Below are 107,939 nucleotides of genomic sequence, written 5' to 3'. Positions count from 1 at the left end.
AAGCACGGTCGCTTACCTAAAAGCATTTTTCGTCTTGGTTTTGATTTTCTGCGTCATATCATCTTTGACATCCATCTCAATTCCGAGGCTTTCTTCAACTCCATTAAATTTTTGTCCTGTACTTAGAAGACAGCTATATAAAAAAGGGAGTGCATAGCACTCCCTTTTTTATTTGATGGAAAAGTTAAGAAATATCAACATAACGCCAAAAGCTAGCATTCCCACTGCAAAAACTGACAACGCGTTGGTAAATTGTTCGGAAAATTGCATTACTTCTGCGGCAATGACTTCTGGAGTCTTGTAGCGATCGGCCCACCAGAAATAACTTAGGGTAAAGGCGGCTCCTAAAAATAGGATGACAAATAAAGTAAAACCGATTAAAGGGGTATACACCATATTTCTTCCAACTCCTCTTTGGGATTTAAAAGTTTAGAAATTGGCTAGCTATTTCTAAACTGGTATTAGTCTAGTCAAGACAAAGGCTGAGTTAGTAGCGATCGCTACTAGCCTAGTTGATAACTATTATCGGGCTTTAATCAATCTTTTGTGTTTAGCTATATGTGAGCAATTGTTAAGTTCAATTACAAATCTAAACTCAAAAGATAAGTGGCGGCGCTTCGCTCCGCCACTTACAGCGCTTTGCGCTCAAACCCAAACCAAGAAAAATTTTGAAAGCGTTGCAAAGCAACGCTTTCAAAATTTTTCTTGTGTCTCGTTTGATCGGCAATTGCTGTATCTGACTTACATTGCTATAGAAATAATCTGAGAAGTAATCCCAATTCACGAAAGTATGGCAACACTTTTGTGGATTAAAAACAAAACCCAGTAAGGGTTAAACCAAGACACAAAATGGCGTAGCTATTTTGTGTCTTGGTATGACCTCTTTAAAAAGCCTTTTGTACCCTTTTCACGAGGTTACTTGATGTTCGGTTATCTGGCCCTGCTACAGCAAAGAAAACAACTCCTCGTTTTGCTTCACAGCGTATTGAGACACTGTAATTACCATTGACTCCGAAGGCTCCATTAGCGAGTGGTTCAAAGTTACTATCGAATCCAGAATCTTGGGCTGCTATTTCTGCTCTTCTAATACAAGCATCTTGACTGATCGAGATATATTTGACGTGATTAAAAATAATTGGATATTGTGCTACAGCCATGGCAGGAAAGGCAAACACACTCAAGACTGGTAATAGTTTTAGATAGTTCATAGGGATTCTCAATATTGATTTTTGCTTGGTCTCTTAATTAAAAAGCGTATCTCTAACTTTCGCTTTATACTCAAATTTTATTAACGATCGCGAATACGATAAGCGATCGCGATCCATTCGTTCATGTGAACGTGATCACATTGTTCAAACCCTGCTTCGATCATCGCCTGAGTTACATCTTCGGCGCGATCGCTGGTATAACCTGCGGTAATTAAGGTTCCTGAATGGGTAGAAGTATTACGTAGAGCCTTATAAAATTCGGTGGCAAGGGAAATATGAACTCGCGCAAAAATATTCGCAACGATCAGATCGAATTGTCCATTAGCTTGAACTTCAGGAACAGACTCAATGCTATCACCACCCATCCAATGTCCTAGTTGGCTAGCACTGCCGAGGCTCGCGCATGTGACTGTAACCTTCTGTAAGACTTGGTTGCGTTCCACTGCGTCCTGAGTAGCGGCTACGGCGATGCGATCATTATCAATTGCCAAAACTGTCGCCCCAAGTTTTGCTAGAGCTACACTGAGAATCCCTGAACCAGAGCCAAGATCGAGAGTATGAAGTGATGGCTGAGTATGACGTTCTATTAGTTTCAAACTCAGGATCGTGGCAGGATGCAGTCCGCTGCCAAAGGCAAAACTATTTTGAAGACGGAGAATAATCTCTTGGGAATTGCCAGCTTGATAGTCAACATCAGCCGATAGAATCACAAAGCGATCGCCTATACGCCGTATCAAAGAATTTTCAGGATTCTGTTCTCTTTGAGATGGCTTTTGTTCAACAATAAAGGTTTGCAATTCACTGGTCATGCCCGTGCGATGGAGTGGCTTCAGCAGATCCGCGATCGCATCTATACGTTGATGAATTTGAGCATCTTCAAGTAGGTACATTTGAATTATAAATGTCCATTGAGGATTATGATCGCGATATTCGCTGATGTGCATATCTTCAGCAGCGATCGCCTTGGCGAGTAATGTACAAATCCAATCAACGGCTTCGTTGGTGGTATCAAGTCTCAATTCTATCCATGACATAATTATTGCTCAGTATCTGATTTACTAACCTATATCCAGCAAGTTATTTACAGCATAAAGCGCTGTAAATAATGAGTTACTCCCTTCCCAGTAATTCTTGGATGGAAAGGGAGTAAGCATTTAAATAAATTGCTGTATGCTAGACAAATTAGTATGGGAGTATATCTCAAAATATGAAGTATATGAGAGAGCATAACTTTAAAAACACAGCTATAGCATCAGTAATTTCAATAATCAGTTTTAGTCTTTTCTCCCATGCAAGTTTTGCTCAAAATGCGATCGCGCCTGACAATACCCTCCCAATCAACACATTAGTTAATTTCAACAGTGCAAATAAAACCTATACGATCACAGGTGGTACACAGGTTGGTGGAAATCAATTTCATAGCTTTCAAGATTTTTCAGTACCGACTAGAAACACTGCACACTTTGATACAGCGCCAACTACAGTTAATGCGATCGGGCGAGTGACAGGCTCCAATATCTCGAATATTGATGGGATATTGAGAACTAATGGAACAACAAATTTATACTTAGTTAATCCCAATGGAATTGTGTTTGGCGCAAATGCCAAGCTCGATATTGCTGGTTCGTTTAGTGCCAGTACAGCTAATAGCCTTAAGTTTTCAGATGGTAGCGAGTTTAGTGCAACTAATCCCCAAGCGCCATCTTTGTTAAATGTAAATGTGCCATTGGGTTTGCAGTATGGTAACAGCAATACAGGAGCAACAATTAGTAATCGGGGTAATCTCTCGGCAGGACGGGATTTGACTTTAAATGCGGATAAATTGGATTTACAGGGGACTTTGCAAGCAGGAAGAGACTTGACACTGCAAGCTCAGGACTTGGTGAAGATTCGTGATAGTTCTACTAGTCCTTTTGTGGCGGTGGCGGGTAGAGATTTACTAGTGCAGGGAAATCAATCAGTTGATATTTTTGCGCTGAATAATAGACAGAGCGGTTTGTTTTCGGGTGGGAATATGTTGTTGCGATCGCCTAATTCTGTAATCGGTGATGTTCATTATTATGCAGGCGGAAATTTTAAGATCGAGCAACTAGACGGCTCTGTAGGCAATCTCGAAAGTCCTAATGATCCCATCATTCGCTCTGCTGGTGATGTAACATTTGGACTTTATCAGGGCAGTTCGCTCCATATCCTTGCTGGTGGTAGAGTCAATATTGGCACTGTCATCATTTTTGGAGCAGATACAATAGGCAATACAATTAATCCAACTAATACGCCAACTCTAGCAAATGTAACTCTATCGAATGGTGAAACACTAACTATTAATGGTAGTGCGCGACCTACTCTGGATATTCGGGCGGGGATGAATCCATCTGATATTGGTATAGCTGGAATTACAGGAACTGGAACATTTACCGATCCTTTTGGTAGTTTTTTAGTGCCTCCTCCAAGTACAAATCTAGCATCAACAGGTACAGGAATTACAGTTGGAGATATTGCGTTTTTTGCGCCAAATGGAGTTGTGTTACTTACAAATAATTACAAGCCAAATATTTCTCTAATAAATGAAAATATTGTTGTTACAGGAACAGGAATTTTTGGACAATTACCTTTATTCAGTCTATTTCTACTAATGCTACTAGTAACGGTGGCAGAGTAACTTTACTTGCAAATAATGATATCCGTTTCGGTGACAATACCTCTATTGACACTGATGCTCCCCTTTTTAGTGGACAGATTAATCTTCAAGCTAATGGAGAAATATCAGGTAGAGGGATAGATGTTTTAAGTCGAAGTAATGGATTAACGCTTACTGGCAATAGCGGTGGGATTAATATCACAGCTGCATCTTTATCACTTACTGAATCTCTCCTTAATCCCTCTCTACTAACTACCCGTACGGCTGGGGCGGCAAAAGCGGGTGACATCAGCATAAACATTTCTGGAAATGCAACTTTTTCTGGAGCTATTGGCACATTAGCCACGCAAGTTTTCAGTCAAGTTGACCAAGATGCTAATGGAAATGGTGGAAATGTTAGTATTACAGCAGGAACTCTTAATCTCTTTAATGGTGCAAAAATTAGTGCTGTAACAGCAGGTTTAGGCTCTTCAGGAGATGTAGAGATTTTTGCAAATGCAATTAATATTGATGGTGTTGGTAGTGCGATCAATAACCAAGTTAGTCCTACAGCCAATGCTAATGGTGGCAAACTAACTTTAAATGTGGGTACACTAAACGTAACTAATGAAGGACAGATTAGTACACTTACTTCAGGTAATGGGAATGCTGGCGAGTTGAGAATCATTGCGACTGGTGATGTCATTTTTGATCGCAGTACAGTTTCTTCATCTATTAATCTTAGTGGAGTTGGTAAAGGAGGGGATTTATTCATCTCTGCAAGGACATTACAGTTACTCAATGGCGCTCAGGTGGGTGCTGGAGTATTCGGCATCGGTGATGGCGGTAAACTTACCATTCAGGCTGACACAGTAACGCTTAGTGGTACAGGGCTAATCTCAGGCTCAATAGTTAATAGTGCGATCGCTACAACCGTTGAGAGAAGTACAGCGATCGGTAATGCTGGAGATATAGATTTGATTACTCGTCTTCTCAGTCTAAGTAACGATTCTCTCATCTCAGCAGCCACCAAAGGACAAGGCAATACTGGTAATATCGATATTCGTGCTAGTGAAAGCATATCAATAAATAATAGTTTGGTTAGCAACGTTATTACCACTACTGGGAATGGGAAAGGAGGTAATCTCAACATTACCTCGCCATCGATCTTTATCAGCAATTTAGGTCGAGTCAGTTCCTTTACTGCTGGAATAGGAGATGCAGGCAATCTAAACTTATCTTCCCAGTTACTCTCTCTCACAAATAATTCTCAACTCCAAGCATATACCGATGGGAATGGCAATGCGGGGAACATTACGATCGCACCAATCAACACCTTCACCAATCCTAATAATACAGTCAAGATAGATGGTAGTTCCGTTTCAGTAGATGTAAATACTAATGGACAGGGAAATGCTGGAACACTCTCCATCACCGCAGACTCACTACATTTTCTCAATGGCGCTCAAATTAGCGCGAGTGTATTTGGGAAAGGCAATGGTGGTCAAATTATCATCAGTTCTGACACAATTAAGCTAGAAGGAGAAGGGATTGTATTTGGTCAAGATGTAGTTAGTGGTATCTTTACGTCAGTAGACAATAACGCGATCGGTAATGCAGGCAGTTTAGATATTAGGACTCGTAACCTTGAGATATTAAATAGTGCGGTTATTAGCGCAACAACAGAAGGAATAGGCAACGCAGGAAAAATTGCAATTCGAGCTAGCGATGCAATCTCTTTAAATAATGGGTCAATTCGCAGTAATGTCAACGCAACGGGTCAAGGTGATGGCGGTAATTTGGATGTTTTTGCAAATACTTTACACCTTGAAAATCAATCAGCTTTGAGTGCTTCTACGGCTAGTGCAAATAGGGGTGGAAATATTGCAGTTACTTCTAATAGCTTAGAAATTGCTGGTGGTTCACAGTTACGTACCACTACCTCTAGCAGTGGTGCAGCAGGTAATATCTCACTATTCCTTACTGATCTATTAAAAATAGATGGAACTGACAGTGGTATTTTTGCAGGAACTACAGCCGTATCCACAGGCAAAAGTGGCACGATTTTTATCGATCCTGAGCTTGTAACTTTGACGAATGGCGCAAAGATTTCTGTGAGCAGCCTTGGTAAAGGCAATGGTGGCGACATTCAACTGATTGCAGGTTTACTAGCCCTTGATAATGGTTCACAGATTATTGCCGAGACAGCAAGCGGTGAAGGAGGCAACATTGTTTTGCAAGTGCGAGATTTACTATGGTTGCGAAATGGCAGTCTCATTAGTGCCACGGCTGGCAATGATGGCAATGGCGGCAACATTGATTTGAGTGCAAACTTTATCTTGGCATTTGCTAAAGATAACAGCGACATTACCGCCAATGCTTTTAAAGGGAAAGGTGGCAACATCCGAATTACTACTCAAGCAATTTTTGGAATGCAATTCCGTCCACGTTTAACTCCTTTGAGCGACATTACCGCTAGCTCTGATTTTGGTATTAATGGAACTGTAAATATTAATACCCCCGGAGTTGATCCTAGTAAAGGATTAACGAATTTACCTGTTGATATTGGCGATGCGAGTAAACTTGTCTCTCAAAAATGCTTAGCCGATCGCCAAGATAGCGCGTTTGTGATCACAGGACGAGGTGGCATTCCTGCTAGTCCTGCTGATGTAATTAGTGGCAATAATTTACAAGAAAATCTGGGTATACCGACTAATCCAGAGCGGATAGCTGATGCGAACAGAAGGACAATTAATCCCTATGGTGAAGTTGCACAACTTGTGACGGAATCTTCACAAGCTGTGCCAACTCCATCTTGGACTAGACAACTCCAATCAAATCAAACCTCTGATGTATTATCTGATCGCATTATTGAGGCACAAGGATGGACTGTTAATCCCTATGGCGAAGTTTTACTAGTAGCAGAAGTTCCTAAAGTTACCCCTATGCCCACTTGGGCTACACAATTACAGTGTCGTTAACCATTAGAGATAATACAGTTATGAAGCGATTATTACCAAGTTTTGCGAAATCCCGAATCACTAAATTTTTGATAAAAGCAGCGCGAAGCGCTGCTTTTATCAAAAATTTGGGTTTGGGTTTTCTGTTATTTTTTCTGACTGTATTTATTCAACCCCTGTTGGCAGTTGCCATTACTTCGCCGCAGAGTTCTCAAATAGTTCAATCAAATTTAGAACAACCAAACACTTTATTTAATCGTGGTAAATCATTTTATCAATTAGGACAATGGCAAGAAGCAATTCAAGTTTGGGAACAAGCCGCAAAGTTCTATCAACAGCAAAATAATTCCTTGGATTTAGCGATCACTTTCAGTAATCTCTCCTTAGCTCATCAAAAATTAGGACAATGGCAACAAGCAGAACGCACGATCGCCCAAAGTTTACAAATAGCCCGATCGCTTGAAGTCAATCCCGCAAGTCAAAGAGCGATCGCTCAGGCTCTAGATACTCAGGGGAATCTATATTTAAACCTAGGCAAAGATGAAGAGGCGATCGCGGCTTGGCAAGAAGCCGCGATTTTGCATTCTCGACTTGGCGATCTGGATCATCAGATTCGTAATGTGCTTAATCAAGCCCAATCTCTCAAAGCTCAAGGCTTTTTTCGGCGATCGCTGCAAACTTTAGAATCAATTCAAGCATTATTGCCAAAAATTTCTGATGATCTGCTGACGGCGATCGCACTTCATAACTACGGTGATATGTTGACCACAGTTGGCGATCTCAAACTGGCGCATCAGCCTTTAGACAAGAGTTGGAAAATTCTTGAACGCATTAATAACAAAGAACAAAAGAGTATTGTGCTGCTAAGACAGGGAAACCTCGCCCGACTGGAAGGTGAATCTGAAAAAGCCGCAGAATTTTATAAAAAGTCTGCTCAAACAGATGGGCGATCGCTTACCAGTTTACAAGCCCAATTGAATCTATTTAGTTTACTAATTGATTCTAATGATGGGCAAGAAGCGGTAGAGATGCGATCGCAAATTGCGCCTCTATTATTAAATCTAGAAACAAGTCGCGAGGCAATCTTTGTAAGAATCAACTATGGTGAGAGCTTACTGAGACTCACGAAGTTAGTCCCTCAATCAGTAGCCGATTCTCTATTAGCCGAAGCCGCCCAAACATTAGCAGTTTCAGTCCAGCAGGCTCAATCCATCAACGATAGCCGCACTATTGCCTATGCGATCGGCAGTCTTGGCAATGCTTACGAACAAAGTAAACAAATCGAAGAATCTCAAAAACTCACTCAACAAGCTTTAGCGATCGCCCAAAGTATCAATGCAACCGACATTGGCTATCGTTGGCAGTGGCAATTAGGAAGACTGCTCAAAGCTAAAGGTGATATCAAGGGCGCGATCCTTGCCTATACCGAAGCCGTCAATGGGTTACGCCAATTACGCAGTGATCTCGTCTTTGTGAATCCCAATGTGCAATTCTCATTTCGGGAAACTGTCGAGCCTGTCTATCGTCAACTCGTGAGTTTATTGCTGCAAGACGATACGGGTGATAAACAGAAGAACCTAATCACAGCGCAAGCAGCGATCGAATCATTGCAAATTGCCGAATTAGTCAATTTTTTTCGTTCTGACTGTCTTAATGCTGCCCAAGTTGACATTAATCAAATTGATAGAACTGCGGCGGTCGTTTATCCAATCATTCTTGAAGATCGCTTAGAAGTTATTCTAAGTCTGCCTAATCAACCGCTCCGTCATTATGCTAGTAAAGTTACAGCAGCAGAAATCGACGATATGGTCATCGATTTACGCCTAAATCTGCGCGATCCCTCCTCGGATGATTATCTTTCGAGCGCTCAAAGTATCTATGATTGGTTGATTCGTCCTGCTATTAGTGCGATCGCCCAAAGTAATGTCAAAACCATTGTTTTTGTTTTAGACGGTTCTTTAAGAAATATTCCCATGTCCGTTTTGCATGATGGCAAGCAGTTCTTAATTGAGAATTACAGCATTGCCCTTACGCCGAGCTTGCAACTCCTAGACCCAAAACCGATCGCTAAGCAAAAAGTTACCGCCCTAATTGGTGGATTGAGTGAGGCAAGACAAGGATATTCAGCATTGCCAAATGTTAAAAGTGAGCTACAGGAAATTAACAAACAAGTTTCTTCGAGTTCGATCTTTCTTAACTCTAGTTTTACGAAGCAAAATCTTGCCCAAACACTGACCTCCCTGACTTTCCCGATTATTCATCTTGCTACTCACGGCAACTTTAGCTCTGAAGCTGAAAACACTTATTTGCTTACTTACGATGGAAAGTTAACCATTGAAAATCTTTATCAGTTGTTACGTTCTAATAACCGCAGTGATTTAGAACCAATTGAGTTATTGATTTTGAGTGCCTGTCAAACGGCGGTGGGAGATAAGCGTGCGGCTCTGGGCTTAGCAGGAATGGCGGTGCGGGCAGGAGCGAGAAGTACGATCGCCTCGCTTTGGTCGGTTGATGATGAGGCAACTTCTAAGTTTATGATTGCTCTCTATCAAAGTTTATCCTCAGCCAACGTCACCAGAGCCGAATCTTTGAGATTTGCCCAACAGTCTCTGCTCAAAAACGCAAAATACGATCATCCCTACTATTGGTCAGCCTTTGTATTGCTCGGAAACTGGCTATAGCAATTGTCCAAACCCAAATAAATGAAGGCGGCGCGAAGCGCCGCCTTCATTTAACGTCAGTTCGACGGAGTAGACTTTACACTTCTCCAAGATCACCAGATTATGAGTCCAGCCAATTTCTGCCACCAATGGTGTCAGTTTTTCATTGCCGTGGCAAGCAAGGTAAAAATCCCGCATTCTCCAAATATTTCGCGCCGAAACCCAGCCATCCCATGAAACTCAACCTGCAAATCCTGAGCCAATTGTTCCACTACTGACTTACCCCAACCAGCAACAAGTAACGATTAAGAGCGTGTTTGAGAAGTCTCTTATTTAGCGTAAATTCCTGCTTTTACCCCCCTTAATCCCCCCTTGCAAAGGCTACCGTGTACATACAAGTCTCCCCCTGTCTACGTTTGAGGGTTTAGATCCCCCTCAATCCCCCTTTTTAAGGGGGGAGAATTTTCTTCTTCCCCCTTAAAAAGGGGGATTGAGGGGGATCATTAGTAACTCACGCTATAACTGATGACTTGTGTGTACACGGTAGCTTGCAAAGGAGGGAAACTCAGATTCTCCCTCTTTACAAGGGGGAGTTAGAGGGGGTAAAAACTTCTCAAACACGCTCTAACTCACCAATATCCCAATAAAGCGCCATTAACTCTCGATTAACCGACTTTAAAGCCTCATACTGAATCGCACCTGTAACTTCCACCGCTCTCTCATAGATGATCTCGCTGTAATGAGAAATAGAAGCACACTATAGCCCAATCATCTATGCATTAAAGCCACCAACCAGTCCAATCCCTAAAGTTTTTCCAAAAATCGTCGCCCAATTTCCAAGCCAGCAACCCGCAAATAATGCCGCCGATCAAAAATCCTGACAAAAATGCGCCGTTAAAAAGGCTTAAATTCCCAAAACCACCAGCAAGACCACCAATCAGAAATCCGCAGCCAAATCGAACTATAAATGTCTGCATGTCAAAGCGTTTTGGTGAAGTCATAAAGCATATTTCTATAAATTCGTGAAGATTATACTAAGTTATCCTGCACCTAGGTACTTAACTTTTTCTTGTTTATCTTGCTATATGATCGATGATGTCAGTCATATAACAAATATGGCGATCGCATCTCACCATTTCACAGCAAGCATGAAGTATCAAGCCCGTATATTTGTTACCCTACGTCCCTCAGTTCTCGATCCCGCAGGTACTGCTGTCCAGTCTGCACTCAAACAAATGGACTACCACGTTGACTCAGTCCGCATTGGCAAGTATGTCGAAATCATCCTAGATGCAGCAGATGAAGCCGAAGCATCGCAAAAGCTAAATGAAACTTGCGATAAGCTTTTGGCAAACCCAGTGATTGAAAATTATCGCTTTGAGCTAACCGTCATTGAGGAGCCAAAAGCATGAAATTTGGCATCCTTGTCTTCCCTGGTTCCAACTGCGATCGCGATGTCGCTAGTGTTACCAGTGGTATTTTGAAACAGCCCACAAGGCTGATTTGGCATACAGATACCGATATTAGTGATTGTGACGTGATCGTTGTCCCTGGGGGATTTAGCTATGGTGATTATTTGCGCTGTGGGGCGATCGCCAGATTTGCACCCGTGATGCGATCGCTACAGGAACATGCGGCTAAGGGCAAATATGTCCTCGGTATCTGTAACGGATTTCAGATTTTAACCGAATCTGGATTATTACAAGGTGCTTTAGTTCGCAATCGAGATTTGCATTTTATTTGTGATCGCGCCCCTTTAAGAGTTGAGCGCAACGATTTAGCCTTCACTCAGAAATATCAAAAACAGCAAGTTATTATCTTACCGATCGCACATGGAGAAGGTTGTTATTTTGCGGATGCTGATATTCTCAAAGAGCTTGAAGATAACAATCAGGTTGTTTTCCGTTATTGCGATGCGATCGGCAATATTACTGACGACGCAAATCCCAATGGTTCACTGGACAATATTGCAGGGATTTGCAACAAACAAGGTAATGTAATTGGGATGATGCCCCATCCAGAACGTGCTGCCGAAAGCATTCTGGGCGGCACGGATGGTAAGGCTCTATTTGAAGGATTAGTTGAGAGTTTATTAATCAATGCCTAGCCTGTATCTAATTCGGCATGGCATTGCCGAAGAGCGCGGAAATTACGAAGATGATCGGCAACGCCCTCTCACTGAAGAGGGACGCAAAAAAACTAAGCAGGTTGCCAAACGTCTCTATGACTTAGGTTTGCGTTTTGACCTATTGCAAACTAGTCCTCTAGTTCGCGCTCAACAAACTTCTGATATCTTCGCTAATGTTTTTGAAGGATGTCCTGTACAACAGTTATCAGAACTTGCTCCTGAAGGAAGTTTTGAGGATTGGCTCAAACAGGTAATAGCTTGGCTTGCCCAACATCCACAACCTGCTAGATCTTCATTGGGAATTATTGGACACGAGCCTGATCTCACTACTTGGGCAGAAATGTTGATCTGGGGAGAATCTAAGGGTGTATTAGTTTTAAAAAAAGCTGGGATCATTGGGTTAGTGCTACCTGAAACTCAACCTTGGACTAGCAATGGAGTTCTCTTTCTATCCATTCCACCCAAGTTGCTAATTTAACGTGAGTTCGATATAGCAATCCTAAATGGGTTGAGAGAGTGCGCCCCTTCGGGGCGCACTCTCTCAACCCTCTAAATCTTACAAATCATTTAGGATCGCTATAGTGAGTTCTTTAAAAACTATGGCATAAATCTTTAAAAGCAGATGTAGTTAAACTATTGTCTGATATGGCGATCGCTAATCTTTCCTATGACTAGCAAGAAGCATAATAAGCGCGATCGCAAATTCATATCACTATTTTCAAAAAGCAAAAGCGCTATAACTCGTTTTTATAACAAAAGAGGCAACTTTACTTAGTAAAGTTGCCTCTTTTGTTTGATTTATTTCTTGCCGCCGCCTTGATTTTTAAGACGGTAGGTAATGCGTCCTTTAGTAAGGTCATAGGGCGTTAGCTCCACCTTAACGCGATCTCCTGGCAGGATTTTGATATAGTTCCGACGAATCTTACCCGAAATGTGAGCAAGTACATTAAAGCCATTATCGAGTGAAACCCGAAACATAGCATTAGGAAGAGACTCAGTTACCGTCCCTTCCATTTCAATAGAATCTTCTTTTGACAAACAAACTCTCCCAAATTTAGTATTAGTTCTTTATGTATTTGTTGCGAGCGCAAAGCACTTGCAACACAGGGTAGATATTTGAGAAAGCATTACTTGATCAAATATCACCGCATCTATGCAAAGAATTTTTTGATTGCCTCAGTTACTTCTGGCATCGACGGAGTGCCATCAATTTGAGTAACATGCTTTCCATAAAATTCTAGCAAAGGTCGAGTTTTGGCATTGTACTCTTCCAGCCGATTTTTGATGACTTCCTCGGTATCATCAGCACGTCCTTGATCGATCGCTCTTGCTAACAAGCGATCGACTAAAAACTGATCTGGTACATCTAGATTGACAACCGCATCATAGGGTTGGTTAATCTCCGCTAATAGAGCATCTAGAGCCTCAGCTTGGGTAACTGTGCGCGGAAAGCCATCAAGAATCCAACCAACTTGAGTATCAGGCTGTCTCAAGCGTGACTCAATCACCTCAATTACAACCTCATCAGGCACAAGTCGCCCAGAATCGCTAAAAGACTTAACTTTCAGCCCTAGCTCAGTACCTTGCTTGATTTCAGCGCGAAAAATATCGCCAGGTGCAATTTTTGGCACTTGCCAAGCTTCAGCCAAAATTTCGCCCTGCGTACCTTTACCCGCTCCAGGAGGACCCATCAAAATTACTCTAGGCATTACTGTTTCACCATGCCTTCATAACGTTGAGAAATTACATAGGTTTGAATTTGCTTCGAGGTTTCGATCGCCACACCAACCAAAATTAGTAAAGAAGTTGCACCAATACCACTAAAGGTTGATACACCAGTAGCTTTTTCCAAAGCACTAGGAATAATTGCAATACCGCACAAGAAAATTGAACCAAGCAAAGTCAATCGATTCAAAATACGGCTGATATAATCCGAAGTTGCGGTTCCAGGGCGCACAGTGGGAATACTGCTACCCATCTTCTTGAGGTTCTGTGATAATTCCACAGGATTAAGAACTAAGGTCGAGTAAAAGAAGCTAAATCCTAGAATTAGCAACATATACACAGGAATGTGACCAGCACCACTAGGAGAAATCCAAGTCGCGATCGCCACAAACACCTCATTATTAATGCTTTGGCTGAGATAGGCAGGCAAAATCATCACCGATGAAGCAAAAATAATTGGCATCACACCGCCTTGATTTAAGCGTAATGGCAAGTACGAAGCTTGCTCGCGATAAAGCTTGCGCCCCACTTGTCGGCGTGCTGAAATAATGGGAATCCGCCTTGTTCCTTCCTGAACAAACACAATGCCAATGATCATGACCAAGAAAATAAACAGCAGCAAGATTACGCCACCAACTCGCGAACTGTCCTTCTGAGCAAGGGCGATCGTATCTCCTAAGGAAGATGGCAAATTGGCGACAATACTAATAAAAATCAGTAAAGATGCACCATTACCAACGCCTTTCTCAGTAATCAGTTCACCAGCCCACATCACAAACATTGAGCCAGCCGCCAAAGCTACTGTTGTTTGAAAGATAAAGCTAGACATAATTACGCGACCATCACCAACCGTGATCCAGTTGGAGGTCGCTTCAGAAAGTACGCCAGAGTTCTGCACCCAAACCCCAAGTCCCCAACTTTGGATCACACCCCAAACAAAGGCAACATAGCGGGTGTATTGGGAAATCTTTCTGCGTCCAGCTTCACCTTCATTTTTTTGAAGATTTTCTAAACTTGGGAGCGCCGAAGTCATTAATTGCATAATGATCGAGGCATTGATAAATGGCAGAATCCCAAGGGCAAAAATACCGAGCAGTGACAAGCCACCACCCGAAAAAATATCCAAGAAATTAACTACCGCATTATTTCTGACAATTTCCGTAAAGCGGAGACGATCAACCCCTGGTAATGGCAAATAGATGCCAAGTCTAACTAATATCAAAACGCCAACAGTAACTAACAAACGACCTCTTAGCCCTGCGGCTTGAGCCATTTGCATAAAAGTTTCTTGTGCTGTCGGGTTCTTTCCTTTACTGACAACCATAACTAAACTTACCTCAAGCTATTGATTGAGTTAGGCAGCGATCGCCTAACCTAAGATATTTAAATATTGTAAAGCGATGTCGAGTCACAAGGGGCTGAAGCCCCTTTTCCAAAAACAACAAAAGAGAATATGTGGCGAAACGCTTAGCGCTCCGCCACATATTCTCTTTTTGACTAGGCAACTTCTACAGTGCCGCCAGCAGCTTCGATTTTAGCCTTGGCAGAGGTGGTAATCGAATGAGCACGAACCGTCAGTGCTACACTCACCTCACCTCTACCCAATACGCGCAATACACCATCATTTTGAGTAATAATGCCTGCGTCCATCAAGGATTCAAGGGTTACTACCGTATCTTTAGGTAATTCGCTTAATTGATCAAGATTAACAATTGTGAAATGTTTGGGGTTAACAATTGTGAAATGCTTAAGTTTGGGTACTCGTCTGTAAAGGGGGATCTGACCACCTTCAAAGCCAGGTCTGGTGGGACGACCTGAACGAGATTTTTGACCACGCATACCGAAACCACCGCTAGCACCTTGCCCTGCGGCAATACCACGTCCTAAACGACGCTTGCGATGCTGTGAGCCTTCTTGAGGCTGAAGATCGTCAATTCTCATAGTTTTTCCTTTTCACTTTTGACAATAACGGCGCGTAGCACCGTTATTGCATTAATTAAATAACTGTTCAAGGGTAATACCACGCGCTCTGGCAACTTCACCAAAGGTACGCAGGGTTGAAAGTGCGTTAATTGCGGCTCGAGCGTTGTTGAGAGGGCTGCTAGAACCGAGTTGCTTAGCCAAAATGTTTTTGACTCCAGCTAGTTCTAGTACAGTTCTGACAGCGCCACCAGCAATTACCCCAGTACCTGGAGAAGCAGGACGAATCATTACTTTCGCACCACCGCCGATCCCATTGGTAGGATGAGGGATGGAATTGCTCTTGGTCAAAGGTACGTCGATCGCGTGCTTTCTAGCATCGGCAACACCTTTTTTGACGGCGTTAATAACATCAGCAGCTTTGCCAACACCAACACCGACTTGACCCTTCTCATTACCGACGACCACGATCGCACGGAAGCTGAGTTTTTTACCGCCCTTGACAACCTTGGTGACGCGACGGATTTGGACTACCCGTTCTTGCCATTCAGATTCTTTCTCAGTACGAGCGCGATCGTTCTTTTTACTATCGCGCTTGCCTTTGCGTTTTTCATCGCGGTTATCGCCACTGTCGCCGCTGCCACTGTCGCGACCACCACCTGGTCTTGATTCTCTATTCTTAGCCATATTTATTTCTATCTACTGATTCACTGCTGGATGATTTAGAAATCGAGACCTGCTTCGCGAGCAGCTTCAGCGAGAGCTTGGACTCTTCCATGATAGAGGTTGCCACCACGGTCGAACACAACCTTGGTAATTCCCTGTGCGATCGCTCTTTCAGCAATCAACGCACCAACCTTAGCCGAAGCTTCAGAATTGGCTGTAGTGCTGACGCTCTCACGAACATCTGATTCGAGGGTTGAAGCAGCAACGAGAGTATGTTGAGCCACATCATCAATTACCTGCGCCACAATATGATTGTTAGAGCGATAAATTGCAAGGCGAGGACGCTCGGGTGTACCTGACATCCCCTTACGAATTCGCTTATGACGGCTTATGGTTGCTTGTCTACGACTATTAGCACTCATGTTTGTTATATATGAAGATTACAAAAATTAAGAAGATCAAATAAAGGAGCTAGAAAAAGCTTAGCTTTACTTCTTACCAGTCTTACCAGCCTTACGTCTGACGAATTCACCGAAGTAACGAATACCCTTGCCTTTGTAGACTTCAGGAGGACGTACAGCGCGGATTTTGGCTGCTAAATTACCAACGATTTCTTTGTCAATACCTTCGACAATAATAAATGTGCCTTGAGGTACTTTCTTGCCAGAGGCATCTTCAACTGCGAGGGAAACTCCTGTAGGAGGAATAATATCAACAGTGTGGCTGTAGCCAACAGTCAGAACAATATTGCTGCCGTTCAAGTTAGCCCGATAACCAACACCTTGAATTTCCAACTTACGCTGAAAGCCAGTGGACACACCTTCGACCATGTTGGCAACGAGGGTGCGGAAAAGTCCGTGCTGTTGCCTTGCAGGACGAGATTCATTGGCCCGATTAACAACTAAGTTGTTTTCTTCTTGCAGAACTTCCACGGTGGGTGGCAACACCCGTTTGAGTTCTCCTTTAGGCCCTTTGACGGTTACCTCTTGCCCAACGATCGAGACCGCAACTTTGGGGGGAAGAGGAATGGGACGTTTTCCAATACGAGACATGTCTGTTTTCCGTTGCTTGTAATGTTATGTGCTGAGTTAACAGCCTGAATTACCAGATCTTGAGGATCTGAATTACCAGATATAGCAAAGGACTTCACCGCCGACACCCTGTTTACGGGCTTCGCGATCGGTCATGATCCCTTTAGAGGTGGAGATGATCGCAATGCCGATCCCACCCAATACACGGGGTAATTCTTTGGAGTTCGAGTAAACCCGTAAACCAGGTTTGCTAACGCGCTTGAGGCGCTTGATAATCGATTGACGATTTTTGCCTTCATACTTGAGGGCGACGACCAAGGCGCGGTCGATGTTTTCGCCTGTTTCTTCAAAATCTGCGATAAAACCTTCTTGTTTCATCACTCGGGCAATGCTCAACGTCATTCTTGTAGCAGGAATGGAAGTTGTCTGGTGCTTTGCAAGTGTTGCATTGCGAATGCGGGTAAGCATGTCCGAGATGGTGTCGTTGGTAGCCATCCTTATCTCCTAATTCGATCTACTTATGATTCTCTAAAGGGCATACCGACTGCTTTCAGGAGCGCACGTCCTTCTTCGTCCGTGTTGGCAGTGGTAATGATGGAAATATCAAGCCCCCGAATTTGCTCAATACTGTCGTAGCTGATTTCGGGGAAGATAAGTTGCTCACGGACACCGAGGGTATAGTTACCACGTCCATCAAAGCTCTTGGGGCTAACACCGCGAAAGTCACGGATGCGAGGCAAGGAGAAATTGATCAGACGATCCAAGAAGTTATTCATCTTGTCGCGGCGTAGAGTGACCATCATGCCGACGGGCATTCCTTGACGCAATTTGAAACCAGCGATCGCTTTTTTAGCTCTAGTTACCACGGGCTTTTGACCAGCGATCGTGGCAATTTCGGTTAAAGACGCTTCTAGGGATTTTGCATTTTGGGCAGCTTCACCTAGACCACGGTTGATCACAACTTTCTCAAATTTTGGAACTTGATGGATGTTGGTGTACTTAAACTGTTCCATTAATTTAGGAACAACTTGTTTGGCATAGACTTCGGCAAACGGTGTTAGCATTTTATCTTCCTCGATGATTTTTCCTGGGCTTGGTCAGGTTGTGCAGAATTATTTCTTTTCAGTCTTAACGGAATCAACGATTTCGCCAGTCTTTTTCAACATTCTTACTTTCTTGCCATCATCCGTAAAGGTATAGCAAGAACGACTAGCGGTCTTTTCCTTTTCGGAATACAACAAAACTTTAGAACTGTGGATCGGGAACTCTCGGGTGATGATTTGTCCAGACTCGCCATCAGCTTGAGGCTTGACATGCTTAGTCTTAACATTCACCCCTTCAACGATGATGGTGCTGTCTTTAGGAAAAACCTGCAACACCTTTGCTACAGTACCTTTAGAGCTTCCTGAAATTACTTGAACCACATCATCTTTTTTGACATGAATCTTAAAAGACTTGCGGTTGCCGCGATAGGCAGGTTTTGACTTGAATGACATTACAGTACCTCTGGCGCTAGGGAGATAATTTTAGTGAAATTTTTATCCCGCAACTCACGCGCAACTGGACCAAATACGCGGGTTCCTTTGGGGTTGCCGTCTTGGTTAATGATTACAGCGGCATTGTCGTCAAAGCGAATTCTCATGCCGCTTTCACGGTTGATGGATGCTTTGGTGCGAACAATCACAGCGCGGACAACATCAGATTTTTTGACTGGCATATTGGGCGCAGCGTCTTTAACAGTAGCGATGATTACATCACCAACTCCGCCAAAGGCGCGATTACCACCAGCTAGGACACGAATACATAGCAGCTTTTTAGCTCCGCTATTATCCGCAACGTTTAGATAAGACTCTTGTTGAATCATGACTTATGCTTCCGAGCTAGATGAGAGAATCTCTACAACTTCCCATCGCTTTGTACGGCTGAGGGGACGGGTTTCCCGAATTTTGACGCGATCGCCTTCACGGGTTTTGTCTTCTTCATCGTGGGCTTTAAACTTAGTCGTTTTGACCACGATTTTTCCATATTTAGGGTGAGAGGTACGATTTTCAACCGCAACTACCACCGTTTTTTGCATTTTGTCGCTGACGACAACGCCAACTTTTTCTTTAACTGCCATTGCTAAAATTCCTATGTTTTGTAAATAGCTTTCTTAAGCTCTGGACTGACGTTCACGTTCGACGGTCATCAGTTGAGACAAACGATGCTTAGCATGTTGGAACTGATGTGGCTTGACAGGTTGTCTAGTAGCCTGCTGGAACCGCAGATCAAATAGCTCTTTCTTGACGGTCAAGATTTGAGCTTGCAACTCATCATCAGATAGCTCTCTAGTTTCTTGGACTTTTGGGAGTGCCATATCTTTACTCCTTCTCACGGATAACAAATCTGGTTTTGATCGGCATTTTAGCTGCGGCAAGACGGATAGCCTCTCTTGCAGTTTCTTCGGCGACACCAGCAACTTCAAACATGATGCGACCAGGCTTGACCACTGATACCCAAAATTCGGGAGCACCTTTACCAGAACCCATACGGGTTTCAGCAGGACGCATTGTTACGGGCTTGTCTGGGAAAATGCGAATCCAAATCTTGCCACCGCGACGGATGTAGCGGTTCATGGCTCGACGGGCTGCTTCAATTTGACGGGCGGTAATCCACGAAGGTTCTAAAGCCTGCATGGCATAATCACCAAAGTTGATTTCAGTTCCTCTGGTAGCAGGACCTGCCATCCGACCGCGTTGCTGCTTACGAAATTTTGTACGTTTAGGACTTAACATGGTTCAAAACTTAAGGGTGACAGAAATTTATCCTTCAGCGCTCGAACGATCCTCAAACTGAGGACGACGTTGCTGGCGACGACGGGGTTGAGCGGCTGGAGCAGGAGCTTCTTCGCCTTGAATGATTTCGCCTTTAAAGATCCAGACTTTGATGCCAATGACGCCATAAATAGTTCTGGAAGTTTTGTAGCTATAGTCGATATCTGCACGCAATGTATGCAGAGGAACACGACCTTCACGAACCCATTCAGTTCTCGCAATTTCAGCACCGTTAAGACGACCACTGATTTGCACCTTGATACCTTCGATGCCTGCACGCTGCGCTCTTTGAATAGCTTGACGAACAACACGACGGAAGGAAACACGACGTTCGATTTGCTGAGCGATGTATTCAGCGATGAGAGGCGCTTCCGCATCAACTCTGGCTACTTCGGTGACATTAATCCGAACTTGGCTAGTACCTGTCTTTTTCAGAGAACCATCTTGCTCGAGATACTTAACTAGTCCGACGCGCAATTGCTCGATACCAGCGCCACCACGACCAACAACAACTCCAGGACGAGCTGTGCGAATTTCGAGATCTACTTGATCAGCTTTGCGATCAATCAAGATTTCTGCGATACCAGCATTACTCAAAGTTTTTTCAATAAACTTACGGATTTTGCTATCTTCTTCAGCCAAGACACCGTAGCGATTGACATCAGCGTACCAACGAGAAAGATGGGACTTGGTGATGCCGAGGCGTAACCCTGTTGGGTGAATCTTCTGACCCATACCTATTCTTCCTCCGATGGTTTGACGGTGATCGTAATGTGGCACGTTGGCTTACAGATTTGGTAAGCACGACCTTGAGCGCGGGGACGGAAGCGTTTGAGGCTAGGTCCCATATCGGCAAAGGCTTGGTTAACTACTAGGGATGCAGGATCTAGTCCTGCGTTATGTTCAGCATTAGCTACAGCAGAACGCAATACTTTCGTAATTGGTTCGCAGGAGCGATAAGGCATGAACTCAAGAATCATCAATGCTTCGCGGTAGCTACGACCACGGATTTGGTCTAGTACTCGACGCACCTTATGGGGTGACATCCGAATATATTTGGCTACGGCAGGGATTTCGTTTTGGGCGAGGATCATTTTTAACTACCTGTCTACCTATCTCTTAGCCTTTTTGTCGCTCTTGGCATGACCGCGGAAGGTGCGAGTAGGGGCAAACTCACCGAGTTTGTGTCCTACCATTTGCTCCGTGACATATACAGGAACGTGCTGTTTTCCGTTGTGACAAGCAATGGTATGCCCGATCATTTGAGGAAGAATGGTGGAAGCGCGTGACCATGTTTTGATAACTTGCTTTTCGCCTTTGGCGTTGAGCTTTTCAATTTTGGTCAATAAGTGATCGGCAACAAAGGGACCTTTTTTTAGCGATCGCGTCATAATTTTTATTCTCTGTAAAAACTTTGGATATATATTTCCCCGCTACGCGGGGAAATATATGGTTAAGCGTTACGTCCGCCCTTACCGCGCTTCGAGGACTTGCGACGGCGACGAACAATCAAGGCATCACTAAGTTTGCCCTTCTTGCGAGTCTTGTAACCCAAGGTTGGTTTACCCCAAGGTGTAACAGGTCCACTGCGACCAATGGGGGCGCAACCTTCACCACCACCATGGGGGTGATCGACGGGGTTCATGACCATACCACGGACTTTAGGACGACGATTCAACCAACGGCTGCGACCTGCTTTACCAAGACTGGTGTTGCTGTGATCGAGGTTGCCCACTTGTCCGATGGTGGCGAAACAATCTTTGCGAATCAAACGAACTTCACTAGAAGGAAGCTTGAGTGTGACGAAATCGCCTTCCTTAGCTGCAATTTGAGCGCCAGCACCAGCTGATCGCACAATTTGTCCACCCTTTCCAGGGACGAGTTCCACATTGTGAACAATCGTACCAAGAGGGATGTTTACCAATGGCATCGCGTTACCGATTTCAAAAGGCACATTGCTTGTACCTGCTTGAATCTTGTTGCCAACAGCGATTCCCTTTGGAGCAAGGATGTATCTCTTTTCGCCGTCTTCGTATTGCAACAGTGCAATACGAGAAGTGCGGTTGGGATCATACTCGATCGCAATTACTTCGGCGATAATGTCGCGTTTATTGCGTTTGAAATCAATAATCCGATAGAGTCTCTTATGACCACCACCGCGTCTGCGGCTGGTGATAACACCACGGTTATTGCGTCCTCTTTTACGATGGACGTGGCTAGTTAAAGACTTTTCGGGTTCTGACTTAGTGATTTCCGAGAAGTCCGAGACAACAGTTTGTCTGGTACTTGCGGTATACGGTTTATATGCACGAACGCCCATAATTGTCTGGTTTTGTTAAAGAACAGTTCTCTGGTTTTTTTAAGCTAGTGCTTATACATCGGGGAACAAATCAATTTTGCTGCCTTCGGCAAGGGTGACGATCGCTCTTTTGATTTGAGCACGTTTGCCTGCAAACTTACCAATCCGACGCGCTTGTGCGGGTGGGTTATGGGTGTTCACTTTTTTGACCGTAACTGAGAAAAGGCTTTCGATAGCTGCCTTAATTTCAGGTTTAGTAGCATCATGAAAAACATCAAATGTATATTTGTTGCTTTCTAGTTGTCGGGTTGCCTTTTCATTGAGCAGAGGGCGACGAATGATATCGGGCAAGCGACGGGGATCGAATTCGGTAGGGATCTTAGCCATGTTGTTTCTTTCTTCTACTTAGATTCCGTTATTCTGCATCTTCGACCGTAACGATCTCTGTTGCTAACTTTGCATCGCCACCATACACTTCATGAATTCTGGCGATCGCCGAGCGAGTTGCCACAATTTTTTCAGCATTCAAAATGTCGAACATGTTTAGCTGATCAGCCGCAAGCAATTGTAGGTTCTGAATATTACGTGCAGAAAGAACAATGTTTTCATCTTTGCGATCGGTGATAATCAGCGTCTTTTTGCCAACAGTCACACCCCAACGTTCAAGTGCTTGACATAGCTCCTTAGTCTTGGGCTGAGTAAGATTTATGGCAAAATCTTCAACGACAATCAAATCTGCTGTACGACCAATGAATGCGGTACGAAGGGCAAGACGACGCTCCTTGCGATTCATCTTGGTTTCGTAATCTCTAGGCTTAGGCCCAAAGATTGCTCCACCACCACGGGTCAAAGGCGATCTTGTCGAACCTTGACGGGCGCGACCTGTACCCTTTTGTCTAAAAGGCTTACGACCACCACCGCGAACTTCAGCGCGAGTCTTGCTGCTGGCTGTGCCTTGACGGGCATTGGCTAACTGTCTGACAAGGGCGCGATGAACTAAACCCTTTGCGCTTGCTTCTTTAGCAACACGCAACTCTAGGCTTACTTCACCAACTTCATTCCCTGTCCAATCTATTACTGTAGGCATAACTTATATTCTCTCGATCTCACGAACAAATTACTTAGTCTTTATTTCGCGCCTTTACTTGCGCCTTTATTTAGCCTTGCCGATAATTACGGTAGGAATGACGTTAAGCAATGCGCCAGGCTTGCCAGGGACTGCTCCTTTAATTAGCAACACATTGTTCGCTGCATCGACTTTGACTATAGTTAGCTTCTTCACGGTGATTTGCTTACCGCCAAGACGACCAGCCATGCGCTTACCAGGATAAACACGACCTGGGGTAGTACCTGCTCCAGTCGAACCAGGTTGTCTGTGGTTCTTAGAACCGTGAGCCATCGGACCGCGACCAAAGTTGTGGCGCTTTTGATAACCAGCGAAACCTTTACCAATGCTAGTTCCAATCACATCAACGATGTCGCCATCCTTGAATTGACTTACGTCTAGAGTCTGACCAATTGTGAAATCGCTAACGTTATCGAGGCGATATTCACGGAGGTGTTTTACAGGCTCAGCACCTGACACTTTCAAATGTCCTAACTCTGGCTTGCTGAGGAGTTTTTCACGAGTCTTACCGTAACCGACTTGAATAGCTTTGTAGCCTTCTTTAGTTTCAGTTTTAACTTGGGTAATTGTACAGGGACCAGCAAGAACAACTGTTACAGGAACAGCGTTGCCATCCGAATCGAATACTTGGGTCATCCCAAGTTTTGTGCCGAGAATTCCGACAGTCATTAAAATTAGCTCCGCTTGCTTGACTTTCAAATTTTCGCGCAGATGTGTTCTGCCGATTTTTGACAGGCTCAAAAGAGATCGGTTTCGATCTTAGTAAGAAGTATGGGTTTTGAAGGCTGTTTAATGGACTTCGAGACGACTTACAGAAGATGTCTAGACTAGATACTAGACGTGAGAAACACAATCTCTTGGGTTGGTTGTTATAGGTTAAAGACTTTTAAGTTTCTTTAGATCGCTATACCAATGCATGACTCAGACTTAAGGAAGTAAGCTCTTGACTTATTTCTCTTAGTTTCTGTTTTTAGTCACGATTAACAATCATAACTCTATGTGAGATATTTTGTCTATGATTTTTAGAAAAAAATTGAAAAACCAACAAAATCACTGCGACGAAGATTTTTGCGCCCGCGTAGCGGGCGCAAAAATCTTCGTCGCAGTGATTTAAGTTTTGCTTAGGACATAAAACCAAAAAGATGAGTGGCGGCGCTTCGTGCCGCCACTCATCTTTTTGGTTTTGATTTGTCCTATCTATCTCTTGCGTTGCTATAGGGTTTAATTATGCCTAGCTATTTAGCGGATTGGTATTTAGTAGATTGGAATGATGAAGATTATGAATATGTGCAACGCCTTGAAATTTGCCATAGGATTAGACCAACCAACCAAGACAAGCTTGCTGCCAATGGAACAAATAGGATTCCTCCAACTATTTCGAGGGGAGCGATCGCCCGTAGCACCCAAACATGAACTAGATAAGTAGTAAAGCTTGCCTTAGATAATGTCTTAATATGCGGTTGAATTGCTTGCCAAATTCCAAAAGTGGGAGACGGTAAAAATCTCTGACTCTCACTTTTAGATTCTGGATTTCGCCAAGAAATTGACCATAACAAGAAAGAGAAAGTCAAGAAAAGCACAGTTGGACGGATATAATGACCGACTGCTTCAGCCGATTTTTTGAATATTGCTGTCCAATAGAATTCACTTAATTCCACAGATGCAGCGATCGCAAATAAATATCCCCATGAATGCGATCGCCAATTTGTCACAAATAGACTAGTCCAACCGTGATCTTTAGCTAACCAAATTCCTATTTGAAAGTAGGATAGCCAATAGATTACATGATCGCCGTTGGGCAGAAAGTATGTCATATTTGGTAGCCATCCAAAGATTGCCGATCCCCATCGCAAACTCAACAGAGCAAAAGTAATGAGAATTAATCCAATTAGTCTTTGCTGAGAAAATTTAAGGCGGCGTAGTAATGGATAAACTATGTAGCATTGGAAGATAATTCCAAGGAAATAGAGGTGATAGTCACCCATACCCGTAGAGAGAGCTTGCCAAATCTGTTTTCCTCGCTCTAGCCAATTTGCTGTAAGGAACTGCGATCGCCCGACAATGTTGAATAAAGTAAATAGAAAATAGGGCGGTACAATTCGCCAGAGGCGGCGTTGGATAAATATTTTTAGATTAAATGGGTGATTCTCTTCCGATTTAGCTAGGGCAAAACCTGACAAAATCACAAATAACGGTACGGTAAAGCGACCTACTTGATTAATGATCGTATCAATAAAGATTTCAGGAGTGATAGTAGTTACATCCTTTACTCCAAACCACCAGTGATGAGAAGCATGAATACCAATCACAATAGTGGTGGCGATCGCTCGTAGCAGATCAGAGAGTTCCCAAGTCATAGATAAAAACCAGAAGAATAGAAGTGAAGCAAGACCTTATCATTTGTAGCGGTTTTCAAAGCAGTTTTCAAATGGAAGTATATTCATTTGAAAATTAAAAAATCCATGCCAGTAAGGTTTTTACAGCGCTTGGCGCTAAAATCCAAAATCTTTGGAGGTTTGTTTGACGATCTATAGATATAGGTAAAGATATAGATGAAAAATCGCTCTAATTTCTTAGGAGCATATAGATTTTAGGAGTTTTCAAATCTCCATTTTCAAGGCTTTTTAACAGATTCCCAATACCTTCTTTTCCACTCAGTTGCACTGTTCGCAAGATGACTAAACTATCTTCCAATAAAGTTTCCACATCAATGGATTGATAATTAGGAAGATAGGCTGGTAAACGACTCGTACCTTCACCCAAGAGAATTGCCGCACCATGCCAATTTTGATTTTTGAGATGATATAGACCAACGGCAATTTGCAAAATACCCTGATAAAAAGCCCGATCGCTTTGCCAAGCATCATTCCAAATCGCCTCTAAGGTGTCATGACAAGCATAATAATCACCGCTATTAAACTGAGCGATCGCTTCTTCAAAGGTCATATTCTCAATGCTTTTTATATTAGGTCTATAGTCTGGTGAGAGTCACGCCCCGACTCTTCCATAAATTGCAAAAGGGGCGCTTAGCACCCCTTTTGCAATTTATGGAATGTGATCCAAACAATGATTAGGTAAAAAGGCAGTCCAGCCATTGTCTAATTTGACACGACAGCTAACGCTAATTACCTGCTCAACGACACCTTTATGGTTGGCATACTGTTGACGATTAGCATTTACAACTACGAGATCCCCTACTTTAAAAGTTTTGCTTAGAGATTTATGATCCGCACCTTGTTTTTTATCAGCAACATTGGGAATCGCTGCTTTTTTGAGAGTTGGGGCAGAATGGAAAGTCAAGGAAGCAGATTGCTGTCCATTTACCTGATAGTTGTAGCCACGACCTTGAATAAGCTGCAAACTGCCAATCTGAACATTTGATAGATACTGCACAAAGCGATCAACAGATATTTCCATTGCTTCGGCAATGTCCTCAAACATGACAGGATAACTCCAATAGTTTTCTCCCACTTGTAGGTCAGCTAGCTCTTTCCAAGCTTCAAATAGTTTTTGTCCAAACTGCAATTCTAGATCAGCGTCGCGATCGCTATTGGACTTAGTAACAGAACTTATGGTGCTGTTAGATGTCAGAGTCTCAAGTTTTTTGAGCAAGCTTTCAGCAAGGCGATCGCTGGCTTCAGTTCTTGCTCGAAGATATTCGAGAATCTGCTCAAACAAAGATTCGCTAACATTGACAGTCATAAAACTACTCGCACTAATCGCCTTTAACAACCTATCTGAAAACCTGTTTTTTAGACTCTGAAGTATTGGAAAAATTCAGCTTTTAGACTTTTTAAATATTCTCTAAGTTAACATCAATCAGTTAACACCGAAAATGTTTAAGCACAAAATCTCAAAAGTAATGAAATTTAAAAGCCCCGCTTTTGTGAACAAGATGTCAAGGGCGGAGCTTTGCGCCACCCTTGACATCTTGTTCACTACCTTATAGCAAAGCAAGTTTTGCTTAGGACATAAAACCCAAGAAGACGAGTGGCGGTGCTTCACACCGCCACTCGTCTTCTTGGGTTTTGGTTTGTACTAGTTAACTTTTGCATTGCTATAACTTGATAAACCATCAAGTCCAGCTTGCCAATTTTTGGGTAATGGTTCATTACAAAACTGATGAATTTCGGTAATGCGCTCAAATAGCCAAGGATAACTTTGCCGATAAGCAGGAATTAAACCCAATGGCGACAGCAAAGCTGCCGCAGTCAAATCGGCAACACTAAAGCGATCGCCTACCAGATAGCCATCTTGCCAAAATTCACTGAGCATCGCGATCGCATCGGCAATTTTCTGAGCAGCAATCTTTGCCGAATTAGCATTAATGCCATATTGCGATCGGACTATCGCAATCACAGCTTGACTCATCCAAGAAGGATCGATCTGTTTGCCCTCGTTAGCGCGAAACTGATAGTAAACAAACCGCGCCGCCGTACCAATAAATTCATCAAAATAATCTTCCAATCGTAAAGCCTCTTTTTGTTGCATATCATCTTCCAAATACAGTGGTGGATCAGGTTGATAGGCTTCCAGAAACCGAATAATTTCGGTGGAGTCGGCGACTACGGCAGGACAGTTTTTTTGCTGAGGCAATAGTACAGGTACGGTTTTTGAGCCTGAAAGAGGCTTAACTCTTAAAATATGTAAAGCGGGAGTGAGATTTTCAACCTGATAGAGAATTTGCTTATAGCCAAGAGCCAACCTAGCTTTACGGCAATAGTGGGAAGTACTGAATTGTAATAAAAGCATGGCTTTAAAGCTTTAAAATTGGCAAACTAAACAAATTGGGCGGCTATAGCAAAGCAAGTTTTGCTTAGGACGAAAAACCAGAAGATAAGTGGCGGCGCTTTGCGCCGCCACTTATCTTCTGGTTTTTTGGTTTGTACTAGCTGACTCTCGCTTTGCACTAAAATCCAAAACATAGTTGGTGAGCTTAGCTCTCCAACTATGTTTTGGATTTTAGTGCAAAAAAGTAGTAAATCATATGGTATAGTCTCGACTAAATTTTTATGGTCTTCGGTGCTGTCGCCTATGCAAGCCAATCCAGTCTTTAAACCTACAACTTCTCAATCTGGTTATCAGACCGCCCAATCTGGTTATCAAGCCTCAGTACCTGTGACTGTGTATCGAGAACTGGCTGCGGAGTTGCAATCTACTCAAGCAAAGCTCTCATTTTTTCAGTTGCAAAATGAGCAACTAACTAAGCAAAATCAAATGCTCTTGCAAGAGTTTGAAGCGATCGCCCAATCTACTGATCGAGTTCAAGCAATTCTCACCCAGTCTAATTTACCTGATTCCAAGCTAACTGATGTGTTAGCAGGTATCCGTGCTTCTTCACAAATTAATACTGCACCATCCAGAAGTAATCCTCAACCTCAAGGTCGTCCTCCTGCCGCTAAGCCGCGCTCTGTAGAAAAGCCCACACAGGTTAGTCCTCGTAAAGTTGCTGTGCAGCAAACAACCAACGCTATCCAAGAAGCAATTTCTAGGGCGAGGCAACTTGCTACTGAGCCAGTACAACCCATTGATAGCGATTCAATGTCTAGTGAAGCTTTATATTACGATAGTTCTTTTGCAGCCTTTGAAGCCCCTGCTCCTACATCGACCCCAAAAACAAAGGTATTGCCTAAGTTAGAAATTCGTGAAGAAATATCTTCTCGACCTCTTCGCACTGAGTCGATGGAGGAGGCAAATGAGTCTACAGGCTTAAGTGGTTGGGTCTTAACTGCAACGATCATAGCGATCGTGCTAACTTCGTTTGGCGCTGGTTATTTGCTGATGCGTCCATTTGTAAAGTAAAAACTAAGCAATTATAGCTGCCGTCGATTGTGTTAGGACAAAAGCAAAACCCAAGAAGAGAATGGCGGCGCGAAGCGCCGCCATTCTCTTCTTGGGTTTTATGTCCTCATACACTTGGCGACAGCTATAAAAAAGGAGCTTTGCTCCTTTTTTAATTGCTTGTGGGTCAAAGCGGCGCTTTGCGCCGCTTTGTTTTTGTAAATTGCAAACCAAACCTAGCAAGGGTTTTAAAACACAAAATGGCTATGCCATTTTGTGTTTTGGTATTAATAGGATATGGGTATAAAATTAGGTCATGGATAGACGTAAGTTTTTAGTTGTAAGTGGGGCGGCGATCGCCACTCTTGGGGGATGTCAATTATCAAATCCTTTTGATCAGCGCGATCGCCTACGGATTCTAGGTATGTTAGGAGCCATACCCAGTAAAGTTATTAATCAATTTGAGTCCGCCTCTAAAATAAAAATTGAATTTAAAGCCGAAAATGCACCCTCAAAGCTTTGGCAAGAACTACAAAACTATCCCAATGTTGCTAAAGAAAAAGCACCGCATCTCATCAGTATTGGTGATAGTTGGCTAGATCAAGCGATCGCCAATTCTTTAATCCAACCCATCACGCCTGATCTGTTAGAAAAAATTCCGAAATGGCAAAAACTATCTCCCCTCTGGCAACAAAGCGTGACGCGCAATAATCAAGTCTGGGGTATTCCCTATCGCTGGGGTGCAACGGCGATCGCCTACCGTAGTGACAAACTGAAATTTAAGATTACTCAATGGTCAGACCTATGGCGACCAGAATTAAAACTAAAACTATCCCTACCCGACGATGCCCGTGAAGTAATTGGCTTAGTTTTAAAAAAGATGGGGCAATCCTATCAACTAGAAAACTTAGTTGAACGTCAAGATGTTTTCGCCACACTGACGCAAGAACTAAAAAGCCTTAACTCGCAGGTCTTAACCTATTCTTCTGATAATTATTTGCAGTCTCTATTAGCAGACGATACATTCGCCGCAGTGGGGTGGACGAGTGATATGCATAAAGCCCAAAGGCAAAACCCTAATCTGAGAGTAGTCATCCCTCAAGATGGCACATCTCTCTGGAGTGATCTTTGGGTAATACCTAAGGGCGAAGCCGCGATCGCGGCGGCGGAATGGATAAATTTTTGTCTAACGCCTGAGATTGCCGCTCAAATTACATCTTTGTCTGAGGCAGTTAGCGCATCTAGTGAGTTAGATCAAGTTCCCGCTAGTGTCAAAGCTGATCCGATCAAGTTTTTCTCACAAGATATCCTCGCTAAAAGTGAGTTAATCGCTCCTTTGTCTCCATCAACACTTACACAATATAAAGATCTTTGGACTAAGCTGCGATCGGGAACAATATAAACCCATATACTTCCTTATCCCAAGAGTTAGTGGTGCGGTGCAAAGCACCGCATCACTAATTCTTGGGGTTTGTTTTTTAATTCATAAAAGTACTGTCATACTTTCATAAATGGGTATTAGTTAGGAAAAATAAAAAACCAGAAGAGGAATGGCGGCGCTTCGCGCCACCATTCCTCTTCTGGTTTTCAACTATATCTAAGTGATTTGGCGTAATTAAGAAACAAATTTAAAACCTGTATAACTTACTTATCAAGCTGTACAAGTTTTTGAGGTTTATATTTAATTATGACTACTTATTTAGGTAAAAGTTTTAAATTGGTATAATTTGCCAATAGTAGTTAGTAAATAAAGAATATAGCGTTTATTAGTTTAGTGAAGTACGGGTTTGATTCCCCACCTTCTGCGGGGAATCAAACCTTTGTCCCTCGCTTGCTTATAAAAGGTTATATTTACTATTAGGAAATAAGTAAAGATGAAACTTTACATTTGGCGATCGCTATTCCAATACCCTAAATTAGTCTTGGTGACAATATTGCTGAGCGCAGTTAGTTGGTGCGCCCCAATTTTAGGACAGTCAAAAAGCATTAGTTCTTATGGCTTAGGAATAGTCCAAAGTTCATCTCAAAGAGAACAGATCAGATGTGCAGATTTAACTAACCTTGTTTCTATAGATTTGCTTGCTCCAGACGACGGTGCAAGAACACTTTCAGAACGTCCAACTTTTTATTGGTATATCGAGCATAAATCACTAGCATCTAAAAATTCAACGCAAGTAGGTTATAGCAATAATTTTTATGTAGATTTCTTCGTGAGAGATGGATTTGCTCGGAATGCAAAATCAATTTTTCGTTCTCGGTCAGAAGTAACTCCTAAAGTTAAGTCTGGTCTATATCGATTTGAGCTTCCAGCCAAGGCTCCTGCTCTTGAAGTAAATAAAACCTACAGTTGGCATATTCGTTATATGCAACTTAGCGGTCATGACCAGAGCGATGTTACTAATCAAATAGACATTAGAGCAATTGTCAAGCGAGAAAGTAATCCTTCAGTCATCAAGAAAGTACAAGCTGCTTCTACACATTTAGAGAAAGCGAGAATCTTTGCAAAAAATCTTTATTGGTATGATGCTCTTGATGCATACACCAAATGGATTGATGTAAATCCTAATGATAAAGAGGCTTTACAAGAGCGATTAGCAATGTTAGATCAATTAATGGAAAGGTATCCTAAGAAGAAATGTATTGGTAAATATAACGTAAACAATTCAAGCTTAATTAACTCTAAGCAGTCAATACCACAAATCATGAAATATAGCCCATCAAGATAATCAGAGTAATACCCCGCACGGAGTGCGGGGTATTACTCTATGTAGCGTATGGATAGTTATGATCGCTGCGTTTACGCCATTCCATTTCATTGTTAACAACTTTATATAGACATTCCTCAACGATAAATGGTGCATTACGCCAATTAATATCATCACGTTGCAAAATCCAACTCACTTGCTCAAGGGACTCTTCCAGTTCTGCTTCAAAACGAGCCAAAGGTAGAGGAATTTTTTCTAAATTTGGAGATTCTACACATACAGCGATCGCCTCTTTGAGGACAGCCACAACTTCTTTGCCATAAACTTCGCGCGCTCTTAGTCTCAGTGATTTATAGCCTTTTTCTGAAGTTGCATACATTGGAGGTAATCGATTTAATACATAGGCAGTAGCCTCTCCTAAATCGACGGTTTCAGCGATCGCAGGATGTAACTTCTGAATTTGGTGATAGGCAAGCGACAATACTAATTTTTCTAGTACATTACTAAATTGATAATTGACATCCACCATGTAGGTTTGAAAATCTTTAGCCTTCTGCTCATCCCGATTAGGATTGATTGATGTTTGAACCTGTCTACCTTTCCAAGAAATTTCAGGTGGTTTACGACCAAAAGCAGTTTCATCTCGACCAGCAGCATCGCGTTTACCTGTAACCATGTAGGTATTGCTAACGGCACTTTTAAGTTTGACTGTCATCAAGGCATTTTCTAGCGCCGTGGGAATATCTTTCCAAGAGGCATTTTCTGCGCCTAAAATTTGTTGGAGCGCAGCAAGCGATCGCGCATGACTGGCTACTTCCTGTGATGGCAGAGGTCTTACATCTCTTAATGCGTCAGGTTTCACACTCACGAGCGCCCGACGCACTGCCGATTCAATTTGCGATCGCATTTCGGTGGCGGCTTTTTTGCGCTGCCTCAGCCATCCTAATTTCGATGTGGCATACATCGGTGGCAGGCGATTGAGCGCATAGGCTGCGACTTCACTTAAATTAATCTGATCGCGTCGGTATTGCGGTAAGTGAGAGATTTGTAAATCAATTTCTGCAATTACCAGTTCCTCTATTGCATTTTTGCAACTTTGCATATCAAGCCGTCCCAAACCTAATATGAAATTGAAGTGTTTCTAAGGTTAAAAAATATTCAGTTTAGACTAATTGCAAATTTTTTGGGAATTGCAAAGAAATCAAAATTAAAATTATTTAGACATTATAGCAATTGACATAATACTTTCAAAAAAGTTCAAGTTCATAAATTTATATCTTTAACCCCAAGAAATTAGTGGCTCTTCGCGCCGCACCACTAATTCTTATTTTTTTTTGCTGCGATCAATACGATATAGCCAAATCATTAAAGCCAATACTCCAATTTGTAAAGCTAAGTTTCCTAGATTGGCTTCCAAATCTCCATTTCCAGCAATTAATCTCGCGAAAAAGATCACTGCTCCAATAAATCCCGATCCTGCAAAGGCTATATAAATAAATACGCGGAGTCCACGATAGGGGGATTTAGCTTCACGTCTTAGGCGATCATACTGCTCAGAATTTAGTTTAGACACGTTTTTTATTTAGCAAAATATCTTAACAGCCAAATAATTGATGGTGGCGCAAAGCGCCACCATCAATTATTTGGGTTTCATAGCTGTGCGATCGCATAGCCAAATAGTATTACCAGTAATCAGTCGTGATGGATATTGATTAACATCACCTTGAGGAGCTAACACCGCAGTTAAAGCTTTTGCCTTAGCTGCACCTTCGATCATGAAAATAATCTCTTTCGCTTGATTAATCAAAGGAACAGTCATCGTGATGCGCGGTTGACCATCTTTTTCGCCGACGGTTACAAGGCGATCGCCAACTTTGAGAGCCTTAGTATGTGGAAATAGCGAGGCTGTATGTCCATCGTCCCCCATTCCCAACAAAATCAGATCGAATCGAGGAAATGCTCCTGCACTGACACCAAAAAACTCTTGAATATGCTGCTCATATTGGGCAGCGGCGATCGCAGGATCAGTAGCATCAGTTGGCACTGCATGAATATTTGACTCAGGAATAGCGACATGATTCAGCCATGCTTGACGAGTCATCCCCTCATTACTTTGCGGATCGCTAACAGGTACATAGCGCTCATCTCCCCAAAAAACATGTACCTTTGACCAGTCCCATTCTTTATTTGCTAAGAGTTCATACAAAACACGGGGTGTACTACCACCTGCAGCAACAATGGTAAAGCGTGCATCTTTAGAAATTGCTTCATCATAGGCAATCTGACACAATAGCAATGCTCTTGAGGCAATTTCAGCGCGATCGTTCCAAATTTCTACCTGTCTAGCCATAAAAAATACCTCTGTAGCAAAAAAATGGTGAGAATAAACTAATCATCAACTTATGATGCATTTTGTATATTTTTTGATCGATTTTAATCAATATTCATCGATCAATCTTAAGAGAGGTGTCTTTTATTTCATTTTGTGTGATTTTTGACATTACTAACTAGTAAATGTATTAACCTATAAAATGTTAGAACAATATTAAGGTTAAAGGTAATCGTCATGACACCTGCTATCATACGCCTCTTCTGGGATTCAGTTAGCCAAGCACAGCCAAATCTACTCCTAAATCTTGATGATGATGGACTGATGAGCTGGTTGGTTGATCAAGTTCAGCAACGCTCATCGCTTGACTCCCATCAACAAAATGATCTCAGCAACTACATCAGCAATCGTCTGCCTTTAATTCGAGAAATGGCTTATCAGAATTAGTTCGCTTGAAGACGAGTCATTGTGATTTCGTTTAATTATAAGGTTTTTAAGATATTAATTTTTTATTCTGTTTTTTGAGTTCGGTTTAAGTGTATTCACTTTTCAAGTACTACTTTTTGATTAGTGAGAGTTTAACTATATATTTACGGGTATTTAGGGATATTTAGGGGTATTTAGGGTATTTTTCTGAAGGGGGGCATCTCAGATTTCTGACAGTACCATCCGCCAAAATGTTAGGATACTTGCCTGAGCTATGCGATCGCTGATTTCATTGCTCTACAAACTATTCACAGTTATTTCTAGCAATTATTTCTAGCGTATGTCATCTGCAAGAATCATCGATTTATTACGTAGCGGTCTAACTAGTCAGTCCTATATTGTTCGTGGTTGGGTACGGACAAAGCGTGAAGGGAAGGGAATTACTTTCTTAGAACTAAATGATGGTTCATCGCTACAGGGAATTCAAATAGTTTTGCCGCAAACGATTGATGACTATGCAACTCTAATTAAGCAAATCACTACAGGTACGTCGATTGAGGTGACTGGGACTTTAGTTGAGTCCATGGGCAAAGGACAAAGGGTGGAAATGCAAGCTACAGCGATCGCTGTTTTTGGTGTTGCCGATCCTGAGACTTATCCTTTGCAAAAAAAACGTCACTCGATCGAATTTCTTCGCACGATCGCGCATTTGCGTCCCCGTACAAATATGTTTGGGGCTGTATTTCGCGTGAGAAATGCTTGTGCCTTTGCAATTCACAAATTTTTTCAAGAACGGGGGTTTTTATGGGTACATACACCAATTGTCACTGCTAGCGATTGTGAAGGTGCGGGCGAGATGTTTGGGGTCACCACATTTGACCTAAATAAAGTAGCGGCGGCGGGTAAGCCTGTTGATTTTACCCAAGATTTTTTTGGAAAGCCAGCTTTTTTGACAGTCAGTGGTCAACTAGAAGCCGAAATCATGGCAACCGCCTTTTCTAACGTCTATACTTTTGGTCCTACTTTTCGCGCTGAGAACTCAAATACTTCCCGCCACCTTGCTGAGTTTTGGATGATTGAGCCAGAGGTCGCTTTTTGCGATCTCGAAGGTGATGCGGATCTAGCCGAAGATTTTCTCAAATATATTTTCAATTATGTTTTGGAAACTTGCCCAGAAGATATGGAGTTTTTCCAAGAACGGGTAAATGATCAAGTAATGACCAATGCTCGCAAAATCATTGATCAAAAATTTGAGCGAATTACCTATACAGAGGCGATCGCCATTCTCGAAAAATGTAGTAAAACCTTTGAGTTTCCCGTTTCGTGGGGATTAGATCTGCAATCGGAACATGAGCGCTTTTTAGCCGAAGAACATTTTCAAAAGCCCGTGATTGTCATGGATTATCCACTGGGAATCAAAGCATTTTATATGCGGGTGAATGAAGATACCGCCAGCGATCGCCAAACTGTAAGAGCTATGGATATTCTCGCTCCGGGAGTTGGAGAAATTATCGGCGGTTCGCAGCGTGAAGAACGCCTTGATGTACTGGAAGCCAGAATTCGCAGTGTTGGTCTAAATCCTGAAGATTATTGGTGGTATTTAGATTTACGTCGTTATGGCACTGTGCCTCATGCTGGTTTTGGGCTTGGCTTTGAGCGTCTAGTGCAGTTCATTACAGGCATGGGAAATATTCGAGATGTAATTCCCTTTCCTCGATTTCCTCAAAGTGCAGAGTTTTAGGCAACATAAAGGGCGCAACGCGCCCTTTATGCTTCGTGAGCTAATTTGCCCATGATGTAAGTCGCGGCGATCGCCCGATCGTCGCCCATAATGATCGTCGCAAATAGTTGATCGGAGATTTCGGCAAGTGTTGGGGCGATCGCTTCTGAAGATTGATTTCTTAACGCCATAATTGGTGTTGAGTGCAGATTTAGCACCACAAAATCAGCTTCTTTCCCAATTTCAAAATTACCTAATTTATCCTCAAGACATAACGCTCTTGCTCCCCCCAAAGTCGCTAAAAATAGTGCTTGAAACGCTGATAATTTTTGCGATCGCAATTGAGCAACTTGATAAGCTGCACTAGCAGTTTTCAAAATTGAAAAACTAGTTCCTGCACCGACATCGGTTCCTAAGCCAACTTTCACAGGAGTTTCTGAAGATTTAGCTTTCTCTAATTTGAATAGTCCGCTCCCCAAAAATAGATTAGAAGTTGGGCAAAAGGCGATCGCCGATTTTGCTTCTGATAATCTGGTAAATTCGCGATCGGTAAGTTGGACTCCATGAGCAAATACCGATCTTTCAGTGACTAAACCTGCTCGATCGTAGACATCTAGATAACCATCGCTTTCAGGGAACTCAGCAACAACCGCTTCTACTTCTTTTACATTCTCTGAAAGATGCGTATGTAAATAAACATCAGGATATTCCTGCAAAAGTTTACTGATATTAGTTAATTGTTCTGGGGTTGATGTCAGCGCAAATCTTGGGGTAACAGCATAAAGTAAGCGATCGCACTTATGCCACTTCTCAATTAACTGCTTAGTTTCTAGATACGAAGATAAGGCTGTATCTCTTAAAAACTCTGGAGCATTACGATCCATCATTACTTTGCCAGCAATCATCCGCAAATTACGACGCTGTGCTTCTTCAAAAAAAGCATCCGTTGATTGTGGGAATACTGCGGTAAATACCAAGGCAGTTGTAGTTCCATTTCGCAATAACTCATTGAGAAAAATAGAGGCAATCTCTAGGGCATAGTTGCGATCGGCAAACTTTCGCTCTGTCGGGAATGTATAGGTACTTAGCCATTCTAATAACTGCTCGCCATAGGAAGCAATCATTTCTGTCTGTGGGAAATGAATATGCGTATCAATGAATCCTGAGACAATTAGGCGATCACGATACTCTGTAATTGGAAGATCTACATATTTAGCTTGCAGATCTTGGTAGTTACCTAAATCTTTGACTTTGCCATTTTCAACTATCAGCAAACCATCGGAAAAGTAGCGGATACAATCAGATTCTGGGGCATAGAATGGATCAGCGATCGCATCTAGAAAGCTGGCTCGAAATCCTTTGATAGAGTGATGTTGCATAGTTAAGAAAATAGTGATCGATCAAAAAATACTTGTTTTAATGAAGTTATTTATAGTAGAACTATTTTTGGCATTTTTTGATCTTGACTGTAGTCGCCAAAAGTACAATACATCCCTAGAAAGTCCTTATAACATTCATAAAATCAAGATATTGTTGTGAGTCTGCTTTATTTCACTAATGGGCAAAAACATCCGCATATCCTAGTAAATCTAAATAAACAAGGGTAGGAATATGGGCAAAGCAGGCTTTCGCTAAATCATAGCGATTTTCTCGAATCAGCATATCAATTAGTTTTCGATAAACAGATAATAAATATCGAACGTCATTAGCTGCATACTGTAGTTGGGCTTCTGACAGAACTTGAACATTTCCCCAGTCTGATGATTGCGAAGTTTTATCTAGTTCAATCTTTTCAAGTTCGCGGACCAATTCCTTTAAACCATGCTTGTCGGTATATGTCCTAGCCAGTTTGCTAGCAATTTTAGTGCAGAAAATTGGATGCGTGGCAATGCCGAGATGGGCTTCCAGCATCGCTACATCAAACCTTGCAAAATGAAAGACCTTATTAACTTCAGGCGATTCAAACAAATACTTAAGGTTGGGCGCATCTTTGATACCCTGTGCAATTCTGACTAAACTTACAGTTTCATCGTCATTACAAATTTGAATTAAACATAGGCGATCGCGTCTGGGAATCAATCCCATAGTTTCAGTATCAATGGCGATCGCCTCACAGCCAAGATATTCTTGAAGAGTTTCAAAATCAATATCGTTATCAAAAATTTTAAAAGCAGGCATCTTAATTTATCGGTTAGATTTCTCAAGTAATTTTAGGGTTTATACAGACTTATGCAACCTATTTGTTAAACTTGGCAAAATTTGACAAATACTTTTACCCTGAAAATAGCGATCAAATAGTAAATCTTCAAGTAGCAACAACATTTGGAGATTCTATAGCTTTGAAAAAGTTACGTAACCTCAGTTCGGGTTAATTTTAAATTCTAGAGAGGTTTCGCGGCGCGAAACCTCTCTAGAAACCACAACAGTAAAAGCCTTGCTTCGCGAGGCTTTTACTGTTGTGGTTTTTGCATTGCCATATTTATATAGCGCTCCTAAATGATTTGTAAGATTTGGAGAGTTGTGAGAGTGCGCCCCTTCGGGGCGCACTCTCACAACCCATTTAGGATTGCTATATCGAACTGACGTTACATTTACCAATAAATTAACGTCAGTTCGACGAAAGCGAAAAATGGGAAGAATCGCTAAGCGATTCTTCCCATTTTTCGCCAAATGCGTAAGTAGCGCACCATAATTAAAACCTAAACCCAGAAAGCTGTCCCGCCCGCGTAGCGGGTGGGACAGCTTTCTGGGTTTTTTAGCTTACTTATACCTAGCTACTTACCTTTAAAAATAAGCGTTTAGTACCATGACTCAAACATATGCAACTCAATATAATTCGTATGGAAGTAAGTTTCTCCTAAGTAGATTTTATTCAGTTAAGCATGTGGTCGTAAGTAAAAAAATCTCACAAGCTATAACGAAGACCTAGCGATCGTTATGTAGGCTAAGGGATTTTATCCCAACTTAAACCTAAGCTAATTGGTAATTTTCACTAAGTAGCTAGGCTTAAGTAATACCAAATTAAGAAATGACGTAGCCATTTCTTAATTTAAAAAACCTTACTGGATTTGGCTTATACCAATTCACAAAAGTGTGGGTCACACTTTTGTGAATTGGTATAAGCCAGAAGCCTAGAAGATAGTTTTGTCCACTACGCGGGCAAAACTATCTCTGGTTTTGAGTCTTAATTAAGCTGAACTTATATAGCGATTTTTAACCAATCGAGGTACAACGGTTTGTTCCCCCGCCTTTGGCGGAGGCTTCACTAGACTGAAATGCTATATATAGCAATCCTAAATAGGATGTGAGAGTGCGCCCCGAAGGGGCGTACTCTCACATCACTCAAAATCTTACAACTCATTTAGGAGCGCTATATAGCGGTTTTCAAGCAAGCGAGGTACAAAGTTTTGTTTCCCCGCCTTCGGCGGGGAAACAAAACCGTACTTCACCAGACTGATAAACGCTATATAGCATTACTAAATGAAAATTACTAAATGAAAATTACTAAATACTTACATAGCAACTTTAATATATTGAATTCGACAAAGGAAATAAATCTCAACCATTGTAAACTCTAAACTTTTTAACCAATAGCTTCAATGACAAACGACTAGAAACCTGTCCAAAACAATAAGTTATTTGAAGGAAATAAGTTTAGATGAATTTTTTGTTGATTAGTATAATGTATGGCAGTCCTAAATAGTTGATGAATAAGCTTTACGTAACGATAAACCCAACCCTTAATTCATCAAACCATAAAAAGCTAAGAATTGCTATAGTCTGATCTAAAGTTCAATTTTTTACTCTTGTTCAAGCAAATATTGACATGTCACAGTTTAATAATCAAAATCAATTTAGTCGTTTCTCTGAGCCAGTAACTGACATAACAGCGGGTAGTATAGAGAAGGCTCAGCAACATATTTATAATTTCTTTTTAGGAATTATTAAACATTATGAAGCTGAATTAATATTAAGTCAATTTGAGAAACTATTTATTAAATATGAAGAGATTGAAAATGTTAATGCTTACTACGCTTTAGGGGAAATCATATTTCATGATAAAGAGAATGAGTTTAAGTACGCTCTTTTACGTTGTTGTTATATTCTTAATAACAATTGGGCGATCAATGGAAATATTAATGCTTGTCAAAAACTAGTTGATCTTTTTTTGTCAGATTCTATTGGCATTCCTACTAAAATTCACAAATTAAAGAAGTTAAGATATTGGCTACAAAAATTTGTTCAGTCTGAAGAATATAATACTCTGCGATCGCTCTCAGGTCGAGCTGGCATAAGCAAGAGCTATCATAATTGGAGTGAACGTTTTTCCTCCTATCTACTCATTTCAGAATATGCCGATCCAAGAAAACCTTTAGAACAACGCCAATATGCGGCAAATTTATCTCGCAAGATTAAGAAACAATTTAAGTTTGATCTTGCTATGTATACAGCGCGTATTGACTCAAGATTAGGTACAAATCCTCAACGTCCAAATCCAACCAATTTGGGTGATGGAGTACTACTTTTAATTAAAAGAGTCTTAAATAAGCAGGGTAATGAAAACTATAGAAAAGCTGCTAGGAAATTTTATGAACAAATTCAGAATATAACTTTCTTAGAATTCAAGATCAGATTACTTAATTATCTTGGGATATCACAAGATGATTTAGAAATTTCTGAGGTGTTGCGGTTGACAGTTGTGGAGAAATTAAAGCATTTTCAAGAACATCGCGATGAAGAAATAATGCCAATTAGTTTGTTGTATGCAACTTGCAATCGTGTTTTGCAATACTTGCTATTGAATGAACGCCGCAAGCCTTCTGAATTTTTACAGTTATCACTAGAATATGATAATTTTCTGAACCCTACAATTTTATTACTGAAAATTGTCCTGATTCTGCCGCATATTCGTTTTTATTTGGAAAGCTATATCGCTGAATTACTCAAGTTTTACAGCGTATATGATGAAACAGAATGTCGCGCATTCATTAATTTTCTTGATGTTTTGAATGTCACCTTAGCAATTTTCGATGAGGATACAGACTATAGCTTAATTAAAATGAAAAATGCTGACAACGATCTAGTCGATATAAATTTAGAAAACTATCGGGTATTTTCGCAGTTAAAGAGGTTTGTAGATCTAGAGCAGAAATCAGTTGAGCAATTTGAGCGGCTAGAGCAAGAAGATACGACTAAAACTTTAAATTTTTAATATCCCATAGCAATATGTGGCTGTATCTTTATGATTGAGATTCTATCCATTCAAAAACTCGATTCCAAGCCCACCAGCGATCGCGATCGCCATATTTGTGTTGGCAATTTTTGCTACTAACATAACCGACATGACCACCGTGTTCTGTAACCATGAGTTTAATAGCAGGATTATCTTCAGCAATTTTTTCTAAATCGGCAATGATCGTTGGGTCAAACATTGGGTCATCCGCAGCATAAAGAACCAAGGTTGGCTTTTGCAAATGCGGCATGAAATATAACGGACAACTTGCATCGTAATATTCCTCCACCGAGTCAAAGCCTAATTTGGCGATCGTCAATTCATTATCAAATCCCCAGATGCTGTTTGCTCTCTCTACCGCATCACGATCAATTGATTCAGGATGCATTTTTGCCATGCCACGTCCTAGTTTCTTCAATTCACGGGCGATCGCCTTTTCCAGAAATCGACCCAGTTCATCTTTGACCAAATAGGTAAGCGATCGATTCGAGTCAACACTTGGGCAAATGACGGCTCCGCCTGCGATGTCAGCAGATGTAATATCTAAATCACTCCCCCAGCTAGCGATCGCCTCTCCCGCCTTAATCCCCCATAACGCCAATTGTCCACCGAGGGAATAGCCCGTCAGCCAAAAGGGTGATGGACATCCTAATTGTTTGGCGGTATTGGCGATCCTAATAAAATCTTCACCTTCATATAGACCATCAGAGGTTAGCGCTGGTGAAAGCTCAGCAGTTTTGCCATGCGCTCGCCAATCAAATAAAACGACAGCATATCCCTTAGCGATCGCCTTCCGCCCTAAAATCTTGAGAAACCATTGATTATCCAAATCCCCAGTGATGCCATAGGTTCCAACAATAGTTCCTTTCGCATTTTGCGGAATTGCATACTTACCAAAGATCGGCACACCATTTGCACCTGTAAAAATATGCTCTTGATAAATAGGCTCTGGTTCAACTGTGAAGTTTTCCCATTTTCGACTCACCCGCAAAGCAGTATAAAGGGTCATTAGCAGACCATTGGTGAGATGCCAAGGTGGGGTATAAAGCATACTAAATGGTAATTAATTGCATTTCTTTACACTTTAACTATAGCAATTCTAAATTATTTTTGAATTTGAATTATTAGCAATATATATCAATTCTAAATAATTCATGATAATACATCTTTAAGATGCATTATCATGAATTATTTAATCGCACAAATGTAATAGAAATGCTATAAGTATCTGGGCATAATTAAAGCTCAGATACTTATGTCGATATGTATATATAAATTGTAATTCTTTAAAAGGCATGACAAACTGAATTTTATCAATTAGTTTTTACTGATTAGGTCTCATTTTCTGGTTATAAGATACAAATAGTTATAAATACTTGTATCTCTCAGTTTATTCAGTTTAAGGAGAAAGCAAATATGTTTAATCGGATTGATCCGATTGAAAGAGTTCACTACATTACACCTAATTTGAGGTGGGTTAAATGGTTGTTATTTAGTGGATTTTTACTAACAGGATTCCCCACAGATACTATTGCACAACAATCTCGTGCTACCACAATTAGCAGTGAAAAGAAAGCGGATCAGAATGTTAAAGAAACTCTTCAAAACATTCGCACTCTTTCACCCACAAATCCAAAAGACTCGGAGTCAGTAACATCAGTTTCTCAATTGAGTGATGTGCGATCAACTGATTGGTCATTTACTGCCGTGCAATCTTTGGTTGAACGCTATGCATGTATTACGGGTTATCCTGATGCTACATTTCGCGGACAAAAAAAACTTTCACGCTACGAATTTGCGGCTGGTTTGAATGCTTGTTTGGACAAAATCAACGAAATTATTACCACAGGCTTAGCCGATAAGGTTAGCAAAGAAGATCTTGCTACTATTCAAAAACTTCAAGAAGAATTTGCTGCTGAGTTGGCGATATTGCGGGGGCGAGTGGATACGCTAGAAGCAAAAACTTCAAAATTAGAAGCTCAGCAATTCTCAACGACAACTAAGCTGTATGGACAGGCTATATTTGGCTTGCAGGGGCGATTGCGTAACTCGGCTGACTTGAGTCCTCGAGATGGAATCTTGACTGCTGATGAAGTCGATCCCTCGACCAATCTGACCTTGGGTTACAATCTACAGCTTAGTTTACTGACCCAATTTGATTTTCATAATCGGAGCTTACTCTTAGTCGGGCTGCGCGCTGCCAATTTGACTACGGACTCAGGTAATATTTTTCAAGACAACTTTACTCGTCTTAGTTATGAGGGTAATTCGGCAAGTACATTTTTGCTTTCTGATTTGTCCTATCGCTTCATGGTGGGAGATAATGCCGTACTTATCGTTGGGACGGAAGGTGTCAATCCAGCAACTGTTTTTCGGGGACCTAATCGAGTCGAAAGTGCTGGTTTGGGACCAATATCGAATTTTGCTCAGCGCAATCCGATATTAGACGTTGGACGGAGTCGCGCAGGTGTGGGCTTTGATTGGCAAATTGCCGATCGCATCAGTTTTCAGGGTACATATGCCGCAGGCGATCCCGCAAATCCAACCACCTTAGGCAATGGTGGGGGCTTATTCGGTAGTGATTACACATTAGGAGGACAGCTAACACTGACACCGACTAATGCGATCGATGTCGCTTTGTATTACCTCCATGCTTATACGACTGGTGGCTTTTTAAAAATATCCTCTGGTGATAGTTTCATCAGCACTGATGGTGCAAATTTTCTGACTGATGCGATCGGAGCAACGCTTAACTGGCGACTTAGTCCCTACCTTACACTTGGCACATGGGGCGGTTATACAAAATCCAATGCTGTCAATTTTGGAAGTGGAACTGTAGAAACGACAAACTGGATGGTCTATCTTAATTTGTTCGATTTGTTTGGGCGCGGTAACCTTGGTGGTATTTACGTTGGGCAACCACCCAAAATCGTCAGCAGCAATCTTTCAATCGGTAACTTTCCGAGTGCTCTTGGATTGAATGAAGTTGCCTTTGGTGCAGTAGGTTCTCAGCCAGCTAGTACCACCCATGTGGAACTCTTTTATCGCTATCGAATTTCTGACAATATCAACATCACCCCAGGAGTGATCTTTCTATTTAATCCTGTGCACACATCTACAAGTGACACAATTACAATCGGCACAATTCGCACCACTTTTATGTTTTAGTCATGGATTGGAATTTTTTTAGTACAGAAATTTTTGTAAGAGAATGAGAAAGAAAGTTATGAAAATGCGATCGCTTAGTTGGAAAGTGTTGCTAGTTCTGATTTTAAGTGGAATAGTATTTTTGGGTCGCAGAGCTACTTATCACAACAATGCAGCATTAGGTCAAGCAACTCCATCAGCAAGTCCTAGACCCTTAAATTCTTCCCCCGAAATTTTTTCCCCAGAGGGTGGTGGACTGGGGGATCGCTTGCTAGGTGGTGTAATAACCAACGGATTTACCAAAGCACCAGCAGGATTGGAGGCTCGTCGGCGGGCTGGAGATTATTTTAATCGCAACCAATTGGAAGATGCACAATATGCGATCGAGCAATCCTACAGTGACGAGCATCGCTATTACAGTAATGAAAATATTAATCCTATCCCTATGAGCCTCAGTGTGGCTCAGACTGCTTTACTTCGCTCTGAGCGGATTACTGAGAGTGCAACTGCTTTAGTTTATCCCGTGATCTTCCCTGATCGCTTAGAGATACTACTGATACCATCATCTGGCAAACCAATTCGTAAAGTTGTCCGAGAAGCCAATGAATTAGATATTATGTCAGCGGCTGAAGATTTTGTGGGTAATATTCGTGATGTAAGTTCGATAGACTATTTACCCTCTGCTCAAACTCTATACGATTGGATAATTCGTCCAATTGATACTGATTTACAATCGGCTAATATCAAAACGCTGATCTTTGTAATGGATGGACCATTGCGGGCAATTCCGATCGCGGCTTTACATGATGGCAAAGACTTTTTAGTGCAGAAATATGCGATCGCGACTGTTCCATCTATGGGAATGGTAAATTTGCAATTGAGAGATCGCCGAAGCAACAGCATTCTGGTAATGGGTCTGACCGAAGCTATGCAAGGGTTGTCGGCACTACCTAGTGTCGAAGTGGAAGCTAATATAATCACCACACAAGTTTTACAAGGCGATGCTTTTCTTAACCAAAGCTTTACCGTTGAAAATATCAAGACCCAGCGAAAAAAGAAAAACTATGGCATCGTGCATCTAGCCACTCATGCCAAATTTGTGAGTAACACTATTAGTGGTGCATTCATTCAAATGTGGAATGAGCGGCTATATCTCGATCAACTTCAATCTTTCAATCTCGGTTTTGAACCAATTGAGATGCTGACACTGAGTGCTTGTCAGACTGCTGTCGGCAAAAATCTCGGTCTAGGTGGAGTCGCAGCGCAAAAAGGCGCAAAAAGTGTGCTTGCATCACTTTGGGTAGTAAGTGATGCTGGTACAGTACCATTGATGCTATCTTTTTATCGCAATTACCCCGATGCCCAAAGTAAGGCGATCGCCTTGCAACAAACTCAAGTCGCTCTACTAACAGGAGATGTAAGAATTGAGGGTAACCAGATCCAAAGAATTCCCAATTTACCAGAAGTTTCTCTCAATCAACTTAATCAAGAGATCGATCTGAAGCACCCATACTTTTGGGCTTCTTTTATCTTGGTTGGCAATTGGCTATAGTGTCTAGAACTCTAATCAAACAAAAAAAGGAGGTGCTATACACCTCCTTTTTTTTGTTTGATAGCTAGCTATAGCTTTCGCCATTCTTGTTAACGTCAGTTCGATATCGCCATTTGCGGCGTGCGAAGCACGCCGCAAATGGCGAAAAATGGTAAGAATCGCTTAGCGATTCTTACCATTTTTCGCTTTTGTCGAACTGGCGTTCTTGTTAGGGCTTAAAGCCCAAATAGTGTGAGGTAGCGCTTCGAGCTACCTCACACTATTTGGGCTTTGATTTAGGTGTCTATAGCTATAAAAGCTATATTTTACGGAGAGAGAGGGATTCGAACCCTCGTTAAAGTTACCCCTAAACAGCATTTCCAGTGCTGCGCCTTCAACCACTCGGCCATCTCTCCTCGCTTAACTAAACAAACAAATTTACTAGAATTTACCTGTTTAGTTGCGCGGTATTTAATCATAGCAAAACATGACACGTCTGCAAATTTTTTTGTAGGGTTTTGCTTTTTGATAAAAAAGCCTTGATTTCGTCGTAAGCGTGGTACTTGCAAAGGCTGATGTCAAGATATTCTTTCTCTTACCAAGTCCATTCTCTTTGACGGATGGCAGCACTTATAGCAATGCAAGGTTTGCTTAGGACATAAAACCCAAAAGATGAGTGGCGGCGCTTCGCGCCGCCACTCATCTTTTGGGTTTTGATTTGTCCTAGCTATCTCTTGCATTGCTATAGTCGATTTTATGCTCGGTGATAATCCTAATTCTTTCTGAATCTTTGTCTTGCTGTATTTTGTATCTATTGCTACTTTTTGAATTTGAAATTGCTGATGCTGACCTAATTATTTCTCGATCTTGGATCGAATGGGTTTAGCGATGGTTATGCTAGAGCCTAATCAAGCTAATGTCGGTAAATTATAGGGTTAAATATGGTGCAACTCGAACATATTGAGGCAATTGAAAAGCGCCTATGGGGTGCTGCTGACATATTGAGGTCTAACTCCAACTATGCCAGTAATGAGTATTTCATGCCTGTAATGGGATTGATCTTCCTGCGTCATGCCTTGCCTATAGTGATTATTTTGCACACTCATTAACCTTTAAAGGTTTGGAGAAAAAATCGAGCACGATTCGGCTTGCCAAGATGAATTTGGCGGTGCATGGGTTGGAGGGGGATATGCCAAAGGCGATTACTTATTATGAAGATCCCCATGAGTTGTGGGGTAAGGCTGATTTTGTGGCGTTGCACAAATGATGGGCGATTGAGACTTTGTTTGGTTGTTTTAAATCTCGTGGCTTTTGTTTGGAGGCGACTCACCTTCAAGCCCCTGAACGCCTTTCTAAACTTATTGCTTTACTCACCCTCGCTTTATGTTGGGCTTTTTCTTCAGGGCTTTGGCTTGCTCAGCTCAATCCCCTAAAACCTAGAAAGCACGGTCGCTTACCTAAGAGCATTTTTCGTCTTGGCTTTGATTTCCTGCGTCACTTCATCTTTGACATCCATCTCAATTCCGAGGCTTTCTTCAACTCCATTAAATTTTTGTCCTGTACTTAGGTTAATTTATAAAACCCAAAAGAGTAATGGCGGCGCTTCGCGCCGCCATTACTCTTTTGGGTTTTATAAATTAACCTTCAAACGAATCCAGATCTAATGCTGCGGAGCCTCCCTTCTCTAGCTCAATCAACATTTGTCCCAGTTGTCGCCAAACGAGAAGAGCAATACCGACGGTGAGAGGAATCGCAATGATATAGCCAAATAGAGTCGGAAAACCAAATACTTCTAGACCTGTTGACATAAAAACAGCAATACTGATAGTCATGCCTAGATAAGGGACTTTGATACTGGCACTCTTTAGCTCCAGCATGACGCGAGAGGACTTACTGCTTGACCAAATGTTAACCAAATTGCGTAAAGTTACTTCAAATGATCGACCGCAGGCGATTCCAGCTACAAGGGAAATAGCGAACAAAAAGTATGGTGGATCGGAAGGAAAATAGTAGTTCACAAGTGTATAAACGTTTAAAGTATATTTTTATATTAAGCTTAATCGTATAGCAAGGTACATGCTCCTATTTACCGATCAACAATTCTCATTGTAAGTAGATCACCATAATTAAACCCTAAAATCAGAAGCTGTGCCGTCCGCTACGCGGATGGCACAGCTTTCTAGGTTTCTAGCTTTAGTGTTTCAATATGGCAATTTTTATACTGCTGAGATACAGATAAGGTGTTTGTAGCAATTGCCGATTAAACAAGCCACAAGAAAAAAAAATAAAAGCGTTGCTTCGCAACGCTTTCATTTTTTTTTCTTGGTTTGGGTGTAAGTACCTTGTTCAGCTAATACTAATTCAACGTGAGTTCGATATAGCCATTTGCGGCGTGCTTCGCACGCCGCAAATGGCGAAAAATGGGAAGAATCGCTTAGCGATTCTTCCCATTTTTCGCTTTCGTCGAACTGACGTTAATTCACGCAAGTGTTGCAACACTCACGTTAAGTAAAAGAATTAAGTCAGACCAGTACTTCCAAAACCACCGATACCGCGATCGCTGGTTCCTAATTCTCCTTCAATATAAAGAGCTTGAATTACTGGTTTTAATACTAACTGAGCAACCTTCTGTCCTTTGGTGAAGGTATAGGCTTCCGTTCCCAAATTAATCACAATCACTTGAATCTCTCCACGATAGCCAGCATCAACTGTCCCTGGGGAATTGAGAACTGTAATCCCATGTTTGAGAGCAAGTCCACTTTTAGGACGCACTTGAATTTCGTAGCCAATGGGAATATCAACAGCTAAACCTGTAGGAATGGCTATGCGTTGATGTGGTTGCAATGTGATTTCAGCGACTGAATAAACATCAGCACCAGCGTCACCAATATGGGCATAGCTGGGAATTATGGCTTCAGGATGTAACTTTTGGAATTTGATTTCGACGGTTTGCATTGATTAGATGGGAGTGCTATATATATCAGAAATGATGGGCGGCACTTTGTGCCGCCCATCATTGGGTTTTAAAAGGTTAGAGTATTCGGATTTGAGGTCGGTTTGGTGGGTTCAGGAGCAGGCTCAATTGGATTAGGTACTGGTGATGGAGAAGGCGATGGCGATGGCTCGGTAGGACTAGCCGTAGGCGAAGGATCAGGCGATGGCAATGGTTCCGTTGGAGTTGGCGATAGTGTTGGGGTGGGAGTGACTGTGGGTGTGGGTGTGGGTGTCGGAGTTCGCGTGGGAGTTGGTTTTGGACGAATGGGCGCTTCTAACTGAACATCAAGTTTGTAGGTAGTTTCACTTGTACTAGTGGTTTTGATCTTGATATAGTACACACCATCTTTTTTCAGGCGACCTTGCCAATATCCCGTAGCATTGTCGATCGCTTTACGGTCGAGACTAACTTGATCGTCACTTTGGATCGTCATTTGTAAATCTGCACCAGTTAGAGAAACGGTAAGAAGCTCATCTTTTTCACCATTAAAACGGACATTGACAACTTGTCCAGCCACGATCTTATCGCTACTAAATCCTCGATTTAAGCCTTCATTCACGGACTTGAGTTCGAGGCTAGTATTAATGTTTGTCGCATTTGTCGCGTTTGGTGTAGCTGTGGGAGAAGCGATCGCCGACTCAGTGGGAGTTGTTGTAACTCGATTACGGCTAAAAAAGAAAGAAGTGACTGCCCATGAGCCAACGCCAGCCACTAAAACAATTAAAATTCCTAAAAACCAATTGACGGAACCATTACTATTTGACCGAACTGGTGCATTTTGAGTGCCATATGCAGGGTTGCGATTGCTAGCACCTGCAACAACTGTTTTCTGAGGAATATTGGCGACCACATTGGAAGGCACTTGCCGTCCTACTGCATAGGTCTTTGCACCTGAAAAAGAGGCTTGAGCAACTTGCAGAGCTTGCATTACCTCGTCGGCGGAACGATAGCGATTGGTGGGTTTGTAGCTCAACATTTGGTTGATTACCCTTGCAAAGGCAGGATTGACATTGGCAAACTGCTGCCAATTCCACGCTAAATTGATGCTATCAAAGAGTTCCGATGGCTCTTTGCCTGTCAGCAACACAATCGAAGTTACCGCAAGAGCATAGAGATCACTATTAGCATAGGCGCTTCCTGACTGCAATTGTTCGGGAGGCGCATAGCCCGCTTTACCTGCGACCGTTGAGGCAGGAATACCCATTTGCGAGTTGAGTTTGGCATTAGTTTCTTGGACAACACCAAAATCGATCAGCACAGGTAAATTATCCTGCGATCGCAACATTAGATTTTCAGGAGAAATATCGCGGTGAATGATGTTGTGGCTATGCAGATAGCTCAGCACAGGTAAAAGCTGCTGCATTAATGCAAAAATTTCATTCTCCGAGAATGTCTGTCCAACCTTGAGGCGATCGAGTAACAAATTACGATAGTTTTTGCCATCCACATAGTCTTGAACCAAGAGCAATCGCCCCTCAGACTCAAAGGTTGCCCGAAAATCTGGCACTTGAGGATGACGGATTTGATAAAGCACTGAGGCTTCACGGCGAAAAAGTTCTTTAGCTTTTTCGGTTACTTCTAGAGAATCTTGAGGCGGAATAAATTCTTTGAGTACGCAGGTTTCATTAAAGCGCTCTAAATCTTGTGCTAAGTATGTACGCCCCATACCACCCTGTCCAATCGTTGATCGGATTGCATAGCGACCTTTAAGTACAAAACCTTGAGGAAATGGGGGTTGCATAATTAATACCTCACCGCCATCGCACTACCCCGAATGATATATCTCGGTCCTTCAATATCAATTGATGTACCGACTTTAACCTTTTCATTGGCAAATACAGCCCCATCATTGGTAATTTGGGCTGTTGCTTCGAGGGTGATCGCTAGGTCAGACTGAGAAGTGGCGACAGCGCGAGGATCATCAAAATAAACGGCTGTACCATCAGCTTTGGCGGTGACAATTTTGGGAATTGAAATATCTACTTTTCTGATCGTGACTTCGCCGCGTGGTTGATTGCGGATAATAATTTTCACTTTGTCACCGACTTTGACAAGGTTTTGCGGCTCACTTGCACTTAAACCACGTACATTCATATCGACTTGGACTGTCTTATTTTCAGCAGATAGCACTTGAGCGATCGAACTGCCGCTATTGCCAGGGACGATGAGTAAGCCAATCAGGACAATCAGGATCGTCGCGATCGCGCCAATGTCCAGAATGCTTAATTTACCAAATAAACGACCTTGCCGATCTAGAAGTGCCATGCGTATTTTCAGGATGTAACGGTGGAGTAGAGTGTTAAAGGTTTGCTAAAGCGACAAAGCGCTTACAGCATTACAGTATAGCAATGGCTAAGACGGTTACAGTGATTTTTTGTGTGGCGCGGCTTCGCCGCGCCACACAAAATCTGGTTACTGTGCGTCCCTTCTTACTTACGGGGTAATGCGTTTAAAAGCTCTTCGGTAATAATTTCGGTCATGATGCGTGACATTTGGGGTAATAAGATCTCGTTAGTACGCTGAAAAGAGTCATTAAAAATCTGTGGCATCAGACTAATTGCCTTTTTGCCAGTTGACGACTTATAAAATCCGATAATGTCGCGCAATTCCGATTCGGTAAAATACTTGTCATAGATCGGATAGGAAACCTGTTCAATTAACTGATTGACATCAATTTTTTTGACCACGCGATCGCGATACTTAACCGCCATGCGTGAGACGATCTCACTAAATTGTTTTTGAATTTCTGGGCGATCGCTGTCGAGGGCAGGCGCATTTTTGAGGACTGCTGATACCAGATTCGGCAACTCGGAACGCACCATCGAATCCATGATCTGTTCAGCGTTTTTCGTGGATTCTGTAATTTCCAGTAACTCTTTGATCAAGGCTCGTTTTTCCTGAGAAATTATCGGCGCACTTGGTTTTACAGGCTTAGCGGGTTCACTACTCTCTTGAGGTGTTTGGGCGATCACTTGATGAGATGAGGGCAAGACTAAGGCAGTAGTAAGTAATGAGGACAGTGCAGCAGTTAGAAAAATGCGGTTTAGCATAATTTTTTTTAGTGTAATGAGGAAAAGCTTGTGGCGCACACACAGCCTGCGCCACAGGTTTTAGATCAGATGAGTTACTCATGAGGACATTTTTTCGAGATTATAGGTGAGTTTGTCAGCGATCGCTGTTACCCAATTTTCATCTTGCTTAGTATAGCTACGCGGAATATTTGCTCCTAAAATCATGACTCCTTTTTCGCCCAGAGGTTGCACGATTACGCCCTGAGTATTTTCGGGTAGATAGTCAAACTCCACCCGACCTGGATAAAGCTCCAATTTGACCAAATAAACTGGCTTTTGGGTTTTCATCACGCGCTCAGCGATCGCGCCAATATTTACCTGTTTGCTTTTGCCTAAAATGCCTCGGCGGAGAATAGTTTGGCGATCATAATAAATAGCTACCGCTTTTGTAACTGTATTGGTAAGTAAAATATGCGTTGCCCAAGCGAGTTCTGTTTTAACTGCCTCTGGTAGATTTCCATCTATTTCCAAGCCTTCTTCGCCTACTAAAATCACGGCTTCGGGCGGTTTGGGTTGCACTTGCTGCCATAACAATCCAATCAAAATCAAAACCGCACTTAATAAGACCCCCAAGGCATCAGCCCGTGACTGACTAGCAGTGAGGTTTGCCGTCACCATCCGATTAGCTAATAGTGCTAAGCCGCCCACTGTGCCCACCACAAGAGGCAAATACCGAATCATCATATATAAAACCAATAAAATCAGAGGTGATGCTTTGCATCACCTCTGATTTTATTGGTTTTAAAACAATTCTTGCCATGAAAAACTGATATCGGGAAAGGCCATCATAAAAAAATTATCATCTTTTTCATAACGCTGCATTTTCTTATATCCCTTTGCCGCAGGCTGCGAATATCCGAAAATCACCTGCTCATTGACATCAAATAACCTCATTTCGGGAATTCCCGCCGCCGCATACAAGGGCCTCTTGACTTCTCGATCATTAGCGATCGTGCTGTCCGCGACCTCAATAATTAATAAAATATCCGCAGGTATTGGTAAAGCCTCCACAACCTTTGCCTGAGATGCCTCAAGCCCTGTTTGGTCAATTGTTGGGTGACCGTGATTATATCTTCCAAAAGTTGTTTGAGAAGCTCTATAAGCAAGGTTTGCAAATGATTACCAAGCGCAAGAAAAACATAAAAAACTGTCTGGTCAAGTTGATTGATAAGATTTTGCTTCGCAAACGCGCAATTATTGAGTCCGTCGTTGTGAATTGGTATAACGGAATCTAGCTTGATATCCAGCCAAAAAAGAAGCACCCAAAAGGTGCTTGCTTCTTTTTTAGTATGCGTCTTGTAACTCGTAGAAGTCTGGTGTAACGTAATCCTTACGCATAGGATAGCCAATCCAGTCTTCAGGCATGAGAATCCGCTTGAGATTGGGATGCCCCTCGTAGATGATGCCGTACATATCGAAGGTTTCGCGCTCTTGCCAATCAGCAGTTTTCCAGATCCAATAGACCGATGGACAACGCGGATCGGTGCGCGGAAGAAATACCTTGATGCGGACTTCTTCGAGGCGATCGCTTTTATTAATGCCCTCATCGGTGAGCTTAGCGAGATGATACATACTCACTAAACTATCCCCAGCGCCAGCATCATAACCACATTGACACATCATGTAGTTAAAGCCATAGGCATAGAGAGCAGTCGAGAATGGTAATAAGAATTGGCGATCGATTTTGAGAATGGGAACGCCTTGCTTATCCAACCCCAAAAACTCATGCTCAAAGCCATTACTCGTTAGCCATTGCGAAACTGGGGCAGTTACCTCAGTCGTAGCTAAAGCCGCTTCTTGCTTTTCTGATTGATTATCTGCCAACGGTTTCTACCTCCTTCTGAGCCATTTGCAAAGCGGGCAGAGGAATGCCAGACTCAACTAATTCCTTAGGTGGAGCCATACGGCTAGGCATTTCTAGATATTGTCCAGTCAAAATTGGGCTAACTACCTTCATTTCATGCTTTACCGCATAGTAGCGATGAGTGCGATCAAGAGTAGCTCTTTCTTTAAATCCTTCAGTGCCGATTTTTTTACGCAACTTGATGATCGCGTCCATAATTGCTTCAGGACGAGGAGGACACCCTGGGATATACACATCAACGGGAATCAGCTTATCCACACCGCGCACTGTGGTGTAGGAATCGGTGCTAAACATGCCACCTGTGATCGTGCAAGCGCCCATGGCGATTACATATTTCGGTTCTTGCATTTGCTCATAGAGACGCACTAGCGCAGGAGCCATTTTCATGGTGACTGTCCCTGCGGTGATGATCAAGTCAGCTTGACGGGGGCTAGAACGGGGCAGTAGACCAAAGCGATCAAAGTCAAATCTGGAGCCAATCATGGCAGCAAACTCAATGAAGCAGCAGCTAGTACCGTAGAGCATCGGCCAGAGGCTAGACATTCTCGACCAGTTGTAAAGGTCGTTGAGGGTGGTCAAAACGACATTATTAGATAAGTCTTGGGTGACTTGTGGTGTAGCGGCGGGATTAATGAGGCGTTGTGTTTGTTCTTCGATGCTGAAGTCCAGACCAACGTTTTCGGATTTCATGACCATTCTAAGGCTCCTTTTCTCCAAGCGTAGACTAGACCTAATACAAGAATGCTAATAAAGATTAATGCTTCCACAAAAGCAAGTAATCCTAGTTTACTAAATGCGACTGCCCAAGGGTATAAAAATACCGTTTCTACGTCAAAGATAACGAAGGCGAGTGCAAACATATAATAACGAATATTAAACTGTATCCAAGCTCCCCCAATGGGTTCACAGCCAGACTCGTAGGTGGTACGACCTGCGGCTCCAGACTGTTTTGGGCTTAATAGAGCAGATAATGCTAGCCCCGATAGGGGGACAAGCGTACAAACGATGATGAATACCAGTAAGTATTCGTATCCGCTTAAAACCAAAATTTATTACCTCTTCAAGCTAGCTTGACTAAATTCTAATTTGTCACGGTCAGCTTTCGCGATCGCTTCAAATTAGGAGATCCTGACTACATTATATGGGTGTAGGGGTAGATGAAAATTTGTAACAGACTAGAAATTTTTCTATACATTGGCTTATATACTTGGATAAGGTCTCAGATTCTGTTGATTTGAGGCTTTAGCAGCGATCGCAGTTTTTGACTAGCCCGCAATTATCCCGTAATTATCGTAATTATATTTATTTATCCCAGCATATATTTCCATAATCGCTTTTATAGCGGTTTTCAAGCAAGCGAAGTACGGTTTTGTTTCCCCGCCTTCGGCGGGGAAACAAAACCGTACTTCACCAGACTGATAAACGCTATATAGCTGTTTTTATTACTATTTTAAAATTCATGCTAAGTTGCCTTCGCAGTTACCTAGCGTGAGTGATAACACTATTTTTATTTAAAAAAGTTTAGGAGAATCCATGAGTCAAGGTTTAGCAACGCTTTTGCGTGTAGGCACACAAAAATCACACTCCGCAGCAGAGAGTACAGATTTTATTAAATGTTTTTTAAAGGGTGTAGTTAACAAGACAGCCTATAGCAGACTAGTCGGCAACCTTTACTTTGTTTACAAAGCGATCGAAGCAGAGTTTGAAGTTCACAAAAATGATCCTGTTCTCAGCAAGCTCTACTACCGTGAATTGTGGCGTGAAAAGAGCCTAGAGCTCGATATGTTGTTTTACTTTGGCTCCAACTGGCGCGAAGCAGTAAAGCCTACTCCTGCTTGCGAAAAGTATCTTGCTCGTATCCGTGAGATTTCTGCTAATGACCCAGTATTGCTAGTTGCCCATGCCTATACTCGCTACATGGGTGACCTTTCTGGAGGTCAAATCCTCAAGAAAATTGCTAAGGAGTCGATGGGATTGACTGAAGGCGATGGCACTGCTTTCTATGAGTTTGATGACATTCGTAATCATGGCGAATTCAAAAAACGCTACCGTGAAGCTCTGGATACCTTGCCTGTAGATGCTGCTACTGCTGAGCGCATTGTAGATGAAGCCAATGCTTCATTTCATATGAACATGGCGATGTTCCGTGAGCTAGAAGGTAACTGGCTACTTGCTCTAACCAAGTTTGGCTGGAATTCTCTAGTCACAAAGATCAAGGGTGAACCCAAGAATACCTCTGTACGTCGCGAATCTAATGCTGCTAGCTAATTAACAACAATAAAAAAGGGGGCGCTTTGCGCCCCCTTTTTTATTGAAAGATTTGTCCGCGTCCTAACCATAGCTCTAGGAGCAAAATTAGAAACCCTAGCATTGCTAAGCGTCCATTCCAAACTTCGGCGGATTGGGTCATTCCCCATTCCCAACGCTCTTGAGGATAGAGTTTGGTATTTTTTTGAGGCTGAATTGTTTCGGCAAAGGCAATGGGGCGATCGCTTAAAGCTTTCATTACCACATCGGCTAAAGCTTGGATAAAAGTGGGGTCAGTGTCAGGGGCAGGAACTCGCGCAAAGGTTTCAATGCCAGCATGTTCAGCAATTTCACGATATTCCATATCGATTTCTTCGAGGGTTTCGATATGCTCTGATACAAAACTAATTGGAACTACGACTAGTTCCTTTACGCCCTGTGCAGCAAGTTCTTCGATCGCTACATCAGTGTATGGCTGTAACCATTCAACGGGACCAACACGACTTTGGTAGGCGAGCTTATAGGGATTGGAGCGATTGAGTTTTTGCATAATTAAAGCCGCGCAAGTTTCGATTTCCTTTTGATAGGGATCACCTGCTTCTTCGATATAGCTGACGGGTACACCGTGGGCGCTAAAGAAGATATATGCTGCGCTCGGATTTTTAACTTGATCGAGTTTAGTGGCAATCAGATTTGCCATCGCTTGCAAATAGCCTGAATTGTCATACCAAGAAGGTACAACTGTGTACTTGATTTTTTGTAGTTCTGGATCGTTTTTCCAGATGCGATCAAGTAGTCGGAAGCTAGAGCCTGTAGTACTAATTGAAAATTGTGGATACAAAGGCAAAACCACTAATTCTTCAATCTGATCGTGTTTGATTTGGGCGATCGCCTCTTCAGTGAAGGGATGCCAGTAGCGCATTCCCAAATACACATGGGCTTCATGACCATTTTGCTGAAGCTGCGATCGCAGGGCTTGAGCTTGAGCTTCAGTAATTCGCCGTAATGGTGAGCCGCCACCAATTTTTTTGTAATTCTCTTGAGATTTTTTTGCTCGTAGTGTCGAAATTAACCAAGCTAAAGGTGCTTGCAGTAATGGCGAAGGCAAGCGAATAATTTCTGGGTCAGCAAATAAGTTGTACAAAAAAGGGCGGACATCTTCTAATTTGTCTGGCCCGCCGAGGTTCAGCAGTAAAACGCCTAGTCGCCCCATATCAATCGCTATATCCCTTTATAATTTTAGATTTGTTATTAAGATCGAGTTTCATTAATTATAGCTAGGGTCAGGATCGTTATACCGTTTTGTGCTGATCTTAAATCTATGGTAATGAAAGTTTTACTTAGGGCTTAAAACTCAAATAAATGAAGACGACGCGAAGCGTCGTCTTCATTTATTTGAGTTTTTACTTGTCCTTCGTTGCTTCCTGATCTGATTTAACCATGCGATCGCTGCTTCGATACTCGTTACTTTTTCGCCTTCAGGCATGGCGGGACGCTGCACCATAATAATGGGAATTCCCAATTCCCTTGCGGCGACAATCTTGGCATAGGTAGCATTGCCGCCGCTATTTTTACTAACGATCGCCTGAATTCGATAGTCTCGCAATAATTGTCGTTCCTGCTCTAAACTAAATGGTCCGCGATCAAGCAGTACCTTGCTATTGGGTAATTCTAGTTCGGGTGGATCGATCGAGCGCATTAGATACCAGATATGCGGGCTGATATGTGATCGCTGCAAAAAAGGCTCTAGTTGTTGTCTCCCTGATGTAATAAATACTCGATTTACCGATTCAGGAATAGACCTTGCGGCGGCTTCTACACTTTCTACTTCGATCCAATTATCGCCATTTATTTTCTTCCATTGAGGACGAGTGAGCATTAGATAGGGAATATTAACTGAATGCGAAGCGATCGCGCCATTAATAGTTATTTGTCCCGCACAGGGATGGGTTGCATCAATGAGAACATCAATGGAATAGTCTTGTATATATCTAGCTAATCCTTCTGCGCCACCAAATCCACCAATACGAACTTGTCCAACTAGGGCGGCTGGCTTTTTAGTGCGGCCTGCGAGGGAGCTAATTACTTCTAATTTGGGATTAGTGGCGAGTTTTGCGGCGAGTTTCACGGCATCACCCGTGCCACCCAAAATGAGAATTTTCTGCATAATTAGAAATATTTAGACATTGTAGTTTGCTGGTTGCTGAGTCCGCGAGCCATATGTTACAGCATTTATTTAGTCTAGTAAGGTACAAAGGTTGGTTTCTACAAACCTTTGTACCTTACTGCGCCATAACCCTTTTCTCGACTGTACGCGATCGCCACTAGAAAGGAGTTTCAGTCAGTTTTGATTTCTATAGCAATGTAAGTTTTACTTAGGACATAAAACCCAAAAGATGAGTGGCGGCGCTTCGCACCGCCACTCATCTTTTGGGTTTTGATTTGTCCTATCTATCTCTTGCGTTCAAAAGACACAATGACCACGCCATTTTATCTTTTGGTATAAAACTGTTAGGATCAAATGCATAAGTACTTTGAAATTTGAAACTGGTTACTGTCGTGGATGCGATCGCCATTAGCTCTCTTACTCTCAATATTGTTTTGGGATTATTTATCCTGATGTATATATTTCGGATTATCATGACATGGTATCCCCAAATTCCTCTCAAGCAATTTCCCTATAGCGTGATTACATTCCCGACCGAACCTTTGCTATTTGTACTACGGAAGTTAATCCCCCCGATCGGCGGTATTGATATTTCCCCTGTGATTGGTGTTGGTATTTTTAGCCTCTTGCGCGAAATGTTACTTGGTCAGCAAGGTATTTTGACAATGATGCAATAGATTTACCGCAATTCTATAAATGTTGGCATAAGTCCTATAAGTCCTATCTGCTTTACTACTTAACACCAGAGATTTTTTAAAAGTGATTCCAGCACTTTTAAAAAATCTCTAGTTGTTTATTTGAACTTATAGCAATGTAAGTTTAGCTTAGGATATAAAACCCAAAAGATGAGCGGCGGTGCGAAGCGCCGCCACTCATCTTTTGGGTTTTGATTTGTCCTATCTATCTCTTGCGTTGCTATAGAGCATTGTAAAAGGTTATAACCATGACAATTAGTTATTAACTCCTAATGTAAAACTTAAAGAATGCATCTTTAATTTCATTGGAATCTATGCCTACACTTCTAGTCAAAAATATCCATACCTTAGTCACGATGGATCGGGATCGCCGAGAACTCCATAATGCAGCGATATTTGTGAGAGATAATGTGATTGAGCAGGTAGGACTCACCACCGAATTACCTCAAAATGCCGATGAAGTGTTGGACTTACATGGAAAACATATTGTCTTGCCAGGGCTAGTTAATACCCATCATCATTTCTATCAAGTTCTTACTAAAGTTATTCCCGCCGCTCAAAATTGCACTCTGTTTAATTGGTTGCAAACTCTCTACCCAATTTGGGGGAATCTCAATTCTGAAAGCATTTATATCAGCGCTCAGATGGCAGCCGCAGAATTAATTCTATCTGGTTGCACGACTGCTAGCGATCATCTTTATATCTATCCCAATGATTGTAAGTTGGATGATGAAATAGCAGGTATACAGGAAATTGGAATGCGATTTCATGCTAGTCGAGGTAGTATGAGCGTTGGCGAGAGTCAAGGTGGACTTCCACCCGATGCTTTAGTTGAGAAGGAAGCTGACATTCTCAAAGACTCGCAAAGATTAATTGAGCAGTATCACGATCCATCGCGTTTTTCTATGTTACGCATGACTCTTGCCCCCTGTTCGCCGTTTTCCGTATCCCCAGACTTGATGATCGAATCGGCAAAAATGGCGAGATCTTATACCAGTGTTAGATTGCATACCCATCTTGCCGAAAATAAGTCAGACGTAGACTACAGCCTTGCTAAATTTGGCAAGATCCCTGGAGATTATGCAGAGTCGGTGGGTTGGCTGGGTGATGATGTGTGGCATGCCCATTGTGTGAAATTGAGTGATGATTCGATCGCAAAATTTGGACGCACGGGTACGGGTGTGGCGCATTGTCCTTGTAGCAATACACGCCTAGGCAGTGGCATTGCCCCCATCAGAAAAATGCTAAATCATAATGTGCCAGTGGGTTTGGGTGTAGATGGTTCGGCTTCTAATGACACGGGCAATCTGTTGCAAGAGGCACGAACTGCTTTTTTACTAGCAAGGGTAAATGAGTGCGATCCCACATCAATGAGTGCTAGGGAGATATTGGAAGTAGCTACCCTTGGCGGCGCAAAGGTGTTGGGTCGGGATGATATTGGGGCGATCGCTCCTAATATGGCGGCGGATTTCATTGCGATCGATATTGAGCGATCGCAGTTTGCTGGCGCACATCACGATCTTGTATCTGCGCTGATTTTCTGTCCAGTGCCTTCAGTTGATTACAGTTTTATCAATGGTAAGAAAGTAGTTGATCGTGGTCAGCTAACAACCCTTGATTTGCCAATGCTAATCGAGAAGACCAACAAAATTGCTTGTCAACTTGTCAATAAATAATATAGCAATGCAAGAGATAGATAGGACAAATCAAAACCAAAAAGATGAGTGGCGGCGCAAAGCGCCGCCACTCATCTTTTTGGTTTTATGTCCTAATCAAAACTTACATTGCTATAAATAATCAAAAAGTAATCAAAAAGGTTGCGAAGTGACCTTTTTGATTACTTAGAGAGGTGGCAAAGATTAATTTTAAAAATTCCTTAAAAAAAAGTTGACTAAATGCGATCACTATCTGCTATATTATGAAAGCTGAAAAGCAAGGGCGCTTAGCTCAGTTGGTAGAGCGTCTCGTTTACACCGAGAATGTCGGGGGTTCGAGTCCCTCAGCGCCCATTGAAAAATTTCCATTAAAAGAAATCTTCTATAAAACAACAAAGCGTCTATGCGGTTTTATTTCTTTATGGCTCTGTTTTTTAAGTTACAAAAGTGTGACGAAATTTTTGCGAATTGGTGCTGATGTGATTGTTATTTGCTTTACTTTTTTCAAAAACATTTTCACACAAACATTTACATAATTTTAAAAATACGATAATATCCTTAAATTATAGTTATTTGATATGTCGAAAAAATTTTTGAGCCAATAAAAGGTTATTAGAAAGTTATATAAAGTAATATTTTTTTAATAGATCAGGTAGAATCTGATAGTAGCTTAAGAGCCAGAATCTATATGTTGTTTAAGTCATACAAAAATATTCTGCCAGCTTCGGTTGCCTTCATCGGGGGGATAGTATTTATTGTCGGTCAACCAGAATTTGCGCTAGCAAATCATCAAGCAGAATATACACCAACGGAACGTCCTAGACCAAAACGAACTCAAGGCGGCGGATCACGCTTAACCCTGCAAGTTACTCCACCTTCCTTTAAATTACAACCTTCACAAAACATCGTTTTGTAAGTTGTACTTTTATCTAGTTCAAGATAACCATTGATTTTTTTAACTTCATTATCAACAGTTATTGAGTGATTTGCAGTTAAGCAGCAGAAAAAGTTAAATCTTTAACCTTTACCTTCCCATGTACATTAGTTCATCTACAGGATATAAGGAAACCGCAATAATGCTTAATCTCCCAAAAAGAAGGACACGTTATACGTGTCCTTCTTTTTGGGAGATTAAGCATTATTGCTTGCAATACATTGAATTAAAAAAATTTATCGCAAAACACGAGATGGCGTAGCAATTGTGTGTTTAAATCCATCTCTGCGTTAGTTTGTCAACTCACAAAAGTGTGGCGACACTTTTGTGAGTTGACATTAGGCGGCTTGCGACAAAGAGCTTGCATACATCAAAACATTAATTTGATAGGATCAGTGCGATTTGATTTTAGTCTTGAAACTTAGCAACTCTGACCTAACTTTAGACTGTAATTCCAATTCACAAAAGTGTGGTAATACTTTTGTGAATTAAAAAACAAACCGAGTAAGGGTTTTAAAAACACAAAATGGTTATGCCATTTTGTGTTTTGGTATAACTCATGCGGGAATTACGACAAAAAAGTTAGGCTTAAGGGAGCAAGTGCCATTAAACTCCTTGAGATGATCGCTATTAAAACCTTAAAGTCAAACTGGGAAAAATTACCACTTAGATTTCAACAGTGGGGCGGTTTTTTCCTGTCTAGTGGCAGTATCTACCTGCTAGTATTTGGACTGCGTTGGTTGGGCTGGTTACAACCAAGCGAATGGGCTGCATTTGATCTATACATGCAAGTTCGACCTGCGGAGCCAGTAGATGAAAGAATTATTATCGTTGGTGTCCAAGAATCAGATATTCGCTATCTAGGCAATTGGCCTGCATCTGATCGCATCCTCGCCCAGATTTTAAGGAAAATACGCGATCAACAACCCAAAGTGATTGGCTTAGATTTGTATCGGGATATTCCTGTGGGAGAGGGTTACGCAGAGTTAGAACAGATATTCAAAACCACTCCTAATTTGATTGGCATTGAAAAAAGTATTGGCGATCGCTTTAGTACAGCTATCGATCCACCACCTGCTTTAAAAGCTTTGGGGCAGGTAGCTGCAAATGATGTAATTGTTGATCCTGACGGTAGATTGCGCCGCGCCTTATTGTATCCGATGCCTGAGGGTAATGAGGGTTTACCAAGTTTAGGTTTAGCGATCGCCCTAACATATTTAAAAGAGAAAGGGATAGAACCTAAGTCTTCAGAATCTGGCTACCTACAGATTGGTTCAACGATTTTTCAGCCCTTAGAAGATACGGATGGTGGATATATTCGTGTTGATGCTGGTGGATATCAAGTTCTGATGAACTATCATGGCTCCTCTCAAAAGTTTCGCTATATTTCCCTTGAAGATATTTTAGAAAATCGCATTGATCCTCAGCTAATGCGCGATCGCATTGTCCTAATTGGGCCTCAAGCCGCAAGTCTCAATGATGTTTTTTACACACCCTACAGCAGTAATTTTATAACTTCACCTGCTCAAATGTCGGGAGTGGAGTTTCAGGCAAATATTGTCAAACTAATTTTGGGAGCAGTTCTCGATAATCGTCCTCTGTTTAGGATTTGGTCAAATATTTGGGAGGAGATCTGGATAGCTGGTTGGGCAATGACTGGAGCCGCGATTATTTGGATATTTTCGACTCGGCGCTTAATTTTTTTAACTGGTACGTTGATTTTATGTATGGGGGGACTTGTTATTGGCAGCTATGTCCTATTTTTGTCGGGGTGGTGGATACCGATCGCACCTGCTCTATTTACTTATATCGGCTCCATGTTAGTGATGCAGAGCTATATGTATGTTTCTCGACTACAAGAACTGAATTCAGCACTTTCCGATTCGATTGAACTGCTTGCCCATGATGCTTCCCATGATGCTTTAACGGGTTTACCCAATCGCAATCTATTTATGGATCGTGTAGAACATGCGATCAAGTATAGTAAACGCCATTCTAGTTATTTGTTTGCCATCTTTTTTATTGACTTGGATCGTTTCAAAATGATTAACGATAGTCTCGGTCATAATGTTGGCGATCTGTTTTTGCAGGCGATCTCTGAGATTTTGCAAGGTTGCTTGCGCTCCATTGATACAGTTGCTCGCCTTGGGGGAGATGAATTTACTATTCTCGTTGATGACATTCAAGATGTGGGCGAAGCCCTGATGGTAGCCGATCGCATTCTCAACAAATTCCTTTCGCCCGTCATCATCAAAGGCGAAGCAATTTTCCCAAGTGCAAGCATAGGCATTGTGATCAGTACACCTGATTATGACAATTGTGTTGATCTGCTTAGGGACGCTGATATTGCCATGTATCGCGCTAAATCCTCAGGGAAAGGACGTTATATTCTCTTCGATCAGGAAATGTACGAACAGACCCTCAGATTAACACAGCTAGAAAGTGAACTCCATTATGCCCTTGAGCATCAGGAATTTGAGCTTTACTATCAGCCAATAGTCTCTTTAGAAACGGATAAGTTGTCAGGATTTGAAGCACTCATTCGATGGAAGAATCCCAAACGTGGTTTTATTTCTCCCATCGAGTTTATTCCCCTTGCCGAAGATACAGGGCTGATTGTGGCAGTCGGTGATTGGGTCTTAAAAGAAGCATGTAACCAACTAAAAGTTTGGTTACATAAGTTCCCAGAAGCCGCAAATTTAAAGATGAGCATTAATTTAGCTAGCCATCAAATTCGTGAACCAGATTTGCTAGAGAAGCTTGATGCCATTCTGTCGGAAACTGGTATTGATGGCTGTTCCATTCGTTTAGAAATTACGGAAAGCACTCTGATGGATCAAGGAGAACAAACAATCAATAAATTAGCTCAATTAAGGGCAAGAAATATTCAATTGAGTATTGATGATTTTGGACAAGGATATTCTTCCCTTAGCTATTTACATCGTTTCCCAATTAACATTCTCAAAATAGATCGTGCTTTTGTGGATCAAATGACGGATGGCGGCGAGAATATTGAAATCGTGAGGACGATTACGATGTTGGCGCATACCTTGAATATGAGTGTGGTTGCTGAAGGTGTAGAGACACAACAGCAGGTTGAAATTTTAAAAAAATTAGGTTGTGAGTTTGGACAAGGATACCTATTCTCGCGACCTTTAACTGCGCCTGCCGCAGAACAGGCGATCGCTAATAGTGTTAATGCGATCGCAATTTCCCCAACAATAGAGTAATTAACTGATGTTACGAAGATCTGAAGTTATTTGAGAAATATCTTCACAATTTCCATTGTGGAGGTTAACATAGCTGTAACTTTTAGATCAATCTCATGACAGTAGTACCAACGGTTCGCACTCACCGATTGACAAAACAGTTTGATAATCACGTTGCAGTCAATCACATCGATTTGCAGATTGATCGCGGCGAAGTCTATGGACTGATTGGTCCCAATGGAGCAGGTAAGACCACCTTAATTCGGATGTTGGCTGCTGCCGAGGAACCCACCGCAGGAGAAATTTATATTAATGGAGCGCGTTTTTTGCGTGGTCAAAATAATCCTGAGCTGAAGCGGCAATTGGGGTATTTGCCAGATGACTTTCCACTTTACGACGACCTAACCGTATGGGATTATCTAGATTACTTTGCACGTTTGTACTTTTTGAGAGATGCACAGCGATCGCAAAGATTGTACGAAGTGATTGAGTTAGTGGAGCTAGAACAGAAAAAGAATGAACTAATTGCCACACTCTCAAGAGGAATGAAACAGCGTCTCAGCCTAGCACGTAGCATTATTCATAATCCCACGTTGCTATTGCTTGATGAGCCTGTATCAGGACTTGATCCCTTAGCGCGAGTGCAGGTTCGCAATATTATCAAGTCTCTACAACGGCAGGGAATGACGATTTTAATTTCATCTCATATTTTGAGTGATCTCGCAGAAATTTGTACATCAATTGGGATTATGGAGCTAGGTCGTTTAGTTGAAAGCTCGCGACTGCAAGCTCTATATGATCGCAGTAACCAAGATCGACAACAGATTCTGATCTCGACTTTAGGCAAAATTGAAGATCTTGAAATAGTTTTGAAGCGATCGGAATTTGTACAGGAAGTAGAAGTTTTAGCTGATGTTGCTATGGTAAGAATTCAGTTTGCGGGTACTCTTGAAGACTGTGCTTCCCTACTTAAATATCTCATTGATGCAGATGTCCCTATAATCAATTTTCATCGCACTCAGGAAACCTTAGAAAACATTTTCTTAAAACTAGGCTATAAGCAAACCAGCTAAATCTAAACACGAATTGTTTCTAGGTAGCTAGGCATAAGTAAACTAAAAAACCAGAAGCTGTCCCGCCCGCTACGCAGGCGGGACAGCTTTCTAGTTTTAGGTTTTAATTATGGTGAGCTACTTATAGCAAAGTAATGAGTTGTAACTGTATGTAGGTAGTGCTGCCCAGCACTGCCATGATAAATCCTTTCCCTTTTATAGCAATGTAAGTTTTGCTTAGGACATAAAACCCAAAAGATGAGTGGTGGCGCGAATCGCCGCCACTCATCTTTTGGGTTTTGATTTGTCCAATCTATCTCTTGCGTTGCTAACTACCACGTTCTGATCCCAATGTTGAGATTATTCCACAGTCTACTGAATTGTCTGAGCAGGCTTATCAATACTATCGACAGCAACCAGATAAGCAATATAGCCTTACGGATTGCGCTTCGATGGTGATTATGAAGGAAAAGGGGATTGATCCAGTCCTGCCCCACGCTCGCCATTTTCAACAGGAAGGTTTTATTGCTTTATTGAGAGATAAATAAATTGAAGTTTGTCCTTAATATTGGAGGGATATTTTCGCTAAGTAAAAAGTATATTTTCATGAGATGAGTAACAATTTCTTTTTTGTCTGCTCTCTATTTGCTCGCAATCTTGCGATCGCTTCTGACGGTTCTTGTTTTAACCGTTCTTGATAGTGCTGTTCCTGTGACTGCTCAAGGAGAAACATATATTCATCAATTTGAGAGCGATTACGCCAATAATAGGTAATTACGGCATAGATTTTTTCTAGGTTTAAGCTTGGCAATTCTTCTAAAATTTCTTTGGGGCTATAGCCGCTTAAATAGTATTTGATGACATCTTGGATGCCAATACGATGACCTTTGATGTGGATGTCATCTGGGCTTAGAAAATCGAAGTAGTCTTCTAAAAGCATAGGTATTGTCTCTTCTATGTGAATAATATCTTAGCTTATCTATATGATCGCCATCTTTATTCTTGCCAATCCTCAAGTTTTAATCCTTCAACACGCTCAAATTCTCTAGTGTTGTGGGTTACAAGGATAAGATTATTGGCTAAAGCGATCGCCGCAATCTGTAAATCATAGCTCCCAATTGGAGTTCCCAGCTTTTGTAATTTGGCGCGTATTTGTCCGCAAATTAGGGCTGGGGTTCTCTTTTCAACGGTTCTCCTTGCCATGCTCCAAATGTACTCAGAAATCGCTGTGACCATTGGCGCTTTTGAGTCTTCTGGACAATTTGATACACCAATAAAATATCTAGTTTTTCTCCTGAATGTTCGGGAAGTTGAATCTGAAGTATGCCTTTTTTATCAACTTGGGCTGTCGTTTGGATTGTTTGCATTGTCTTACTTCCTATGGATTTGGTTATTCTCTATCTCAAACATCTAAAACTCGAACTCGAGATAAACCTGCCTCTGTTGCAAGCTCGGGAAAATCTTGTTGTACTTGTTCAAGTGTTAAAGGTGGATCTGGATCTATATCAAGATTTGCTCCTATCAACCTAGCACAGCCATAATCTGCACGATGAATGTAGTTGTGATAGACAATGTATCGACCATCTTCAATTTGATAAAGCTCGTAAGAATGAGGACTCAAAGAATCTTTGTAAATAACATACTCGGCAATTAGTTTAGCTTTGAATCGAATAACTTCAATTTTTACAGGATAGTTTGCATAGTTAGACCAAAGAGTACCAATTTCCTTATTTACAAGTTGTATATCTTGACCGTTAGGAGTTAAATTTAAAGGATGATTTGAATCATTGTTAGGCTTCAGTGATGGAGCGTAGGTCTCACGATATTTCCACCAAGCATCTCGATGCTTTCTTAACTCAGTCGGTGAGTATTTTGTACCGCGAGGATGGCGTGGATTGTAATGTCCTGCTTCTGCATGACATTTGAAGCAAAGCACAATAGCATTTTCCAAATCATTAGAACCGCCGTCTGCCTCCTGAACTATGTGATGAACTTCTGCATTTCTACCTGCGTGTTCTTGACATACACAGCAATAACGCCCTGATTTAACTAGTGCAGTTTCTCTTACATCTTTCGGAAAAGGCATCGTGATAATTCTTAGCTACTAATTATTTAGTTAATTACTAACACAAAAAAGTCAATTTAGTATTTGATCTGTTTAATTTTGCTATGAGAGCCCCAAGGAGTAAGACAATTTAAAAGCATAAAAATTTGGCAAAAAAAAGGGACGCAAAGCGCCCCTTTTTTTATTGTGCAGTTGTTGGTAAGACTGCAACTGGTTTTGATATTGGAGCTTTAGCTTGGAGAAACTTGGTTTCTTTTACAGCTTGATTAGATAGAGAGAATAGAGGGTTAGATGCAATACCAGCGATCGCTGTAAAGATCAGCGTAAATACAAGCGCCGCTTGTAAAGGCTTCATACCCACCTGAGTCCATGTGATCTCAGGATAGTTGCGAATCGACTCAGACATTTCTTGAGGCTCCTTAACTACCATCATCTTGACAACGCGGATGTAGTAATAGAGAGAAACTACACTCATCACTAGGGCTAGTAGAACTAAGCCGTAGGCGTGAGCTTGCCAACCTGCCCAGAAAATGTAGAGCTTACCAAAGAAACCTGCGAGAGGAGGAATACCACCCAAAGATAAGAGGCAGACACTTAACGCAAGCGTTAATAAAGGATCTTTTTGGTATAAGCCACTGTATTCGCTGATTTGATCGGTTCCTGTGCGAGAAGCAAACAGGATCACACAGGCGAAAGCACCCATGTTCATGAATAGATACAAGATCAAGTAAAAGATCATGCTGGCGTAACCTGCTTCGGAGTCGATCGCCATACCGAGCATTACAAATCCTGCTTGACCGATGGAGGAATAAGCCAACATCCGCTTCATGCTAGTTTGGGCGATCGCCACCACATTACCCAAGACCATACTCAATACGGTCAATACGACAAACACGTAATGCCATTGCAGAGAAGCCAGAGGAAACGCGGTAATCAAAAATCTGAGCGCAAGTCCAAAGCCAGCCACCTTAGAGCCAATCGACAGAAAGGCAACTACAGGCGTGGGTGAACCTTCGTAAACGTCAGGAGTCCATTGGTGAAAAGGGACTGCCGAGAGCTTAAAGGAAACCCCTGCAATTACAAATACCATCGAGATGATGAGGGCTGTGTTACTAACGGTAATCTTTGAGGCGATCGCCGACAGAGAGGTTTCGCCGCCAGAAAGTCCGTAGAGCAAAGACATCCCATAAAGAAAAATCGCTGAGCTAGCTGCACCGACTAACAAATATTTGAGCGCCGCTTCATTGGAGCGCGGATCGCGTTTGGTATAACCCGACAGCAAGTAAGACGAAATACTAAGAGTTTCAAGGGAGACAAATACCATCACCATCTCGTCGGAGCCAGTGAGGAACATACCGCCGAGGGTAGCACTGAGCAAAATTACGAGATACTCGCCAACTACTACACCTGACTGCTCTAGATAACGTACCGAAACGAGAATCGTAAATAGAGCCGATAGGGCAATAATGCCACGAAAAATAATGCTGAGTTTGTCACTATTAAAACTGCCCAAAAAGGCGATCGGATTTTCTAAGCCCGTCCATTGCCAGATCAAAGCGACTGTAGAAGCCGCTAAACCTGCGATCGCAATATAGGGCAGAACATTTGCCGATTTTCGTCCTGATGCAATCAGATCGACAATCAATACGAGTACCAATGTCCCAATGACAATTAGTTCTGGCAAGATCGCACCACTATTGAGCAGAGCATTGAGACTTGCTGTATCCATACTTAATTCATGTGTTGTTGCTATGGCAATTGTATAGCAAAACTTGAGTCGCTCTAATTTCTTGTTCTCTTCTGCTTTGGTAGTAAATGCTTAAAGAGTTCGGCGATCGCTGATAGTCATTGATACGCCTTTTCCAAATCTAAAAAATAGAAATTAAGATCCAAGAATTAGTGGTGCGGCGATTCACACCACTAATTCTTGGATGAGATAGGAGTAGGACAAATTTGATAGAGTAAAATCTATGATAATCATAAAAATAATAGATTTTACTCTATTGATACTTGACTCTAATATATCAATAACAACCAATCAATCGTTCTCGGTACTGGCGATGACTGAAAATAAGCTAACCGAAACCATGAGGGAAAAGCTCCAAGCTTCGATTACCTACTTTAACAATCATTTGTGGCAAATGGACTATGCTCAATTCCAACAGAAAACCTATCCGATTGGCTCTGGTGTGACCGAAGCTGCTTGCAAGACCTTAATAAAGCAGCGATTATGTTGCTCTGGGATGCGTTGGAAGGACAAGGGGGCGAGCATAATTCTGAGTTTAAGATCTTTAGTTTTAACTTCTACTCGTTGGGAGCAATTCTGGGACAATCTCAATCAGTATGGGTTTCCTGTTGCTGTCTAAATAATTGTATTATATTGAGGTCGCACCCCTTGAAAACCTATGCGCGTATGCTTTTCTTGCTTTTTCAGGAAGCCCTAATTACTGATGTTACGTGGATAGAATTCCTACGATCATCTAAGTCTAGGGCTTGCCCTGTGGCACAGCCCGCTACAAAAATCTAAATTATTGGAGTAGGGGCAATCCCCCCGTGGTTGCCCTGTCGTGCTAGCAACAAGAGATTCATTATCTGAGTTCCACGTAACATCAGTAATTATTCTGGATTCAATTCTAAACCGCGATAGACTTGCTCGATGGGAAAGCTTAAGTTAATGCTTTTTAGTTCTACAGTGTCGCCTTCTTGGTAGTTAATGATAAGCCATTCGCCAGCGTCATTTTTATGGTATAAATCCATTTCGATACTGGTAGAACTAACTAATAAATAATCTTGTAAGTGTGGATTTTTGCGGTACAGTCTAAACTTGCCACTGCGATCGTATAACTCAGTACTAGGAGATAGAACTTCAACGATTAAGCAAGGATAGGTAATATATTTGGTTGTAGTTTTATCGCGATCGTCGCAGGTGACGCTGACATCAGGATAGGTGTAGTTATTTGTGCCAACAATATTAATTCTCAGGTCTGAGTTACCTGTTATACAACTACTAGGGTCTAAATGGGTGTCAACCATAGTCGCAAATCGAATTGCGATGCGGCTATGATTAACGCTACCACCGCTCATGGCATAAACTTGACCGTTAATCAGTTCGTGTTTTTCTAATTGCTTTTCTTCCCAAGCAAAGTACTCTTCTGGAGTTATTTGAGGAAAATTTTCTTTAATAGAAATCATTTTTTTGTAATGGATAATGGGTTTGATTTGATTAACTCTACAAGATTAGCGATCTACTGTACATTGTGATTTCTAAGCGATCGCTATTACCGTAAGTCGTGATTTCTAAGCGATCGTATTTCTAATAAGGTTTACTTTCTGGGTAGTATCTGAATGCAAAGTTAGTATCAATAGCTTCCTTAATTCTTCTGGGACAACAGAAAGAAATTTGAGGTGCATTAAGACCTAAACTTAACCCTCCTCGCCATATCAACTCTTTATTATCGGTTGTGATAAAAGCACTTGCTTGTAGAGCAATCGCTGCTAAAACCAATTCAAAGTCCTCATTTGGAATCAAGGAATCTTGAGCAAAAGACTGTTCCCAAAAAAATCCTTCAAATTGATACCAGTCTGAATTAAAAACTTCAAAATAATTAAATACAGTTATTCCATTGTTAGAAATCTCTTGCCTAATTTCTGAAAATGATTGTCTCATAGATGCTTTCCACTCACAAAAATCCTTTTGGAGAGATAGCGTTTCCTTGATTTCTTCTTGATCAGTTTGATCAGACTTATCACAGTATTTCTCAAAAAGATCTTCATAGGAATTAAAGAAATCCGACCACATCCATTCTTCGCATAAATTAAACCAGTAGGGGGTATTTGCTTTTTCGGTGAGGTTAGTTTTCTTAAAAAGTCTCTGCCCAATATCGTTGATATCACCCTTTGTAAACCTTTTTAACGGATGTCCATCACTTTTGGGGGTCTTACCATCCTTTGTAGTTCCTTTAATCATTGAATACAATTCATACACGCATTTTGAGAAGGTAACAGCTTCGATTCCTGACTCCTGCAAACACTGAATCACGAGTTTACCATCAGATTTATTACCAACAATCTGTGCTAAAACATTAGTATCAATGAATACTCTTCTTGTTGGTGGATAGGGAGTTTGAAGCTTTTTAGGAGTATGGACAACTCTTTCGATGGCTCTAGATAAAAGCTCTTCAGGTGATAGTTGCAAAATTTCAGATTTAGTTTGTAAAGCCAACCAACGTTCATCTGAGATTTGAATGCTAATTGATTTCATTGATGTTGATTACTTATTTTAAAGTTTTGCTCTTTCTCCATGAGTTATGATGCTACAACATGAGAGGCAAGAAAAGATTATCTAGTTCAGATTTATAATTTAAATGTAATGTTGTTCGACCAGTTTTAAGCTGCTACTTTTATTGAGCCGTAATCACCTCATTACTGTGTGTGACTTCTGCCAGTACTGTAATTCATAATTTCTAGGCGATCGCAAGTATCAAACCGACCCTTCTAATTTGCTTTAAAGAAAGCCTTGCAAAGCAAGGCTTTCTTTAAGCGAATTAGAAGGGAATCCGAAATACTCGACCACCGCCAGTACTTTCTGTGACTTGCCACACTAACCCTTGATCGCCAGTGTCTCGCCAAGACTGTTGGAAGACAGAGAGAGTGCCTTTAGCGGTTTCTCCTGCATTCACCACGTTTTTGCCAGACGCACTGATGAACTGAGAGGAGACTGTCTTTCCATCAGCATTGGTTGTTTTCGCAAATATAGGTACAAATCCAAAGGACTGACCGCTATTGTTGACGATTTCTACATTCATTATGTATCTACCGCTTGACTCAACCTTACCTCCATTAATGTTAATGCTCACATTGTCGTTAGTTTGCCCTGCAACTACAGCCACCTTGCCTAAAGTTGGCTTGTTACTGGGTTTGGAAGTAGGAGTTGGAGCATCTGTAGAGGGTAGATCTTTAGCTTCCGATTTACAGAATGCACCCCGCGCTGCAATTAGAGCTTCAATATTCTCTAATGAATAGCGGTTGTAGTTGCGGTTCTGGACGGCTGCTTGTAAATATCTCACTCGTTCTGAAGAAGCAGGATGACTATCTAGCCAACCTGTCTGCCGATCTTTCTCATAACCACGCCAGCGATCAAACACACGATATAGTCCATCCGCAGAATAGCCTGCTGAAGAGAGAATGCGCGTGCCTAAGAAATCAGCTTGTTGTTCAAGCGATCGCCCAAATGCAAGTTCTGGCTTGAGATACTCCAAAAATGTATTGATCAACCCTACTTTTTTTAAAGCTCTAGCTTTGGTTTCGGTAATAATCTTTTGATAGGAATGCGAAAAGACAGCGTGAGCAATTTCATGACTGAGAATACCAGCTAGCTCAGCTTCCGATTCCATATCGGCGATCGCACCTGTATTGATGAAGATCTTGCCCCCTGGCAGCGCAAAAGCATTGAGAGAATTGTCTTGGATGATGTTGAACTCATATTTAAAGTCATCCCGACCCGATAGCTTTGCTAATTTCTGTCCAAGGTTGTTGATATATTCCGTCAGTTTCGGATCAGTTACTAACGCCACACTCTGTTTGATTTCGGCTGCGCTTTCTTCGCCAAATCCCGATTCTCCTTTAAAAATCTGCTCAATGATTTTGCGATCACCAGAAATAATTGCTGTGATAAATGACTCATTTTTGAAGTCATTGATAAACTGATTCATGTAATCATCAGCCAGCTTCTTATATTTAGGAGCGTCAGGATGTTCGGGATAGTTAAGCGCAAACTGACGGGAAGCAATGGAAGCCTCTACCTCCATCTTTTTGGATATGAGTAGTTTGAGTAATGGCTCTAATAAATCCACGCGATCGGGATAAATGCCATAGGCGCGATCTAAGGTTTGGATTGCTTTGTCTGGTTGATTCCAGCGTAGGGATGCCTCCGCGAACTTGATATGCCCAGTAATAAATTCGGGGTAATTGTCGGATAGCTTCTCCAAAGCAATCAATGCCTTAGTTGACAGTCCAGCCTCTAGTCCTTCTTCAGCATTCTGCCAAAACACCTTAGCGCCACTCGCTAGATTATCCACATTTCTTGTCGGTGGATTAGGAGCAGCTACGTTGGGGAGCGCTTTTTTCACAGATTGTTGCAATTTGACCGCTTCAGCGAGATTGTTACTTTGAATCAATCGATCTGCTTGAATTAGCACCGCCACACGTCTATTTCTTTCAATTGCTTCCGCATTGCCCAAAGATACTTCGGGGATCTTGATGCAATTACTTTGATTTTGTGACTCAGCTTGACCAACGAAAAGAAACGAGATCAATAAACCAGTACAGAATAGTGACATCCACCTCAAGACTGTTCGGCGATAGACAGAGAAGATAGGCACAATAAAATCCTAAAACTAACTAAATTATAAGTAATTCTAAATTTTTCAAACCTATCAAATTGTAAACAATCGTTTATTTTATATAAATGCACTACATTATTGATTTATCTGCGAATAAGTACAGCAATATGATCTTTAAGGCTTTACACAAAGGTTTCTGCTCTTCTGTTTGGTTGTTGCCCCTTTCGATTGGTATATATGGAACTTGGACGCATCTGGGGCTAACATCTGCGGCAATGGCTCAAATTAGCTCACAAGAAAGTTCCGAAAATACTTTAAGAACAAAGTCATCGGATGCTGACATTCTGCAAAAGAACGGGAGTGCATTACAGAAAAAAGGTCAACTTAGTTCTGCATTAGAGGCTTTTCAGCAAGCACTGAAGCTTAGCATCGCAGGACAGGATCGGACTGGACAGACTCAAGCATTGAATGGGATAGCCTCTGTTTACAATGACTTGGGGCAGTTTGTGCGGGCGATAGAATCCTATGAACGCGCCCTCAAAATCAGCAAAGAAACCAAAGACTCATTGAGTGAGAGCAGCATTCTCAATAACATGGGCATCGTCTATCGCAACTTGGGACAGTTCGATCGCTCGATTAAGCTCTATCAAGAAGCCCTCAAACTTCAACAAAAATTAGGCGATCGCTTTGGTATTGCCAGAACAATTAACAATTTGGGGCTGGTCTATCGCAACAACAAAGAATATGCTAATTCTCTAGATTATTATCGACAGGCTCTAGCACTTACCAAAGAATCGGGCAAAAATCCCGCAGGTGAAGCCGTAATTCTCAACAATATCGGCTTTCTATTGAATGAGCGTGGGCTGAATGCGGAGGCATTCAAAAGCTATCAGCAATCCCTAGAAATCAGCCAAAAGTTAGCAGATCGGGTCAATGAAAGTATCACTCTCGGCAATATTGGTCTGCTTTACAACAGCCAAGGACAGTTTGAAATCGCGCTTGGTTACTATCAACAGGCTCTAGCCATTAGCCGTCAAACAGGCGATCGCGCAGGTGAGGCTAAGCTCTATCAGCATATTGGCTTACTGCTCAGAGAACGAAAACAAAATGTTTTGGCGATCGCCTATCTCAAGCAATCAGTTAATATCTATGAAGAGATTCGGAAAGATCTCAACTCCCTAGCGCGACAGGAGCAAAAACTCTACGCCGACACAATTGCGCCAGTATACCGTCGTCTGGCGGATTTACTTTTGCAGCAGGATCGGGTGATCGAGGCACAGCAGGTGATTGATCTACTCAAAGTGCAGGAAGCGGATGACTACCTCAAAAATGTCCGTGGCAATGAACAAACTGCCAAGGGCGTAGAGTATCAGCCTGTAGAAATGCAAATGATCAACTTGAACAGAGAACTTGCTGATTTGCAAGTATTGGAAAATCAGAACAAGCTCACTCCTCAGCAAAAGGAACGATTAACCTCTCTCGTCAATCAAGAGAAAGAAGCTAACCGACAATTCAACGCTTTTTTGAATAGTGCAGAAGTGCAGAAGCTAACTACGGAGCTAAATAACGATATCCAACAGCAAAATGTGAATCTCAAAGCGATCGTTAACCTTCAAAAAGAACTCAAGCAGTTAAACGCAGTGATTATTTATCCCCTAGTACTGGAAAACAGGCTAGAAATTGTATTAATCACTCCTTCATCTCCGCCAATACATCGTGCTGTTCCAGTCAGACAAAGAGAGATTAGTGCGGCTGTCGATAAGCTTCGATCAGACTTACGAGATGCTGATAGTTTTGATTTCAAAGATACTTCGCAGCAGTTTTATAAATGGCTGATTGCCCCCATCGAAGCTGAATTAAAACAAGCGAATGTGCAAACAATCATCTATGCTCCTGATAGTCGATTGCGCTATATTCCCATTGCGACGCTCCACGATGGCAAGCAGTTTCTGGTTGAGAAATACAAAATCAATAACATTACGGCTAGTTCACTGACGAACTTTAATCGACTTGCAACCAATCAAACGAAGGTATTAGCTGGAGCTTCAACAACGTCTCATAGTGTGAATGTGCTAGGTAAGACTATTTCTTTTGGTGCTATTCCTGCCACCCAAAAAGAAGTCAAAAATATTGTCAGCACGTTCCCGAATGTAACGGAGCTAGTGGATCAAAGTTTCACAAAAAACTCAACTAAAACGGGTACAAGTTCCCATACGATTATTCATTTAGCTACTCACGGATCATTTAATGCAGGTACACCAGATGAATCTTTTTTGATCTTTGGAGATAGCGATCGCCTGACATTAAGAGAGATTGAGACTTGGGCGCTTAAGGGCGTAGACTTAGTGGTTTTGAGTGCTTGCGAGACAGGAGTCGGCGGTAAATTAGGTGATGGAACAGAAGTGCTAGGATTGGGCTATCAATTTCAGAATGCTGGCGCAAGAGCCGTAATTGCGTCTCTATGGATAGTTGATGATGGCGGTACTCAGAAACTAATGGATGCCTTTTATGCCAATCTTAAGAAAGGTGTTTCCGCTACCGAGTCGTTACGCTTAGCACAAGTAGCATTAATTCAAGGCGGCGAACCCTTCGATCATCCTTACTTTTGGTCTGCTTTCTTTCTAATTGGCAATGGGCTATAAGATGCCAAAGCAGCGCTTCGCGCCGCCTAATAAGTAGGTTTGTAGTTTGTAGGATGCGTTAGCGATAGCGTAACGCATCATCTATAACCAATTGATGCGTTACGTTACACTAACGCATCCTACAAATACTACTTATTAGGCACAAAATGGCTTGATTTTGTGCTTTGGCATAAGTGGCTATAGCGATAGTTGCTAGAATGAAGTAATCAACTAAAAAGATTAAAAGGTTTATGTCATCAGCGATCAGTGTGGAAAAATTAGTCTCCGATGCTAAAGAGACCGCAAGCAAGCTAAAAATCGACAAATTCGATATTTATGGTGCAATCGTCGATGAAACTAGTGCTGAAGTCGATAGCGGCGAACCTAAGCAAGTATCAGCCTCTAACCGCGCTAGCATCACCGTGCGGGTTTGGAATGATCAGGGAACCGTTGGCGTTACTTCTACCACCAATATCGATCGCCTTGGTCTAGAACTCGCACTTCAAAGCGCCCACGAGGCAAGTTTCTTTGGGGCTAAGGAAAATATTCCTGATTTTAGTCCCGAAGCGATCGCTGATATCCCCTCTCGCGAAGCACAGACTGCACCACAAACAGCGATCGAGCAGCTAGTCGAGACCCTCTTGGGCGCAGAAAAAGAATTACTAGCGAAACATACAGCGATCGCAGGTGTTCCCTATAATGGCTTATCTCAACGCGATGTCAGTCGCTTCTATTTGAATAGCGCTGGTGCAATGCGAAATGAGAGTAGTTCCTATAGCTCTATCTATCTCTATACTAAAACAGAAGAGGAAGATAGAAAACCTCGCAGTGCTGGTGCGTATCGAGTCAGTCGTAGTTTTGAAGGTTTAGATGTCAAGGGTTGCATTGAGGAAACTGCGGAGAAAACGATTAGTCATTTAAACTATGACAAAATCAAATCTGGCAAATATTTAGTTGTGTTTTCCCCTGAAGCATTTTTGAGCTTAATCAGTGCTTTTTCTAGCCTCTTCAATGCTCAAAGTATTCTCGACAAAAATAGTCTCTCTAGTCCCGAATCCATCGGCACACAGATCGCATCACCACTATTAAATGTTAGCGACGATGAACTTCATGTGGGAAATGTGGGTGCATCAACCTTTGATGGAGAAGGCACTCCCACACGCCGCACTCCGTTAATTGTGAATGGAGTTTTAACCAATTTCCTACATAGCTCTGTCACCGCAAAACGTTTAGATGCTAAACCCACAGGCAATGGGAGCATTGGCTCGAAGGTTTCAGTCAGTCCTAACTTCTTCCACGTTGAGCGTAGTAGCGAGGCTAATGCATCCAATGAGAAGGTCTACGATTTGGCAACGGCTGAAAATGTAATTTTAATTGATGATCTGCAAGCGCTTCATGCAGGTGTGCAAGCTTCGCAGGGTTCTTTTTCGTTACCCTTTGACGGCTGGCTGATCAATAAAGGCGATCGCGTTAGTGTTGAGTCGGCTACGGTAGCGGGTGATATTTTGGACTTGCTAAAGGCGATCGCCTATGTCGAGCCAGAAGTAAAAATTACGCCTTCAGGTGTCGCGCCCCAAATTTGGGTAGAAGGACTATCCATTACAGGCGAAGCTTAAGAAAGTGGGACACCTTGTGTCCCACTTTCTAGGTTTTGGCATTGTATAAATTGGTATTAGTCATTTGAGCGCCATCAAAAATAGCCTCTTGCAAATTAGCCCAACTCAAGTTTGCGCCTCGTAAATCTGCCCCACGTAGATCCACTTTGCGTAAATCTGCACCCTTAAGATTGGCATGACGCAAATTTGCCCGATGCAGATCAGCACTATTCAAATTGGCATAACTCAGGTCTGCCCCAGTAAGATTAGCCCGACAAAGTTTAGCGCTAGCTAAGTTGGCTTTGCTCATGTGGGCGTGGCTAAAGTCAACCTTGTGAAGATCGATCGCCTGTAAATCGACTCCCACTAGAACAACATTAGAAAATACTTTGCGCCCCGTTCGATATATTTGCAAAAATTCTTTAGCATCCATTAATTGATTAGCCTTAGCAAAAGTCTATTAGTTATTGTATTGTACAAACAAATTTTTAAAAGCCCTACTATAGCAGTTTTCAAATGAGCGTGGTACGAGCGTCACATTCGTAAAACCAGCCAAAGAAGTCAGATTCGGAAACAGTATTGAAAGCGAGAGTGATAGCCGCATGAAGCTGCTCAGTGGTTCTCGGAGCAATCGAACGCAGAATGGATTTGACTTTTGACCAAAACATCTCAATCGGTGATAAATCCTTACGGTTCGCTGATTTTTGAAAGAGGTGGAGAGATAGGGTTAAAGTCAGAGGATGAGCAAAATATACATGGGAAGAACGCCGATTAGTTGTTTATTCCTTTTCCCACGCCAAGTCAGGGAAAACTGCTCTTCAGGCTCGTATCGATAAAACCAAAAAAGAATTAGAGTCATTGAATCAGCCTTGTCGAGGCAAGAAACCATGCTCAGACCTCGAAAGCTTTACCAAATTAGCAACTAATATAATTACTCACAATCGCGTTTAGTCTTTATTTGTGTTAGATTTTCAGGAACACATTGAACAACGGGCTCAACGAGCCTATGGGGACAGACCAGCTAGGCTGATTGAGAAACGTCGGTTTCAAGTCGATTATACCCTTGACAGCAATGCGCTTGACACTCAAATGCAGGCGTTGGTCTGGCGCGTATATGCCACCAACTATCCCTCATCCGATTTGTCTCTTGCTCAGGCTGTTGCTGTCTACCGTCAGGAATATTTAATTGAGCATGGTTTCGGGCGACTCAAAGGTCAACCTCTCTCTTTGGCTCCTATGTTTCTCCAACGAGAAGACCATATTAAAGGGTTGATTCGTCTTCTCTCCATCGGCTTACGGTTACTCACTCTTGTCGAGTTTCAAATCCGTCGCCCTCTCTTTCTGGAATAGAATTCTATGGAATCGAACTCTATGCCCATTTGACCGATCTTTCTCCTCTTCAGCAAAAAATCTTACAGTTACTAAACTTTCCTCTTGAGATTTATACTCGCCTTCTCTTACAATCTGATTACCCTCCCTAAAATTCAGCGAACTGTAAGTATGCAATTTGCAGCAAAACTAATGGCAAATCACTACGAAGTGAGAAAAGTCGCATGAATGGGATGAATAGGTGTTCTCGTTTGTTGAGATTGAGTTGGGGCGATCGCCTTCACTTTAACTCCAGAAATGACTATTTAACAATGTGTCGATATCACGATCAAACTGCCAATCGGGAAAGTCATATTGTGGATAATCTTCTCTAACTTCCTTGAGTGCATCTTGCCAAATCTTATCAAAAATTTCAGGCAAATAATTCTTCAGACTAGGAGACTTTTCTAAGCGCCGTCTAATTTGCTTACGCTGTTCTCTAATAGTTCTTTCCCAACCATTGTAATCATTGACTAGAGGAACATATAACCGCTTCAAAATATGAGATAGCAATACATCCAATCGACTCTCTAGCTCATCCCGATAAGAACGCCCCAAATCTTCAATCTCTTCTATCAAATTTTCAAAGTCTACATGATCAAAATCTCTAGCTTTTAACTTAGCTATAGTCTCCTGAGTCCAAAGAAGGTAGTCAGATTCATATAAGGATTTTCTGGCAATTGTCTGAGTCATTGATTTGTAACTCCTTTGATAAATCCAACACTAACATTATCGTACACAAGACAATTTAGCGATTTAGCGATCGCTTTTTGATAGGTTTTGTTTGAGGCGATCGCACTTTTTGGCGATATTTTAACCACAACTGCCACAGTCTAGCACTCCACAGTCTAGCACTCCACAGTCTAACCCACTGCAATCCATACCAGACAGACAATCAGCATTACCACAGTTCAAATCGGGGCAACTTAGTTCGGGACAATCCATCGCTTCAAAGGGATTATTACAGTTCTGATCATCCCCACAATCCGATGGAATTAGATCAAGTCCATGTCCGCAGTCAGAACAGTCAACATAATCGCAGCGATCGCAGTTATTATTCCCTCCTCCACTATCGTTGTTGTTAGCTTGTCTCCGTTTATGGCTCCATTGTGAACCACCTAGTTTATGTTTGCTTGCGGCATTAGTTTCTTCAGAATCCTCAGGTACATCGGGAGTTTCCTGCTCCCCTGACTCAATGGCTAGGGTATTGGAAGGCAAACGACTTGCATAGTACTTCTTCCTAGTTCTACATTTTGCTCTACGATTTTTTAAAATTTCATTAGCTTCCCGACATTCTTGAAATCGCTCCTTAGCATTCGCGATCGCTGTTAAAATTCCCTCTTCTGCAATCACGCGCTTAAAATATTGTGAACAGGAATCACAGCCATACAATACACGATGGGCACAAGAAAAACCTTTATGGGGCGAGATAAATTTTTGATAACCACTAATGGCAGTTACTGCTAAACCGCGTGTTGACCTGTTAATGATATTAGTAATGATCGGTATTTTGACAGGGATTCTCTTCTGCATTTGTCGCCATCATTGAGTCAATTACACTAAAACACAAAATGGCTATGCCACTTTATTTTTTTAAAACTCTCACTGGGTTTAATTAATACGTAGCTAGGCATAAGTAAACTAAAAACCTAGAAAGCTGTCACGCCCGCTACGCGGTCGGGACAGCTTCTGATTTTAGGTTTTAATTATAGTGTGCTACTTACCAAATTTGGCTATGATACAAGAAGCATTGGGGTAGCCTCCAGAAATCTTAATATTTCTTCCCATTAAAACCAGAAAGAGAGGATCGCCGATCCCATCTTTCTGGTTTGCTACAAACAGCATTTATTGAACTCGCGTTAAAATAGGCAAAGAAAACATCTAAAGGAGACTAGCCGTGATCGTAGTAACCAAGATTGGTACACCCGCAGAAGAAGTTGCGAGGATCTGCGAAGAACTATCTAGTTGGGGATTATCACCAGAGAAAATTGTGGGAAAACATAAAGTTGTATTGGGACTAGTGGGTGAGACAGCCGATCTTGATCGCCATCGCATCGAGGAACTAAGTCCTTGGATAGAGTCAGTTTTGCGGGTAGAACGCCCCTTTAAACGCGCTAGCCGTGAATATCGCCAAAATGAATCGAGCGTGGTAATTATACCTACGCCTAATGGTGATATTGCGATCGGCGAAAATCATCCCTTAGTGACAGTTGCGGGCCCTTGCTCCGTTGAAAACGAAGAAATGATCGTGGAAACTGCCTTGCGTGTGAAAGCATCAGGGGCGCAGTTTTTGCGGGGTGGAGCCTATAAGCCACGGACTTCTCCCTATGCCTTTCAGGGACATGGTGAGAGCGCTTTGTCTTTGTTGGCGGCGGCGAGAGAAGCAAGTGGCTTAGGGATTATTACGGAAGTAATGGATACTGCTGATATTGAGAAAATTGCTGAAGTTGCTGATGTGCTGCAAATCGGTGCTAGGAACATGCAGAATTTCTCGTTGTTGAAGCAAGTGGGAAAACAGAATAAGCCGATTCTGCTCAAGCGTGGATTAGCGGCTACCATTGACGATTGGTTAATGGCGGCTGAATATATTCTTGCTGAAGGAAATCCCAATGTAATTCTTTGTGAACGTGGGATTAGAACTTTCGATCGCGAATATACTCGCAATACTCTCGACTTATCTGCGATTCCTGTATTACGCAAACTAACGCATTTGCCGATCATGATCGATCCTAGTCATGGTACAGGTTGGTCAGAGTATGTGCCATCAATGAGTTTGGCAGCGATCGCTGCGGGTGTCGATTCCCTAATGATCGAAGTTCATCCTAATCCTAAGCGAGCTTTGTCTGATGGTCCTCAGTCACTTACTTTTGATGATTTTGATAAGTTAATGATTAAAATCAATCGCATGGCACAAGTAATGGAGCGCGCATAAACAAAGAAGGCGCAAAGCGCCTTCTTTGTTGAGAGAACTATGAATTTACCCTTTATTTACGATCGCACAATTCATTTTTGCGACACTGATGCGGCTGGAGTGGTCTATTTTGCTAATGGATTATCAATTTGCCATGAAGCCTACGAAGCTTCGCTAGCAGCATCGGGAATTGAGCTTCAATCTTTTTTTCGAGGTGGTGCGATCGCTGTGCCAATTACCCATGCAAGTATTGATTTTTTTAAACCAATGATTTGTGGCGATCGCATTGCGGTTTCGCTAGTAAAAACTTTGTTAAGTCCTGATTCTTTTCAAATTGAATATCAATTATTTTTTGATCTAGAAAGCGGCGAAAAAAAGGCGATCGCTAAAGCCTTAACTAAACATATTTGTATTGATTCCATCACTCGAAAGCGGTGTAATCTATCCCAAGACCTCATGAAATGGATTGAATTGAATTAATGACAACAATTTTACGTGATTGGAGCTATCGCTATCAATGGTTTTATGACACTGTATCGGCTCTTGCTGCAATTAGTGTTGGTGGGGAAAAGCGATTTCACCGTTTATTTTTAAAAGATTTGCAAATCAATCCTGATGCGAAAGTTCTTGACCTTTGTTGTGGTGCAGGACAGGCAACAAGGGAACTAGTTAAGCATTTCCAAAATGTTACGGGCTTGGATGCCTCCCCGATCGCCATTAAACGCGCCAAGCAAAATGTGCCACAAGCGGAGTATGTAGAATCTTTTGCTGAGAAAATGCCTTTTAGCGATCGCACTTTTGATCTGGTACTCACGAATACAGCCATGCATGAGATGGACTCAGAGCAGTTACAGCAAATCATTCAAGAAGTGCATCGGATTTTGACACCTGAAGGACAGTTTATCATTATTGATTTTCATCGCCCTATTAATCCCTTGTTTTGGCTACCTATTGCGACTTTCCTGTGGCTATTTGAGACAGAAACTGCATGGCAATTAATTAAAACCGATTTGTCACAGCTTTTGAGTAAATCTGGTTTTAAAGTTGAGTCTTGCCAACTTTATGCTGGTGGTAGTTTACAAGTTTTGCGATCAAGCAAATAAACATGAGAGGATATCCCGTTATGCGGGATATCCTCTCATGTTTATTTATGCGTGTCTACTTAGTTAAGGAAAATGCGATAATTCTTACCTATCAGTTATTAGCTTTATCACTTATGTTACTTGGAACTCAGAAAAACTTTTTGCTGCTAGCAAGACAGGGCAACCACGGGGGGATTACCCGTACCTAAATAATTCTAAATTCAGTAGGGGCTGCGCCCCCGTGCTAGCCCCAGATTTTTGCTACATCAGGAATTCCTTTCACGCAACATAAGTGATCATCGTGACTTCAATCCCCAAACGAGTTTTATTCATTAGTAACGGTCACGGTGAAGACCTAAATGCTTGTGAAGTTCTCAAAGCCTTGCGTCAAAAATATCCAGAGGTAGAGACGATCGCCTTGCCGATTGTTGGTGAAGGTAATGCCTATCGACGGGCTGGTGTGCCGATCGCTACTCAGACAAAAATCTTGCCATCGGGGGGATTTGCTTATATGAGTGTGCAGAAACAGATTGCAGATTTTCAATCTGGCTTGATTAATCTGACTTGGCAACAAATTAAGGCGGCGCGAGAATGTGGTAAAACCTGTGATTTTGTGTTTGCGACAGGTGATGTTGTGCCTGCGCTATTTGCTTATCTGACGGGGTTGCCCTATGCCATGTTTTTAGTGTCATCATCGGCATTTTACGAAAATCGGTATGTTCCGCGTTGGCTACAAGCTCTAATGATGCGATCGCCACGATGTCGCCAGATTTTGACCCGCGATGCTTATAGTGCGGAACTGATTAGAAAAAGAGGCTATCAGAATACGAGCTTTGTCGGTTATCCAATTATGGATGTATTGGAACCGTCGGGCAAAGATTTAGCTTTGAGTCCTGATGTGCCAGCGATCGCTTTACTCTCAGGAAGTCGCTTGCCTGAAGCTGCCGAAAATCTCGTATTGCAATTGCAGTTATGCGAAAAGATTGCTCAAGAATATGCGCCTCACCCTGTCCAATTTCGTGCGGCGATCGTCCCAAGTGTTGCCCCTCAATTACCTGAACTAGCTGTCCAAGCAGGTTGGCAATATGCTGATGGCAAAATGTACCATCCAAAAACAAATATCAGTGTTCTTTGTTTTAGTGATGCTTTTGCGGATATTTTGCATCATTGTGACTTAGCGATCGGGATGGCGGGAACTGCTGTTGAGCAGATGGTCGGCTTGGGAAAACCTGTGATTCAAATCATGGGAAATGGTCCCCAATTTTCCTATCGCTTTGCGAATGCACAGGAACGGTTGTTAGGTTTATCAGTACAAACGATTGGGAAGGAACCAGCTACTCTCAAAATTTTGCAGGAAGCGGCTCAATGTGTAAAGCGAACTCTCAGCGATCGCGATTATTTGGAACGCTGTAAACAAAATGGAATGGAACGGGTTGGAGCAAAAGGTGGTTCTGAGAGATTAGCTGATGCGATCGCGCAAATATTGGCAAAGTCTTGTTAACTTTTAGCATCAAGAAAGCATTGCTTAACGCGGATTGCGATCATGTAACGACTCTAAAAGTTTTTTGGATTCTGTTCTGCTGTAATAACCTGCATTTATCTGCATAACTCACCTATATGGGATGCTAATCGGACAAATACAGGTTATTACGCAAAATAGTTTGTGTTATCAAGAAAGATTCTGTATAGTTATCATAATCAAGGTAATTATGCTGAAAGTTTCAGTGTAGTTACTAGTTATGCGGCTAGGTCTTTGGTGGGGGCACAACCAACGGTTATCTGTTAATTCACCTAAATTTGAGCATCTAGAAAGAAATGTCTATTTGTCGCCTTTGTGGACTTGAAAAACAACTCATAAAGGCTCACATAATTCCCAGAAAATTATATGAACCTATTAGAGAAGCTAGTATTGGTGAGTCACCTAGCGATCAAGTCCCAAGGATGTATGTAGTTGGAACGGAGCAAAAATCAAAGCAATTTCAGAGTGGAATATATGACACGTCTATCTTATGTAAAGAGTGCGATGGTCATTTGATAGGTGTGTGGGACAATTATGGTCAAAAGTTTTTACTCAATCCTTCATTTTCAGAAAATCGCCTTTTTGATAATCTTGGAAAGCTTGCTGTTTATAGGATTGAGGAATTTGATTATAAACAGCTTAAACTCTTTTTCATGTCGATATTGTGGCGAGCAGCGATTACGAGCGATCTGTTTTTTGCCCAAATCAAACTTGGTTCTTGGGAAGAAAAACTGAGGAAAATGATCTTATCTCAAGAACCAGGCAGCGAAAACGATTTTTCAGTAGTCCTATTCAAATACGAAGGAGATTTGAGCGAAATCATGCAAAACCCTACTAGACAGAGACAAGATAAAGTTAATTACTATCGCTTTAGATTTCCAAAATATGGGTTTTTAATAAAGGTAGATCAGCGAAATTTTCATTCTGACTTGCTTCCCTTTGTCATCAGTCCCAATCATCAATTATTAATACATGTCATGGAGTACAAAAATTCTAAAGAATACGAGCGAATTTTGGATGTCAGAGATAAAATTTCTAATTGAGTGATGTCGCCGCATAACAACCTTGGTGCAGCGGATTGTCAAAGTTTGCTTTGAAAGCTGCAAAGTTTATTAGCAAACGCTGACCAAGAAAGTTATGCTATACCGATAAGTCGATTGATTTCGTTGGTTTTTAGAGAGTGAATGTAAAGTCTTTGACTAGCATTCCTGAAACGAGGATACTGCTAAGAGATCTATCTCGCTTCGTAATGCCATCGATGGGGGATGAATTCATGAAGAACGTTTGTATCATGTCATGTCAGTGATTCTGCCTCTACTGCGATCACTTCAATTCAGCTATAAACCGCACAATTTTAGTAAGGCTCATCGAAACTGGTTTAGTGGTCTAGGCAATTGGAGATCCCAACACACCGCCAGAAGGGACTTTAGATACAGAACTTTGTGAGGATGATCGACTAAAATGGCACTAGAATCTTGTATGCCTAAATAACCACTATGCTTACGACATCCCACACATATGTCTTACCCCTATCGACAAATACTCATGGCACAATTTTAGTCAGTAATACTCGCGTAACACTCGATAAAGTTATCTTCAGTTTTAATCAAGGCGCAACGTCATAAGAAATAGCATCTCGCTATCCCTCACTTGAGTTGTCTGATGTCTATAGTACAATTGCTTTCTATCTTGACCATCAGCAGGAAGTAGAAGAATATTTGCAACAGCGTCAGCAAAAAGCGCTGGAAGTACGCAAACAAAATGAGTTGAGATTTGACACCAAAGGTTTGCGCGATCGCTTACTCGCCCGTCAAGCAGCAAAACATCCATTCTCTCAATACCCCATAAAGAATCTAGGAAATTCCTATGCAAATCAAGTATTTGATGGATGAAAATCTCCCACCAATTTATCAAATACAGCTACGACGGAAAGAACCTGATTTAGTGGTCTGGGCAATCGATCATCCTTCGCTGGATGACGAATATCGCGATCGCCTTCAAGTAACTTTACGCAAAGAACTAGACTCAGCAGAGATCACCGCATTAACATGATGCTCTACTAGTGAACCATCTTCACGATCCTGAATGTTGGCATGATAAGAATGACTCAAAGCACCAGACAGGCGATCGCACCGCAACACCTCCCATACTTCAGGCACTTCGCTTATCTCGACTAGTCGCCACTTCCTCAAGCAATCGCATCGCCTCAACAGAAACAAGCATGTCACCACAAGAAGAAACTCTTTTTTTATGGCTTTTTATCTGGTAGTTTTACAAATACGCGATCGCCGACTTTTGCACCACTTAAAATTTGAGTCTGATTATCCACCGTTGTCCCAATCGTCACGGGTTGAAATTTGGACTTTCCCTTTTCATCAGCAATTAATAAACCTGTTTGCCCTTCTTCCGTGACGATCGCCACCGTCGGCACAACCAACGCACTATTAATTCTCTGACCAATAAAGCGCAAATCAGTATTCATACCCGATTGCAACTTATCTTTGCCAGTTTCTAAGATTACCCGCACTTGGAAGGATGTCACATTCTGCTCAATGATCGCTTCAGGCGCAATCAAACGCACTTTGCCCTTAAACACCTCAGTTGGAAAAGCATCAGCAATAATTTCTACTTCTTGACCAACCTTAATTTGGGAAATATCCACTTCAGGGACTTTAGCAATGATCTCTAAGCCATTAGCGATCGCCACAATCGAAGTCGATGTTGAAGAATTGGTTGCCGAAGCAGTTGTTGTCGGTGTGACAAAGGCTCCTGCATTGGCATATTTTTGAGTGATGATGCCCGCAAAGGGAGCGCGAATAATCGTATCTTCGATCTGGACTTCGATGATTCTGATACCAGCGATCGCTTGAGCAAGTTGTGCTTCAGCTTGGGCAATATCTTCAGCACGGCTACCATTGCGGGTTTCTTCCAATAGACGAGTTGCCTCCATCAGATTGGCTTGAGCCGTTTGCAAGTCCGCCTGAGCGCTGCGATCATCAGTTACAACCTCATCAAAGCGATCGCTAGAAATGGCTCCTTCAGTTTGTAAACCCTGAAAACGAGTTGTTTTCATGTTGGTTAAGGCTAAGCGCGATCGGGCTGCATCTAGACGACCACGAGCAGCATCCACCCTCGCCTGAGCGGCTGCAATATCTTCAGGACGGCTACCATTACGTAATTTAAGTAAATTAGCTTCACTTGCCGCCGCATTAGCCTGAGCCTGATAAAGCTGCGGGATCAAGTTTGCATTGTCCATTCTAGCGATGACTTGCCCCCGATTAACTCGCGCCCCTTGCTCAACCAATAGCTCAATTAGTTTTCCTGCCTGCTTGGGACTGAGGTTGACAGTTTCAATGGGTACAACAGATCCGCTAGCTTTAATTTTGATATCTAAAGACTTAGACTCAACTAATTGAGTTTGGTCATTAATTGATGTTCGGTTTTGATTCATGCTAGCCAAAACGCGAAAGGCTGTAAATCCACCGCCTAGCACAACGACGAGTAAAACTACAACGAACCAAGGCTTTGTCCAAAAACTTTTGGGCTTTTTATTTTCTTGTTTGGGGGAAACAGTAGTTTGCATCGAGATTAAGCCTGATCGAAGCTGACGGTATGAAGAATTATATCTATAGCAATTACCAATTAAACGAACCACAAGGAATTTTTTGAAAGTGTTGTATGACAACACTTTCAAAAAATTCCTTGGTTTGGGTTTAAGGGAAGATCGCTATATATAAGTAAGTTATGGTATAAGCGTTAATTTTGCATCACCCCTCAGCATCATTGCTACGGGATTAACACAATAACCCCAAGAACAAAGGTAACGCGAAGCGTTACCTTTGTTCTTGGGGTTATTGCAACCCTCAAAAAACGGTATATTAGCAAAAGCAAGGACTCAAAGAGACGCAGAAAATTTGTAAATCCACTCGTAAATTTATATTTGGGGGTTAATAACCTTGTGAGTCAGCCTGTCACAACTTGGGATGAAAAACCACATATCGTACTTCATGGATCTCAAGGTACGATGCAGATTCCCCTTGTGAATGCATATTCTTGGACGTTAGGGCGCGGCTCAGAAAATGATATCCCCCTATCGGATAAATGTGCATCGCGCAACCACGCCATGTTTCAAATTGTTGGAGAAAGTAGTTATTTTCTGATCGATCTTGGTAGTCGCAATGGTTCATTTGTGAATGGACGACGGGTGACCATTCCCATCAACTTAAAAAATGGCGATCGCGTCACCCTTGGCGAAACAAATTTAGAATTTTATTGTCCTGAGACGATTACTTCTCCCGATACTAGCAGTACGCAAAACGAAGAAAATACCGATGCGGCGGCGACGGCGATGCTGCATAAGCGGCAACTAATTACAGTTTTAGTAGTTGATATTCGGGATTTCACCAAACTGACTCAGCAAATGGATGAGCATATTCTCTCAGAGGCGATCGGCACATGGTTTCGCCGAGCTGGTGAGATCATCGATCGCCATGGTAGCTGGGTAGATAAGTACATTGGTGATGCGGTGATGACTGTCTGGATTCACGAGGCTGGCAAGGGTTCAGATACTGTGGCTACCCAAGATATGCTCAAAGTCTATCGCGCTCTCTATGAACTGTATGAAATGAGCAATGAACTCAATCAGCAGTTTGAATTACCCTTTCAATTGCGTGTAGGTGCAGGGATAAACACTGGCTATGCCATGGTTGGACAAATGGGAACTAGTGAGCATCCAGACTATACGGCTCTTGGCGATACAGTGAATGCAGCTTTTCGATTGGAGTCCTCAACTAAGCAGTTGGGCTTGGATGTAGCGATCGGTTCGGCAACTTATAGTCATACGCCCTATGCGGCGGTATTACTACCACTTAAGCAATATTCTGTGGAGCTTAAAGGCTATACGACTCCCACGATTACCTATGCTGGCACGTTTAACGAATTAGGAACCTATATCCAGAAGCTAGACGCAGATTAAAACTATCAAAGAAAGCCCTCCTTTGGAGGGCTTTCTTTGATGATCCTATGGCGACTATTCACTGATGTTACGTGGAACTTAGTTGATGAATCTCTTGCTGCTAGCGCGACAGGGCAACCACGGGGGGATTGCCCCTACCCCAAAATTTAGAATTACCGTAGGGGCTGAGCCCCCGTGCCAGCACTAGACTTATGCGATCACAGGAATTCTATCCACGTAACAATAGTATTTAGATAATGTAGGGATTTGGTTTCCAAATCCTCTTTCAAATAAGATTAAAAAAAGTAATGGCAGCGCTTCGCGCTGCCATTACTTTTTTTAATCTTTGAAACTATTAGAGGCTAAATCGAGAGTCACTTGGCGCAGTTGTAAATAATCCATAGGATCAACGGCAGTTCTGCCATCAGGTTGAATTTCAAAGTGCAGATGTGGCCCAGTGCTGCGTCCTGTAGAGCCAACTTCCGCGATCGCTTGTCCCTTGCTCACAACTTGCCCTTTTGATACAAACACCCTGTTGGCATGGGCATAAAGCGTCAACGCACCATTCTCATGGCGCAACTCGACCACATTGCCATAGCCCCCGTTTGACCATCCCGCATAGGTGACTACACCACTTGCCGCCGCAAAAATTGGTGTACCAGTGGGAGCCGCAAAATCAACGCCTTTATGCAGTTTTCGTTCCCCTGTGATTGGATGCACACGCCAGCCGAACCCAGAACTGATTGCTGCGCCTGTAACTGGGAGGGAAAAATCAGAAACACTATTAAGATCGATCGCTGCAATACTTTGGGGAAGTTGCATCGTCCAATGTCCGGGTTGTCTGGATTTGAGGCGTAAATCTTGAGGATTGAGGGTGACTTCGGGCGAAAGCTCTACAACCATTCTGGTGGTATTGGCATCAACCTGTCCGACGCGCACCGATTGCACTCCGCGTCCGACGCGCCGCCTTACCGTTGGGCCCTGATAGACAATCCCTGGTAAGTCAATCACGATGCGCGTGGGATTATTAATCACAGTTCCCTTCGGCTCAATATCTTTTTTGAGCGAAAATTCGATCTTGCTATCGGTTAAATCATAGACGAAGGTTTCGAGACGATTGGCCTGTGCTATGGGTGTTGCGAGCGTAACACTACCAGCAAAACCACACAAAGTTAGTGATAACAGGCGTATATTCAGGGATTGGGATTTATTGGCTGACTTGCGATTAGACAATAAATTAAAAAACTGGTGGGAGCGAGACATAAAGTTTTGCATGGGAACGTTGCGCTGTAGGACAGTTGAGACCAAGCTACAAGCCATCCAAAAATGTACAAAAAGCCCTGTAATTCGACTTGTAGAAGGCTAGGGATAATGCTCTAAAAATTTGCGTAACGAGAACGAGTGAGATTCTACATCAATTTTGATGAAATATGACAACTCGCGATTATTAGTCATATAAAAAGTTGTTTTTACAGACAAGTACTTGTCTGCAAAAACAACTTTTAGGTGGCGCGGCGAAGCCGCACCACCTAAAACATCTAAATAATGAAGATCTAAGCGGTATATTTGTTGCAACCTCAAAAAATCTGCTTGCATCTAAGCCGTTAAATTAACGTCAGTTCGACGAAAGCGAAAAATGGTAAGAATCGCTAGGCAATTCTTACCATTTTTCGCCATTTGCGTCGTGCTTCGCACGACGCAAATGGCTATATCGAACTCACGTTAAATTATGAGCTTTGCCTCAAAACTCAGGACTGAGATCGCCAAGCTACTAGTAAATTACTCAATTATCCTGCCAGATATCGCACAACCAAATAGGTGGTAACCTCTTGGGTAACTATAGAGGAATATTATTTATTGACTAATCATGCTTTGGCTAGTTGATCTTCATGCAGAAACCTAAACTCCCTAAAAATGAAAGCGATCGCCTAGAAGCTCTCAATCGCTACCATATTCTTGATACCTTACCAGAACAAGAATATGACGACTTGACGCGACTAGCTGCGGAGATTTGTGGCACTCCGATCGCCTTAATATCATTAATTGATCGTGATCGACAATGGTTTAAGTCAAAAGTGGGTTTGGATGTGTCGGAAACGTCACGCGATATCTCCTTTTGTGGTCATGCAGTTGCCGATAGTGCCTTCTTAAATGTTCCTGATACAACCCAAGATGCTCGTTTTGCTGACAATCCTCTGGTGGCAAAAGATCCGAGTATTCGCTTTTATGCGGGTATGCCCTTAAAGACATCAGATAATTTTACTCTAGGGACTTTGTGTGTCATCGATCAACAGCCTAGAAATCTGACCGAAAAACAAATTCGACAATTAGAATCTCTCAGTCGGCTAGTGATTAGCCTGTTGGAATTGCGCCGCAGTAATGCAACTCGCAAAGCAGTAGAAGATGCGTTAGATGAACAATATAAACAGGAAGTCTTGCTTGCAGAAATCACCCAAAGAATTAGGCAATCTCTTAATTTAGATGCTATTTTCCAAATTGCCGCTCAAGAACTTCGTCAATCTATGAATGCAGATCGCATCGGTATATTTAAGTTCGATCCAGATTCTAACTGCTGCGACGGAGAATTCGTATCTGAATCTGTAATAGCAGGATTTGATTCGGTAATCGCATTGAAGATCCATGATCATTGCTTTGGCGATCAATATGCTTCGTATTATAAAGAAGGTCGCATACAGGTTATAAATAACATTAACGAAGCGGGACTCACAGACTGTCATCAAGATATTTTACAGCGATTTCAAGTTGTTTCTAATTTAGTAGTCCCCATCATACAGATAGAGAATTTGTGGGGTTTGCTCTGTATTCACCAATGTTCAGCACCACGTCATTGGCAAGACTCCGAGATTAATTTTGCAAGGCGAATTGCTAGCCAGTTAGAGATAGCCATTAAACAAGCCAGCTTATTTGAACTGTTAGAACAAGATCTCTTAGAACGAGAAAAGGAAGCCGACGCTAGAAAAATTCTACTGGCAGAACTTCAAGAAAGTGAATCCCGATATCGTTCAGTCATTACCAGTATGTCTGAAGGCATCGTATTGCAACAGGCCGACGGGCAAATTACTGCTTGTAATGAAAGCGCGGAAAAGATCTTGGGATTATCCGCAGATCAGATGCGAGGGCTTAAGTCCGTTGATTTTGAAAGAACGACAATTCGAGAGGATGGCTCGATTTTTTTGAGTGAAGATCATCCCGCTATGGTTACGCTCAGAACTGGACAACCACAAATCAACGTAATTATGGGAATCTGTAAGGAAGACCGTCCGACAAGATGGATATCGATTAATTCCCAACCTTTATGTCATCCCGAGCAGACAGCCCCTTATGCTGTAGTAGCTTCTTTTACCGATATCACAGAAAAAAAATCAGCTCAAGAAATGCTAAAAATTGAAGCGGAGTTAGCTCATGTTAGATCTTTAACTGATGGATTAACTCAAGTTGCTAATCGGCGCTGTTTTGATGATCGCTTACAAACAGAATGGCAACGTTCAGTAAGAGAAAAACAAAGTCTTTCCCTAATTTTCTTAGATATTGATTATTTCAAACTCTACAATGATTGCTATGGACATCAAGCAGGAGATACTTGCTTAATTCAAGTCGCACAAACTGCCGCTAGTCAACTCAAACGTCCTGCGGATCTTTTTGCCCGATATGGAGGCGAAGAGTTTGTGGTGATTCTACCCAATACGGATATGAAAGGTGCGATCGCCGTTGTCGAATTAATCCAACATGCTATTCATGATTTAAAAATTCCTCACGAGGCCTCTAAAGTCAGTCCTAATGTGACAATTAGCTTAGGTATTGCCAGCATCATTCCCACTCAAGAACAATCTCTTGAAGATCTCATCGCGATCGCCGACAAAAATCTCTATCAGGCAAAACAACAAGGACGAGATCGTTTTTATTGTTAGGCAAGTTAAGTAAGTAGAGGATGGGTTTTATGAACAGTCTACTTTTTGTTTTTTTTATAACGTGAGTTCGATATAGCCATTTGTGCCGCGCTTCGCGCGGCACAAATGGCGCAAAATGGTAAAAATTGCTTTGCAATTTTTACCATTTTGCGCCATTTGTCGAACTGACGTTAATATAGTCAGCCGTAGGCGGTATATTTGTTGCAATCTCAAAAACCTGCTTGCATCTAAGCTGTTAAATTATGAGCTTTGCCTCAAAACTCAGGACTGCGATCGCTACTAATCAGAGCATTTTATGTTTGGGACTTGATCCAAATCCTGAAGTGATGCCTGACAAGTACAAGGCAAGATATGACTCGGAAATGAAGTCTGGCGCATATCCCGATCACGCTGCCTATCTGTGGGAATGGATGAACTTTATCATTCAATCCACGGCTGATCTGGTCTGTGCCTATAAGCCAACTTTAGGATTTTATACAGCGTTAGGGGCGGGCGGATTAGAGCTACTAGCCAAGACCTTAGCCGCTATTCCTCCAGAGATTCCGATCATTCTTGATGCTAAACATGCGGATCTCAATAGCAGCACAGTGATGGCAAAGACTGCCTTCGAGCAGTGGGGTGTGGATGCGATTACTTTGAGTCCTTATGTGGGACAAGATTTGGCGGCACGATTTTTGATGTATCCCGATAAAGCCATTTTTGTGAGTTGCTATTCATCGAATACAACTGCTCAAGATTTTCAAGAATATCCCAATCCAGAGCAGCCCTTATATCTAAATGTGGTGCAAAACTGTCAAGCTTGGGCAGGAATGGATAATTTAGCCCTAGAGATTGGAGCGGCAAATCCTGAAGCTTTGGCAAAGGTGCGATCGCTGGCTCCTGAGCGCTTAATCTTAGCGAGAAGTATCTGGGCAAATAGTCAAGGCAGTGGTCAGCGCATCGAAAACTTAGCGGCTATTCTCAATGCTGGGCTAGATGCCAATGGTGGTGGCTTAATTTTGCCTGTGAATCAAGATGCGCTGGCGATCGGTGAACCCGCACAATTAGTGCGATCGCTACGGGATGAGGTCAATCAAGCGATCGCTTTGACTAAGCATCAGCGTCCCACCTGCGATCTATGGATGCCCAATGTTTGTTTGCTCGATCAAGCAGGACATCCCCATGCCAATCTGATCTTGCAGTTGTTTGATATTGGCTGCATTACCTTTGAAGAAACCGTGCAAGCCTCTGGTCAAATTTTCCCCTATTACATCGATTTACGGCGAATTATTTCCAATCCTCAAGTATTTGATGCGGTAATCGGCACATATGCCGAGATCTTGCAAGATCTGAAATTTGATCGCATTGCAGGGATTCCCTACGGCTCATTACCTACAGCTTCGGGGCTAGCATTGCGTTTAAATTTCCCATTAATTTTTCCGCGTAAGGAGGTGAAAGCCTATGGAGCCAGACGCTTGATTGAAGGCAATTATGAAGCTGGTGAAACTATAGTTGTAGTTGATGATATTTTGATTTCGGGCAAGAGTGCGATCGAGGGGGCGCAAAAAATTGAAAGCTGCGGCCTAAAGGTCTGTGATATCGTCGTATTTATCGATCATGAGTCGGGAGTATGCGATCGCCTCCAAAAAAGTGGATATTCACCCCATGCGGTGTTAAAAATCTCTGAAATAAATGAGACACTATACCAATCTGGGCGTATAACTGAGAAACAATTTATTGCTTTATCGCATTCTTAAAGCGCTTTGCGCTCAAACCAAAACATAATAGATTTTTTGAAAGTGTTGCTTAGCAACACTTTCAAAAAATCTATTATGTTTTGGTATAAATATCACGAATATAAATTTGTCTACGACAAATTTATATTCGCAAAACCATCGTTACAGATTATTGATTAGAGTTACGCATGTTCAAAAGAATTAGTCTGTTACTTGTTTCTGTGGCAGTTGCAACGCTTGCGCCGATCGCCAATCCTGCGATGGCTGCCCAATCATCGAAACCTGCCCCTGCTGAACTGGAAAATATCGTATTTGCGCTGGACAAAGCCGCCAGTAAGCAAGATATTGAAACAGTGATGAAATATTATGCTCCAACTTTTAATCATTCCGATGGGCTAACCCGCGATCGCTACAAGCAGACTTTGAGCGAACTCTGGCAACGCTATAAAAACATTACCTATCGCACCGAAATCTCCAAATGGGAAAAACAAGGCGACTTGATTACTGCGGAAACAGTAACGATGGTGCAAGGGATGCGTGGGGCTGAGAATGACAACTTCAAGTTAGATGCAAGGTTGATTTCGACGCAGACCTATAAAAATATCAATGGACAGCTTCAGGTTGTATCGCAGCAAGTTTTAGCAGAACAGTCTTCGCTGAGCACGGGTGATGCACCACCGCCCGTTAAACTGAAAATGCCTGAACTAATAGGCGTAGGTCGGCAGTATGTCCTTGATGCGATCGTCACCGAGCCACTTGGGACAAGTTTATTGCTAGGGGCGGCGATCGAGGAACCTGTCGAAGCGAAGAATTATCTAAATGAAAACATGATCAATCTGCGTCCATTGCGTGCAGGTGGACTATTCAAAATTGGTCAGGCTCCTTTTTCGTCAGGCGATCGCTGGGTTTCGGTAGTGTTGGTACGTGAGTCGGGCATTACGATCACTAGCCAGCGCTTGCGAGTTAGCAAAGATTTCACGGGCAATCAATATACTCCTTTACCTGAGCCAGATACGACTCCTAGCCGTGTCCGTCCACGCCCTAACAATAATCAAACCCTCTAAATTTCAAAGAAAAGGCGGCGCGATGCGCCGCCCTTTCTTTTTAACGTCAGTTCGACGAAAGCAAAAAATGGTAAGAATCGCTAAGCGATTCTTACCATTTTTTGCCATTTGCGGCGTGCGAAGCACGCCGCAAATGGCTATATCGAACTCACGTCTTTTTAGAAACTATTTAAGAATTGTCTAGATCCCCCCCAGCCCCCCTTAAAAAGGGGGGAGAATTAAATTCTTCCCCCTTTTTAAGGGGGATTGAGGGGGATCTCTTAGAACTTTTGACCGCAGCAAGTACTTCTTAAAATGGTTACTTAAATAAAAAAGCACCCGAAGGGTGCTTTTTTATTAATTGCCAAATCGAGGTGGTGGTGGCTCGACTTTAAAAATGGTTTTCCAAGCTTCTACTGTGCCTGCGCCAATTGGAAAGTCTGTGGTTTGATCATTGTTCCACACAGCCCTAATCGTCGTATTGCCTGCGGGTAAACTTGTTAGAGCAGCAGCTAGCTCAGGATCAACCTCACCATCGGTATAGGTGTAAATCTTGCCTTGAACACTAAATAAAAGCGCTTTGGGCGATCGCGATCGCGATCGCTTTTCATAAACAGGCTCTTGATCGCTATAGCGTTGATTAATGTAGCGATCTTTGTGCCAGACGCGACGATTTTTCCAAACTCGGCGATAACCGACTACATCTGACCAATATTCCGTATATGTTGCTTTAATCCCCTGCTTTGACCAACTGGAAACAAAGGCAAAGTTATCGGTAAAGTGCTTGTCATAAACAAGTTTGCCATCAAAGGGATTTTCAACAATACTCGACCAAGGTACATTAGCGTCTTGGCTCACGGATACAGGTGTTACCGCAAAAGCACTAGGGGCGATCGCCAACAGTAGACCGATGCTCATTCCCCAAGCACTAATTCTCCAATCTAAGTATTTGTGGCGCATAGTATAGCTAACTAAATGGATAATATAGATGCTTTTGAGCAGCCATTTGTTCCTAAGTACTTGTGCAAAATAAATTACCAAAACCCGTAAAGTTGCGCCCCGAAGGGGCGCAACTTTACGGGTTTTGCTTTGTAATTTATTTTGCCTAGCTACTTATATTCTAATTACAGCGCTTTGCGCTCAAACCAAGAAAAATTTTGAAAGCTTTGCAAAGCAAAGCTTTCAAAATTTTTCTTGTGGTTTCTCTGATCAGCAATTGCTTTGCACAGCCACTATTGACTCTACCCTTAGGGGATAGTGTGTAATCACAACAAGAGGTTGATGAGGTCAACGAAATGCTCAAAATTGGAGATTTTTCTAAACTCAGTCAGGTGACTATTAAAGCCCTACGCCTCTATGACGAAATGGGTTTACTTAAGCCAATCTCCGTCGATCGCTTTACGGCATATCGCTTTTATTCGGCGACTCAATTACCGAGACTCAATCGTATCCTCGCCTTCAAAGACTTGGGATTCTCTTTAGAGCAAATTTCTCAACTGCTCAATGAAGAGATTTCTCCTGAACAGATGCGCGGAATGTTACGACTGAAGCAAGCTGATTTGCAACAGCAGATTGAGCAGGAACAAGGGCGATTGGTGAGAGTAGCAGCCCGTCTTAAACAAATAGAACAGGAGGATGTTATGTCTGATTACGAAGTTGTGATTAAGAAATTTGAACCGATTACAGTTGCTTCAATCCGCGAGGTTTTGCCTAATTATGCGGCGATCGCTAAGCTCTTTCAAGAGCTATATCAGTATCTCGCGCAGCAAGGCGTTACTAAGTTTGAGTATGATGCGGGGATCTGGCATGACTCTGGATATAGGGAGAGCGATATCGATGGTGAGGCAGTTGTGTCTGTGCCTACTTCGGTCAAAGGGACCGATCGCATTAAGGTCTATGAGCTTCAGGGATATGAGGCGATCGCCTGTGTGGTTCATCATGGTAGCTACAGCACTCTTAATAATGGTTATCAACATCTGCTAACTTGGATTGAGAATAATGGCTATCGCTGCATCGGAGCAAACCGTGAGTTCTATATCCAAGGTGGGGCTGAGTTAGATAATGAATCTTACATTACTGAGATTCAATTCCCAATCGAGAAAATTTAAGTACCAAGCGCTGTAGGATTGCTATACAGTCGGCTTCACAAGAGATTTTTTGAAAGTGTTACTGCTTGACCCTTTCAGAAAATCTCTTGGTTTGGATTTAAGCGCAAAGCGTTTTAAGAGTGTGTTTGAGAAGTACCTGTTCAGCGTAAATTTCTGTTTTTACCCCCCTTAATCCCCCCTTGCAAAGGGGGGAAACTTAAATTCTCACCCTTTGCAAGGGGGAGTTAGAGGGGGTAAAAAACTTCTCAAACACGCTCTAAAGACCAAACTCAGTGAGGGTTGTAAAAGCACAAAATGGCTATGTCATCCTGTGTTTTGGTATAAAATATCGATTATGAATTATTTTCCTGATCATCGATATTTTGCTTACCTTACGTCACCCGCGATCGCCTCAATGCCAGACAAGCAAAATGCGGTGATTATCCAACCCATGGGGGCGATCGAGCAGCATGGCGCACATTTACCGTTGATTGTCGATGCGGCGATTAGTATTGGCGTGCTAGCAAAGGCTTTAGAAAAATTAGACCCAGCCATTCCCGCCTATGCTTTGCCCCCTCTGTACTATGGCAAATCGAATGAGCATAGTACTTTTGCGGGTACAATTACGATGCGATCGCAGACAATGTTGGCAGTCTTAACCGATATTGCCGAAAGTGTCTATCGAGCAGGATTTCGGAAGTTGGCTCTGATGAATTCTCACGGGGGGCAGCCGCAGATTTTGGAAATAATTGCTCGTGATCTCCATGATAAATATCCTGATTTTGCGATTTTTCCACTTTTTACATGGCGCGTTCCCAATGTGGCTAAGGATTTATTGACTGAAAAGGAATTAGAATTTGGAATTCATGGTGGTGATGCTGAAACCAGTCTAATGTTGGCGCTTTTGCCTGAACAGGTACAAATGGACAAGGCAGTTACCGAATATCCCTATGGATTACCTGAGCATAGTTTACTCAGTATGGAATCGGCAAACCCTTTTGCTTGGGTAATGCGTGATTTGACGAAAAGCGGCGTATTGGGGGATGCTAAAGCGGCGACCCTAGAAAAAGGTGAAAAGATTCTTGATTCTTTAGTTGATGGTTGGGTGCAATTGATCGAAGATATTTATAAATTTGAGCAACCGAAGGCGTATGGCAATCATCTCCTCTAAACCAAGTCCCAATCCTGAAGGCGATCGCCTTGCGAATCAGGTTGACCCTCCAAATCCATCGGCAGCAATTCCTGAAAAGACATCGGATAAAAAATCAACCTCCCGATCGTCTAAGAAATCCGCTAAAAAAGAAGTAACATCGCCCGAAATGCAGCAGGCATTAGATTTACTGCAAGCAGAAGCAACGCCAGAGGAAAAACTAGAAGATCAACTAGCAAAAGATACTCCCACTCAATTTTCGGGTGACATCAATATTCGTCCCAAAAATCTCGAAGACTACATTGGACAGAAAGATTTAAAAGAACTGCTTCATATTGCGATCGCGGCGGCGAAGTCACGGTCATCCGCTCTCGATCATTTGCTGTTATATGGCCCTCCTGGATTAGGGAAAACTTCTCTTGCGCTGATCATCGCTCAAGAGATGGGCGTGCAATGTAAAATCACCTCGGCTCCAGCCCTAGAGCGACCCCGTGATGTGGCAGGTTTGTTGGTTTCTCTGCAACAGGGAGACATTCTCTTTATTGATGAAATCCATCGTTTACCGAGCGTGACCGAGGAGATTCTCTATCCTGCGATGGAAGATTATCGCCTAGATATTACGATTGGGAAAGGTCAAGGAGCGAGGATTCGCAGTGTGCAGTTAAATAAATTTACACTGATTGGGGCAACTACGAGAATAGGGGCTTTGTCTTCGCCATTGCGCGATCGCTTTGGCTTTGTGCAGCATTTTCGCTTTTATGAGCAGGATGAACTAACACAGATTGTCTCTCGCAGTGCCAAGATCCTTGAGACTCCAATCCATGATGATGGCGCGATCGCGATCGCCGCCCGATCAAGGGGTACGCCTCGGATTGCCAATCGTCTTTTAAAGAGAGTGCGGGACTATGCTGAAGTTAAGGCTAAGGGTGAACAGATTACAGGGGCGATCGCCGAATCAGCTCTGGAATTATTCAATGTTGATCCCAAAGGACTTGATTGGATTGATCGCAAATTGTTAACGGTGTTAATTGAGAACTTTAACGGCGGCCCCGCAGGTTTGGATACCTTGGCGGCGGCGACGGGTGAGGATGCCCATACAATTGAAGAAGTGTATGAGCCGTATTTATTGCAGATTGGCTATATCAATCGCACGCCTCGCGGTCGAGTGGCTACGGCGGCAGCATGGAAGCATTTAGGTTATTCTGTGCAAACGGCGATCGCGAGTTTGTTATAGTGTGAGATCGCTTTACTCTGAAATGCAAAGCAATATTTTGTTGAAATTATTACTTTGCAGGGTTTTAATCTTCTTTCTTCTTGGCGGATGAACCACGTCCTTTTGCAAGATCAGCATAGATTAAGGTTTCAATGCCCAATACTATCAGCAGTAAAAGTTCTATCCAAGATAGGATTGTAATGCTTAGAGGTGGATGAGGAACTAAAATCCAGAATACTACTAAGGCAATGATTCCAGAAATAACAAATGTAATTTCGTCTACGATCAGTTGTTGAATTTTGCGGCGTTTACGATGTTTATCGTCTCTATGAGCTATTTCCCAACCAAATAGAGTCTCACCGTCTGTATAACCTGTGTGTTCTTGTATTTTATCAACCAGTTTGTAGCGAATGTAACGCCCTATCGCTGATATTTTTTCGTCGTTGACTACATAAGTCCAACCTAATATGAGGCATACCCAAGGCACGACTAAGAAAGCATAGTAATTGGTAGAGTTGGAAACGGTAAACGAGATGATTGTACCAAATAAGCCTAGTGTCACGTAAAGCAAGTTATCTCGAAACCCAATGCGTTGGGCTTGCTCTGTTTTCAGCTTGTCGTATTCTTTAAAGAAAATTTCGAGAACTTGATCTTTCTCATTCATAAAAAGTCCATTACTTATAGTTTTTTCTTAGATAAATAGTAAATATTTTTACTTAATATTAATATTTAGTTACTATTACTATTAATATTAGTATCCATAATATATTCTTGTCTATATTACTGGTTAGTCTGACCTCTCCAAGGAGTTTCTATGCCATGTGCAGTGATCCTTACTGCTCTCCGTGTCGAGTATTTAGCAGTTCGTACCCATCTAAGTAATTTACGGGAAGAGACTCACCCACAAGGAAATGTTTATCAACGAGGAAGTTTTATTGCTAACGAGCAGTCATGGGAAGTAGGAATTGCTGAGGTTGGCGTTGGTAATGTAAGTGCTGCCATAGAAGCAGAGCGGGCGATCTCTTACTTTAACCCTGATATTCTATTCTTCGTGGGAATTGCTGGCGGAATTAAGGATAAGGATGTGTCCATTGGTGATGTGGTGGTAGCAACAAAAGTTTATGGCTTTGAGTCAGGAAAGTCGGAAAACCAGTTTTTAACACGCCCATCTTTATGTCAGTCAAGCCATGCATTGGTGCAACGAGCTAAAGCAGAGGCAAGGAAAGACGAATGGTTACAACGCTTATCTAGAATTCCTATTCAACAACCTCGTGTATTTGTAGAATCTATCGCTGCGGGGGAGAAAGTTGTTGCTTCTAGGGAGTCAGAAATTTTCCAGTTTCTAAGAACGAGTTATAACGATGTGATCGCTGTTGAAATGGAAGGATTTGGCTTCCTGAGTGCAGCCTTTGCTTATCCAAATATCAAAGCAATCGTAGTTCGTGGTATATCTGATTTAGTTAAGGACAAAAACGATGATTCGGTCGAACCTGAGCAGGTTCGACAAGAAAGAGCTTCTCTTCATGCTAGCGCATTTGCATTTGAAATTTTGGCAAATTTTACACAAGCCGATCAGGGTAATATTACACCTAATAGCAATACGTTAAATCATGCACCAGTTGAGCAAGTTATATTAGGTGACCTTAATGTGAAGAGAAATAACCTTGGATCTCAAATTACTAATTCGGAGCAAGAAATGAAAGAAAATCAGGGTTTGGCAAAGCCAAAAATCTTTATTAGCTACTCACATCAAGATTCACAAATTGCAGATAATATAGTTAGCGCTTTAGATAGCCTTGGTCTTTCTGTATGGCTAGATCGACGGGAAATTAAACTGGGTGATTCGTTCTTAGAAAAGATGAATCAAGGACTTGGAAGTGCTAACTATGTTTTGGTGTTGTTTTCAAACTCAGCACTGAAATCTCAATGGGTTACTCGTGAGTGGATGTCAAGTTTGGCAAGCCAGAGTACAATTATAATTCCAATACTTTTAGAAAATGGAGCGATACCTCCACTGCTTAAAGATATTATCTACATTAATTTCGTTACAGACCCGCAAAAGGGACTGAAAGAACTTACTGAGTTTTTCCAACGTGAGTTTTCTGCTGCTTTTGCTCCACAATCTCGACGAGGTAATGACGCTACTACTATATTACTACAGAGCGCCAAGCTAAGAGAAATTCGCCTTGTAGCTCAGAAATGTATGGTACAGAAAGACTTTCTTGCTTTTCTTTTTGATGAAGATATCGATCAAGATGAAATTGGCGGCGATTCTTTAAACGAGCGTCTAATCAACCTTCTTCACCATACAAAAACACAAGGTACACTCAGAGATTTTTTGGTTTGGTTGAGTCGAGAAAAAGGTCGATGCGTTGAGCATCAGTTAAAACTGATACGAGAAGAGAACCTGATTTGATTTTTACATTTCTGGAGTTATTCAATGAACTTTCAACAAGAGTTAGATTCCTTTCTTGAAGATAAATTTGCTTTAGAGCTAATTCAATCTTTTGACACTGAATTTGATATTCCATTTAAGCATAGTCAGTGTATTGGACTCCTAGAAATGCTAGGAGCTTATGAAGTAGTGGATCAAGCAGATGATTTAAAATTGGCGGAGTATGTAGGTGCATGGTGGTGTCGAATTGTTCGCGCTGATGTTTTATATAATATCTTGGAAGGTCTAGAAGCGATTCAAGCTTCTAAGAATGATGCAAACAGACTTTATCAAAAGGTGATAGCGTCTTTGCTTTTAGTTAAGAACGCAGACCAGTCTAAAGATGAAAGCCCAAATAAACAGGCTCAAATGATGTCTTATATTGCTGCTCGTTGGCATGATGGAGCCGCGAAGATATATTACCGATGTAACGATCATACTGAAGCTCGACTTCTATTTCAAAAAGCTAGAACCATAGCGAAACAAGCAGATCTTTGGTACTGCTTGCCAGACATTCAAAGTAACTGCCTTCGCGTTGAATATGAGGAGCTTAAAGCTGCCAATCCAGATTCTAAGAATCTTCGGAAAGATCTTAAGATCCAGTATGAAGAATTGCGAGATAAAACCTTGCAAACCGCAACTCGTTATCATGTAGAGGTTCCTGAGTTAGATAGCGCAAAACATAACCATAACTTAAGCTACCAAGAAAAGCAGCTTTTGCGAGGACTATCTAGCATTTTTCATAACTTCTCTGTAGAACTTCAAAGAGAAAATTTATTAGATGATTCTCTTAATGCATCGAAAAAATCAGAAGCTATCTGTCAATTATTAAAGGATGGGTATCGACTCGCACAAGTTCTAAATCATCAAGGTCAATTAGCACTAAAAATGTCAGGGGGAAGAAATCTTGCGCGTCAATGCTTTGAAAAACTGAATTGCTTACCTTGGCAACGAGGTAAGTTAATAGCTAGGCAACAGCTTGCTAAAATTGAATCTCAGGAAGGCTTATTCCATGCAGCAATTCAACGGATTACTAATTTGCTTGATCTCATTCAAGAAAATAATGATCGCCGTGGTGGAGATTTGGGGTTTGATAGTGACTTCTATTATTTTACTGTTCAGGTTTTTCGAGAAATACTACAAAAAAATACTGAAACTATTCAGATCGGTCAAGAAAACGTTCAAGGATATCATGACAGACTGATTAAAGAACAACTACAGATGGTTCGTTCAATCCGTAAAGTGGTAAAAATAGCTACATATAAAACTGCTTTTTCTCGACGCTTCTATGGGAGCTATCTTGAATTAATTGCCAACCATGTTAGCAAAGAGAACTATGAAGATGCTTTTGCATTGATTGAAGAGGCAAGTAGCCGAGAACTTTTAGATCTTTTGCAATCAAAAAATCTGTCACTTAGTGAAGAGCTAGTTAACAAACTTACACCTATCGATTTTAGTGGTATAGCAAAACAATTTGCTATCGAACCACAATTAAATCGTCGTAGCATTCGATTTCTAGATTCTGAAGTAAATAATCCTGAGTTACTTTCATTGCTCAATGAATTGTTGAATGAGCGAAGACGCTTTTATGAGAATGCTTCACTCATTCAACCCATTCCTACATCAGAGCCTAATGAAGATATAGCTTATGAGGCTCGTATATTTACAGCTAATCATCCTAGCCTAGTAATTGTGCGCTATTTCTTCTACGATACTCCAGCGCAAATTAAGTTAGCTGCCTATGTTTTTCGAGATGGAGAATTACATTTTCGCAGCTTAAACTATCAAGAAATCAAGGAGAAATTAATTGATAATTGGGAAAAAACATGGGGCAATGGATCTATCATTCGAGGTGATGGAAAACGTTTATATGATTTATTGATAAAGCCGCTTTGGGATTTAATAGTATCTGAAAATGGCTTAAAAAATCCTAATCATCTTGTTATAATTCCAAGCGGAGAACTTTTTAAACTACCTTTACATGTTGCTTTAGTTCCCAAAGAAAATATTTCACCTAAAAGCGAACTTTCTATTCCACTAGCTGCATATATTCCCACCTCGTTTTCAGTGAGTGCTACAGCCTATATAACTCGTGGCCGTCACCTATTACGTCGCCAACGCGTGGAGGGAGATGATGATTTATGTGTTTTGATGAAACGAGATGAACAGGTAAGTGGTAAAGAACTAGTTGGGTTGGCTTGGTCAGAAAAGTCATTTCACATTGCAGGTCAACCTCCTGAAGGTGTTGGTTCTCATAAGACTTATGAAAAAGCAGATCGGCAAGGACTAGATGCCATTATCAAGGAGAAGCCAGAGTTTTTCGTCTATGCAGGACACGGACTTTACACTAAAGCTTTAGAGTCAGTAGGTCCAGTTTTAGAATTAGAGGGAGATTGTTTGACGCAATTTGATATTGCAATGAGTGTTCAACTCCCTAGAAATAAACTGACGCTTCTAGGCGCTTGTGTTTCTGGTCAAGGCGCAAACTTAGGTGGAGGTGAAATAGCAGGTTTTATTAGAGCTTTTATTGCTTCTGGGTGTGGTGCATTAGGAATTACTCTCTGGCCAGTACTGGATAATAGAATTTCCAATACAATTCGATACTTACTCAGTCAAGCTCAAAAAGCTGGTCAAGAAAATACAGCCTTCGATGTTGTACAAGAAACTTATGAACATTATAAAGACACTTGTAGTAAGTTAGATGATCCTGTAGATTGTATGGAAGCCTGCCCATTGGCTTTGTACCTTTAAGTTTCTTTACTAGTACTAAAAGTTGAGTACAATAATTTTAAACTTACGCTTAATTAGAAAATTAAAATGCCTCTTCGACTCTATTCACAAATTTCTACTAAATTTCCAAACCTAAAAGCTGGTTGGTCTAGAGGTGATAATAGCATTGTATTTTCTAATCCCAAATTTGGAACTATTATTCATGTAGCTGTGTGTGATCATTCAGGTAAACCTCTGTACGATCAACCTATATGGTCAGAGCCTGTCGGAGCAGTTATTATTCCCGTTGATGAAGAAGGAAAAATTGCCTTTATAGAAAATTATCGAGTTGCGCTTCCTGCTGATGGAACTTGTGGATTATATTCACCCTCTACAGTAGATCTAGAGCAAAGGGGGCGTTTCTCACTAGAATTGCCGCGTGGTTTCTCAGAACCTAGCGAAAGTTCCGAAGAGGCTGCAAAACGTGAGACTAAAGAAGAGACAGGATGTAACGTTATTGATATAACTTGCTTAGGTACAACCAATGCAAATACAACCTTTTTCCTAAACAATACTCCAATATGGTTGGCTCATGTGACCACTTCCCAACAAGTAATAGACACTGATAATCAAGAGCAAATTAAAAGTGTCTGTTTTTTGGAATTAAAGGAAGCTTTGAGTCGAGTGAGATCTGGTGAAATTATTTGTGGAGTGACAAAATCGGCACTTCTTCACTACTTGGCTTGGTTGCAATAAAGGTAGCCGTATTTATTGCAGATTGGCTATATAATCGCACGCCTCGCGGTCGAGTGGCTACAGCGGCGGCATGGAAGCATTTAGGTTATTCTGTGCAAACGGCGATCGCGGGTTTGTTATAAAGCCATAGCGTAGAGGCAATTCATGATAAGCGATCGCTTGTCCGTCTAGTAGTTAAGAAGAGAAGTCATTGAAGCCAAGCTAATAGATACAGCTTTTTCAATTGACTCAAATTAATATGCCGATCGCCGCTTAGTCCATTCTTCGGGGTCGGTGCAACATTCACAACGAATGGATAAGTTTTTTTATTAGGCAGTAATGGCGCAACTATGGTGGTTAATCCATTTTGATTGCAATGTCATTTTGCAAAATTAAGCAAGGACGTTCTTTGCCAGTCTCACTGCCAACAATTGGGTTCAGATCGACCCACCATATTTCTCCTCGCTTATAAGTTAGCGTTCCATTAGGCATTTAAACCATCTTCTACAGTAACGTCCCAAACAGAAATCTCTTCTTGAAACATTGGATCGTTT

105 protein-coding genes, 2 tRNA genes and 8 pseudogenes are annotated in these 107,939 nt (G+C 41.9%); 47 read left to right on the top strand and 68 right to left on the bottom strand.

Translation table 11 applies throughout. The features are described 5' to 3' along the window. Positions 1-168: 168 nt before the first annotated feature. From VB775_RS16330 to VB775_RS16320, 3 genes are all read right to left on the bottom strand, one after another. Complete coding sequence (locus VB775_RS16330; protein ID WP_281007678.1) at positions 169-396, bottom strand: hypothetical protein; 228 nt, start codon at positions 394-396, stop codon at positions 169-171. A gap of 488 nt (positions 397-884) precedes the next feature. After that, on the bottom strand, positions 885-1,208 hold the full coding sequence (locus VB775_RS16325; protein ID WP_281007679.1) for a hypothetical protein: 324 nt from the start codon (positions 1,206-1,208) through the stop codon (positions 885-887). An 80-nt stretch (positions 1,209-1,288) separates the two neighbouring features. After that, positions 1,289-2,242: a 50S ribosomal protein L11 methyltransferase gene (locus VB775_RS16320; protein WP_281007680.1), complete on the bottom strand. Its 954-nt coding sequence runs from the start codon at positions 2,240-2,242 to the stop codon at positions 1,289-1,291. Between the two features lie 173 nt (positions 2,243-2,415). Between VB775_RS16320 and VB775_RS16315 the strand changes: the two genes are divergently transcribed. Beyond that, positions 2,416-3,867, top strand: coding sequence for a filamentous hemagglutinin N-terminal domain-containing protein (locus tag VB775_RS16315; protein WP_281007681.1), 1,452 nt, complete (start codon positions 2,416-2,418; stop codon positions 3,865-3,867). A 337-nt stretch (positions 3,868-4,204) separates the two neighbouring features. Here VB775_RS16315 and VB775_RS16310 read toward each other — a convergent pair whose 3' ends face one another. After that, entirely contained in the window at positions 4,205-4,417 is a 213-nt protein-coding gene (locus tag VB775_RS16310) for a hypothetical protein (protein WP_281007682.1), read from the bottom strand. A 13-nt stretch (positions 4,418-4,430) separates the two neighbouring features. Here VB775_RS16310 and VB775_RS16305 point away from each other — a divergent pair, with 13 nt between their 5' ends. Beyond that, positions 4,431-6,806 (top strand): beta strand repeat-containing protein, encoded by a 2,376-nt coding sequence (locus VB775_RS16305; RefSeq protein ID WP_281007683.1) that lies wholly within the window; start codon positions 4,431-4,433, stop codon positions 6,804-6,806. A 113-nt stretch (positions 6,807-6,919) separates the two neighbouring features. After that, positions 6,920-9,466 carry a CHAT domain-containing protein gene (locus tag VB775_RS16300; protein ID WP_323216885.1) on the top strand — a complete coding sequence of 849 codons (2,547 nt, stop codon included), beginning with the start codon at positions 6,920-6,922 and terminating at the stop codon, positions 9,464-9,466. Positions 9,467-9,541: 75 nt separating this feature from the next. Here VB775_RS16300 and VB775_RS26530 read toward each other — a convergent pair. Together VB775_RS26530 and VB775_RS16290 are read right to left on the bottom strand one after the other, a co-directional pair. Next, positions 9,542-9,732 (bottom strand): annotated as a pseudogene (locus VB775_RS26530) (DUF1016 N-terminal domain-containing protein); the annotation flags it as partial. A 492-nt stretch (positions 9,733-10,224) separates the two neighbouring features. Continuing rightward, entirely contained in the window at positions 10,225-10,446 is a 222-nt protein-coding gene (locus VB775_RS16290; protein ID WP_281007685.1) for a hypothetical protein, read from the bottom strand. A 147-nt stretch (positions 10,447-10,593) separates the two neighbouring features. Between VB775_RS16290 and purS the strand changes: the two genes are divergently transcribed. The 3 genes from purS to sixA are packed head-to-tail and all read left to right on the top strand — an operon-like array spanning position 10,594 to position 12,051. Further along, positions 10,594-10,857 carry a phosphoribosylformylglycinamidine synthase subunit PurS gene (purS, locus tag VB775_RS16285; RefSeq protein WP_407072954.1) on the top strand — a complete coding sequence of 88 codons (264 nt, stop codon included), beginning with the start codon at positions 10,594-10,596 and terminating at the stop codon, positions 10,855-10,857. Continuing rightward, positions 10,854-11,552: a phosphoribosylformylglycinamidine synthase subunit PurQ gene (gene purQ, locus VB775_RS16280; RefSeq protein WP_281007687.1), complete on the top strand. Its 699-nt coding sequence runs from the start codon at positions 10,854-10,856 to the stop codon at positions 11,550-11,552. The genes purS and purQ overlap by 4 nt, the downstream gene beginning before the upstream one ends. Beyond that, positions 11,545-12,051, top strand: a complete 507-nt coding sequence (sixA, locus tag VB775_RS16275) for a phosphohistidine phosphatase SixA (protein WP_281007688.1) — start codon at positions 11,545-11,547, stop codon at positions 12,049-12,051. Before purQ ends, sixA begins: the two co-directional genes overlap by 8 nt. A 320-nt stretch (positions 12,052-12,371) precedes the next feature. Here sixA and infA read toward each other — a convergent pair whose 3' ends face one another. From infA to VB775_RS16150, 25 genes are all read right to left on the bottom strand, one after another. Next, a complete protein-coding gene (gene infA, locus VB775_RS16270) occupies positions 12,372-12,611 on the bottom strand; it encodes a translation initiation factor IF-1 (RefSeq protein WP_281007689.1) in 240 nt (79 codons plus the stop codon). Positions 12,612-12,724: 113 nt separating this feature from the next. Continuing rightward, positions 12,725-13,282: an adenylate kinase gene (locus tag VB775_RS16265; RefSeq protein WP_281007690.1), complete on the bottom strand. Its 558-nt coding sequence runs from the start codon at positions 13,280-13,282 to the stop codon at positions 12,725-12,727. After that, positions 13,282-14,622, bottom strand: a complete 1,341-nt coding sequence (secY, locus tag VB775_RS16260; RefSeq protein WP_094530989.1) for a preprotein translocase subunit SecY — start codon at positions 14,620-14,622, stop codon at positions 13,282-13,284. The genes VB775_RS16265 and secY overlap by 1 nt, the downstream gene beginning before the upstream one ends. A gap of 173 nt (positions 14,623-14,795) precedes the next feature. Continuing rightward, on the bottom strand, positions 14,796-15,239 hold the full coding sequence (gene rplO / locus VB775_RS16255; RefSeq protein ID WP_281007691.1) for a 50S ribosomal protein L15: 444 nt from the start codon (positions 15,237-15,239) through the stop codon (positions 14,796-14,798). Positions 15,240-15,290: 51 nt separating this feature from the next. Beyond that, positions 15,291-15,905 carry a 30S ribosomal protein S5 gene (gene rpsE, locus VB775_RS16250; RefSeq protein ID WP_094530985.1) on the bottom strand — a complete coding sequence of 205 codons (615 nt, stop codon included), beginning with the start codon at positions 15,903-15,905 and terminating at the stop codon, positions 15,291-15,293. A 35-nt stretch (positions 15,906-15,940) separates the two neighbouring features. Beyond that, positions 15,941-16,306, bottom strand: a complete 366-nt coding sequence (gene rplR / locus VB775_RS16245) for a 50S ribosomal protein L18 (protein WP_281007692.1) — start codon at positions 16,304-16,306, stop codon at positions 15,941-15,943. A 66-nt stretch (positions 16,307-16,372) separates the two neighbouring features. Next, positions 16,373-16,936 carry a 50S ribosomal protein L6 gene (gene rplF, locus VB775_RS16240; protein WP_281007693.1) on the bottom strand — a complete coding sequence of 188 codons (564 nt, stop codon included), beginning with the start codon at positions 16,934-16,936 and terminating at the stop codon, positions 16,373-16,375. 72 nt (positions 16,937-17,008) lie between these two features. Next, positions 17,009-17,410, bottom strand: coding sequence for a 30S ribosomal protein S8 (rpsH, locus tag VB775_RS16235; protein WP_103667427.1), 402 nt, complete (start codon positions 17,408-17,410; stop codon positions 17,009-17,011). Between the two features lie 23 nt (positions 17,411-17,433). Continuing rightward, on the bottom strand, positions 17,434-17,979 hold the full coding sequence (gene rplE, locus VB775_RS16230) for a 50S ribosomal protein L5 (RefSeq protein ID WP_281007694.1): 546 nt from the start codon (positions 17,977-17,979) through the stop codon (positions 17,434-17,436). A gap of 48 nt (positions 17,980-18,027) precedes the next feature. Then, the gene (gene rplX, locus VB775_RS16225) at positions 18,028-18,411 is read right to left on the bottom strand and encodes a 50S ribosomal protein L24 (RefSeq protein WP_094530974.1); all 384 of its coding nucleotides are present in this window, start codon (positions 18,409-18,411) and stop codon (positions 18,028-18,030) included. Then, on the bottom strand, positions 18,411-18,779 hold the full coding sequence (rplN, locus tag VB775_RS16220) for a 50S ribosomal protein L14 (protein WP_009625480.1): 369 nt from the start codon (positions 18,777-18,779) through the stop codon (positions 18,411-18,413). The genes rplX and rplN overlap by 1 nt, the downstream gene beginning before the upstream one ends. A gap of 3 nt (positions 18,780-18,782) precedes the next feature. Next, complete coding sequence (rpsQ, locus tag VB775_RS16215) at positions 18,783-19,034, bottom strand: 30S ribosomal protein S17 (RefSeq protein WP_094530969.1); 252 nt, start codon at positions 19,032-19,034, stop codon at positions 18,783-18,785. Positions 19,035-19,067: 33 nt separating this feature from the next. Next, positions 19,068-19,271: a 50S ribosomal protein L29 gene (rpmC, locus tag VB775_RS16210; RefSeq protein ID WP_281007695.1), complete on the bottom strand. Its 204-nt coding sequence runs from the start codon at positions 19,269-19,271 to the stop codon at positions 19,068-19,070. A 4-nt stretch (positions 19,272-19,275) separates the two neighbouring features. Next, positions 19,276-19,689: a 50S ribosomal protein L16 gene (gene rplP, locus VB775_RS16205; protein ID WP_094530965.1), complete on the bottom strand. Its 414-nt coding sequence runs from the start codon at positions 19,687-19,689 to the stop codon at positions 19,276-19,278. A 27-nt stretch (positions 19,690-19,716) separates the two neighbouring features. Next, the gene (gene rpsC / locus VB775_RS16200) at positions 19,717-20,463 is read right to left on the bottom strand and encodes a 30S ribosomal protein S3 (protein ID WP_281007696.1); all 747 of its coding nucleotides are present in this window, start codon (positions 20,461-20,463) and stop codon (positions 19,717-19,719) included. A gap of 2 nt (positions 20,464-20,465) precedes the next feature. Beyond that, positions 20,466-20,822, bottom strand: coding sequence for a 50S ribosomal protein L22 (rplV, locus tag VB775_RS16195; RefSeq protein WP_281007697.1), 357 nt, complete (start codon positions 20,820-20,822; stop codon positions 20,466-20,468). An 18-nt stretch (positions 20,823-20,840) separates the two neighbouring features. Then, entirely contained in the window at positions 20,841-21,119 is a 279-nt protein-coding gene (gene rpsS / locus VB775_RS16190) for a 30S ribosomal protein S19 (protein ID WP_190352277.1), read from the bottom strand. 62 nt (positions 21,120-21,181) lie between these two features. Beyond that, positions 21,182-22,048, bottom strand: coding sequence for a 50S ribosomal protein L2 (gene rplB, locus VB775_RS16185; protein WP_094530958.1), 867 nt, complete (start codon positions 22,046-22,048; stop codon positions 21,182-21,184). Positions 22,049-22,099: 51 nt separating this feature from the next. Beyond that, the gene (locus VB775_RS16180; RefSeq protein ID WP_094530955.1) at positions 22,100-22,414 is read right to left on the bottom strand and encodes a 50S ribosomal protein L23; all 315 of its coding nucleotides are present in this window, start codon (positions 22,412-22,414) and stop codon (positions 22,100-22,102) included. Between the two features lie 28 nt (positions 22,415-22,442). After that, a complete protein-coding gene (rplD, locus tag VB775_RS16175; RefSeq protein ID WP_281007698.1) occupies positions 22,443-23,114 on the bottom strand; it encodes a 50S ribosomal protein L4 in 672 nt (223 codons plus the stop codon). Between the two features lie 66 nt (positions 23,115-23,180). Beyond that, complete coding sequence (gene rplC, locus VB775_RS16170; protein WP_281007699.1) at positions 23,181-23,822, bottom strand: 50S ribosomal protein L3; 642 nt, start codon at positions 23,820-23,822, stop codon at positions 23,181-23,183. A 608-nt stretch (positions 23,823-24,430) separates the two neighbouring features. Beyond that, on the bottom strand, positions 24,431-25,510 hold the full coding sequence (locus tag VB775_RS16165) for an acyltransferase (protein WP_281007700.1): 1,080 nt from the start codon (positions 25,508-25,510) through the stop codon (positions 24,431-24,433). 208 nt (positions 25,511-25,718) lie between these two features. Continuing rightward, on the bottom strand, positions 25,719-26,099 hold the full coding sequence (locus VB775_RS16160; protein ID WP_281007701.1) for a DUF309 domain-containing protein: 381 nt from the start codon (positions 26,097-26,099) through the stop codon (positions 25,719-25,721). Positions 26,100-26,198: 99 nt separating this feature from the next. Continuing rightward, a complete protein-coding gene (locus VB775_RS16155) occupies positions 26,199-26,855 on the bottom strand; it encodes a hypothetical protein (RefSeq protein ID WP_281007702.1) in 657 nt (218 codons plus the stop codon). Between the two features lie 336 nt (positions 26,856-27,191). Further along, positions 27,192-27,905: a glutathione S-transferase family protein gene (locus VB775_RS16150; RefSeq protein WP_281007703.1), complete on the bottom strand. Its 714-nt coding sequence runs from the start codon at positions 27,903-27,905 to the stop codon at positions 27,192-27,194. A gap of 282 nt (positions 27,906-28,187) precedes the next feature. Between VB775_RS16150 and VB775_RS16145 the strand changes: the two genes are divergently transcribed. From VB775_RS16145 to VB775_RS16135, 3 genes are all read left to right on the top strand, one after another. After that, a complete protein-coding gene (locus VB775_RS16145) occupies positions 28,188-28,955 on the top strand; it encodes a hypothetical protein (protein WP_281007704.1) in 768 nt (255 codons plus the stop codon). A 295-nt stretch (positions 28,956-29,250) separates the two neighbouring features. After that, positions 29,251-30,336 (top strand): extracellular solute-binding protein, encoded by a 1,086-nt coding sequence (locus VB775_RS16140; protein ID WP_281007705.1) that lies wholly within the window; start codon positions 29,251-29,253, stop codon positions 30,334-30,336. Between the two features lie 472 nt (positions 30,337-30,808). After that, positions 30,809-31,660: a DUF928 domain-containing protein gene (locus VB775_RS16135; RefSeq protein WP_281007706.1), complete on the top strand. Its 852-nt coding sequence runs from the start codon at positions 30,809-30,811 to the stop codon at positions 31,658-31,660. 37 nt (positions 31,661-31,697) lie between these two features. Here VB775_RS16135 and VB775_RS16130 read toward each other — a convergent pair whose 3' ends face one another. The 3 genes from VB775_RS16130 to pgl form a co-directional block, all read right to left on the bottom strand. Further along, the gene (locus VB775_RS16130; protein WP_281007707.1) at positions 31,698-32,741 is read right to left on the bottom strand and encodes a late competence development ComFB family protein; all 1,044 of its coding nucleotides are present in this window, start codon (positions 32,739-32,741) and stop codon (positions 31,698-31,700) included. Between the two features lie 222 nt (positions 32,742-32,963). Beyond that, complete coding sequence (locus VB775_RS16125) at positions 32,964-33,212, bottom strand: DUF3493 domain-containing protein (protein ID WP_281007708.1); 249 nt, start codon at positions 33,210-33,212, stop codon at positions 32,964-32,966. Positions 33,213-33,278: 66 nt separating this feature from the next. Then, on the bottom strand, positions 33,279-33,989 hold the full coding sequence (pgl, locus tag VB775_RS16120) for a 6-phosphogluconolactonase (protein WP_281007709.1): 711 nt from the start codon (positions 33,987-33,989) through the stop codon (positions 33,279-33,281). A 216-nt stretch (positions 33,990-34,205) separates the two neighbouring features. On the opposite strand from pgl, the gene VB775_RS16115 reads away from it, so the two are divergent. Both VB775_RS16115 and asnS read left to right on the top strand, forming a co-directional pair. Then, entirely contained in the window at positions 34,206-34,415 is a 210-nt protein-coding gene (locus VB775_RS16115) for a hypothetical protein (RefSeq protein WP_103667564.1), read from the top strand. Between the two features lie 319 nt (positions 34,416-34,734). Further along, on the top strand, positions 34,735-36,135 hold the full coding sequence (gene asnS / locus VB775_RS16110) for an asparagine--tRNA ligase (RefSeq protein ID WP_281007710.1): 1,401 nt from the start codon (positions 34,735-34,737) through the stop codon (positions 36,133-36,135). Between the two features lie 26 nt (positions 36,136-36,161). Here the strand turns inward: asnS and guaD are convergent, their stop codons facing one another. After that, complete coding sequence (gene guaD / locus VB775_RS16105) at positions 36,162-37,493, bottom strand: guanine deaminase (RefSeq protein ID WP_281007711.1); 1,332 nt, start codon at positions 37,491-37,493, stop codon at positions 36,162-36,164. Between the two features lie 175 nt (positions 37,494-37,668). After that, entirely contained in the window at positions 37,669-38,298 is a 630-nt protein-coding gene (locus tag VB775_RS16100; protein WP_407072955.1) for a ribonuclease D, read from the bottom strand. Positions 38,299-39,940: 1,642 nt separating this feature from the next. Between VB775_RS16100 and VB775_RS16095 the strand changes: the two genes are divergently transcribed. After that, positions 39,941-41,326, top strand: a complete 1,386-nt coding sequence (locus VB775_RS16095) for a hypothetical protein (RefSeq protein WP_281007713.1) — start codon at positions 39,941-39,943, stop codon at positions 41,324-41,326. 28 nt (positions 41,327-41,354) lie between these two features. Here VB775_RS16095 and VB775_RS16090 read toward each other — a convergent pair whose 3' ends face one another. Next, positions 41,355-42,398, bottom strand: a complete 1,044-nt coding sequence (locus VB775_RS16090; protein ID WP_281007714.1) for a YheT family hydrolase — start codon at positions 42,396-42,398, stop codon at positions 41,355-41,357. Between the two features lie 365 nt (positions 42,399-42,763). Between VB775_RS16090 and VB775_RS16085 the strand changes: the two genes are divergently transcribed. Both VB775_RS16085 and VB775_RS16080 read left to right on the top strand, forming a co-directional pair. After that, a complete protein-coding gene (locus tag VB775_RS16085) occupies positions 42,764-44,515 on the top strand; it encodes an iron uptake porin (protein ID WP_281007715.1) in 1,752 nt (583 codons plus the stop codon). A gap of 43 nt (positions 44,516-44,558) precedes the next feature. Beyond that, positions 44,559-46,046 (top strand): CHAT domain-containing protein, encoded by a 1,488-nt coding sequence (locus VB775_RS16080; protein ID WP_281007716.1) that lies wholly within the window; start codon positions 44,559-44,561, stop codon positions 46,044-46,046. Between the two features lie 308 nt (positions 46,047-46,354). Here VB775_RS16080 and VB775_RS16075 read toward each other — a convergent pair. Next, positions 46,355-46,441, bottom strand: a tRNA-Ser gene (locus tag VB775_RS16075). A 525-nt stretch (positions 46,442-46,966) separates the two neighbouring features. Here VB775_RS16075 and VB775_RS26525 point away from each other — a divergent pair. Next, positions 46,967-47,277 (top strand): annotated as a pseudogene (locus VB775_RS26525) (type I restriction-modification system subunit M N-terminal domain-containing protein); the annotation flags it as partial. A 385-nt stretch (positions 47,278-47,662) separates the two neighbouring features. On the opposite strand, the gene VB775_RS16055 reads toward VB775_RS26525, so the two are convergent. From VB775_RS16055 to VB775_RS16025, 7 genes are all read right to left on the bottom strand, one after another. Further along, positions 47,663-48,043, bottom strand: coding sequence for a hypothetical protein (locus VB775_RS16055; protein WP_281007719.1), 381 nt, complete (start codon positions 48,041-48,043; stop codon positions 47,663-47,665). Between the two features lie 499 nt (positions 48,044-48,542). Beyond that, positions 48,543-48,980: a dUTP diphosphatase gene (gene dut, locus VB775_RS16050; protein WP_281007720.1), complete on the bottom strand. Its 438-nt coding sequence runs from the start codon at positions 48,978-48,980 to the stop codon at positions 48,543-48,545. A gap of 68 nt (positions 48,981-49,048) precedes the next feature. Continuing rightward, positions 49,049-50,761: a serine/threonine-protein kinase gene (locus VB775_RS16045; RefSeq protein ID WP_281007721.1), complete on the bottom strand. Its 1,713-nt coding sequence runs from the start codon at positions 50,759-50,761 to the stop codon at positions 49,049-49,051. Between the two features lie 2 nt (positions 50,762-50,763). Beyond that, positions 50,764-51,285, bottom strand: coding sequence for a DUF4330 domain-containing protein (locus VB775_RS16040; RefSeq protein WP_281007722.1), 522 nt, complete (start codon positions 51,283-51,285; stop codon positions 50,764-50,766). A 164-nt stretch (positions 51,286-51,449) separates the two neighbouring features. Next, positions 51,450-52,070 carry a DUF2059 domain-containing protein gene (locus VB775_RS16035; RefSeq protein ID WP_281007723.1) on the bottom strand — a complete coding sequence of 207 codons (621 nt, stop codon included), beginning with the start codon at positions 52,068-52,070 and terminating at the stop codon, positions 51,450-51,452. Positions 52,071-52,148: 78 nt separating this feature from the next. Continuing rightward, complete coding sequence (locus VB775_RS16030) at positions 52,149-52,772, bottom strand: cofactor assembly of complex C subunit B (protein WP_281009356.1); 624 nt, start codon at positions 52,770-52,772, stop codon at positions 52,149-52,151. A gap of 60 nt (positions 52,773-52,832) precedes the next feature. Then, on the bottom strand, positions 52,833-53,102 hold the full coding sequence (locus VB775_RS16025) for a Uma2 family endonuclease (protein ID WP_281007724.1): 270 nt from the start codon (positions 53,100-53,102) through the stop codon (positions 52,833-52,835). A 44-nt stretch (positions 53,103-53,146) separates the two neighbouring features. Between VB775_RS16025 and VB775_RS16020 the strand changes: the two are divergent. Next, a pseudogene (locus VB775_RS16020) lies at positions 53,147-53,326 on the top strand (transposase); the annotation flags it as partial. 49 nt (positions 53,327-53,375) lie between these two features. On the opposite strand, the gene VB775_RS16015 reads toward VB775_RS16020, so the two are convergent. Genes VB775_RS16015 through ndhC form a run of 3 tightly spaced genes read right to left on the bottom strand, consistent with a single transcriptional unit; the run spans position 53,376 to position 55,004 of the window. Further along, complete coding sequence (locus VB775_RS16015) at positions 53,376-53,915, bottom strand: NAD(P)H-quinone oxidoreductase subunit J (protein WP_281007725.1); 540 nt, start codon at positions 53,913-53,915, stop codon at positions 53,376-53,378. Then, positions 53,905-54,645 (bottom strand): NADH dehydrogenase subunit K, encoded by a 741-nt coding sequence (locus VB775_RS16010; protein WP_094533116.1) that lies wholly within the window; start codon positions 54,643-54,645, stop codon positions 53,905-53,907. The genes VB775_RS16015 and VB775_RS16010 overlap by 11 nt, the downstream gene beginning before the upstream one ends. After that, positions 54,642-55,004: an NADH-quinone oxidoreductase subunit A gene (gene ndhC / locus VB775_RS16005; RefSeq protein WP_094533114.1), complete on the bottom strand. Its 363-nt coding sequence runs from the start codon at positions 55,002-55,004 to the stop codon at positions 54,642-54,644. Before ndhC ends, VB775_RS16010 begins: the two co-directional genes overlap by 4 nt. A 484-nt stretch (positions 55,005-55,488) precedes the next feature. Between ndhC and VB775_RS16000 the strand changes: the two genes are divergently transcribed. Continuing rightward, positions 55,489-56,223, top strand: a complete 735-nt coding sequence (locus tag VB775_RS16000) for a heme oxygenase (biliverdin-producing) (RefSeq protein WP_281007726.1) — start codon at positions 55,489-55,491, stop codon at positions 56,221-56,223. Between the two features lie 40 nt (positions 56,224-56,263). Here VB775_RS16000 and hemH read toward each other — a convergent pair whose 3' ends face one another. Both hemH and VB775_RS15990 read right to left on the bottom strand, forming a co-directional pair. After that, a complete protein-coding gene (hemH, locus tag VB775_RS15995; protein WP_281007727.1) occupies positions 56,264-57,415 on the bottom strand; it encodes a ferrochelatase in 1,152 nt (383 codons plus the stop codon). A 174-nt stretch (positions 57,416-57,589) separates the two neighbouring features. Next, on the bottom strand, positions 57,590-58,369 hold the full coding sequence (locus VB775_RS15990; protein WP_281007728.1) for a cobalt-precorrin-6A reductase: 780 nt from the start codon (positions 58,367-58,369) through the stop codon (positions 57,590-57,592). 392 nt (positions 58,370-58,761) lie between these two features. Between VB775_RS15990 and VB775_RS15985 the strand changes: the two genes are divergently transcribed. The 7 genes from VB775_RS15985 (at position 58,762) to VB775_RS15955 (ending at position 66,462) form a co-directional block, all read left to right on the top strand. Then, positions 58,762-59,046, top strand: coding sequence for a YggT family protein (locus tag VB775_RS15985; RefSeq protein ID WP_281009357.1), 285 nt, complete (start codon positions 58,762-58,764; stop codon positions 59,044-59,046). A gap of 332 nt (positions 59,047-59,378) precedes the next feature. Then, entirely contained in the window at positions 59,379-60,740 is a 1,362-nt protein-coding gene (locus tag VB775_RS15980; RefSeq protein WP_281007729.1) for an 8-oxoguanine deaminase, read from the top strand. Positions 60,741-61,000: 260 nt separating this feature from the next. After that, a tRNA-Val gene (locus tag VB775_RS15975) sits at positions 61,001-61,073 on the top strand. 334 nt (positions 61,074-61,407) lie between these two features. Beyond that, complete coding sequence (locus tag VB775_RS15970) at positions 61,408-61,635, top strand: hypothetical protein (protein ID WP_281007730.1); 228 nt, start codon at positions 61,408-61,410, stop codon at positions 61,633-61,635. A 638-nt stretch (positions 61,636-62,273) separates the two neighbouring features. Then, entirely contained in the window at positions 62,274-64,883 is a 2,610-nt protein-coding gene (locus VB775_RS15965; RefSeq protein WP_281007731.1) for an EAL domain-containing protein, read from the top strand. Positions 64,884-64,978: 95 nt separating this feature from the next. Continuing rightward, positions 64,979-65,935 (top strand): ABC transporter ATP-binding protein, encoded by a 957-nt coding sequence (locus VB775_RS15960; protein WP_281007732.1) that lies wholly within the window; start codon positions 64,979-64,981, stop codon positions 65,933-65,935. Positions 65,936-66,294: 359 nt separating this feature from the next. Then, positions 66,295-66,462, top strand: coding sequence for a hypothetical protein (locus VB775_RS15955; RefSeq protein ID WP_281007733.1), 168 nt, complete (start codon positions 66,295-66,297; stop codon positions 66,460-66,462). Positions 66,463-66,518: 56 nt separating this feature from the next. On the opposite strand, the gene VB775_RS15950 is transcribed toward VB775_RS15955, so the two are convergent. The 5 genes and pseudogenes from VB775_RS15950 to VB775_RS15930 all read right to left on the bottom strand — a co-directional run bounded on the left by VB775_RS15950 (position 66,519) and on the right by VB775_RS15930 (position 69,708). Then, positions 66,519-66,854: a DUF433 domain-containing protein gene (locus VB775_RS15950; RefSeq protein ID WP_281007734.1), complete on the bottom strand. Its 336-nt coding sequence runs from the start codon at positions 66,852-66,854 to the stop codon at positions 66,519-66,521. A gap of 56 nt (positions 66,855-66,910) precedes the next feature. Further along, positions 66,911-67,084: pseudogene (locus VB775_RS15945) on the bottom strand (PIN domain-containing protein); the annotation flags it as partial. Continuing rightward, positions 67,078-67,281 (bottom strand): hypothetical protein, encoded by a 204-nt coding sequence (locus tag VB775_RS15940; RefSeq protein WP_281007736.1) that lies wholly within the window; start codon positions 67,279-67,281, stop codon positions 67,078-67,080. The gene VB775_RS15940 and the pseudogene VB775_RS15945, both read right to left, overlap by 7 nt. 35 nt (positions 67,282-67,316) lie before the next feature. Then, on the bottom strand, positions 67,317-68,000 hold the full coding sequence (locus tag VB775_RS15935) for an HNH endonuclease (RefSeq protein ID WP_281007737.1): 684 nt from the start codon (positions 67,998-68,000) through the stop codon (positions 67,317-67,319). A gap of 160 nt (positions 68,001-68,160) precedes the next feature. Continuing rightward, positions 68,161-69,708 carry an NAD(P)H-quinone oxidoreductase subunit N gene (locus VB775_RS15930; RefSeq protein WP_281007738.1) on the bottom strand — a complete coding sequence of 516 codons (1,548 nt, stop codon included), beginning with the start codon at positions 69,706-69,708 and terminating at the stop codon, positions 68,161-68,163. Positions 69,709-70,087: 379 nt separating this feature from the next. Between VB775_RS15930 and VB775_RS15925 the strand changes: the two are divergent. Further along, positions 70,088-70,345, top strand: a pseudogene (locus tag VB775_RS15925) (ISKra4 family transposase); the annotation flags it as partial. 250 nt (positions 70,346-70,595) lie between these two features. Here VB775_RS15925 and VB775_RS15920 read toward each other — a convergent pair. From VB775_RS15920 to VB775_RS15910, 3 genes are all read right to left on the bottom strand, one after another. Continuing rightward, entirely contained in the window at positions 70,596-71,171 is a 576-nt protein-coding gene (locus VB775_RS15920; protein ID WP_281007739.1) for a Uma2 family endonuclease, read from the bottom strand. Between the two features lie 121 nt (positions 71,172-71,292). After that, entirely contained in the window at positions 71,293-72,240 is a 948-nt protein-coding gene (locus tag VB775_RS15915; RefSeq protein ID WP_281007740.1) for a hypothetical protein, read from the bottom strand. Between the two features lie 283 nt (positions 72,241-72,523). Next, the gene (locus tag VB775_RS15910) at positions 72,524-74,359 is read right to left on the bottom strand and encodes a M48 family metallopeptidase (RefSeq protein ID WP_281007741.1); all 1,836 of its coding nucleotides are present in this window, start codon (positions 74,357-74,359) and stop codon (positions 72,524-72,526) included. A gap of 86 nt (positions 74,360-74,445) precedes the next feature. Between VB775_RS15910 and VB775_RS15905 the strand changes: the two genes are divergently transcribed. Together VB775_RS15905 and VB775_RS15900 are read left to right on the top strand one after the other, a co-directional pair. Next, positions 74,446-76,962, top strand: a complete 2,517-nt coding sequence (locus VB775_RS15905) for a CHAT domain-containing protein (protein WP_281007742.1) — start codon at positions 74,446-74,448, stop codon at positions 76,960-76,962. A 230-nt stretch (positions 76,963-77,192) separates the two neighbouring features. Continuing rightward, the gene (locus tag VB775_RS15900) at positions 77,193-78,557 is read left to right on the top strand and encodes a TldD/PmbA family protein (protein WP_281007743.1); all 1,365 of its coding nucleotides are present in this window, start codon (positions 77,193-77,195) and stop codon (positions 78,555-78,557) included. Between the two features lie 28 nt (positions 78,558-78,585). On the opposite strand, the gene VB775_RS15895 is transcribed toward VB775_RS15900, so the two are convergent. Beyond that, positions 78,586-78,969: a pentapeptide repeat-containing protein gene (locus tag VB775_RS15895; protein WP_281007744.1), complete on the bottom strand. Its 384-nt coding sequence runs from the start codon at positions 78,967-78,969 to the stop codon at positions 78,586-78,588. A gap of 527 nt (positions 78,970-79,496) precedes the next feature. Between VB775_RS15895 and VB775_RS15890 the strand changes: the two genes are divergently transcribed. Continuing rightward, entirely contained in the window at positions 79,497-79,886 is a 390-nt protein-coding gene (locus VB775_RS15890) for a transposase (RefSeq protein ID WP_281007747.1), read from the top strand. Between the two features lie 264 nt (positions 79,887-80,150). Here VB775_RS15890 and VB775_RS15885 read toward each other — a convergent pair whose 3' ends face one another. The 3 genes from VB775_RS15885 to yidD are packed head-to-tail and all read right to left on the bottom strand — an operon-like array spanning position 80,151 to position 81,437. Then, positions 80,151-80,597, bottom strand: coding sequence for a DUF29 domain-containing protein (locus VB775_RS15885; protein ID WP_281007748.1), 447 nt, complete (start codon positions 80,595-80,597; stop codon positions 80,151-80,153). Then, positions 80,594-80,734 (bottom strand): hypothetical protein, encoded by a 141-nt coding sequence (locus VB775_RS15880; protein WP_281007749.1) that lies wholly within the window; start codon positions 80,732-80,734, stop codon positions 80,594-80,596. Before VB775_RS15880 ends, VB775_RS15885 begins: the two co-directional genes overlap by 4 nt. After that, complete coding sequence (gene yidD, locus VB775_RS15875; RefSeq protein WP_281007750.1) at positions 80,718-81,437, bottom strand: membrane protein insertion efficiency factor YidD; 720 nt, start codon at positions 81,435-81,437, stop codon at positions 80,718-80,720. Before yidD ends, VB775_RS15880 begins: the two co-directional genes overlap by 17 nt. Before the next feature lie 364 nt (positions 81,438-81,801). On the opposite strand from yidD, the gene aroF reads away from it, so the two are divergent. The 8 genes and pseudogenes from aroF (at position 81,802) to VB775_RS15830 (ending at position 87,685) form a co-directional block, all read left to right on the top strand. Beyond that, positions 81,802-82,836 carry a 3-deoxy-7-phosphoheptulonate synthase gene (gene aroF / locus VB775_RS15870; protein ID WP_281007751.1) on the top strand — a complete coding sequence of 345 codons (1,035 nt, stop codon included), beginning with the start codon at positions 81,802-81,804 and terminating at the stop codon, positions 82,834-82,836. Positions 82,837-82,875: 39 nt separating this feature from the next. Further along, positions 82,876-83,295, top strand: coding sequence for an acyl-CoA thioesterase (locus VB775_RS15865; protein WP_281007752.1), 420 nt, complete (start codon positions 82,876-82,878; stop codon positions 83,293-83,295). Further along, entirely contained in the window at positions 83,295-83,918 is a 624-nt protein-coding gene (locus VB775_RS15860) for a class I SAM-dependent methyltransferase (protein ID WP_281007753.1), read from the top strand. Before VB775_RS15865 ends, VB775_RS15860 begins: the two co-directional genes overlap by 1 nt. Positions 83,919-84,198: 280 nt before the next feature. After that, positions 84,199-85,398, top strand: a complete 1,200-nt coding sequence (locus VB775_RS15855; RefSeq protein WP_281007754.1) for a lipid-A-disaccharide synthase-related protein — start codon at positions 84,199-84,201, stop codon at positions 85,396-85,398. A 314-nt stretch (positions 85,399-85,712) separates the two neighbouring features. Further along, complete coding sequence (locus VB775_RS15850; protein WP_281007755.1) at positions 85,713-86,459, top strand: hypothetical protein; 747 nt, start codon at positions 85,713-85,715, stop codon at positions 86,457-86,459. A 453-nt stretch (positions 86,460-86,912) separates the two neighbouring features. Then, a pseudogene (locus VB775_RS26520) lies at positions 86,913-87,239 on the top strand (DUF433 domain-containing protein); the annotation flags it as partial. 43 nt (positions 87,240-87,282) lie between these two features. Then, positions 87,283-87,468 (top strand): hypothetical protein, encoded by a 186-nt coding sequence (locus VB775_RS15835; RefSeq protein WP_281007758.1) that lies wholly within the window; start codon positions 87,283-87,285, stop codon positions 87,466-87,468. 10 nt (positions 87,469-87,478) lie between these two features. Next, entirely contained in the window at positions 87,479-87,685 is a 207-nt protein-coding gene (locus VB775_RS15830) for a hypothetical protein (protein ID WP_281007759.1), read from the top strand. Here the strand turns inward: VB775_RS15830 and VB775_RS15825 are convergent. Next, entirely contained in the window at positions 87,665-88,999 is a 1,335-nt protein-coding gene (locus VB775_RS15825) for an efflux RND transporter periplasmic adaptor subunit (RefSeq protein ID WP_281007760.1), read from the bottom strand. The genes VB775_RS15830 and VB775_RS15825 overlap by 21 nt on opposite strands. 375 nt (positions 89,000-89,374) lie before the next feature. Here VB775_RS15825 and VB775_RS15820 point away from each other — a divergent pair, with 375 nt between their 5' ends. Beyond that, positions 89,375-90,391 (top strand): adenylate/guanylate cyclase domain-containing protein, encoded by a 1,017-nt coding sequence (locus VB775_RS15820; RefSeq protein WP_281007761.1) that lies wholly within the window; start codon positions 89,375-89,377, stop codon positions 90,389-90,391. Positions 90,392-90,709: 318 nt separating this feature from the next. Here the strand turns inward: VB775_RS15820 and VB775_RS15815 are convergent, their stop codons facing one another. Next, the gene (locus VB775_RS15815; RefSeq protein WP_281007762.1) at positions 90,710-91,633 is read right to left on the bottom strand and encodes a peptidoglycan DD-metalloendopeptidase family protein; all 924 of its coding nucleotides are present in this window, start codon (positions 91,631-91,633) and stop codon (positions 90,710-90,712) included. 99 nt (positions 91,634-91,732) lie between these two features. Further along, entirely contained in the window at positions 91,733-91,966 is a 234-nt protein-coding gene (locus tag VB775_RS15810; RefSeq protein ID WP_281007763.1) for a hypothetical protein, read from the bottom strand. Between the two features lie 293 nt (positions 91,967-92,259). On the opposite strand from VB775_RS15810, the gene VB775_RS15805 reads away from it, so the two are divergent. From VB775_RS15805 to VB775_RS15795, 3 genes are all read left to right on the top strand, one after another. Beyond that, on the top strand, positions 92,260-94,299 hold the full coding sequence (locus VB775_RS15805; RefSeq protein WP_281007764.1) for a diguanylate cyclase domain-containing protein: 2,040 nt from the start codon (positions 92,260-92,262) through the stop codon (positions 94,297-94,299). A 242-nt stretch (positions 94,300-94,541) separates the two neighbouring features. Next, a complete protein-coding gene (locus VB775_RS15800) occupies positions 94,542-96,035 on the top strand; it encodes a bifunctional orotidine-5'-phosphate decarboxylase/orotate phosphoribosyltransferase (protein ID WP_281007765.1) in 1,494 nt (497 codons plus the stop codon). Positions 96,036-96,202: 167 nt separating this feature from the next. Next, the gene (locus VB775_RS15795) at positions 96,203-97,078 is read left to right on the top strand and encodes a hypothetical protein (protein ID WP_323216880.1); all 876 of its coding nucleotides are present in this window, start codon (positions 96,203-96,205) and stop codon (positions 97,076-97,078) included. A gap of 336 nt (positions 97,079-97,414) precedes the next feature. Here the strand turns inward: VB775_RS15795 and VB775_RS15790 are convergent, their stop codons facing one another. Further along, entirely contained in the window at positions 97,415-98,017 is a 603-nt protein-coding gene (locus VB775_RS15790) for a hypothetical protein (RefSeq protein ID WP_281007767.1), read from the bottom strand. Positions 98,018-98,352: 335 nt separating this feature from the next. Between VB775_RS15790 and VB775_RS15785 the strand changes: the two genes are divergently transcribed. The 3 genes from VB775_RS15785 (at position 98,353) to ruvB (ending at position 101,528) form a co-directional block, all read left to right on the top strand. Then, entirely contained in the window at positions 98,353-99,165 is an 813-nt protein-coding gene (locus tag VB775_RS15785; RefSeq protein WP_281007768.1) for a MerR family transcriptional regulator, read from the top strand. Between the two features lie 334 nt (positions 99,166-99,499). Continuing rightward, positions 99,500-100,315 carry a creatininase family protein gene (locus VB775_RS15780; RefSeq protein ID WP_281007769.1) on the top strand — a complete coding sequence of 272 codons (816 nt, stop codon included), beginning with the start codon at positions 99,500-99,502 and terminating at the stop codon, positions 100,313-100,315. Beyond that, a complete protein-coding gene (gene ruvB, locus VB775_RS15775) occupies positions 100,296-101,528 on the top strand; it encodes a Holliday junction branch migration DNA helicase RuvB (RefSeq protein WP_281007770.1) in 1,233 nt (410 codons plus the stop codon). Before VB775_RS15780 ends, ruvB begins: the two co-directional genes overlap by 20 nt. A gap of 64 nt (positions 101,529-101,592) precedes the next feature. Here the strand turns inward: ruvB and VB775_RS15770 are convergent, their stop codons facing one another. Beyond that, the gene (locus VB775_RS15770; protein ID WP_281007771.1) at positions 101,593-102,171 is read right to left on the bottom strand and encodes a hypothetical protein; all 579 of its coding nucleotides are present in this window, start codon (positions 102,169-102,171) and stop codon (positions 101,593-101,595) included. A gap of 150 nt (positions 102,172-102,321) precedes the next feature. On the opposite strand from VB775_RS15770, the gene VB775_RS15765 reads away from it, so the two are divergent. From VB775_RS15765 to VB775_RS15750, 4 genes and pseudogenes are all read left to right on the top strand, one after another. Further along, on the top strand, positions 102,322-103,923 hold the full coding sequence (locus VB775_RS15765; protein WP_281007772.1) for a TIR domain-containing protein: 1,602 nt from the start codon (positions 102,322-102,324) through the stop codon (positions 103,921-103,923). A 24-nt stretch (positions 103,924-103,947) separates the two neighbouring features. Further along, positions 103,948-106,692 (top strand): CHAT domain-containing protein, encoded by a 2,745-nt coding sequence (locus VB775_RS15760; RefSeq protein ID WP_281007773.1) that lies wholly within the window; start codon positions 103,948-103,950, stop codon positions 106,690-106,692. A 66-nt stretch (positions 106,693-106,758) separates the two neighbouring features. Beyond that, positions 106,759-107,406: an NUDIX hydrolase gene (locus VB775_RS15755; RefSeq protein WP_281007774.1), complete on the top strand. Its 648-nt coding sequence runs from the start codon at positions 106,759-106,761 to the stop codon at positions 107,404-107,406. 6 nt (positions 107,407-107,412) lie between these two features. After that, positions 107,413-107,528 (top strand): annotated as a pseudogene (locus VB775_RS15750) (Holliday junction DNA helicase RuvB C-terminal domain-containing protein); the annotation flags it as partial. Between the two features lie 95 nt (positions 107,529-107,623). Here VB775_RS15750 and VB775_RS26515 read toward each other — a convergent pair. Then, positions 107,624-107,877 (bottom strand): annotated as a pseudogene (locus VB775_RS26515) (type II toxin-antitoxin system PemK/MazF family toxin); the annotation flags it as partial. Positions 107,878-107,939: the final 62 nt, after the last annotated feature.

This window comes from Pseudanabaena sp. CCNP1317 (assembly GCF_034931345.1).
GTDB classification, from domain to species: Bacteria; Cyanobacteriota; Cyanobacteriia; order Pseudanabaenales; family Pseudanabaenaceae; genus Pseudanabaena; species Pseudanabaena galeata.
Note: the sequence above shows the minus strand (reverse complement) of the source record. Positions and strands in the feature narration are given on the sequence as shown.

Bases quoted from the DNA above. Each gene is read 5' to 3' on its own strand.
- sixA (WP_281007688.1), top strand. From the start codon at position 11,545: ATGCCTAGCCTGTATCTAATTCGGCATGGCATTGCCGAAGAGCGCGGA.
- VB775_RS15835 (WP_281007758.1), top strand. From the start codon at position 87,283: ATGCAAATCAAGTATTTGATGGATGAAAATCTCCCACCAATTTATCAA.
- VB775_RS15990 (WP_281007728.1), bottom strand. From the start codon at position 58,369: ATGCAGAAAATTCTCATTTTGGGTGGCACGGGTGATGCCGTGAAACTC.
- VB775_RS16090 (WP_281007714.1), bottom strand. From the start codon at position 42,398: ATGCTTTATACCCCACCTTGGCATCTCACCAATGGTCTGCTAATGACC.
- VB775_RS15850 (WP_281007755.1), top strand. From the start codon at position 85,713: ATGTCTATTTGTCGCCTTTGTGGACTTGAAAAACAACTCATAAAGGCT.
- rplP (WP_094530965.1), bottom strand. From the start codon at position 19,689: ATGTTAAGTCCTAAACGTACAAAATTTCGTAAGCAGCAACGCGGTCGG.
- VB775_RS16035 (WP_281007723.1), bottom strand. From the start codon at position 52,070: ATGCTAAACCGCATTTTTCTAACTGCTGCACTGTCCTCATTACTTACT.
- rpmC (WP_281007695.1), bottom strand. From the start codon at position 19,271: ATGGCACTCCCAAAAGTCCAAGAAACTAGAGAGCTATCTGATGATGAG.
- rpsE (WP_094530985.1), bottom strand. From the start codon at position 15,905: ATGGCTAAGAATAGAGAATCAAGACCAGGTGGTGGTCGCGACAGTGGC.
- VB775_RS16040 (WP_281007722.1), bottom strand. From the start codon at position 51,285: ATGGCACTTCTAGATCGGCAAGGTCGTTTATTTGGTAAATTAAGCATT.
- VB775_RS15780 (WP_281007769.1), top strand. From the start codon at position 99,500: ATGAATTATTTTCCTGATCATCGATATTTTGCTTACCTTACGTCACCC.
- VB775_RS15960 (WP_281007732.1), top strand. From the start codon at position 64,979: ATGACAGTAGTACCAACGGTTCGCACTCACCGATTGACAAAACAGTTT.
- purS (WP_407072954.1), top strand. From the start codon at position 10,594: ATGAAGTATCAAGCCCGTATATTTGTTACCCTACGTCCCTCAGTTCTC.
- VB775_RS15815 (WP_281007762.1), bottom strand. From the start codon at position 91,633: ATGTCTCGCTCCCACCAGTTTTTTAATTTATTGTCTAATCGCAAGTCA.
- VB775_RS16165 (WP_281007700.1), bottom strand. From the start codon at position 25,510: ATGACTTGGGAACTCTCTGATCTGCTACGAGCGATCGCCACCACTATT.
- VB775_RS16010 (WP_094533116.1), bottom strand. From the start codon at position 54,645: ATGAAATCCGAAAACGTTGGTCTGGACTTCAGCATCGAAGAACAAACA.
- dut (WP_281007720.1), bottom strand. From the start codon at position 48,980: ATGCAAACCGTCGAAATCAAATTCCAAAAGTTACATCCTGAAGCCATA.
- rplX (WP_094530974.1), bottom strand. From the start codon at position 18,411: ATGTCATTCAAGTCAAAACCTGCCTATCGCGGCAACCGCAAGTCTTTT.
- VB775_RS15795 (WP_323216880.1), top strand. From the start codon at position 96,203: ATGTTCAAAAGAATTAGTCTGTTACTTGTTTCTGTGGCAGTTGCAACG.
- guaD (WP_281007711.1), bottom strand. From the start codon at position 37,493: ATGCAACATCACTCTATCAAAGGATTTCGAGCCAGCTTTCTAGATGCG.
- rplV (WP_281007697.1), bottom strand. From the start codon at position 20,822: ATGATCCTCGCCCAAAACGAAATCCCTGCCGTAGCCAAATATATTCGG.
- VB775_RS16265 (WP_281007690.1), bottom strand. From the start codon at position 13,282: ATGCCTAGAGTAATTTTGATGGGTCCTCCTGGAGCGGGTAAAGGTACG.
- rplO (WP_281007691.1), bottom strand. From the start codon at position 15,239: ATGAGAATTGACGATCTTCAGCCTCAAGAAGGCTCACAGCATCGCAAG.
- VB775_RS15935 (WP_281007737.1), bottom strand. From the start codon at position 68,000: ATGCCTTTTCCGAAAGATGTAAGAGAAACTGCACTAGTTAAATCAGGG.
- VB775_RS15950 (WP_281007734.1), bottom strand. From the start codon at position 66,854: ATGCTTTTAGAAGACTACTTCGATTTTCTAAGCCCAGATGACATCCAC.
- VB775_RS16085 (WP_281007715.1), top strand. From the start codon at position 42,764: ATGTTTAATCGGATTGATCCGATTGAAAGAGTTCACTACATTACACCT.
- VB775_RS16030 (WP_281009356.1), bottom strand. From the start codon at position 52,772: ATGATTCGGTATTTGCCTCTTGTGGTGGGCACAGTGGGCGGCTTAGCA.
- VB775_RS16150 (WP_281007703.1), bottom strand. From the start codon at position 27,905: ATGCTTTTATTACAATTCAGTACTTCCCACTATTGCCGTAAAGCTAGG.
- rplC (WP_281007699.1), bottom strand. From the start codon at position 23,822: ATGACTGTCGGAATTCTCGGCACAAAACTTGGGATGACCCAAGTATTC.
- VB775_RS16290 (WP_281007685.1), bottom strand. From the start codon at position 10,446: ATGACTTCACCAAAACGCTTTGACATGCAGACATTTATAGTTCGATTT.
- purQ (WP_281007687.1), top strand. From the start codon at position 10,854: ATGAAATTTGGCATCCTTGTCTTCCCTGGTTCCAACTGCGATCGCGAT.
- rplN (WP_009625480.1), bottom strand. From the start codon at position 18,779: ATGATTCAACAAGAGTCTTATCTAAACGTTGCGGATAATAGCGGAGCT.
- VB775_RS15755 (WP_281007774.1), top strand. From the start codon at position 106,759: ATGCCTCTTCGACTCTATTCACAAATTTCTACTAAATTTCCAAACCTA.
- VB775_RS15895 (WP_281007744.1), bottom strand. From the start codon at position 78,969: ATGGATGCTAAAGAATTTTTGCAAATATATCGAACGGGGCGCAAAGTA.
- VB775_RS15785 (WP_281007768.1), top strand. From the start codon at position 98,353: ATGCTCAAAATTGGAGATTTTTCTAAACTCAGTCAGGTGACTATTAAA.
- VB775_RS16000 (WP_281007726.1), top strand. From the start codon at position 55,489: ATGAGTCAAGGTTTAGCAACGCTTTTGCGTGTAGGCACACAAAAATCA.
- VB775_RS15810 (WP_281007763.1), bottom strand. From the start codon at position 91,966: ATGCAAGCAGATTTTTTGAGGTTGCAACAAATATACCGCTTAGATCTT.
- rpsQ (WP_094530969.1), bottom strand. From the start codon at position 19,034: ATGGCAGTTAAAGAAAAAGTTGGCGTTGTCGTCAGCGACAAAATGCAA.
- rplB (WP_094530958.1), bottom strand. From the start codon at position 22,048: ATGGGCGTTCGTGCATATAAACCGTATACCGCAAGTACCAGACAAACT.
- VB775_RS15765 (WP_281007772.1), top strand. From the start codon at position 102,322: ATGCCATGTGCAGTGATCCTTACTGCTCTCCGTGTCGAGTATTTAGCA.
- VB775_RS15980 (WP_281007729.1), top strand. From the start codon at position 59,379: ATGCCTACACTTCTAGTCAAAAATATCCATACCTTAGTCACGATGGAT.
- rpsS (WP_190352277.1), bottom strand. From the start codon at position 21,119: ATGACGCGATCGCTAAAAAAAGGTCCCTTTGTTGCCGATCACTTATTG.
- VB775_RS16140 (WP_281007705.1), top strand. From the start codon at position 29,251: ATGGATAGACGTAAGTTTTTAGTTGTAAGTGGGGCGGCGATCGCCACT.
- VB775_RS15770 (WP_281007771.1), bottom strand. From the start codon at position 102,171: ATGAATGAGAAAGATCAAGTTCTCGAAATTTTCTTTAAAGAATACGAC.
- VB775_RS15965 (WP_281007731.1), top strand. From the start codon at position 62,274: ATGATCGCTATTAAAACCTTAAAGTCAAACTGGGAAAAATTACCACTT.
- VB775_RS15900 (WP_281007743.1), top strand. From the start codon at position 77,193: ATGTCATCAGCGATCAGTGTGGAAAAATTAGTCTCCGATGCTAAAGAG.
- VB775_RS15800 (WP_281007765.1), top strand. From the start codon at position 94,542: ATGAGCTTTGCCTCAAAACTCAGGACTGCGATCGCTACTAATCAGAGC.
- VB775_RS15940 (WP_281007736.1), bottom strand. From the start codon at position 67,281: ATGCAAACAATCCAAACGACAGCCCAAGTTGATAAAAAAGGCATACTT.
- VB775_RS15865 (WP_281007752.1), top strand. From the start codon at position 82,876: ATGAATTTACCCTTTATTTACGATCGCACAATTCATTTTTGCGACACT.
- VB775_RS15930 (WP_281007738.1), bottom strand. From the start codon at position 69,708: ATGGATACAGCAAGTCTCAATGCTCTGCTCAATAGTGGTGCGATCTTG.
- VB775_RS16145 (WP_281007704.1), top strand. From the start codon at position 28,188: ATGCAAGCCAATCCAGTCTTTAAACCTACAACTTCTCAATCTGGTTAT.
- VB775_RS16325 (WP_281007679.1), bottom strand. From the start codon at position 1,208: ATGAACTATCTAAAACTATTACCAGTCTTGAGTGTGTTTGCCTTTCCT.
- VB775_RS16095 (WP_281007713.1), top strand. From the start codon at position 39,941: ATGTCACAGTTTAATAATCAAAATCAATTTAGTCGTTTCTCTGAGCCA.
- VB775_RS15860 (WP_281007753.1), top strand. From the start codon at position 83,295: ATGACAACAATTTTACGTGATTGGAGCTATCGCTATCAATGGTTTTAT.
- VB775_RS16080 (WP_281007716.1), top strand. From the start codon at position 44,559: ATGAGAAAGAAAGTTATGAAAATGCGATCGCTTAGTTGGAAAGTGTTG.
- VB775_RS16315 (WP_281007681.1), top strand. From the start codon at position 2,416: ATGAAGTATATGAGAGAGCATAACTTTAAAAACACAGCTATAGCATCA.
- VB775_RS16155 (WP_281007702.1), bottom strand. From the start codon at position 26,855: ATGACTGTCAATGTTAGCGAATCTTTGTTTGAGCAGATTCTCGAATAT.
- VB775_RS16180 (WP_094530955.1), bottom strand. From the start codon at position 22,414: ATGGCTAAGATCCCTACCGAATTCGATCCCCGTCGCTTGCCCGATATC.
- yidD (WP_281007750.1), bottom strand. From the start codon at position 81,437: ATGCAGAAGAGAATCCCTGTCAAAATACCGATCATTACTAATATCATT.
- VB775_RS16330 (WP_281007678.1), bottom strand. From the start codon at position 396: ATGGTGTATACCCCTTTAATCGGTTTTACTTTATTTGTCATCCTATTT.
- rpsC (WP_281007696.1), bottom strand. From the start codon at position 20,463: ATGGGTCAGAAGATTCACCCAACAGGGTTACGCCTCGGCATCACCAAG.
- VB775_RS15885 (WP_281007748.1), bottom strand. From the start codon at position 80,597: ATGACTCAGACAATTGCCAGAAAATCCTTATATGAATCTGACTACCTT.
- rpsH (WP_103667427.1), bottom strand. From the start codon at position 17,410: ATGGCTACCAACGACACCATCTCGGACATGCTTACCCGCATTCGCAAT.
- rplR (WP_281007692.1), bottom strand. From the start codon at position 16,306: ATGAGTGCTAATAGTCGTAGACAAGCAACCATAAGCCGTCATAAGCGA.
- VB775_RS15915 (WP_281007740.1), bottom strand. From the start codon at position 72,240: ATGAAATCAATTAGCATTCAAATCTCAGATGAACGTTGGTTGGCTTTA.
- rplD (WP_281007698.1), bottom strand. From the start codon at position 23,114: ATGCCTACAGTAATAGATTGGACAGGGAATGAAGTTGGTGAAGTAAGC.
- ruvB (WP_281007770.1), top strand. From the start codon at position 100,296: ATGGCAATCATCTCCTCTAAACCAAGTCCCAATCCTGAAGGCGATCGC.
- VB775_RS15905 (WP_281007742.1), top strand. From the start codon at position 74,446: ATGCACTACATTATTGATTTATCTGCGAATAAGTACAGCAATATGATC.
- hemH (WP_281007727.1), bottom strand. From the start codon at position 57,415: ATGGGGCGACTAGGCGTTTTACTGCTGAACCTCGGCGGGCCAGACAAA.
- VB775_RS15790 (WP_281007767.1), bottom strand. From the start codon at position 98,017: ATGCGCCACAAATACTTAGATTGGAGAATTAGTGCTTGGGGAATGAGC.
- VB775_RS15805 (WP_281007764.1), top strand. From the start codon at position 92,260: ATGCAGAAACCTAAACTCCCTAAAAATGAAAGCGATCGCCTAGAAGCT.
- pgl (WP_281007709.1), bottom strand. From the start codon at position 33,989: ATGGCTAGACAGGTAGAAATTTGGAACGATCGCGCTGAAATTGCCTCA.
- VB775_RS15920 (WP_281007739.1), bottom strand. From the start codon at position 71,171: ATGATTTCTATTAAAGAAAATTTTCCTCAAATAACTCCAGAAGAGTAC.
- VB775_RS16130 (WP_281007707.1), bottom strand. From the start codon at position 32,741: ATGCAAAGTTGCAAAAATGCAATAGAGGAACTGGTAATTGCAGAAATT.
- VB775_RS16115 (WP_103667564.1), top strand. From the start codon at position 34,206: ATGACACCTGCTATCATACGCCTCTTCTGGGATTCAGTTAGCCAAGCA.
- secY (WP_094530989.1), bottom strand. From the start codon at position 14,622: ATGGTTGTCAGTAAAGGAAAGAACCCGACAGCACAAGAAACTTTTATG.
- VB775_RS16160 (WP_281007701.1), bottom strand. From the start codon at position 26,099: ATGACCTTTGAAGAAGCGATCGCTCAGTTTAATAGCGGTGATTATTAT.
- VB775_RS15970 (WP_281007730.1), top strand. From the start codon at position 61,408: ATGTTGTTTAAGTCATACAAAAATATTCTGCCAGCTTCGGTTGCCTTC.
- VB775_RS15760 (WP_281007773.1), top strand. From the start codon at position 103,948: ATGAACTTTCAACAAGAGTTAGATTCCTTTCTTGAAGATAAATTTGCT.
- VB775_RS15825 (WP_281007760.1), bottom strand. From the start codon at position 88,999: ATGCAAACTACTGTTTCCCCCAAACAAGAAAATAAAAAGCCCAAAAGT.
- asnS (WP_281007710.1), top strand. From the start codon at position 34,735: ATGTCATCTGCAAGAATCATCGATTTATTACGTAGCGGTCTAACTAGT.
- VB775_RS16045 (WP_281007721.1), bottom strand. From the start codon at position 50,761: ATGCAACCCCCATTTCCTCAAGGTTTTGTACTTAAAGGTCGCTATGCA.
- rplF (WP_281007693.1), bottom strand. From the start codon at position 16,936: ATGTCTCGTATTGGAAAACGTCCCATTCCTCTTCCCCCCAAAGTTGCG.
- VB775_RS16320 (WP_281007680.1), bottom strand. From the start codon at position 2,242: ATGTCATGGATAGAATTGAGACTTGATACCACCAACGAAGCCGTTGAT.
- rplE (WP_281007694.1), bottom strand. From the start codon at position 17,979: ATGCTAACACCGTTTGCCGAAGTCTATGCCAAACAAGTTGTTCCTAAA.
- VB775_RS16135 (WP_281007706.1), top strand. From the start codon at position 30,809: ATGAAACTTTACATTTGGCGATCGCTATTCCAATACCCTAAATTAGTC.